General features: G+C 48.3%; 74 protein-coding genes. 28 read left to right on the top strand and 46 right to left on the bottom strand.

The window, feature by feature from the left end; all coding sequences use genetic code 11:
• Positions 1-503 precede the first annotated feature (503 nt).
• Positions 504-1,685: an MFS transporter gene (locus EKM89_RS04880; protein WP_125686225.1), complete on the bottom strand. Its 1,182-nt coding sequence runs from the start codon at positions 1,683-1,685 to the stop codon at positions 504-506.
• 250 nt (positions 1,686-1,935) lie between these two features.
• On the opposite strand from EKM89_RS04880, the gene lysS reads away from it, so the two are divergent.
• Positions 1,936-3,447 (top strand): lysine--tRNA ligase, encoded by a 1,512-nt coding sequence (gene lysS, locus EKM89_RS04875; protein WP_125686223.1) that lies wholly within the window; start codon positions 1,936-1,938, stop codon positions 3,445-3,447.
• A 20-nt stretch (positions 3,448-3,467) separates the two neighbouring features.
• Positions 3,468-4,988 (top strand): UDP-N-acetylmuramoyl-L-alanyl-D-glutamate--2,6-diaminopimelate ligase, encoded by a 1,521-nt coding sequence (locus EKM89_RS04870; protein WP_125686221.1) that lies wholly within the window; start codon positions 3,468-3,470, stop codon positions 4,986-4,988.
• Between the two features lie 190 nt (positions 4,989-5,178).
• On the opposite strand, the gene EKM89_RS04865 is transcribed toward EKM89_RS04870, so the two are convergent.
• The 11 genes from EKM89_RS04865 to EKM89_RS14035 form a co-directional block, all read right to left on the bottom strand.
• Positions 5,179-6,141, bottom strand: a complete 963-nt coding sequence (locus EKM89_RS04865) for a hypothetical protein (RefSeq protein ID WP_125686219.1) — start codon at positions 6,139-6,141, stop codon at positions 5,179-5,181.
• A gap of 246 nt (positions 6,142-6,387) precedes the next feature.
• On the bottom strand, positions 6,388-7,872 hold the full coding sequence (locus EKM89_RS04860) for a Na+/H+ antiporter NhaC family protein (protein ID WP_125686217.1): 1,485 nt from the start codon (positions 7,870-7,872) through the stop codon (positions 6,388-6,390).
• 69 nt (positions 7,873-7,941) lie between these two features.
• Positions 7,942-9,363, bottom strand: coding sequence for a tyrosine-tyramine antiporter (gene tyrP, locus EKM89_RS04855; protein WP_125686215.1), 1,422 nt, complete (start codon positions 9,361-9,363; stop codon positions 7,942-7,944).
• Positions 9,364-9,460: 97 nt separating this feature from the next.
• Complete coding sequence (gene tdc, locus EKM89_RS04850) at positions 9,461-11,344, bottom strand: tyrosine decarboxylase (protein WP_125686213.1); 1,884 nt, start codon at positions 11,342-11,344, stop codon at positions 9,461-9,463.
• Between the two features lie 207 nt (positions 11,345-11,551).
• A complete protein-coding gene (gene tyrS / locus EKM89_RS04845) occupies positions 11,552-12,811 on the bottom strand; it encodes a tyrosine--tRNA ligase (protein WP_125686211.1) in 1,260 nt (419 codons plus the stop codon).
• Positions 12,812-12,987: 176 nt separating this feature from the next.
• Positions 12,988-13,236: a helix-turn-helix domain-containing protein gene (locus EKM89_RS04840; RefSeq protein ID WP_125686209.1), complete on the bottom strand. Its 249-nt coding sequence runs from the start codon at positions 13,234-13,236 to the stop codon at positions 12,988-12,990.
• Between the two features lie 149 nt (positions 13,237-13,385).
• Complete coding sequence (locus EKM89_RS04835; protein ID WP_125686207.1) at positions 13,386-13,649, bottom strand: hypothetical protein; 264 nt, start codon at positions 13,647-13,649, stop codon at positions 13,386-13,388.
• A 51-nt stretch (positions 13,650-13,700) separates the two neighbouring features.
• On the bottom strand, positions 13,701-13,850 hold the full coding sequence (locus tag EKM89_RS14040) for a hypothetical protein (protein WP_164510508.1): 150 nt from the start codon (positions 13,848-13,850) through the stop codon (positions 13,701-13,703).
• Positions 13,851-13,887: 37 nt separating this feature from the next.
• On the bottom strand, positions 13,888-14,022 hold the full coding sequence (locus EKM89_RS14300) for a hypothetical protein (protein ID WP_263853918.1): 135 nt from the start codon (positions 14,020-14,022) through the stop codon (positions 13,888-13,890).
• 64 nt (positions 14,023-14,086) lie between these two features.
• A complete protein-coding gene (locus EKM89_RS14295) occupies positions 14,087-14,221 on the bottom strand; it encodes a transposase (protein ID WP_125686205.1) in 135 nt (44 codons plus the stop codon).
• A gap of 39 nt (positions 14,222-14,260) precedes the next feature.
• Positions 14,261-14,413, bottom strand: a complete 153-nt coding sequence (locus EKM89_RS14035; protein WP_164510503.1) for a hypothetical protein — start codon at positions 14,411-14,413, stop codon at positions 14,261-14,263.
• Between the two features lie 546 nt (positions 14,414-14,959).
• Here EKM89_RS14035 and EKM89_RS04825 point away from each other — a divergent pair.
• Together EKM89_RS04825 and EKM89_RS04820 are read left to right on the top strand one after the other, a co-directional pair.
• Positions 14,960-16,129 carry an acetyl-CoA C-acetyltransferase gene (locus EKM89_RS04825; RefSeq protein ID WP_125686203.1) on the top strand — a complete coding sequence of 390 codons (1,170 nt, stop codon included), beginning with the start codon at positions 14,960-14,962 and terminating at the stop codon, positions 16,127-16,129.
• Positions 16,130-16,193: 64 nt separating this feature from the next.
• Complete coding sequence (locus EKM89_RS04820; protein WP_125686201.1) at positions 16,194-16,385, top strand: hypothetical protein; 192 nt, start codon at positions 16,194-16,196, stop codon at positions 16,383-16,385.
• Positions 16,386-16,570: 185 nt separating this feature from the next.
• On the opposite strand, the gene addA is transcribed toward EKM89_RS04820, so the two are convergent.
• Both addA and EKM89_RS04810 read right to left on the bottom strand, forming a co-directional pair.
• Complete coding sequence (addA, locus tag EKM89_RS04815) at positions 16,571-20,347, bottom strand: helicase-exonuclease AddAB subunit AddA (RefSeq protein WP_125686199.1); 3,777 nt, start codon at positions 20,345-20,347, stop codon at positions 16,571-16,573.
• The gene (locus tag EKM89_RS04810) at positions 20,331-23,936 is read right to left on the bottom strand and encodes a PD-(D/E)XK nuclease family protein (protein ID WP_125686198.1); all 3,606 of its coding nucleotides are present in this window, start codon (positions 23,934-23,936) and stop codon (positions 20,331-20,333) included. The genes addA and EKM89_RS04810 overlap by 17 nt, the downstream gene beginning before the upstream one ends.
• Before the next feature lie 220 nt (positions 23,937-24,156).
• Between EKM89_RS04810 and EKM89_RS04805 the strand changes: the two genes are divergently transcribed.
• A complete protein-coding gene (locus EKM89_RS04805; protein ID WP_125686196.1) occupies positions 24,157-25,299 on the top strand; it encodes an ArgE/DapE family deacylase in 1,143 nt (380 codons plus the stop codon).
• Positions 25,300-25,737: 438 nt separating this feature from the next.
• The gene (locus EKM89_RS04800) at positions 25,738-25,956 is read left to right on the top strand and encodes a hypothetical protein (RefSeq protein WP_125686195.1); all 219 of its coding nucleotides are present in this window, start codon (positions 25,738-25,740) and stop codon (positions 25,954-25,956) included.
• Between the two features lie 157 nt (positions 25,957-26,113).
• Here EKM89_RS04800 and EKM89_RS04795 read toward each other — a convergent pair whose 3' ends face one another.
• The 4 genes from EKM89_RS04795 to EKM89_RS04780 form a co-directional block, all read right to left on the bottom strand.
• Positions 26,114-29,848: a MucBP domain-containing protein gene (locus tag EKM89_RS04795; RefSeq protein WP_125686193.1), complete on the bottom strand. Its 3,735-nt coding sequence runs from the start codon at positions 29,846-29,848 to the stop codon at positions 26,114-26,116.
• Between the two features lie 236 nt (positions 29,849-30,084).
• Entirely contained in the window at positions 30,085-31,101 is a 1,017-nt protein-coding gene (locus EKM89_RS04790) for a polysaccharide deacetylase family protein (RefSeq protein ID WP_125686191.1), read from the bottom strand.
• Positions 31,102-31,364: 263 nt separating this feature from the next.
• Positions 31,365-31,742 carry a hypothetical protein gene (locus EKM89_RS04785; RefSeq protein WP_225421812.1) on the bottom strand — a complete coding sequence of 126 codons (378 nt, stop codon included), beginning with the start codon at positions 31,740-31,742 and terminating at the stop codon, positions 31,365-31,367.
• Positions 31,743-31,810: 68 nt separating this feature from the next.
• A complete protein-coding gene (locus EKM89_RS04780) occupies positions 31,811-32,413 on the bottom strand; it encodes an NAD(P)-binding oxidoreductase (RefSeq protein WP_125686187.1) in 603 nt (200 codons plus the stop codon).
• A 145-nt stretch (positions 32,414-32,558) separates the two neighbouring features.
• On the opposite strand from EKM89_RS04780, the gene EKM89_RS04775 reads away from it, so the two are divergent.
• Entirely contained in the window at positions 32,559-33,542 is a 984-nt protein-coding gene (locus EKM89_RS04775) for an aldo/keto reductase (protein ID WP_125686185.1), read from the top strand.
• A 215-nt stretch (positions 33,543-33,757) separates the two neighbouring features.
• On the opposite strand, the gene EKM89_RS04770 is transcribed toward EKM89_RS04775, so the two are convergent.
• The 3 genes from EKM89_RS04770 to EKM89_RS04760 are packed head-to-tail and all read right to left on the bottom strand — an operon-like array spanning position 33,758 to position 37,461.
• A complete protein-coding gene (locus EKM89_RS04770; protein ID WP_125686183.1) occupies positions 33,758-35,173 on the bottom strand; it encodes an MFS transporter in 1,416 nt (471 codons plus the stop codon).
• A gap of 18 nt (positions 35,174-35,191) precedes the next feature.
• The gene (locus EKM89_RS04765; protein ID WP_125686181.1) at positions 35,192-35,386 is read right to left on the bottom strand and encodes a hypothetical protein; all 195 of its coding nucleotides are present in this window, start codon (positions 35,384-35,386) and stop codon (positions 35,192-35,194) included.
• 20 nt (positions 35,387-35,406) lie between these two features.
• A complete protein-coding gene (locus EKM89_RS04760) occupies positions 35,407-37,461 on the bottom strand; it encodes a glycoside hydrolase family 31 protein (protein WP_125686179.1) in 2,055 nt (684 codons plus the stop codon).
• Positions 37,462-37,648: 187 nt separating this feature from the next.
• Here EKM89_RS04760 and EKM89_RS04755 point away from each other — a divergent pair, with 187 nt between their 5' ends.
• Entirely contained in the window at positions 37,649-38,569 is a 921-nt protein-coding gene (locus EKM89_RS04755; RefSeq protein ID WP_225421811.1) for a helix-turn-helix domain-containing protein, read from the top strand.
• Positions 38,570-38,844: 275 nt separating this feature from the next.
• Positions 38,845-40,155, top strand: a complete 1,311-nt coding sequence (locus EKM89_RS04750) for an NCS2 family permease (RefSeq protein WP_125686176.1) — start codon at positions 38,845-38,847, stop codon at positions 40,153-40,155.
• Between the two features lie 342 nt (positions 40,156-40,497).
• Here EKM89_RS04750 and EKM89_RS04745 read toward each other — a convergent pair whose 3' ends face one another.
• A complete protein-coding gene (locus tag EKM89_RS04745) occupies positions 40,498-41,118 on the bottom strand; it encodes a TetR/AcrR family transcriptional regulator (RefSeq protein ID WP_125686174.1) in 621 nt (206 codons plus the stop codon).
• A gap of 122 nt (positions 41,119-41,240) precedes the next feature.
• Between EKM89_RS04745 and EKM89_RS04740 the strand changes: the two genes are divergently transcribed.
• Both EKM89_RS04740 and EKM89_RS14030 read left to right on the top strand, forming a co-directional pair.
• Positions 41,241-42,122, top strand: coding sequence for an NmrA family NAD(P)-binding protein (locus EKM89_RS04740; protein WP_125686172.1), 882 nt, complete (start codon positions 41,241-41,243; stop codon positions 42,120-42,122).
• Positions 42,123-43,230: 1,108 nt separating this feature from the next.
• The gene (locus EKM89_RS14030) at positions 43,231-43,386 is read left to right on the top strand and encodes a hypothetical protein (RefSeq protein WP_164510507.1); all 156 of its coding nucleotides are present in this window, start codon (positions 43,231-43,233) and stop codon (positions 43,384-43,386) included.
• Between the two features lie 288 nt (positions 43,387-43,674).
• Here the strand turns inward: EKM89_RS14030 and EKM89_RS04730 are convergent, their stop codons facing one another.
• The 6 genes from EKM89_RS04730 to cls form a co-directional block, all read right to left on the bottom strand.
• The gene (locus EKM89_RS04730) at positions 43,675-46,755 is read right to left on the bottom strand and encodes a YfhO family protein (RefSeq protein ID WP_125686168.1); all 3,081 of its coding nucleotides are present in this window, start codon (positions 46,753-46,755) and stop codon (positions 43,675-43,677) included.
• A gap of 313 nt (positions 46,756-47,068) precedes the next feature.
• Complete coding sequence (locus EKM89_RS04725) at positions 47,069-48,898, bottom strand: DUF2207 domain-containing protein (protein ID WP_125686166.1); 1,830 nt, start codon at positions 48,896-48,898, stop codon at positions 47,069-47,071.
• Between the two features lie 443 nt (positions 48,899-49,341).
• Positions 49,342-50,964, bottom strand: coding sequence for a glycoside hydrolase family 43 protein (locus EKM89_RS04720; RefSeq protein WP_125686164.1), 1,623 nt, complete (start codon positions 50,962-50,964; stop codon positions 49,342-49,344).
• Positions 50,965-51,013: 49 nt separating this feature from the next.
• Positions 51,014-52,492, bottom strand: coding sequence for an MFS transporter (locus tag EKM89_RS04715; protein WP_125686162.1), 1,479 nt, complete (start codon positions 52,490-52,492; stop codon positions 51,014-51,016).
• 449 nt (positions 52,493-52,941) lie between these two features.
• The gene (locus tag EKM89_RS04710; protein WP_125686160.1) at positions 52,942-53,847 is read right to left on the bottom strand and encodes a helix-turn-helix domain-containing protein; all 906 of its coding nucleotides are present in this window, start codon (positions 53,845-53,847) and stop codon (positions 52,942-52,944) included.
• A gap of 192 nt (positions 53,848-54,039) precedes the next feature.
• Positions 54,040-55,530, bottom strand: a complete 1,491-nt coding sequence (cls, locus tag EKM89_RS04705) for a cardiolipin synthase (protein WP_382333301.1) — start codon at positions 55,528-55,530, stop codon at positions 54,040-54,042.
• 83 nt (positions 55,531-55,613) lie between these two features.
• On the opposite strand from cls, the gene EKM89_RS14025 reads away from it, so the two are divergent.
• A complete protein-coding gene (locus EKM89_RS14025; protein WP_164510506.1) occupies positions 55,614-55,769 on the top strand; it encodes a hypothetical protein in 156 nt (51 codons plus the stop codon).
• Positions 55,770-55,978: 209 nt separating this feature from the next.
• On the opposite strand, the gene EKM89_RS04700 is transcribed toward EKM89_RS14025, so the two are convergent.
• Positions 55,979-56,797: a DNA/RNA non-specific endonuclease gene (locus EKM89_RS04700; RefSeq protein ID WP_125686157.1), complete on the bottom strand. Its 819-nt coding sequence runs from the start codon at positions 56,795-56,797 to the stop codon at positions 55,979-55,981.
• Between the two features lie 259 nt (positions 56,798-57,056).
• Here EKM89_RS04700 and EKM89_RS04695 point away from each other — a divergent pair, with 259 nt between their 5' ends.
• From EKM89_RS04695 to EKM89_RS04690, 3 genes are all read left to right on the top strand, one after another.
• A complete protein-coding gene (locus EKM89_RS04695; protein ID WP_125686152.1) occupies positions 57,057-57,596 on the top strand; it encodes a hypothetical protein in 540 nt (179 codons plus the stop codon).
• A gap of 54 nt (positions 57,597-57,650) precedes the next feature.
• Positions 57,651-57,818, top strand: coding sequence for a hypothetical protein (locus EKM89_RS14020; RefSeq protein WP_164510505.1), 168 nt, complete (start codon positions 57,651-57,653; stop codon positions 57,816-57,818).
• A 66-nt stretch (positions 57,819-57,884) separates the two neighbouring features.
• Positions 57,885-58,184 carry a transposase gene (locus tag EKM89_RS04690; protein WP_125686150.1) on the top strand — a complete coding sequence of 100 codons (300 nt, stop codon included), beginning with the start codon at positions 57,885-57,887 and terminating at the stop codon, positions 58,182-58,184.
• A 569-nt stretch (positions 58,185-58,753) separates the two neighbouring features.
• Here the strand turns inward: EKM89_RS04690 and EKM89_RS04685 are convergent.
• Positions 58,754-59,392, bottom strand: coding sequence for an HAD family hydrolase (locus tag EKM89_RS04685; RefSeq protein ID WP_125686148.1), 639 nt, complete (start codon positions 59,390-59,392; stop codon positions 58,754-58,756).
• 130 nt (positions 59,393-59,522) lie between these two features.
• Here EKM89_RS04685 and EKM89_RS04680 point away from each other — a divergent pair, with 130 nt between their 5' ends.
• Positions 59,523-59,825, top strand: a complete 303-nt coding sequence (locus EKM89_RS04680) for a hypothetical protein (RefSeq protein WP_125686145.1) — start codon at positions 59,523-59,525, stop codon at positions 59,823-59,825.
• 223 nt (positions 59,826-60,048) lie between these two features.
• Here the strand turns inward: EKM89_RS04680 and EKM89_RS04675 are convergent, their stop codons facing one another.
• The 5 genes from EKM89_RS04675 to lepB all read right to left on the bottom strand — a co-directional run bounded on the left by EKM89_RS04675 (position 60,049) and on the right by lepB (position 64,295).
• A complete protein-coding gene (locus EKM89_RS04675; RefSeq protein WP_125686143.1) occupies positions 60,049-61,380 on the bottom strand; it encodes a C1 family peptidase in 1,332 nt (443 codons plus the stop codon).
• Positions 61,381-61,577: 197 nt separating this feature from the next.
• Positions 61,578-62,222, bottom strand: a complete 645-nt coding sequence (locus EKM89_RS04670) for a TetR/AcrR family transcriptional regulator (protein WP_125686141.1) — start codon at positions 62,220-62,222, stop codon at positions 61,578-61,580.
• A 213-nt stretch (positions 62,223-62,435) separates the two neighbouring features.
• Complete coding sequence (locus EKM89_RS04665) at positions 62,436-62,990, bottom strand: hypothetical protein (protein ID WP_125686139.1); 555 nt, start codon at positions 62,988-62,990, stop codon at positions 62,436-62,438.
• A gap of 120 nt (positions 62,991-63,110) precedes the next feature.
• Positions 63,111-63,566 (bottom strand): MarR family winged helix-turn-helix transcriptional regulator, encoded by a 456-nt coding sequence (locus EKM89_RS04660; protein ID WP_125686137.1) that lies wholly within the window; start codon positions 63,564-63,566, stop codon positions 63,111-63,113.
• 141 nt (positions 63,567-63,707) lie between these two features.
• Positions 63,708-64,295 carry a signal peptidase I gene (lepB, locus tag EKM89_RS04655; RefSeq protein ID WP_125686135.1) on the bottom strand — a complete coding sequence of 196 codons (588 nt, stop codon included), beginning with the start codon at positions 64,293-64,295 and terminating at the stop codon, positions 63,708-63,710.
• 419 nt (positions 64,296-64,714) lie between these two features.
• Here lepB and EKM89_RS04650 point away from each other — a divergent pair, with 419 nt between their 5' ends.
• Positions 64,715-65,908 (top strand): multidrug effflux MFS transporter, encoded by a 1,194-nt coding sequence (locus EKM89_RS04650; protein ID WP_125686133.1) that lies wholly within the window; start codon positions 64,715-64,717, stop codon positions 65,906-65,908.
• A gap of 47 nt (positions 65,909-65,955) precedes the next feature.
• Here the strand turns inward: EKM89_RS04650 and EKM89_RS04645 are convergent, their stop codons facing one another.
• Positions 65,956-67,164, bottom strand: coding sequence for a condensation domain-containing protein (locus tag EKM89_RS04645; protein ID WP_125686131.1), 1,209 nt, complete (start codon positions 67,162-67,164; stop codon positions 65,956-65,958).
• Between the two features lie 193 nt (positions 67,165-67,357).
• Between EKM89_RS04645 and EKM89_RS04640 the strand changes: the two genes are divergently transcribed.
• Complete coding sequence (locus EKM89_RS04640; RefSeq protein ID WP_125686129.1) at positions 67,358-67,879, top strand: acyl-CoA thioesterase; 522 nt, start codon at positions 67,358-67,360, stop codon at positions 67,877-67,879.
• A gap of 72 nt (positions 67,880-67,951) precedes the next feature.
• On the opposite strand, the gene EKM89_RS04635 is transcribed toward EKM89_RS04640, so the two are convergent.
• Positions 67,952-68,512 carry a GNAT family N-acetyltransferase gene (locus tag EKM89_RS04635; RefSeq protein WP_125686127.1) on the bottom strand — a complete coding sequence of 187 codons (561 nt, stop codon included), beginning with the start codon at positions 68,510-68,512 and terminating at the stop codon, positions 67,952-67,954.
• A 122-nt stretch (positions 68,513-68,634) separates the two neighbouring features.
• Between EKM89_RS04635 and EKM89_RS04630 the strand changes: the two genes are divergently transcribed.
• From EKM89_RS04630 to EKM89_RS04615, 4 genes are all read left to right on the top strand, one after another.
• Positions 68,635-69,282: an NAD(P)-dependent oxidoreductase gene (locus EKM89_RS04630; RefSeq protein ID WP_125686125.1), complete on the top strand. Its 648-nt coding sequence runs from the start codon at positions 68,635-68,637 to the stop codon at positions 69,280-69,282.
• Between the two features lie 120 nt (positions 69,283-69,402).
• Positions 69,403-70,737, top strand: a complete 1,335-nt coding sequence (brnQ, locus tag EKM89_RS04625) for a branched-chain amino acid transport system II carrier protein (RefSeq protein WP_164510504.1) — start codon at positions 69,403-69,405, stop codon at positions 70,735-70,737.
• A 105-nt stretch (positions 70,738-70,842) separates the two neighbouring features.
• Complete coding sequence (locus EKM89_RS04620) at positions 70,843-71,109, top strand: hypothetical protein (RefSeq protein WP_125686121.1); 267 nt, start codon at positions 70,843-70,845, stop codon at positions 71,107-71,109.
• A gap of 583 nt (positions 71,110-71,692) precedes the next feature.
• Complete coding sequence (locus EKM89_RS04615; protein ID WP_125686120.1) at positions 71,693-72,376, top strand: YjjG family noncanonical pyrimidine nucleotidase; 684 nt, start codon at positions 71,693-71,695, stop codon at positions 72,374-72,376.
• Between the two features lie 4 nt (positions 72,377-72,380).
• Here EKM89_RS04615 and EKM89_RS04610 read toward each other — a convergent pair whose 3' ends face one another.
• The 9 genes from EKM89_RS04610 to rpmH form a co-directional block, all read right to left on the bottom strand.
• Entirely contained in the window at positions 72,381-72,611 is a 231-nt protein-coding gene (locus tag EKM89_RS04610) for a type II toxin-antitoxin system Phd/YefM family antitoxin (protein WP_125686118.1), read from the bottom strand.
• Between the two features lie 79 nt (positions 72,612-72,690).
• On the bottom strand, positions 72,691-73,431 hold the full coding sequence (pnuC, locus tag EKM89_RS04605; RefSeq protein WP_125686116.1) for a nicotinamide riboside transporter PnuC: 741 nt from the start codon (positions 73,429-73,431) through the stop codon (positions 72,691-72,693).
• Positions 73,432-73,441: 10 nt separating this feature from the next.
• Positions 73,442-73,828 carry a hypothetical protein gene (locus EKM89_RS04600; protein ID WP_125686114.1) on the bottom strand — a complete coding sequence of 129 codons (387 nt, stop codon included), beginning with the start codon at positions 73,826-73,828 and terminating at the stop codon, positions 73,442-73,444.
• A 448-nt stretch (positions 73,829-74,276) separates the two neighbouring features.
• A complete protein-coding gene (mnmG, locus tag EKM89_RS04595; protein ID WP_125686113.1) occupies positions 74,277-76,187 on the bottom strand; it encodes a tRNA uridine-5-carboxymethylaminomethyl(34) synthesis enzyme MnmG in 1,911 nt (636 codons plus the stop codon).
• 164 nt (positions 76,188-76,351) lie between these two features.
• Positions 76,352-77,746, bottom strand: a complete 1,395-nt coding sequence (gene mnmE, locus EKM89_RS04590; protein ID WP_125686111.1) for a tRNA uridine-5-carboxymethylaminomethyl(34) synthesis GTPase MnmE — start codon at positions 77,744-77,746, stop codon at positions 76,352-76,354.
• A gap of 254 nt (positions 77,747-78,000) precedes the next feature.
• Positions 78,001-78,786, bottom strand: a complete 786-nt coding sequence (gene jag, locus EKM89_RS04585; protein WP_125686108.1) for an RNA-binding cell elongation regulator Jag/EloR — start codon at positions 78,784-78,786, stop codon at positions 78,001-78,003.
• 534 nt (positions 78,787-79,320) lie between these two features.
• On the bottom strand, positions 79,321-80,154 hold the full coding sequence (locus EKM89_RS04580) for a YidC/Oxa1 family membrane protein insertase (protein WP_225421813.1): 834 nt from the start codon (positions 80,152-80,154) through the stop codon (positions 79,321-79,323).
• An 11-nt stretch (positions 80,155-80,165) separates the two neighbouring features.
• A complete protein-coding gene (gene rnpA / locus EKM89_RS04575; RefSeq protein WP_048733717.1) occupies positions 80,166-80,522 on the bottom strand; it encodes a ribonuclease P protein component in 357 nt (118 codons plus the stop codon).
• 100 nt (positions 80,523-80,622) lie between these two features.
• Positions 80,623-80,757 (bottom strand): 50S ribosomal protein L34, encoded by a 135-nt coding sequence (gene rpmH / locus EKM89_RS04570; protein ID WP_081624573.1) that lies wholly within the window; start codon positions 80,755-80,757, stop codon positions 80,623-80,625.
• Positions 80,758-81,298: 541 nt separating this feature from the next.
• Here rpmH and dnaA point away from each other — a divergent pair.
• From dnaA to gyrA, 6 genes are all read left to right on the top strand, one after another.
• Positions 81,299-82,657, top strand: coding sequence for a chromosomal replication initiator protein DnaA (dnaA, locus tag EKM89_RS04565; RefSeq protein ID WP_125686106.1), 1,359 nt, complete (start codon positions 81,299-81,301; stop codon positions 82,655-82,657).
• 297 nt (positions 82,658-82,954) lie between these two features.
• Positions 82,955-84,094, top strand: a complete 1,140-nt coding sequence (gene dnaN, locus EKM89_RS04560) for a DNA polymerase III subunit beta (protein ID WP_125686104.1) — start codon at positions 82,955-82,957, stop codon at positions 84,092-84,094.
• 602 nt (positions 84,095-84,696) lie between these two features.
• On the top strand, positions 84,697-84,924 hold the full coding sequence (gene yaaA / locus EKM89_RS04555) for a S4 domain-containing protein YaaA (protein WP_125686102.1): 228 nt from the start codon (positions 84,697-84,699) through the stop codon (positions 84,922-84,924).
• The gene (gene recF / locus EKM89_RS04550) at positions 84,924-86,078 is read left to right on the top strand and encodes a DNA replication/repair protein RecF (RefSeq protein ID WP_125686100.1); all 1,155 of its coding nucleotides are present in this window, start codon (positions 84,924-84,926) and stop codon (positions 86,076-86,078) included. The genes yaaA and recF overlap by 1 nt, the downstream gene beginning before the upstream one ends.
• Before the next feature lie 3 nt (positions 86,079-86,081).
• A complete protein-coding gene (gyrB, locus tag EKM89_RS04545; RefSeq protein ID WP_125686098.1) occupies positions 86,082-88,028 on the top strand; it encodes a DNA topoisomerase (ATP-hydrolyzing) subunit B in 1,947 nt (648 codons plus the stop codon).
• A gap of 32 nt (positions 88,029-88,060) precedes the next feature.
• The gene (gene gyrA, locus EKM89_RS04540) at positions 88,061-90,637 is read left to right on the top strand and encodes a DNA gyrase subunit A (RefSeq protein ID WP_125686096.1); all 2,577 of its coding nucleotides are present in this window, start codon (positions 88,061-88,063) and stop codon (positions 90,635-90,637) included.
• Positions 90,638-90,715: the final 78 nt, after the last annotated feature.

The following is a 90,715-nucleotide window of genomic DNA, read 5'->3' as shown; positions in this document are numbered from 1 at the left end:
GCTTGAATAGCTCATCGATTGTTGTTACATTTTTTAAAGCGAATTGACTTCGCAAATAAATATTTTGGGTTTGATACCAAGTATCAAACCGCCCTACACATATTTGGTTTGTCGAAACAATGTTCAGTTTTCAAAGGTCTACCAGTCATCTGCTCTCGCAGACAACTTAATAATCATATCATTTAATCAATATGATGTCAACAAGAAGTTTGATTTAACAACGTTTCTCGTTGATGTGCTGTCGAGACGCGACAACTTAATCAATATAACATTTTGTTATCGTGACTGTCAACAACTAATTTCAATCTTTCGAATTGGTCTAGCTGATGAATCGCCGTGACAACGTATATAACTATACCAACCACAGCACATCACGTCAACTAAAATCAGCAAAAAATGTAAACTATTTTCAAAGACGAATGGCAACTATGAAAACAAGAAAAAACGACCGAGTTCACCGGTCGTTTTGCCAGGGCACGCCTGGAGATAGTTCGTTTCACAAATCACTTCATTTTCAACGTGGGGACGACCCCAACCAAGAAAACGACCGCAACTCCCCCATTGACTACCGCACAAATCAAAAATAGTAATGGAAACGATGTAAATTGCCCAATAACCACCCCACCAATGACTGGGCCTAGCGCTTTGCCTAATGAAGAAAAAGCGTTGACCAATCCCTGATAGCGACCTTCATTACCTACCGTGTATAAATTGATCAGTGCGGGGACTCCCGGAACGTAGACCGCCTCACCCACCGTAAGCAGCGTCATTGCCGCGAATAAGGCACCGACACCAGAAACACTAATTAATAGAAGAAACGAACCACCAATTGCCACTAAACCACCCAGGATTTGCCAAGGTAACACCCTGCTACGACTAACTTTAGCCATCAACGCCTGAACGACAATTAAGAGGATCCCGTTATACACCCACAGATAGCTATAGAGTTTGATGCCCAATCCCTCATTTTGAATGTAAACTGACACGTTGCTCATCCATTGGGCGTAGGTCATCCACATGAACGCTAGGCTCAGTAGAACAATCACCAGGCTAGTCCGCGATATTTTTCCGTGAACGTCTGGCACCCGGCTAACCGTTGGCTTAGACTTCCGTGGTGTTTGCCCAACCGATTGTCGCTCGAAGCGACCAGCACGCCACTCCCACAGAAGGGCTGCTAAGACGTAGCAACTCAGCAGTAACGCAAAAATTGGTTTCAGACTATTATGGTAGAGAACGCCAATGCTGGCCGTCCCCACGACTAACCCAACATTAATAAATATGTAGAGGAGATTAAATAAACGACCATCCAAATGGCTCAGCTGTGCGGTCATCGCCGTAATTAGGGTAAGCATCCCCCCAGTCAGTAGACCGAAGATAATCAAGACGATGGGATAGGCAACGATGCCATTCCAAAAGAAACCAACGACCGCATCGCCGATCAACCCTAACAACATGCCAACACCAACGGTCCGTGCCGAGTAGTGATCCGTCAACACACCCCCAAGATACCCGCCCAGAACGTTACATCCAGAATATGCAGCAAGGATAATGCCACTCTGGACTAAATTCAAGTGCAGGTCGCCGTGGAGGTAAATCGTCGTGAGTGGCCACATGACACTGTAAGCGGTATTCACCAGAAATCCTAATAGGAGTAACGGCCACATTTTACGCATCAACTTTAACATGACTCTCTATTCTGCCCCCTCTTATCTGACTAGTTGTGCTAAGTCTATCATGTTTCCCCCGGGACTCGAAAGGGTGGGATAGAAATCAATTTGACCGAAAACGGTAAAAACGAAACAGCCATTGTTTTGTAAGCGTCTTCATTCATTCAATCCCCCTTTATGGCTTGCTTATTACGCCAAAATCAACTAAATTTAAGGGAGGTCTGGATTCATTGAACTTTTGAATCAATACTTAATAGGAGGACACAACATGGGTAACAGCAAGAATAATAATGCCACGCCGACCGATCTGAATGATCAAATGCAGGTTCGTCGGGACAAAATGAACAATCTACAAGCACAGGGCATCGCGCCTTTCGGTCACCGCTTCGACAGAACTGACGACAGTAAGTCGCTCCAGGAAAAATACGACAAGTACGATAAAGAAGAGTTGATGGCAGACAAGCATTACGTTGCTGTTGCGGGTCGGATTACCGGTAAGCGTGGTAGCGGCAAGGCCGGCTTCATCGATTTACTCGATAGAACTGGTGTCGTCCAAGGTTACGCGCGGCAAGATGAACTGGGCGAGGACAAGTACGCCCTTTACAAGACCCTCGACTTAGGGGACTTCATTGGCGCCAAGGGTTACGTCATCAAGACAAATACCGGCGCCTTAACCCTCCGTTTCACTGACTTCGAATTCTTATCTAAGGCTTTACGGCCATTGCCAGACAAGTACCACGGCCTGACAAACCCCGAGACTATCTACCGGCAACGGTACTTGGATCTGATCGCCAACCAAGATAGCTTCGATCGCTTCATCAAGGTGACGCAAATCAAGAAGGCTATCCGCGAATACCTGGATAGCGAAGGTTACTTGGAAGTTGACACCCCTGTCCTACAGACGGAGGCTGGTGGGGCCGAAGCACGGCCATTTGTCACCCACTCCAACGCCTTTGATATTCCATTATACCTGCGGATCGCCACGGAGCTTTACCTGAAGCGCTTGATCGTCGGCGGGATGGAAAAGGTCTACGAACTGGGCAAGGACTTCCGGAATGAAGGGACCGACTTACGTCATAATCCTGAATTCAACATGGTCGAAGTCTATACGGCTTATGCAGACTACACGGACGTGATGGACTTAACTGAAAACATCTTCCGTTTCGTGGCCAACAAGGTTAACGGTTCTGGCCAAGTTTCCTACCAGGGCAAAGACATCGATCTAGATTCCGAATTCAAACGCGTTCACATGGTCGACGCCGTTAAGGATGCGACTGGCATCGATTTCTGGCAACCAATGTCTGACGCTGATGCTAAGAAGTTAGCTGCGGAAAATGGCATTCACTGCGAACCTTACTGGAAGGTCGGTCACATCATCAACGCCTTCTTCGAAGAAAAGGTTCAAGATAACCTGGTTAACCCAACGTTTATCTACGGCCATCCCGTTGAAATCTCACCATTAGCAAAGAAGAACCCGAAGGACCCTCGTTTCACCGACCGGTTCGAACTTTACATCGATGGTAACGAATACGGTAACGCCTTTACTGAATTAAACGACCCTGTCGATCAAAAGCAACGGTTCGAAGGCCAAGACGCAGAACGCGCCGCTGGTAACGAAGAAGCTCACGGAATCGACAATGATTACATTGAAGCCATGGAATACGGCATGCCGCCTACTGGTGGTCTGGGTATCGGGATCGACCGGATGACAATGTTGCTGACCGATGCAGCTTCCATCCGCGACGTGATGCTGTTCCCAACCATGCGGCCCAACGATTAATCACGAAAAGGGGCAATTGAATGAGAGCAAACCAGCTGATTGCGTTACTGCAGGAACATAACCTGTTCCTGAGCACAACGCTAAATTCAGACGACGTCGACTTTGCATCGTTAGCATACGACTCTCGCAAGGCCAGCGCCAACGGCCTCTTCGTCTGCAAGGGCTTCAATTTCTCAGTCGACTACTTACAGTCGGCCATTAGTAACGGGGCCATTGCCTACTTGGCTGAAAAGGACTACGGCGTTGACGTGCCGGTCATCTTGGTGACTGACGTGCGCAAGGCACTGTCCTTAACTGCCCAATTGTACTTTGGCTTCCCACAAAACGATCTATTTCTGATCGGCTACACCGGCACGAAGGGTAAGACGACGTCGACGTACCTGACGACGAACATTTTGAGTCGCACCTACCCGCAACAAGTGGCGATGTTCTCAACCATTAACCACATCATCGGTCCCAAGCCGGAAGACCAATTTCGCGCCCATTTAACAACGGCGGAGTCATTTGACCTCTTCCACGAAATGCGCCAGGCGGTCGACAACGGCCAAAAGGTGTTGGTCATGGAAGTGGCGTCACAGGCCTACCTCCTGGACCGGGTATACGGGTTGACGTTTGATGTCGGTATTTTCCTCAACATCTCGCCCGACCACATTGGGGTCAACGAACACCCGAACTTCGCCAACTATCTCTTTTGCAAAATGCAGTTGATGCTCAATTCACGGAATTGTATCGTGGATGCTGATATGGACCATTTTGAAGAGGTCTACGCGGCGGCTAAGGTTTCAACGGCACCGGAAAACATCTTCACTTACGGCTTCGATCAGGACGCGGCAACGCTCTCAATCACCAATAGTGAGGCGACATTGACGGATAGCCAATTTGGCTTGACGGTGCATTCAAAGGACGACCGTTTGGCTGAACTCGCAACGTCCTACAACGTTTCCGTTCCCGGCGATTTCAACCAGAGCAATGCCACGGCGGCCATTCTGGCTAGTCGCTTGGCTGGTGCATCTGTCGCGGACATGCAAGCTGGGCTGGCAAATACCAGCATTCCCGGTCGGATGGAGTCGATGACCACCAAGCACCATGGGACGATCTACATCGATTACGCCCACGACTGGGGCAGCATGAACGCCCTGCTGAGCTTCCTCCATACCCAATTTCCGGACCACCACATTACGGCGGTGCTCGGCAGTACTGGGGATAAAGGGGAAGACCGGCGTGAGGGGTTCGCCAAGGCATTGAACGATTACGCCAACACGGCATTCTTGACGACGGATGACCCGGGTCATGAAGATCCCATCGCCATTGCCAAGGAAATTGATAGCCACATCGACCACAACAAGGTCAGTGTGACCATCATTCCCCGGCGTGAGGATGCCATCCAACACGCCATTACCAGTGCGACCAACCATGATTTAGTGGTTTTGGCCGGTAAAGGCGAGGATGCTTACCAAAAGATCAACGGGGTCGACACGCCCTACCCTTCCGATCCAGTCGTGGCCCAAGAGGTCATTGACGGACTGGCAAATGAAAATTAAGCAACCTTTAAGTAGTACAAAAAGCGTTACGCGGGGATCAACTATCCTCCACGTAACGCTTTTTTGGTCTGCTTTGGGCCTGGCTAAACGGTCACCATTGCCTCTTGGTCTTTCAGCAGCCAACTATACGACGCCTAGTCCCAATATAACCAGCTGATAACCATAGTCTCAAACCGGTCGCAGTTCCCGTTTAACGGCGACGGCGTTTTCGTCGCTTCTTTTGACTATACTTGATCTGTTTAATGTGCTTCTTGTGGGTCAACTGGCGATCAGTCGTGAAGAGTTCGCGGCTGGCAGTCGGATGGGCCCGCAGATAATCTTGCGTGAAGGCATCGACGGCATCATGATCATCGGCATCGACGTTAGCCCGCTGCATGGCCGTGGTCAGGTCTTCAAAGAAGCCCTCCAACTTGGGGTCGTACATGGTAACCAACGCTGTGTGGTGTGAACCGACCCAGTCCTGTAACTCGGCCGCGTGCGTCAACTTGTTCTGCGCCGCTAAATAATCGAACAAGGTCGTCAGCGCAAATGGGACCAAGTTAAAGAGTGCGGGTACGCGATCCGCTTCATCCAGTAAGTGCGTAAAGGGCCCAAACATGATTTCATTTAACGTTTCGACGTCCCACTCGTTAGGTTGAAGATGCTTGCCAGTAATCATCAATTCGGCCGTTGTATGGACGATTGTGATAAAGTGCTGGAGGTCATCCGGACTGAGATTGGCCACATCTGATTGCGTCACCATCGCTTGGACCCAGTCCTCAACCAACGCCACAACCCCTTCATAGGCTTGCTGTTCCCCGGCCACGTCACCATGTTTTTCGACCAAGTCGGGCCGAGCTGCCTTCAACGCTGCTTCTAAATCGACGAGATTGGCCAATTTTTGGGCCTTAAAGTACGCTGCCAAAACCGGCACGACCGCCACAAAATACAAGTGTGGTTGATCGACCATGGTCGGTAGCGCCGCCAAAGTTCCGGCGACCTGTTGTGGCGTCCAGCTTCCCTGTGCTAAGTTGACCGTTTCGCGGACACGCTGCACATCATCAAGGATGGCTGCCGCATATTTTTGTTGATTAGCTGACAACCGGGCCAACCGCTGCGGCGTTAAAAATTCCGCCGGCGTCATTGGTTCAGCCGTTGAATCTGTTCGTTCCATAACTCGATTCCCCTATTCTTTAACCTACCCTCCATTATAATAGAAGACTCGCAGAATGGAAAATCTGGTTTGAAATTAGTCAGTACCACCGTTTTTCTCGGCTTTTTCTAAATTTACTAATTTTATTGCGCGTTGCCGCCTTTATTCGGCCAATATTGTGTGGCCTACCCAGCAGTACATACCAAAAGAAGCTCATAGCTTCCACCAGGCTACGGGCTCCTCTAGTTAACTTCACATCAACTCACTTTATTTTGCGGGAACGGCTTTTAACGCCGCTTCCTTATCCTTTTCATCTAACTCAACCGAGCTATTAATCATCGCTTCAACACTTCCAGCCTTGGCCAGATGTTTCTTGTAACTCCAAGAGACAAACGTGAAGCCGGCAATGATCGTCATGATTGGGTTGATATACGTGTAGAATGCCATAGGAATGTACTGCAACGCATCAACGTTTAACGTTCCTGAGAAGAAGATTCCACTAACCCCCCAAGGAACCAAAGCGTTGATGTCCGCACCCCCAGTTGCCAACGTTCGGGACAAGTATTTCCGATCCAATCCCAGCCGATCGTAGGACGACTTGAAGGTCGTTCCTGGCAGGATGATGGATAAATACTGTTCCCCAACCATCAAGTTGACCCCAATACCACTTAACTCGGTAAACAGAATCAATTTCCCTGGCTTGTTTACGTACGGTTTGATGCTGTCGATCAGCGTATGGACGACCCCGAATTTAATCAGTAGGCCACCCAAAGCTAAGGCAACAATAATCAATGATACGGACCCCAACATGTTGGTGATTCCCCCGCCGCTCATCAGTTCATTGACCGTATGGGACGGTGTTTTCGCAATATTTCCGCCCATTAATAAGTTACTGATACGGTTAACGCCGTAAGAGGGGTCCCGGATGATCACTAAAATCAGCGCCGTAATCGTTCCCAATAATAGGGAAGGAATTGCTGGAACTTGCCGCCAAGCCAACAGTAATAGAACCAGAATCGGGAGCAACGACCAGACCGAAACAGCAAAGGACTGTTCAAGGCTACTGGAAATGGCATGGATTCGACTCAGATTTGCTGTGTGGGAGGTGTTCCCCAAAACGAAGTAGAGAACCAAAGCGATTAGCGCGGATGGCGCAATCGTATGCGACATGTTAAACAAATGTTTGTACAGGTTGACCTTAGTTAATCCCGTTGTTAGGTTTGAGGTATCCGACAACGGCGATAAATTATTCCCCAGTAACGCACCGGAAACAATCGCACCGGCAGTTAACGCATCGGAAAACCCCAGAATGTGGCCGATACCCATGAAGGCAATGCCCATCGTGGAAACCGTCGTAAATGAGCTCCCGACGGTAATCCCGACGATACCACAGATAATAAAGACCGTTGGTAAGAAAAATTTGACGGAAAGAATGTTAAATCCGATGACCATAATTGTTGCAATTGTCCCGGAGGCCAACCAACTCGATACTAACAAGCCAATCATTAGAAAAATCAAAATTGGAATAATCCCGGGCGTAATCCCCTCAGTAATTCCGTCAAATATGTCTCCCCAGGAAACCTTACGGAAGTGACCATAGAACATTAACAGCGTAAAAACAAACAAAATTGGAATTTGGGGCGACATCTTCATCCCGATGATCATGGTCCCTAGAATGGCAAACATAATCACCATGATGACCAACGACTCTACCAGTGAAAAATGTATCTCCGGTTTCTTTTTTTCTTCCATAATAGTTACACCCCTTTAAGCGAAAAAGGGCTTACCAACAAGTAAGCCCTTTTCACCGAGTCAAAGATTTTATTTGTCGAGTGCTAGATCTGTGTTCACCTGTTCAATCCATTCAGCATTCTTGTTCTTATCAATGATAAGCGGAATGATGAAGAGGATTGCCGTAATGATAACCACGAAGATCGCTTGCATTAAGTTACTTGCAACCAAGGTCGCAGCAATAATCACGATGATACCAAAGAATAATAAACCAGCAACGAAGTAAGCTAAACCATTACCCGTCTTACCCAAACGATAAGGACGTTCTACTTCTGGTTGACTCTTCCGTAAACGGATGATTGCAATGGCAATCAGAACGTAAACCAAAGCATAGATGACAGTCGTTGCGTTCGTTAAGGTTAAGAAGACACCGTTAACGTTTTTCATTACCCCATAAAGTAAGGCGAAAAGTGAAATGCAGGTACTTTGCGTCAAGACAACGTTGCGAGAAACACCGAATTTGTTAGTCTTGTGGAAACCAAAGCTAGCAGGTAATTGACCAGCACGAGCAACTTGTGTCATGGCCTTTGAAGGACCCGTAACCCAAGCAGACAACTGAATCAGCACACCAATAACGACCATGAAACTAAAGATGTTGGCAATCATTGTTGGCCAGCCTAAGATCTGGCACCAGAGAACGATTGGTTGGGTGATGTTTGACAATTGAATCTTGCCTTCAGGCACAACGTTAGCAACCAAGATGGAGTTCATGATGTTCATCAGAACCAACCCAATCAAGGCAACGAAGATCCCACGTGTGTAGGTCTTCTTGGCATCGTGAAGCCGTGGAATGAAGACAGAAGACATTTCCAGACCCGTGTAGATGAAGGAAATGGCTGCGAAGTATTGTAACGTTTGCAGGTTGTCCAGACTTGGCATTAATTTGCCCCAAGTGAAGGTTCCCAGGTACCCATTAGGGTTGATCCCGGTCTTAATCATGGCAGCGATCCCCATGATCAGCATAATGACGATTGGAATGTAAACACCGAGCCAAACCCCGATGTTCCCACCAACTTTGGCCATATCGAACCGTAAGTTTAGGACGGTAATGATCCAGTAGAAACCTAAGATATTAGCGAGAATGAACCAGTGGTTATTCCCTAAAGCGACGTTACCAAAGACGTTCCCCCACAGTGGACCGATGGTTGAAGCCACCATGACCATCCCTGGGAAAATTTGTACCCAGAGCAACCATGCGGTAACGAAACCCCATTTTTCACCTAATGCTGACTTGACCCATAACTGCGGCCCACCTTCAGCTTGCATCATGGTTCCCAATTCCCCGGAAATCAGTGCAACTGGTAAAGCAAAGAAGACGACGGCAAAGACCATATAGGTAATTTGCGTCCAACCAGTTGCGGCAACTGAAGGAATCGAACGTACAGTAGCACACAGGGCCATGGTCATCCCAATAAATGTGCCGAGACTAAGTTTTTTAGCCTGATTATCCATGTTCGCGCTTCCCTTCAAATATTAAAATAAGATACTTAATAATAGCAGTAGGCCATTACCCCTAATGACCTACAATGAAACATTATGCATTTATGTGCTAAGCGTTTTCTTTTTGGTTAGCAGCTTCGTAGACCTTTTCAAGATCAGCTTGAATGGCCTTCTTGATTTCAGGTGCAAAGTAATCGAAGTTTTCTTTACGGTTCATGTAAGGCGTCATTACTGAGGCCCGGATGATCGTAACCTTTTCGGCACGGCGCCATTCTGATTCGCTGAAGCCTAAGCTCTTAACGAATTCAAGTGGACTGTCACCGTAGTCAGGAATAGCAAAGTCTGTATGAGAAACAATGTATTCTTTACCGTAAAGTGAGCCCTTAACATACGAAGCTTGTTCGTAGAAGGCGTGGTTCAATTGGTTCATTTCAACCAAGTCATCGTTGCCGTCTTCTTTCAGCACGTAATCAACCATGTTGAAGTCAGGGGAAACTAATGGGTGAACGGAAATCTTCTTGCCAGCAACTTCGAACTTCAAGTCTTTCAGGAAGTCGTAGTAACGGTGGGCGCCTTCAATTGAAGCACCTTCCAGCTTCCCATAACCAGTGACGTTCAATGGCAATGTGTGGTGTGCAGCCCATACGGAAGCGGCGGTAGCACCGGCCTTTGAACCTTCAAGAATGTATGCACCCAGTAAGGCTGGAATGTCGGCACCCTTTTCAAAGACGTAGGTTGCAAAGTAAGAAATCGTGTCCCGCATCCGAATGTCTTGGATAACGATCCCACCAGCAGAGTAAGGAACGTAGCCCATCTTGTGAGGATCAATGGTAATTGATTCTGCTTCATCAAAGGCCTTATACGCAGCGTAAACTTCTGGTTTGATTAATTCTTTGTCTTCAGTGAAGACGTGGTTTTCGGCGTGAACACGTTGAAGGTCCTTGTATGGGATAAACTTGTCGTTTTCATCCAAGAACAATGCCCGTGCATAACCACCGTAAGCAGCGTCAACGTGAAGGTAGAAGTAGATGCCTTCTTCTTTAAGTAACTTCTTCCGTAGTTCAACGATCTTGTCGATACCATCAACGGCACCTTCTTCGGTCGAACCAGCTACCCCAACGACCCCAAGAATTGGTGTCTTTTCGGCAGCAAACTTACGAATGATGTCTTCCAAAGCGTTGATATCCATCCGGTAGTTACTATCGATTGGAACCGGAACAACTTGGTCCAAACCAATACCGATAATGTCAGCAGCCTTCATCCATGAGTAATGCTTCGTTTGTGGTACTAACCACTTGCCTAAGCGTTGTAAGTTCTTACCGCTACGTGCGGAGCGCTTCTTCACTTCGTCAATCTCAGTCCCGGCATTTTCAAGCAGGTCCATGATTTCCTTGGTTGGCATGTTCAATAATTCCCAATCTGACTTGCCAGCCACTAATTCAGGGTTAACTTCCTTCATGGCAAATGGTAATGACTTGATGTTCCGCGCATACCAGAGGCCTTCCAAGTTAGCTAATGACCCATCAGCAACGATGTGACCCCAGCCGTAATCGTAGCCCATCATACGAGCAAATTCTTGGCCAACTTCTTCTTCCATTTGGGAGGTTGCTGGTGATGATTCATAAGCAACGTTGTTCCCATTCCATAACATGGCGTAGTTGTAAGCCAACAATGCTGGCATCAGCGTTTCAGAGTTCATATGGCCCCAGTAGCGACCAGCTGAATGCCAAGGAACTGATTCCGTCCGGATACGTTCGGACAATTGGTTCAGCACCGTCTTCATATGGTTGACCGTCTTCTCAAATTCTGGTGAAGATTGATCATCTGGTCCAATCATGTTCGGATCGGATGGTATGTAGTTCTTCCGCCAGCCTAAGTGTTCGTCGACCAACTTGTTAAGCATGTCTTTGTATAATTGCCCATTTTCTGCTTTGTCTCCGATAAACAGAGCATTTAAATCTAAATCCTTAAGTGATTTTGTGTCTTTTTCCATGTCACTTACCTCCTACAGATTTGTTTGTCCTTGTTCACCCAAAAGAATACGCTTTCATCGATACCCTGTAAAGGGTCTTTTGTTAAAATTAGAACAAGCTAGGACCGTTTATCGGTTTATGAGCACCCTCAAAGAATCAAAAAGCGGGCCTGATATACAATATCAGACCCGCTACAGGGTATCTCATTACAAAAAACTTATTTTTCTCTAATCTTCAACTTTTGCTAAGAAGTAATTCTTCTTCCCGCGCCGGATAACCATGAACTTGCCGGAGAAGTTATCCTTCGGGTTCAATTCAGCGTTGGTATCCGTAACCCGTTCGCCATTGATCGTGATCGCACCATTTTCGATGTCCTCACGTGCTTGGCGCCGTGAAGGTTCTACAGCCGTCGTATCGGTCAGTAACGTGACAATGTTTTCTGGCTTAGAGGTAATCGAAACGTTTGGAACCTTTTCAAAGGCCTCTTGAACTTCCGTCATCGTCAGCTTCTGAATATCACCGGCGAAGAGAATCTCTGAAATGTGTTTTGCGGATTCCAAAGCTTCTTCGCCATGCACGAAGCGCGTAACCTCTTCTGCCAGCCGCCGTTGTGCCAATCGTTGTTCTGGTTCATTCTCAACGCTATCTTCTAAGCTGCGAATTTCATCTTGACTTAGGAACGTAAAGAACTTAAGGTAACGAACAACGTCACGGTCATCCTGGTTAAGCCAGAATTGGTAGAATTCGTAAGGTGAGGTCTTGTCCGCATCTAACCAAATTGCACCACCAGCGGTCTTCCCAAATTTCGTACCATCCGCCTTCAACATCAGTGGAATCGTCAGGCCATAAACTTCTTCGTCGGAACCCTTGATCTTATGAATCATATCGATCCCGGCAGTAATGTTCCCCCATTGGTCGGCCCCACCGATTTGTAGTTGGATGTTATGTTCGTTGTGCAAGGTCAGGAAGTCCACGGACTGTAGGATTTGGTAAGTAAATTCCGTAAATGAAATCCCAGTGTCCAACCGACTAGCCACAATATCCTTGGCTAACATGGTGTTAATGTTAACTAATTTCCCGTAATCACGCAGGAAATCCAACAAAGAAATCTTGGACAACCAATCATAGTTGTTGACCATGGTTACGTTCGAGTCGCCACCAAACAGACGGTGCATCTGGCGAGACAAGGCCTTCACGTTATGTTGAACCTTATCCATGGTCTGTAATTGCCGTTCTGTCTTCCGGCCACTCGGATCACCGATACTCCCGGTACCACCACCAATCAAGATGTATGGATGATGCCCAGCCAGCTCGAAGCGCTTCATCATCATAAATGGAATCAAGTGCCCAATATGCATGCTATCACCGGTTGGGTCGACCCCACAGTACAACGAAATCTTTTTCTCCGATGTCAGCTTCTTCAATCCCTCAGCATCTGTCTGTTGATTGATTGCGCCACGCCAAGTTAACTCATCAATAATGTTCATTAGCTTGTTCCCCTTTCACTAAGTACCCAAAATTTTTTGGATCGTATAATCGATTGAAAACCGACTACACCTAAACAACCAAAAGATAGCTAACCATGAAAGCGTTGTCAAGTAGATATAAGAGAGTTATAGCTAGAAAACACGCCAAAAACTAGTCAACTAAATTTTTCATCTCATTAGAGGTCGCGAATATTGGGATCCTGCCGAATACTCGCAAATTGTTTTGCTTCAATTTCAGTTTCGCCCGTTACCACCTCCATTCCTTTCCTCGTAACAACTAATTGTTTACCGAACTTACGAATCGTCCCAGATGGAAAACGTTCCGGGGTTTTACGATAAACTTGACGCACGTAGTCATCGGCCTTCATCCACCGTTTGGCTGCCTCCATTGACGACATAATATCTCGATCTCTCAAATCAATCATACTTTGGGTCCCTCCAACAATAAATTTATATTACAAGCCAGTATAATTTATAATGCTAACTTAGTGTTAATTCTAATTAATCCCAACAAAAAACGCCATATGGGATTTGACCACATGACGTCGATTCTGGAGCTATATAATTATAACCACTATCTTTCGCGGAAGTCACTATCCCCACCCTCTCTAATTACAGTCACAAGCTGTTCGCTTACTCGCCAAACGCCAATGACGCTTGCTCCTAATGAAACTGCAATAATTAATAACGGCAGTAAGGTAATCGATGCCCATTTAGCTGCTGAAATAGTTATAATTAATGGTAATAGGATTACTAATGCTACTACCCCACTGATCAATTTTGCATGTACTGGGTGTTCTTCCACCACAGTCGTTGTTGCTTGGTTTACTTCTTGCATACTCATTCCTCCTATATAATAGTAGACTTTTCTTTTTCGCTACCCGTCAGTCTAGTGAATCAGCTTCTGTAGTTCGTCAACGTGGTGCCCGCAACCCATACATTCCAGTGTTGCTTCGCCAGAAACCTTTTTGAAAACAACGTCCCCACATTCGCTACAGTGCAGCTTGTCATCGGTTAAGCCTAAGTTTGCATTCTTCATAAGTCATGACCTCCCAGTCAGTATGTCTTGTATCGTTCTATTGCTTGTCGATTTGGTGACCACAACTGGTACATTCTAGCGCTGCTTTCCCAGCGACCTTAGTGAAAATAACGTCCCCACATTCGCTACAGTGCAGCTTGTCATCGGTTAAACCTAAATTTGTATTTTTCATGAGTCATTACCTCCCAGTAATTGTCTGAAATTCCGTTTGCATCATGTTAGCAGGCCAACCTTATCTAGTGCTTATCGACCTGATGACCACAGTTTGTACATTCAAAAGCTGTTTTCCCAGTGACCTTAGTGAATGTAACATCACCACATTCGGGGCAGTGTAGCTTGCTATCGGTTAAGCCTAAGTTGGTATTTTTCATGAGTCATTACCTCCCAGTAATCTTGTCAGTCGTTTTCAATTAGTGCGTCAGTTTTTCCAATTCTGCCATCTTGTGGCCGCAATTCGTACATTCCAACGTTGCCGTTCCCGCCAATTTCTTAAAGACAATATCCCCACATTCAGGACAGTGCAGCCGATCATCCGTTACGCCTAAGTTCATATCTTTCATCATCCAATGCCTCCAACTAGTTTGTTTAACATCAAAAAAGACGTCCTTTCTATATACAAAATAGAAGGGACGCCTTTTAGCGCGGTACCACCCAGCTTCAGAGACTTTCAGCCTCTACACTTTAATCCCCGATAACGTGGAGATACCCCGAAGAAACAACTTTCGTATTTCGTTAAACCTACCCTGCATGGCTTGCACCGACCGCCAATTCTCTGAGCTCCCAGATAGATCACTACTTCGTTTGAAAGATTTCTTATTCGCTTTTTGATGTTGGGTACACTCTATCATGAACAGATTTGAATTGCAAGCGCCAAAATCACGTTTTTTGTAATTAACTCTCGGTTTCTAGTATTAATTAGTAAATCCAATTAGCTAAGAATCCAGTGATAACAAGCGATTAGATTATTTCTCATAATTAACCCGATACCGGTCGAAAAAATTTAAGAAAATTCAAATCTACTGGTAATTACGGGGCAATTTCAAGACAAATCTCGCAAAGTCGGTTATATTAGAGATTCGGACATTATCGGAAAAGGAGAAACTAATAGCATGGCAGAAGAAGTTGTAATTGTTAGCGCGGTCCGGACCCCCATCGGAAAATTTGGTAAGAATTTCCGGTCCGTTTCCGCCGTTCAACTGGGGACCCTCGCTGCAAAGGCCGCCATCGAACGAAGTGGTCTCGCACCCGCCATGATTCAGCAGACCATCTTTGGCACGGTTCTGCAAGCCGGCCAGGGACAAAACGTTGCTCGCCAAATTGAACTTCACGCCGGTATTCCCGTTACGAGTACCGCGATGACCGTTAATCAGGTCTGTGGCTCTAGCTTAAAAGCCATTCGTCTCGGCCAAAGCGCCATTCTATTGGGTGATGCGGACGCTGTACTGGTCGGCGGCACGGAAAGTATGAGCCAGGCTCCTTATTTAAGCCCCCAGTCGCGGTTTGGTCATAAATTTGGTGATATGACGCTGGTCGATAGTTTGGCCAAGGACGGCTTAGTAGATGCGTTTGATGACATTCCTATGGGGATTACTGCTGAAAACGTTGCTGCGAAATACCACGTTAGTCGTGAGGATCAAGACGCTTTTGCCCTTCGCTCACAACAGAATGCGACCCAAGCACAATTGGAACACCGCTTCGATGCTGAAATCGTTCCGGTCCCGGTTGGCGATAAGCTCATTACAACAGATGAGGCCGTGCGAACAACCACCTCAGCTGCCCAATTGGCAGCCCTGAAGCCCTCATTTAAACCCGATGGTACCGTCACTGCTGGCAATGCTGCCGGACTCAACGACGGCGCTGCAGCTATGATCCTTATGCGTAAATCGACGGCCATCGCGGCGAACATTCCTTACTTAGCAACACTTACGGGCTATCAGGAAGCTGGCATTGATCCAGCGATTATGGGCTATGCCCCCGTCTATGCCATTCAAAAGATGCTCGCGCGCACACACGCGACGATAGCCGGAATCGACCGCTTTGAAATCAACGAGGCTTTCGCTGCACAATCCGTTGCCATTACCCGCGATTTAAAAATACCGACTCATAAGCTGAATGTGAATGGCGGCGGTATTGCCCTCGGTCATCCCTTGGGCGCCTCGGGAACGCGAATCGTCGTAACGTTACTGCACGAACTAATGCGGAGTGGCGGTCATCGCGGCCTCGCATCGATGTGTATCGGCGGTGGTATGGGCATTGCTCTCATGCTTGAACGCGACTAGTTCGCAAGTACCTCGTCATCTGGTATAATAGCGATAACTAATCTGTGCAAAGGAAGCGTACGCGATGCTAACGCAAGATTTCGACGTTAAAATCAAACTGATTATTCTGGTCTCTGTCGGCTTTATTGCCTTGGCCAGTACCCTTGGCTATTTATTTCACCGTGATCACCACTACAGCCGTTATTTTACAGGCGTACTAGTTGTCATGGCAGTTCAGTTGTTTATCCTGACTTCGCTATTGTTAATTCATCAATAAAGAGTGCGCTAAACCACGATTAGGTGGCGCGCATTAAGGCTGATGACCGAACAATCATGGATTTGGCGGGTTTGGTTATCAGTTTTAAGCGAACTCGGCTGTCTTTTGACATCCGCTTCGACCATATAAAATTACGTAACCAAAGAGCCTGGGCGCTTGTGTCTGCCCAGGCTCTTTAATTTGCGCTAATCATCTAGATTTTGAATCTGTTGCGTGGGTACCGAAACTAAATCGCCCGTCGCCAGCAGATACAGATACTGCGCAATAACCGGCTGCCCCGTCATCTGCTTTAACGCCGTTGCGTAGAGGTTAACTTGGCCACCATACCGTTCCAACAACTTCGTCTCACTCTTGGCGATATCGCGTGGATTCACATGGTCAGTCTTATAGTCAAACAAGATTACGCCCGTCGGTGTCAGCAAGTAGCCATCGACGATCCCATGGACTAGGACTTGAGAATCTAGCTCTTTAAAGTCGCGGAATAGGCTTCGGGCCGGCATCAAAAGTGAAAATGGTACTTCTCGTTGGAGTTGGTCGGGAGTTGCTAAAATTTTCTGCCCTAACTCACTCGCAAAGAACCGTAATATCAGCTCGGGTTGCACACGTTGTGCGACCTCAGCCGACAAGACTTGGTCTGCGACTAGCTGGTCAATCAACGCCTGAACACTGGCTTTCGTTGGTGCGGTCGTCACATCTAACTGCTGTAAAACTAAGTGGGTCGCACTCCCAATTTCCGTAGGGAGGGGTTCTCTGACCGTTTGTAAAAACGCTGGCCGTGCAAAGTCATGCGTGACAAAACGCCGTCCGGCTTGCCCCCGCTTGGTTGGTTGGTATTCCCCAATCGTCGCATTATCGGGATCCTCAAATAATCGTTTGGCCTCAGAGACAGACTGATAAGCAGTCGTCTCTGTCGCTGCTTGATGCGGATATTGAAAGTCCATAATGGCCTTGATCTGCTCACCAGAAACAACGGTATCCGCTACCTTTTCGGCAGACTGACTAGCTGCCTGTAGCCAATCAGCAGCGGCTTCGCCAACCGACTGAGCTGGCTCGACGTCTGCTGCTGTCGCAAAGGATACTTTGAATTGCGCCGGATCACCTGCCAGGCCAGAGAAAGCACTGGTCTCCGTCCGTAACTCCGACTCAAAATGGGGATCACGAATTAAGCACATTCCGATCCAATCTAGATAGTTAGCTAATGTGTTCTTTTCCCGCAACGTAGCATTCAACACGAGATTGGGGCTCTGGTAAGCCTGTTCCCAAGCACTAAGCGCCTCTTCTTGGGATTTATGTGATCCCACAATATAGAGTCGCGACTCTGCTCGCGTTAACGCCACGTATAACTTACGCATTTCCTCGGCTAGACTGGCTCGTGAAATCGCTTGGGCGGTCACTAGTTTCTGCAGGCTGGGGGCCTTGATTCGACTATCTGTGTCCAAGTAGTCGATCCCAATCCCGGTCCTCCCACTCATAACATAATTGCCTTGCTGGTCTTGCCGATTAAATCGACGTGAGGCGTCCATAATGAAAACAACTGGAAATTCTAGTCCCTTGCTTCCGTGAATCGTCATCACAGACACAGCGTTCTCGGCCGTTTGTACCGGTGCACCAGCCAAATCGGCATCGCGTTGCTGTAAACGCTCGACGAACCGGACAAATTGAAAGAGTCCTTTAAAGCTACTCTTTTCATAACTCTGAGCGCGTTCATACAGTGCGTGTAAGTTCGCCTGCCGTTGTTCCCCAGCTGGCATCCCACCCACGTAATCTAGAAAGCCAGTTTCCTGGTAAATCCGCCAAATCAGCGTAACCAATTCATTTTGCTGTGCAATGTCGCGGAAAGTCTGCAGTTGCTCTAAGAAATGACTGATTTTTTCGTAGACGCGTTGCTGCATGTCACTACTAGTTCCCGTTGCGAAGGTCTGCTGGAAATGTAAGAGCGCTTGGTAATAGTCCCCGGTCTTCTGATTGATTCGTAATAAGGCGAGTTCATTTTCATTGAGTCCGACAATCGGTGAGCGCAAGACGGCCGCTAGTGGAATGTCTTGGTAAGGGTTATCAATAATTCGCAGCAGAGACATCATAATCTGGATTTCGGTTGTCTTAAAATAGTTCTGTGCATCGTTGACCACGATGGGGATTCCCATTCGTCGAAGCTCATCGGTGATAATCAGATTGTTGGTCCGCGTTGGCGTTAACAACGTGATATCCCGATAGGCCATGGGTCGAATCTGCTTCTTCTCCCGGTCATAGATTGGGGTCTTAGCCGCAATCAATCCCTGGATTTTCTTCCCAGTCATCAGGACTTCACCCTGATGCTTATCGTCAACCTGGAAGGTCTCATCCATCGGCTCCCCATCCTGCGACGCTTCAGTACCCTCGGTCAGATAAACCAAAAGCTCTGCCGTACTTTCAACATCTTCTGGATAATAAGTCGCTCCAAATTTTAGCTGAGCTGAACCCGTATAGGCAATCTCACCCAGTTCACGATCCATCAATTGTTTGAAAATAAGGTTGGTAAAATCATCGACATTCTTCATTGACCGGAAATTTTCGGCCAACGTAATCAGTTGCCCCGCGTTTTCGTCGGCCATGTAATGGTCCGTTTTTCCCATAAATAGTGTCGGATCAGCCTGTCGGAATCGATAGATCGATTGCTTGACGTCTCCCACCATAAACAAGTTCCCTTGTGGTGCCGGCTCAGCAATCGCCGTTAAGATAGCCTCTTGTAAGCCATTTGTATCTTGATATTCATCGATCATAATTTCAGCGTACTGATCACGTAGCTGCGCGGCAACGTGTTGTGATTGTTCGGTACCACTGGTTAAGATTTCCAGTGCGGCATGTTCAATATCCGCAAAGTCCAACACATGGCGCCGTTGCTTCTCGGTACGGTAAGCTTGCCGAAATGCGGCAACAACGCTTGCCAACTCGCCAACCAACTCCCCGGACTTTTCAATAGTTGTCATGGCCTGCTCTTCGCTTTGGAGCAAGTAGGTCTTCTTGAGCGCATCCAATTGTTTCCGGGCCGGATCATAATAGGTCGCCTTGAGCTCGTTGTAGACCGGATAGTCTTCATTAGTTTTACGAATATTGGGCATACGGCCCCACGTAAAATCCTGAATGGCTGCCCGCAAATCGTTCCAGCTCCCAGCAGAGACTAGTTCTAAAACATTCTGTAGGCTAGCCAACACGGCTCCTAGGTGGGCCGCCTGTTTCTCTAAGTTATGATTAGTCGCTAGCTGTTCAGCACTGGTTAGATCAGCCTGAACCTGTTCTAGTTGTGCCGTAAACATGGGCGCTAATTTCTGCTGATAGAACGTGGTCTGGGTCAAGCAATCACTATCTAACCGATACAGTTGAGGCAAATGCGTTAGCCAAGCTACCGGATCCGGTGTGGCGTTGGCAAAGGTATAGGTCTGCTGAACCAAATCAGCCAATCCATCATCGCTACGGTCGCCAGAAAAATTCTCCGTCAAACGCGCGAATAAACCACTTTCGTCGTTCGCATAAAGTTGTTCCCGTAGATCCGACCACACCTCATCTCGAAGCAACGCATTCTCGGTCTCGTCAGCGAGTAAGCGAAAAACCGGATCGAGATCGATTACGTAATAGTAATGCTGCAAAATACGGAGGCAAAACGCATCGAGTGTACTGATATCAGCCACTGGCAGTTGGTTTAACTGACGTAAGTAAAATGCCTGTTGGTCACTATCTCCCTGATTGGCCGCCAGTTCTTGCCGTAAGGCGGTTTGAATCCGCTCCCGCATTTCAGCAGCCGCTGCTTTGGTAAAGGTCACGATTAAGATCTCATCAATTCCCATCCCCGACTTCAAGTGTTCAATAACCCGCTGAACCAGCACCCTGGTCTTCCCAGACCCGGCTGATGCGGACACTAGTAGATTATTTCCGGTCTGGTGAATCGCCTGGTCTTGACTAGGCGTAAAACTAAATTTCGCGCTCATCGGCTGCCTCCTCTTCTTGTTCGGCCCTAATTCGGGCCATCACATCATCTTTTTTGAGTGCCGGCAATTCCCGGTAGTTGTTTTCCTTTAGCAGTGGGTCAAACTGCATAATCGACTTATACGGTGAAAATTGTAATGCCGTTCGGTTCTGCTCCCGAAATGGCGCTAAATCCACGTGCCCATCGAAGATTTCCGTCGCCGCACGTTTAATCAGCCGTTCAGTGTGTTCAAGCAATAAATCTAGTTCGGCTGGTTTGACCAACATTTTACTGTAAGAGGTAATCGTCCCCTTAACTGTGCGCCGCAATCCACGGAACAACAGTGAACTCCCACTATAATTATCCGTTGCAAATAAGGAATCTAGATTGGTTAGTAAGTCCGGATCATCCAGCAACAAACCTTGATACTGTTCCGCCTTGAGTAAGGCTTCCAACGGGTCAGTTCCCAGAACATCTGCGGCCTTTAAAATTGGATTTTGCAAATGAAGGTAGACGGCCCCAGCCAACTCAGCATTAACTGGCGTATCGTTTGCCAGAAGTTCGGGCAGGTTCTTCTTAACCGCATCCAGGTACGTTAGCATCTGCATCGCCTGTCCATAATAAGCATCCTGATAACTAAACTTATGCTCGGAGCTCTTATAGTCAACGATTCCCAGATACGTCTTATCTTGTAGTTGCATGGCATCCAACCGGTCAATTCGACCGCGAACCGTGACCTTCCGCCGTTTTTCTAAATCAAACGACAGGGCTTCTAATCCGCGCTCATCCCCTAAGCCAAATTGAACTTCAGTCCGTTTAGGCCGAAGCTTCGTCCGTTTGCTCTGCTCATGCAGCGTCTTAGCCATCTGACGCATCGTCTTAATCAACTGCTGACGAATGTAGACCATCCGGTGAGAACTCTCTAAAATGGCAAACTGCGGATTGGTCGTGGTATCTAAGACCTTCGCAATCACTTCATCCGTCATCTCTCGTAGTTGTTGGTCATCTAAGTCCGCCAAGTTCAGCTTTTGGTCATTAACAATCTTCATCAGGCCATCCATTGTCGCATGGAAAAATTCGCCAGTGCTAGCTGGTGAGAGCTCGAAAACGTCCCGTTCCTGTAGTTTTAAACCATATTTCAGGAAGTAAGCGTATGGATTAGCGTAGTACTCTTCCAATTTGGAAATGGACGTACTGATTTTGTTGCCATATAGCTGCGTTACGATATCCGGCGTCAGGTGTTGGGGGACATTGCGATAGCTGAGACTTCCTAGTAGTTTAGTCGTCAATTCACCGTAATTCGGATCCGCACGTAATAAACGCAAAACGTAGAGCCAGGTTGGTGACAGTGGCTGCTCACGCGTTTGGCTATCGTGACTAGCTTGCACAAGATGGCGTAACGTTGTGCGGCGCGTCCCCACAAACGGCAAAATATCCGTCTGCTGAGCCGCTGGGGTTGCTGCCACCAACATCACAGGCAGTTTAAAGTAATCGCGAATCCGCGCAACGTACGGCGAAATTTGGAGGCTACCAGCGTCATCACTCGTCGCTGGATAGCTAAAGATCAACTGGTCACTCCCACTCAAAAATGCAAGATAGTTCAGATAGGGTTCACCAGCTAGCTGGGTCGCTGCATCATCACGTAAATAACTGTTGGCATCCGTCGCCTGTAACTGTTCGCTCAGGTCCTGACGATCATTATCAGCGAGTAGCGTTGTCGGGACTTGATCATCCGGCATACTGTCTGCTGTGGCCCCCATTAGGAAGGTTATCTTCCGGTTATTTGCCTGCACGATACCACTTTCGGAAATCATGACTTGATCGAGCGTTGATGGAATTTGATTAAATTTAGCTCCAGCAAATCCTGCCTGCAGCAACGATTGAAAATCGGTTTGGTTAAAGGGCTGCTCGCCCAAAATACTATGACATTCGTCCAACATCTGACAAAAGGTCGCCCAGGTCTGCTCTGGTTGTCCCGCACGAAACAGGTCGCCTGCCGCAATCGCCTGATCACGCCAGTCCATGAGCCGTTGACTGACCCCCTGGTTTTCTAAAAATTGGTACAGTGTCGCCGCTGCTTCAGTATACGTTTTAGCCGCCTTTAATCTGGCAAAGAACGGTGGCAACGTGTCCTTCACAAAATGACGAATCACATTGATCTGTGCCGTCACCTGCTCATCATGAGTTGTCTGAACACTATCGTCGCCAGCTGAAAAACGGGTATACAACCAATCCTTCTCTTGTGTCCACCGATATTGTCCCTCATAGCCGTTCTTCAAGACGAGATTTTCGGTCAGGGCTAATGCCCGTCGATATACATTTAGGTTCAGGGGTTCACCAGTATCGTCTTGTGGTAAAAGGAGCTCGGACTTTAATACACGAAAGATATCGGCATACCGGTAATTCTTCCGCTGAACGTCGAACAGTGCGTTAATTAATTCTACAAAGGGATGATCGGCCATTTGAACGTCGGCATCATCAAAGTATGGGATCTCTTGTGCCTTAAAAATGGGGTCAATGACCGTTTGATAACCATCTAAATGCCGTGCCAGGACTAAGAAATCTTGGTACCGGTACTGACCACTCGCGACGAGCTGCCGAATCTGGGTCGCCACGTGCGAAACCTCGACGTAGCGATTAGTCGCTTGCACAACTTTAACATCCTTCAAGGCCGCCACTGCGGGCTTCGGCTGGGGCGACAAGGTATTGGTCTCTTGCCAGAAATGATCAAGTGCCAGCAGATCTGCTGAAACCCGACTGGTTGCTGCCTGCCGATCAATCAAGATGGGAACGTTGTCTGCACGTGCTTCAACATAAAGCTGATGATAAAGCTTTGCCGATTGGAAAAAGAGCGTCGTCGTATCTGGCAACTCCTGCGGATACCCTTTATCCAGGTTTAAGGCCACCTCAACACTAGCCGACCGTTGAATCAAAACGGCTACCAGCTTACGTTCCTGGGCACTCAATTGGGAAAATCCTTCTAGATAAAAATGGGCGTGACTCAAATCAATCTGAGTGGTCAAATAATCGGCCAATTGGTTAAGTAAGTCTGTGTTTTCCACATATTTTCCCAACATCTGCGTCTCAAAAGCTTCGTATAAAACCATCAAATCATGTAATTTTGCCTGTAAATCGGCATTAGTTGTCGTCAAATTTTCGACAGCGGTTAAGAGATCGGCAGCTGTAACTTGGCCGACCTTCAACTCCGCTAACTGCGCCGTTAATTGCGTGATAAACCCAGGCCGATCGACTTCCCCACGGAAAATCGTCAGATCATCAGCGTGGCTCTGAATAATTTGATGGATCAGCATATTCAAACCGGCCGTTGAGATACGAGGAAGCTGGTAAACGGGCTCATTTTTCATGAAGAACCAGGCTAATCGTGTAAACGAAAACACTTGGACCTGTGTCTGTGCAAATAGCGGCTGATCTGGTACCAGTCTGTCTTTCAACGCTGCCAAGACATCCACTTCAGTTTCAAATTTAATATGGTTGGGAACCAAATAGTAGCATTGATCCGTTGGCGTTGCTGTAATCTGCGCCGCCATCGCCGTCACCATGGGCGTTCTGTGGTCCATCCCTGCACTACCCAAAACAAATTGTAAACTCATCAGCCGACCTCCTATTTTTTTCTCTAGCAGTCATTATGTACTTATCATCCCCGACTCAGATTGCTGGCGTCTAAGGTAATTATATTCTAGCATACTCGCCACCAAAAGCGAACAAATGTTTGCCATAAATTTTCTCATTTTTAATAACATTATTCGCATATTTCCCGCAAAGCGTGCTACACTTAAAATTAAAATATGGTGAGAAAGTGGGCAGACGTTTATGAAAGATACTGCACAGGTTCAAATTCTACAGGAGCTAGTCGGAATCAACTCCGTTAATGGCAATGAGGCCGCTGTGGCGACCTATATCCAGAAGCTTTTTGCCAATCATGGCATCCCATCTAGAATCGTCCCCTACGCGGATGGTCGTAGTAACATCGTGGCTGAAATTGGTGATACCGCTAGCGATAAAGTGCTGGCGTTAGCGGGTCATCTGGACACCGTTGCCACTGGTGACGTGGCCGACTGGCAATTCGATCCCTTCTCCGCTCACGTTGAAAATAATCGGCTGTATGGTCGTGGCGCGGCCGATATGAAGAGTGGCCTAGCCGGTATGGTCATCACCTTTATTAACTTGGCCGAGCAAAAAATTAAGCTCAATGGCCGTCTACGGTTCATTGGTACCGTTGGTGAAGAAAATGGGGCCATGGGCTCACGTTTACTGACCCAACAAGGTATCGCTGACGACCTGGATGGTATCATCATTGGCGAACCGACCGGCGGTAACCTGGTCTATGCCCACAATGGCTCGCTAAATTATCACGTCTACTCGCAAGGTCGCGGTGCGCATAGTTCAATGCCAGAAAAGGGAATCAACGCCATCACCAACCTGATCAAATACGTTTCGGCCGAAGCAACTGAGTTTGCAGACGCCCCCGTTAGTCCTGAGCTTGGGCCCTTGGTCCACAGTGTAACGGTCTTCAATGGCGGCGAACAGGTGAACAGTATTCCCGCCAAAGCCGAGCTACAAGGTAACATTCGGCCAATCCCTGAATTCGATAACGATGCGGTCATCAAGCGTCTAACTGAGACGGTCGCTAAGCTTAATCAGGAAGCCGACGTTAACCTGACACTGCATGTAGACTACAGTTTTAAGCCCGTCATTAGTGCTACCGACTCTGCTTTGGTCAAATTAACCAAACAAATTGCCGATGATGAATTCGGCCATCCCGTTGAACTACAAGTCATTCACGGCGCAACCGATGCTTCCGAATATACGAAGTCTGCCAACCAATTCCCAGTGGTTGTTTACGGTGCCGGCGAATGGAACGATGCGCACTCGCTCAACGAATCCGTCGATCTCGACCTATTTGCTCACGTCCAACATGTTTACGAACGCTTGGCAAAAGCATTTCTCGCCTAAATTAATCGGATAAAAAATGAGATCAAAAACGCCAATTTTAGCGCTTTTGATCTCATTTTACTTTAAGGCCTGAAGGTTGAAAGGTCTGAAATGCCAATCATGACTGTTGTTGCAACGATACGGGACTAAAATTAGGCAACGTTGTCCAACGATCGCCTTACCGGCCGGCAGATATGGGCTGGAACGGTGCGAACACAACTTGAAGCCTCGAAAGGACCGAGTCTCCAAGCTTGGTTTTCTACTAAGCCAGTGGGAAATTCACCCACTAACTAAGTAGAACGACGCGCCTGAGCCCATATCTGCCGACCTCTCGGCTGACGTAGTTGGTTTGAGGCAACATGGATCATACCGTTTGAAACGTATGATTAAACTTTAGCAACCACTTGGGATTCAGTGATTGGAGTTGACATGTACAATCAGAGCCGGAGGCGGCCAGGGATGCAGCTAGCCGTGTCGACGATGTTAGTCGGCGTCTTTTCCGGCTTACATCGTGGGACGATCTGGGAGACGCTTGAACTTGGCGGCTTTCAGGCGAGCCTGAAGCCCGTCCTTGGGCTGAAGGCGTTCCCCACAGCAAGCGGAATCCCTGGTGGCCGGAGTGCGACCAGTACCACTAATTTAGCGGTGACAATTCCTACGGTTGCAAGAGTAGAATAAGCATTTTGACTTTCAACCTTCAGTTAAGGCCGTTCTTTGGCTGAGGGCGTTCCCCCACAGCCAGTACCTGGCAACCGGGGTACGACCATTGTCACTAATCTAGCAATGACAACGTCTACAGTCATAAGCGTAAGGTGAACATTTTGGTTTTCAAGCTTTAGCTTTGATGTCGTCGCCAACCTAGCCAACCTAGTAGTCCAGTCAATCCAGCGAGCAACATCCCCCAAATCGTGGCAAACGATGTGGCTTCATCCGTTTGTGGCAAAGTTGTCGGCAACGATTTGGCGTTGACGGACGCGCTTAACTTGTGCTCACCCACATTGGTCAAGGATGCCTGGCCTTTCCCCATTACTTTAGGGCTCACTACTTTAGACCGGTTAGTCGTTTCACGGCCCGCTGCCTTTGCTTGCTTAGCCATTATAACTGGTTGACTCGGCAATTTGTCGCTAGTGCCCGGTACCTTTTGAACATCACCAGTATTATCTGGCTGTTCTGGTACCACCGGGGTAACTGGTTCTACTGGCGCCACCGGATCGACGGGCTTTACTGGCTTAACCGTTTTTTGATAAACGAAGGTTCGCTCTACGACCGTTCCACTAAAGATTCCCGTAACTGTCGGTGCACTCTGAAGTGTGTAGCCACTAACAGTCGGCGCTGTTAACGTATATGCGCTCCCCGTGGCACCCACCTGCTTTGTATCCGGTGAGATTGCTTGCCCCTGGTCATCCACGTAATGACTAATGATTAGACCATTTTTCGCCGAGGTCGTGGCTAACTGATGATAGACAAAAGTGACTTCCTGAGTAGTCCCATTAAATTTTCCGGCTACATTTATAGGCTGTGCCGTGAGCACGTAACCTGCGATGCTTGGGGCTGTTAAATGATAATCAACACCGGTCGACTGGCTTTGCAGTGTATCTCCCGTTAAAGTTTTACCGGCTTCGTCAATATAGTGGGCAATGACTACCCCGTGATCTGCCGTCGTATTTTTCAGTTGATGATAAACGAGCGTGATGGTCGTACCAGTTGCCATATATTGGCCCGCAACATCAGGTGTTGCCTGAATCAATACATAGCCTAATTGTCCCGTTGGCACCTGGTAAGTCGTTCCAATTTCACCCACCATTGTCCGATCATCCGCAATTTGCGTGCCCCTTTCGTCTAGATAACGGACACTTACTTGACCCCAATTATCAGGATTAGTTGGACTAAACTGGTGATAAACAAAGGTCGCATCAGTTGATGTGAGCGCATATTTTCCCGTAACATTCGTTGGTGTGCTAACTAGAACCGCACCAGAAATTGTGGGCGCCACTAACGTATAGTCCGCACCAACTTCACCGGATTGATCATCATCGGCCGCAATCTGTTGGCCACTCTCATTGACGTAATGAACACTTACATGTCCTGTCGCCGCTGTGATTGCTAACGTTCCCGGTTCTAATTTAATGTCATAATTTCCATTCACCGCTGCCTCATTCAAAATGGGCGTGACGAGGTAAGTCCCCACTTCAGTCTGGGGAACAGTATCTAGCTTATACGCGAGCTTCTCCGCGTTCACTTCTCCTGTAACTGTCACTGTCGCTTGGTGTGCCTGACCGTCATATACAGCCTGCTGACCATTAACCGTAATGGTCGCTGGTGCCTGCATGATTGTATAAGTACCATCTATAACGTTAATATCAGCCAGGTTCGGGTTAGCAGCAACCAATTTCGCATGCCCTGCTGCACTCAATGTCACCCCATAGGTCCCGGCGTTACGTAGATCCGCAGATGTTCCCCGCAACGCTGGTTGAACGGACGTCCCCATCAAATCTCCCGCTTGCCAGCCATTCGTCGGTGCCACCACTTTGCCATAAACCTCGACCTTATAATTGGCTAGATCTGCTGTTGAAAGTGCTTGACCATCATAGACTTTCGTCCCTTCTCCCGTGATAGCCACAACATTATTTTCCTGCCAGACATAAGTTTCAGCTGGGCCAACAATACTACCATCCGCGGATTCTGACCGTTTATACATGCCTCTAAGTTGGACATACGAATAGGACGCCCCATTGGGTGAATCCACGGTCCCCGTTCCGACGGCCTGCCACTTACCTGTATATAATTTGGGATTGAATCCCTTCATGGTAGAGATTTCTGGCAAATTGGCATCGTCATTAATTGCACCGTAGTATGTCCCCATCAAAGCAGACTGCGGTCCCATGGTAAAAGATCGTAAATTGGTCCCCAATAAATAGGCGACAAAATACATCTGCCCATTTTCGTTCATATGAAATCCTGACAAGTCTAAAGACGTCAATGCCGCATCACCCGAAACGAGATGCATCATATGAAAGAATACCTTGCCATTTGTCTGCCACCGACTAAAATTCAATTCCTTTACAGCAGTCATACCCGAAAACATATAATCCATAATTTGGACTCGAGAAACGTCCCAACGACTGACATCTAGTTGAGACAGTGCTGAATTTCGTAAAAAGGTTGCTGTCATATCACCTGACCGACTGGTATTCCACCGACTAACATCCAAGGTTTCCAATGCCGAACAGGCTGCAAATGTATGCGAGAATGTCGGATTATGGCTGACATCCCAATGACTGACATCTAAAAATTTCAATTTATTCTGACCAGCAAACATATACGCAATGTCACCACCATTGCCATAAGGACTCGTCCCAATGTTACTCATATTCCAGTGGGAAACATCTAATGCTTGTAACGACCCCGTATCCGTAATTTGTGTTTCCGGATTACCAACAGTTTGATTAAACATGTAACTCATGCTTTTAACCTGACTGGTATCCCAATGAGAAACGTCCACCGTTGTCAGTGACTGGGCAAAGTTGAACATATTTGCCATCTCAACCACTTGGCTGGTATTCCATTGGGAAACGTCCACCGTAACTAAACTTTTAGCCCCTTCAAATGTCCCAAACATGTCCGTTACTTTGCTAGTATCCCAATTGCTAGTATCAACTTTAACTAAGCTCGTATCCTGTGCAAACAGCCGCATAAAGTTCGTCGCCTGACTGACATCAAATCGATCTGCATGTTCAATAGCCACTAAATTATGTAAACCAGCAAACAAGTAGGCGGAATTGTTACTAGCAACAACTTTATTATCAAACGAAATGCTCTTGATCTCATCTGCATAGGCTGCCCATGGATTTTGTTTCGCATTTGACATAGTATCTGTGAACGTCCCCGCACCAAAATGCAAGACGCCATCCGCATCGATATTCCAGGCACTGGTTCCAAAGGTCCCAGACATATCCGTTGTTATGGCGGCTGCCGGAACGGCCAACCGGTTTAAAGCGACTTTACGGGCCTGGATTAACTGGGTCGAATTCGTCACCTTTTCAGCAGAAATTCGCGTCTTTACTAAAGACGTCCCTGGTTGCTTCGAAGCAACTGGATTAAGCGAATTTGTCGTTGGCGCCACCACTGGTTTTACCACTTCTGGCGTGTCTGCTTCTTGCGGTTCCTCAGATGGCTCAGTTTTAACTGGACCCGTTCCTGCTGTCACAGGTGCTTTTTCTGACTGCGAATTCGTTGTTTGTTCTGGCGCTTTTATCGCTGCTAAATCAGGTGTATCTTGACTCTCATCCGCTGTTGGTTCACTTGCTTTTTTCTGGTTTTCAGTCACCGGTGGGGTTGTTTTGGTTGGATCGGTTTCCTGCTCGTTCGTAACAGATTTCGCATCCTGTTCCAACTCACCTGTCGCCGCTATAGATGATTCGGTTGTTGCCGTAACATTTGGCGTCGACGAATTCGCCTCAGACTGTACATCGGCATGTGCTTTTACCGTTAACCCTAAGCTCCCCAAGCTTAAACTGGCTAGAGTAACTCCCATGTATACCCAACTTTTATTACCTACCACTTGTCCCATGATATTCCTCCTCAAAGGTCCTAAAGCAAGCTACGTAGTCTCTATACAATTCTTAGTATACACGTAATTTTCCATTATACTTATGGTGTTCAACGATTAACAAAAGAACTTTTTCCACCCATATATGACACGCCCTTTGCCCCTATCCTTTTGGAACCGGCAAATTAAAAAGACTGGCGCATTTTACACCAGTCTTACGCGTTACTCTTTTCATATTGCGGACGTCCAGGCTAACTTTACTTTCCAGCCGTCCGGTAATCCTTAGCGCCAAAGTATTGTAAGCCCGGCAATGCCTGGTAGTTCAGCAACTGACTGACCGTGACCAACTTGTAACCCTTAGCCTTCAATCGCTTAATGATCGTTGGCACTGCTGCGACCGACTGCGCGTGAATGTCGTGCATGAGCACAATATCACCGCCACGCGTATCCTTCATAACTTCATTAATATCTTTAGCCGTATTTAAGTAAGACCAATCACGTGAATCGACCGACCAGCGAATAATCGGTTGCTCGATTGCACGCCCCTCAGCTGCCGTAATATTCCCGTATGGTGGGCGTACGTACTGTGGTAACGTTCCGGTTGCTTGAAAAATGGCCCGGTTCGTCCGCGTAATCTGGCTGACCGTCTGTGCCGTACCAATCGCACTAAAATTAGGATGGTTCCAAGAATGGTTGCCCAGCTCATTTCCACCAGCCAGGACAGCTCGCGAAATCTTAGGGTAACGACTAACACTCTGCCCCACCTCAAAGAAGGTTGCGTGAACCTTGTACGTCTTTAACGTCTTGAGTAGTCGCGGCGTTAGTGTTGGATCGGGGCCATCGTCAAAGGTCAGCGCGACCATCTTATTAGTTTTAACCGTAGTCGTGCGATTCGCCTTCGGTAGGTAACGATTAAGAACCTTACCCTTCAGTTGCGTGTAGGGAATCGTAATCTGCTTGACTTTGAAGCTATTTGCCAATAGATTCATTTGCAATCCCGTCGCCGTTAATGTTGCCTTCTTGGCCATGTTTTTCGGGAGCTTAACCTTGTATACCGCCGTTACCTGACCCCCCTTCGACTTCGTCTGCTTTAGAATTTGTTCTCGAGCCGCCTGGCGAATTGCCGCTAAACGCTGCGTATTTTTATTAGTCAATTGGCCAAAAGTAACCGTTTTGGTCACCGTCTTACTTTTTGCCTGTGCCGTCGTTCCCCCGATTAATAGAACACTCAAAATAAGTGCTAAGCTTGCTAAAAATAACCGTTTATTTTTCATGAAATCCCCTCCTCGAAAAGCTTCCCCTGAAGCTTAAACTCAGTTTATCAGTATTTGTAGCTAAACGGGGAGTAGAAGACCCATTTTTTTATAATTTAATAAATTTAACGGGAGCTTCTGTGCCGTATTCACTGACTTAACCGGCACTTCCCCAACTTAGATGGACTTGTTTTTCTGTAAACTCTTTCGTACACTATGAGTAGCCCAATCCGAACAAACGTTCTTTTCTACTTTTAAAAAAAGATGCTCACCGCGGTAAGCACCTAGTCCGTTTCATCATCTGGTGGATTAATCGCCTGATGATTTTCCTTTAAAACTTCGTTCGTATAATGTTCCAGATCTTTTAAAATTTCCGCATCATCGTTCTGTTGCTGTGCGGCCATGTTCTCCGCAACTGCCCACCGAGCCAAGGTATCTGTAATCGGAACAATATCTTGAATAATTTCCATATTTGAATCATCCGCATGTTGTTCTTGAATCGTCCGAAAACTTTCAATGTCCGTAATTAAACGTAAAATTTTACCGGATTCTTTCTCCGTTGACTGAAAAATAACGAAGTGGGCACGCTGATTGGCTTCACCCATCCGCTCACGGATTGCTGCTAATTGCTGATCGTCTATTTTTAATGCCAATACCTTCACCCCACTGCGTCTATTCTACCAAACAATTCTCTAAACGGCCTGAATTTTCACAGGGTTTTGGGAAAGATTTAGCAAATGGCCAGTGATTGGTAGTCGGCACCACCATTTTGGAGTAAATCAACCACCACCTGGGCAACCGTCATCTGTGACACGGTCCCGGCTGGTACGGCATTACCCTCCTTGATGATCTGCGGTTCACTCGCTGCTGTAGCTACCAACGTGACCGGTCGCAAAATTGTGTACGGAAATTCGGCTTCATCCACCAACTTGGCAGCATATCGCTGCTGATTCAAATATTCTTTGGAATCATCGATTCCCGGATAAGTTAGTTCACCACTAACTTCCTGATCAACTCCGGCTGTGCTAAGCATGATAAACCGAGTCAGCTTCAACTGATGATGGTACTGCGCGTCAAATAATGCTTCAAATGCGAGATCCACGTCCATCCCCTCAAGGGCAGAAAAAATAACGGGTGCATCCTTTAACGCATCATCATACGTGGCTTCTTTAGTTAAATCGCCACTAAACACGGTTGCCTTAGCAGTTATGCTAGCTGGTAAGTCGTCAGCTGTGTCATGTAGAATCCGAACCGTTCCCGCTTGAAGATCAATGAGTTGCTGGGCAACTAGTTGCCCCAACGGCGTAGCTCCCACGATTAAATAAGTTGTCATGAATTTCGCTCCTTTTTCCTTGGTTCCCAGTGTACCAGAAACAACGGTCAATCGGCAATTTCTGAACCAAGTCGCTTGGGAATAAACCTGAATTCGGTATAATGAATGTGTATTTGAATTCGTTTTCATATTAGGAGGATATTCGATGACACACGAAATGGTAACAATTGGCAAGACAGACGTGCAAACTACACCCCTAGGCCTTGGAACCAATGCTGTCGGTGGTTATAACCTCTTCCCTAATTTAAAGGATGAAGATGGCTTAAACCTAGTTAAAGCAGGACTTGATCACGGTATTCAGTTGCTAGATACCGCCTTTGTTTATGGTCTCGGTCACTCTGAAGAACTGGTGGGCCAAGCGATGCACGACTTCAACCGTCACAGCTTTACGCTGGCCACTAAGGGGGCACAGGACTTTTCAAGTGGTGAACAAGTCATTTCCAATGATCCTGACTTTTTGACACAACAAGTTGAGGCCAGCCTGAAGCGCTTAAATACCGACTATCTCGATATTTACTATATTCATTTTCCAGATAAGCAAACACCCAAGGCCGAGGCCGTTGGCGCGCTTCAACGCTTGCGCGAACAGGGTAAAATTCGGGCGATTGGCCTTTCGAACTTCAGCTTGGACCAAGTCAAAGAAGCCAATGCCGATGGCTACGTAGATGTTGTAGAAGACGAATTCAGCCTCCTTCATCGTGACCATGAGGCTGACCTCATGCCTTATTTAAAAGACCATCAGATTAGCTTTGTCCCGTATTTCCCACTAGCTTCCGGCCTATTAACCGGTAAGTATGCGCAATCAGTCACCTTCCCGGCTGACGATATTCGTAGCCAGATCAGTGACTTCCAAGAACCCCGCTACAGCCTTGCTTTAAAGGCTATCGACCAAGTTCGGCCAATTGCCGCCGCGCATCAAGCAACTGTCACCCAGACTGTTCTGGCCTGGTACATGCAAGACCCACTGATCAGCGTCGTTATCCCTGGCGCCAAGCGTGCAAGTCAGGTCGAAGCCAATGCTCAGGCTCTAGAAGTGACACTGAGTCCCGCTGAGTACCAGACCATCGATAACGCTTTTGCTGGCTTTAAAACCAGTGCCAATGGTAAATCACTAGCTGATCCCGATTAGCTTCATCCCATTTTCAAATTAAGTTAAAACTCGAGCCTCGCCCGAGTTTTTTTGCGCAACAAACGAGCCTGAGATTTTGTCCCAGGCCCGTTTGTTGTTCAAGTTTATATGGCCGAAACGCCCACCTAAAAAGCAAACGGTTTCGCTCTCAACTAGAGATACTGTCGGTACGGTTAAAAATCCTGCCGTTTCGACAATCCTAGCAAACAATTTTTCTATTCTGCAGCATCTTCCTGTGTTTGTGCATGTCGTTCAGCAAGTTCCTCGGTCACAATTGGTTCGTGACGTTCCCACTTACGGTAAATGACCATGATAATCAAACTAATGGCATAAATAATAACCGGAATCCAGATGAACGTAAAACTAATAGAGCTCATACTAGCAGCGGATTGCGTTGCCTTAGCTGCCGAGAACCCAAACGCTGCCATGATCTTTGCGGCAATAAAGGAACCAAAGCCAGACCCCATCTGAATACAGAAGGACGCTCCCATCGCCGTTAGCAGGCCGTTGGCACGAACGCCGCTCTTCCATTCACCAAAGTCGACGGTATCCCCAACCATAGCGAAGAACATGGTACAAGCAGACCCAGAACCGATACATGCCAGAATCCAACCGATTAACGCAGAGGTAACGTTGCCACCAGCTAACCCCATCCAGATCTGACCGACCATTGTCATGGCAAGCATGAAGACGGTTGTTCCCCATTTATGCATGAACTTAACGAAGAATGGCACCGAAGCCATCCCGATGATTTGAATGATCGAGAATCCGTTGAAGAATGAAATCAACCCTTTATCATCCAAGTTATACTGAAAGTAGTAAGGTAAGGCTGCATTTCTTGCGGAATAGGCCGTCCAGTAAATCAGGTTCGCCGCTACAATCAAAATCCACGGCCAGTTGCCTTTAGTGGCCTTCAGACTTTCCTTGATCGTGACGATCTCATCGTTTTCAATGTTCTTCTCCCGCATGTCCAAGAAGCCAATCATCAGGAGAATAAAACCAATCACCGCATAAATTCCGACGGCAATCGACCAGCCACGTTGCTCGTTGCCGTGGCCCACAGCACTAGCCAAAGGCATGATAAATGTGACCGCAAAGAAGTTCCCAACGTTCCCTAAAACCAGTCGGATCGAGTTGGCAGACATCCGGTCATCCGAATTAGAGGTCAGGTTGGGCAGTACCGACGTAATTGGCGTCGACATGGCCGTATAAGCTAATTCAGCCAAAATATACATTCCACCCGCATAGACGATTTTAGCCGTCCCACTGATGGCTGGCGTCGTAAACAGTAACCAGATGAAGATAGTAAATGGTAAGGCCATCCACAAGAACCATGGTCGACTCTTCCCGTACTTACTGTGGGTATGGTCAACCAAGACGCCCATCACTGGTGCCCCAATGGCATCAATGAACCGTCCCAGTAACAATAACGACCCGGCTGTCCCAACACTCAAGCCAAAGACATTGGTGAAGAAATACAACATGTATGACCCGACGATACAGTAAAGTAAGTTACCGGCCATATCCGTAAAACCATACGTGACCTTACGGTGAAAGGGCAGGCGGTCATTTTTAAGTAGTGCCTGGGCCGCTGCGACGTTGTGATCTGATTGTCCCGCATTCGAACTCATCGCTTAACTCCTCGCTTTCTATTTTGTCCGTTGCTTACCATCACGTGATAAGCTAGCGTAAGTTAATAGTAATAAGACGGCGACACCGGTGATCGTCCACAGATTGTTTTCGATATGATGGTCCGCAACTTGCCACGCAACATAGATTAAAATCAACTGCAAGCCCCATGAAATCAAGGACTGGCCCGCAAACATTCTAGAAAACATTTTCACGATTGTCGCCTCCTACATAATTATTGCGTAATTGCTGTAAATGCCGGTGCTAAGCTTGCTTGCGCCGCTTGCCGAACAAAGACTGGCAACTGAGCTAATGGCGTAGCAACCGTAATCTGTTGCCCACCAGCATAGGACTCGTTCGTATAAACGTTGACCCAAGTTGTGCCAGCTGGTAAGTAGACATCTCGCTGTTTGGCGCCTTCAAATAAGACCGGTGCAACTAAAATATCTGACCCAAACATGTATTGATTTTCGACATCCCAAGCGGCCTTATCGGCACTGAAATCGTAGAACAGTGGCCGAATCACCGGCGTCCCCTTTTCATGTGCTGCCTGCATTTGTACCCGAATATAGTCCTTAAGATTTTCCCGCAGGTTCAAGTATTTCCGCATGATGCCGTAAACCTTGTCCCCATAGGCCCAAGGCTCAGTGGCACCACCAGAAGGCATCTTACCGCCGCCAATATCACTCAGTGGCTCAGTATGTGGTTCCCTGTCCCCGTGCATCCGCATAACGGGGCAGAACGTGGCAAATTCGAACCACCGGGTAACCAGTTCACGGAAACTCTCATTATCATCCACACCACCGTGAAAACCACCGATATCTGTGGTCCACCATGGAATCCCCGCAATCGCCATATTCAGACCAATTGCGAGTTGGTTCCGTAAGGATTGGAAACTAGAATCGATATCACCAGACCAAACCAGAGCACCATATTTTTGGCTACCGGCCCAGGCACAGCGAACAAGGTTGATGACTTGCTTGTTGCCTTCTTCTGTTTGGCCATCATAAATCGCCTTGGAGTAGGCTACGGGATACGTATTTCCAATCTGAAGGTTCGTCCCATTGTGGTAGCGATAGTTATCGAAGTCGTAGACCGTGTATTCGGGTTCGGCTTCGTCCAACCAGAACAAGTCGACCCCTTTATCAGCATAGTTTTTCTTTAATAATTGCCATAAATAAGTCTGTGCATCAGGATTGGTGAAATCAACAAAGCCATTGTTCCCTAAAAAGTCCATGGTAATTGGGACACCGCGCTCGGTCTGAACCAGGTAACCTTGTTCCTTCATTTCTTGATAGTGTGAACTGGTCTGATCAACCGTTGGCCACACTGAAACCATGAGCTTAATCCCCATTTCATGCAGTTCTTTGATCATTTTTTCTGGATCTGGCCAGTAGGTCTTATCAAACGTGTATTCGCCGGACTTTGGCCAGTGGAAGTAGTCAATGACGATGACACTGATTGGCAAATTGCGATCCTTAAATTCATGTGCGGCCGCTAACAGTTCGTCTTGCGTCCGGTAACGTAGCTTGCATTGCCAATACCCCATCGCATAGTCGGGCATCATCGGGACCTTCCCGGTAACGGCTGCATATTGCTCTTCAATAGCACTTGGCGTATCCCCACAGGTTATCCAGTAATCCATTTCCTTTGTGGACAGCGCATGCCATTCCGTTAAGTTTTTGGCAAAACTAACCTCACCAATTGCCGGATTGTTCCACAGCATACCGTAGCCCTTACTTGAAAGAACAAACGGGACACTAGCTTGCGAATTCCGATGGGCTAATTCTAATTTGGCATTCTTCAAATTCAAAAAGTCCTGTTGATACTGTCCCATGCCAAATAGCTTTTCATCAGCCGCCGCGTCAAAGCGCACCTTCAATTCGAAGTCACCACCGGGAATCGCTTTGAACTCTCTAGAATCAATATTCAGAGCACTGTTAAAGTGGTTGACCTTCTCGTCATTTTCACCCGCGGACATATCATCGATCCGATTACGTTGATATCCCTTTAAAAGCAGGTCGCCCTTTTGATTATAGAAATTGAGGTTCTTAAAGGCATCGATCTTCGCGGTTAACTTCCCATTCGTAATCTGTCCCGTGTGATGGCCCTCATCAACCGTCACGACGGCATTCCCCGTCGCTACTTTCTCGGTGAGCGCATTATTTCTACCGGTATATTCAGCGTACTTGCTACTACGAACCCGGAGACTATTTTCGCCCCAGGCTTGAACCTCGAGCAGTTCACTCGCATTACGTAAGTATAGGCGGTTATTATCTTCATAAATCATCGTCCTAACCCCTTTCAAGTGGTTTCCATCAATCCAAACATTTTGTATACCATTGAAAACAAATCGTTTAGCATGCTATGTAACTGGTAAGCGTTTACAATAATGATGATAGTGCTTTACTGATCATTCAAAAACTAATAAAATGGCGATAAGGGTATACAAATCAAAACTGGAGGTGCACTTAAAGATGAATAAGGTGTACAAATTTTCATTAGCGGAACCCGTTCACTTTTTTAAGGCCGGTCAGTACTTCGCCGAGGCGGGGTGGCGACATAAAAACATCATCAACGATGGCGACTATGAGCTCTTCATTATGCTTAAGGGTGCCGCCTACATTCAGATTGGCCATACCCAGTACACGCTAACCACCCATGATTGTCTTCTAATCCCACCCCACATTCGGCACATCGGTTTTCAAGGCTCACCCGCCGACACGGTCTATTACTGGATGCACTTCTTTCCCAGCAGCCCCGTCACGACCAGCTACGTGACCGATGAAATCCACCACCCGACCAATCCAACGGCCGTGAATCTACCACAACAGTTTAACGTCAAAAATTTTGGTCGCCTAACACTGCTAATTCGCCAAATGCTTGATAGCGACAACGATGAGACCACCGCGTCGCTCGCAACAAACTTCTTCATCTCAAGTATTCTGATTGAACTCTCCCATCAGTTTATGACAACAATTAACCAAGAACAGGGCTACACGTCACGGTTCGAAATGATCAAGAATTGGATTCGTATCCACAGTCACGAAAAGTTAACGGTCGAACGAGTGGCTACCGAGTTCAAGATGACCCCGGTCTATTTGACGAAACTTTTCCGTGCGTACGAAAAGATGACGACAATTCACTTCATTAATTTAACGAAGATCAAGCAGGCCGAGGAACTCCTATTAACGACGGACTTATCCGTCAAAGAGATTGCCTATGAACTTAGCTTTGAAAACGAAAAGTACTTTCTCCGTGTCTTCAAACAGATTTCCTCGCTAACCCCGACCAAGTACCGTGACGCCTATGCCAAAACCTATCTGAACAATGTCGAGGTCGATCCCACGATTCCGCTACCTGAAGATCGAGATAGTCATCAGCCCCCGCTGGACTGATATAAACCACACCATATAAATTATGCCTTCCTTTAAGTCGAGAAAACGATCTCGACTTTTTATTTTCGACGAAAGCGATTACTTTCGCACAACTAACGGGGTTCAAGTCGTTAGCTGTAAATTCCGAACTTTATTTTTATAAAATTATTTGTATTTCGTGATTGCTTTCAATTTTTAAAAATGTTAAGCTCTATAAGGATTGATTTTACGAATAAACACGAACTATAGTGATAAATGTTCGTGTTTTAATAAATAATGGTTGAGGAGCGCACAGCATGCAAAAAATTGCGAACTATTTTCACTTTGAGGAATTGGGAACGACCTATAAAACGGAGATTTTAGCCGGACTAACCACGTTCGTCTCCATGGCTTACATCCTGTTTGTGAACCCCCAAGTATTGGGTGCTTCTGGTATCAGTCAGGGAGCCGTCTTCACCGCGACGGCCTTTGCATCGGCCTTTGGGTGTTTCTTAATGGGGATCCTGGCCAACTACCCTATTGCGATTTCCGCGAGCTTAGGGATCAACGCCTTCTTCGCTTACTCCGTCGTGATTGGGATGAAGGTTCCTTGGCAGACGGCACTGGCTGGCGTCTTTGTCGCTTCAATTCTCTTCATGATTTTAACGGCCTTCAAACTACGTGAAATGGTCGTCGACGCGATTCCACGAGATCTCAAAATGGCAATTAGCGCTGGGATTGGTTTGTTTATTGCCTTTATTGGTCTGAGTCAAGGTGGCTTAGTCAGCGCCGATAAATCAACCATCGTTAGCCTAGGATCCTTACAGGTTGGCAGCACGTGGCTGACCATTTTCGGCCTCCTGGTTACTATTATCTTAATGAGTGCCCGAGTTCCTGGTGCCATCTTTATTGGGATGGTCGCCAACTCTATTCTTGGCTTGATCACTGGGTTGATTCCAATGCCCGCACACATTATCTCCGCCGTTCCTAGCATCAGTTCAACGTTTATGGTTGGCCTCACACACATCGGCGATATCAATACCTTACAACTTGCAGTCGTCGTTCTAACCTTCCTACTAGTAACGTTCTTTGATACCACTGGTACCTTGGTTGGACTAGCCGAACAAGCCGGTCTGGTTAAGAACAACAAACTGCCACGGATCGGTAAAGCGCTGATGGCTGACTCCAGCACCATGGTCGTGGGTTCCTTACTTGGAACCTCGCCAATGGGGGCCTTCGTTGAATCCTCAGCTGGTATCGCCGTGGGTGGTCGGACTGGATTTACCGCCATTGTGACTGGTATCCTATTCATCTTTGGCGCCTTCTTCTCCCCACTGCTCGCCGTCGTTACTAACCAGGTGACCGCACCCGCACTGATTATCGTCGGTGTTCTGATGGCCCAGTCTCTCAAGAACATTCACTGGGAAAAGTTCGAAATTGCCGCACCGGCCTTCCTGATTGTTGTGGGCATGCCACTGACCTACAGCATTTCCGATGGGATCGCTTTGGGTTTTATCACCTACCCGCTGACCATGTTGGCCGCAAAGCGTGGTAAGGAAGTTGGCCCCATGATGTACGGTTTAGCCGTAATCTTCATTCTCTTCCTTTGGATCTTAAACGCTGCTTAGGTTTTCAAACCAAAAAAATCCTCACGACATCATCATCGATGTCGTGAGGATTTTTTATTACCTAACTGAGAGGTGAGCCCTAGAATGTTCATACTGTTCTTATGACCGTAAGGATTGTCACCGCTAACTTAATGGCAATGATCGCATTCCGGCTGCCAGGGGATCGGTTCCCCATTGACTTAGTAGAAAACCAAGCTTAGAAACTCGGCATTTTCGAGGCTTCCAGTTGCGTTCGCCCCGTTTCCGCCCCTAGCTACCGTCCGGTAAGGCGATGACTGGGATTTTAGCCGCCGTATCGCTGTGCCAACAGTCATACAGGTATTTGGGAACTTTCAACCTGAGTTACCTAGTTGACGCCATTTCGAGACACCAGGTCCGGTACACGTCTGGTTGCAGGACCGCGCCCATGATCATGGCCGTTAAATCAGCTAATGCGGCCGGCGTATCTGGATAAAGTCCTGCACGAATACCATCCGCATAGTGAAAAACGGGGCGCGCCAGGAAGTAACGAATAAAATTTTGGTCGGTCGCCCGCAAAACGTGCTGGTCGATGCCATCTTGTAGCAATCGTTGGATCCGCTGGTTCGCTAAGTCGTCTTGCTTTAACCCCCATTTGTGCTTCAATTCGATATCATCCAGCAAGGCTTGAATGGCCGTCACCGTCTCCGGTTGGGCCATAGCAAACTGATACAGTGCCCGCACACTGGCCATCACCTGCGTGGTCAGCGGATCTTCATCCTTTAGTGCTGCCACAACAGCCACACTCTGTTGATGGACGGTCATTCGGTAAACGGCTTCTAGCAGCGCCCCTTTATTCTGAAAATAAATATAGAGGTTCGATTGGGGAATCCCAGCTAACTTAGCCACCTTTGTCGTGGAAAAATTAGCCATCCCACCCTTAGCCAACACCGTTACACCAGCATCCAGTAGACGATCATGCTTTTCTTCATCCTTCAATTTCACAACTGCTCATTCCTTTTTTTCAATTTTCTTTAGTTTATCAGTTGACAAAGGATAAGTCTATCTCTTATAATGATTTCAAGTTAAAAGATAGACTTATATTTTATGAAAGAAGATCCTCACTTATGAAAATTACATTAACCGGTTCTCTCGGTCACATCAGCAAGCCCTTAGCCCAAACCTTAATTGCCGCCGGTCATGACATAACCATTATCAGTCACAGTGACGAGCGGGCAGCCGATATTGTCGCACTGGGTGCCACACCCGCCATTGGTAGCATTGCCGACGGGGCCTTTTTGACCCAAGCCTTCACCGGGGCCGACGCCGTTTACCTCATGATCACTGCTGCAAATAACGACGCGGACGTTTTTGCGGCCGGTCGCCAGCAAGCCGAGACCTATGCCAATGCTGTGAAAGCGGCTGGTGTTAAACAAGTCGTCAATCTCAGTAGCGTTGGCGCCAATCTGGGGCCAGAAGTTGGTGCTCTGCACATCTACAACATCATCGAGAGCGTCTTAACTCACGAGCTACCCAACGTTAACTTGACCTTCCTTCGCCCAACTGCCATGTTCTACAACCTCTTTAGCAATCTGACCACGCTCAAGCAAGACCACGCGATTTACACCAATAGCAGTCTTACCAAACCAAATTCATGGGTCGCACCAGCCGACATTGTGCCCGTCGCCGCATCGGCATTAACCTCACCAGCTGCCGGCATCACCAGTCAATACGTGGCCAGCGATGAAAAAAGCTATACCGAAGTCGCCGCATACTTAAGTCACGCTTTGGGTTTCGACGTTAAGCTGGTCCAGATCAGCGACGACACCATGGAACAAAACCTCCGTGCCAGTGGCGCACCCGCTAGCTTCGCCCACCAGTACGTCAAGATGACAGCTTACGAACGAGATAACGATTTCTACGCCGATTACCGCGCGCACCAACCCGTATTGGGCCCCTCTAAACTAGCTGACTTCGTCAAAGAGTTCGCCCACGTTTACCAAAAATGAGCGTGAGACATCGGACGGTCAGTTTACGAGCATCAACGTGATAGCAGGAATTATGCCTGACTCTGGCATAATTTTTGCTATCGAGTTGAACGCAACAAACTGCCTGATGACCCACGTTTTGGCACCATAGTGGCGTAAATAAAAGTTGCTCCTTTCAGAATCTAATAATTCTGAAAGGAGCAACTTTTTGAGTGATGTCCTACTCTCATTGTTGCCGACTCATTCACCTCAGCCGCCGCATCAGACACCCTTTCACTATTTCTCATCAGAGCTTCGGCTTTAGTACCTGACGTATGCGATGATAACCCCAAGCAAGTACTTTGGTCAGCACCCATGCCACCACAATGCTCGACAGAATCTCGCCACACAGCCAAAGCCAAAACAGTGGCCCCGTCAAATGCGTTGCGTCATTGCATACTATATTAATACTTTCACTCAGAATCAAAAATAGAAATGTCTGATACTTACTGGTGAGGCTATGTAGAAACTCATCCCAATGCGCCAATACCCAGTAAATTGTCCAATTATTCAAGAGTAGTAGTCCTATCAAGACTCCCCAACGCACCGAACTACTGACCGCTAAATAGGAAGCAAAGAATCCGGTCAGTAGACTAGTTAACACAATCCCCCTCTACGCGTTATCACCATAACCTGGGTTATACAACTCTGACTCAGAACTAAACTATGAAACAACTTAGCCAGTAACCCGGGTATGCCATCACCATTACCTAGCATCTTGGCGACTTCCCCTGCATTTAACTTCTCCGCCATAACAGTTATAACCCGGGTTAACCACCACAAATTCATAACCGTTTTTCAAGTATAGCAAACATTCACTTCAAAAAGAGCAGCGCGTCGTTATCGTCAACGACTTGCTGCTCCTAATTTTATTTTCAACTCAACTTAACCCGGGTTATAACCAGGTCCGCAGGGCAAACAACACCGGATAGGTGGTCAATTCTATGAAAAAATGATGGTTACAATGCTTACTAACATGTAGTATTAGTCGTGAGTGAGTTGGCAGACTGCTCAACTATGAACGATGATGCTTAAGGAACATCGGTCACACGCAATTATCAACATCTTATAAAGAAGGCATCCACTTAGCATGCGAAAAAAAGGCAATCGTTTCCGAGAACAACTTAAAAGTTTCTTCGAGTCGACACAACTATTTCTCGCCGTCTGCTTGGTCGTCCTCTTTGTCGTCAAGGGGAGCATCGACCTTTTCACCACCGGGCACTACTTTTTTCTCAGTTATGTCTAGTTTACCCTTAGCGGCTGCGGCCTCTATTTTATCGGTGACGTCATCTTGATGGGTGGATACAACCACCTCAAACAGAAAAATCGACACAATAAGAGTCTGGGATAAAACCCCAGACTCCTTTGCTATCTCCAAATTTACGTTGCTGAAACGTGGGACAAAAGGCAGCTGACTCCGCTTAAAACGGATAACCAAATAATCCAAGCCCAGGGTTATTCGGTTATCCGCCTTAATGCTCGCCAGCTAATCGCCTTTTATCCCACTCTCTTTTACTTGCCTATAAATGAATAATCAACGCTTCCGCCAACGCGCCAAACCTGCACTCCCCAGCAACCCAAGCACACCTAAGCCAGTTAACCAGCTTCCCACCAGGAGCCCCGGTGTCTGGTATGTCAGCTGAATCCGATGCTTGCCGGCCGCTAATTTAGCGCCCACAAAACCATCGTTCACCACCTGCGTCTTAACTGGTTGGCCATCGACCTTCAGTCGCCACCCCGTGGAATACGGAATGGACGTGGCCAGCACACTGGGTTGGGTCGTCGTCAACCTGCCCATTACGCGATTATCACGCACATGCGCCTGTTGCAGGCCACGCTTCTGGACTGCGTGGACCTGACGATCATAGGATTTATTAAATGGCATCGCAATCAACTTCGCCGACTTAAAACTGATTTGTCGCGTCGCATTAAATGTGATGCTGACGGTATCGCGTTCCTGCGTCGAATAGCCTAGGTTCAGCAGTGCACGCGATTTTGGCTCGTAATCGGACAGATTATCGACCCCAAATTGTGAGAACGTCTTGGTCTGATTACGCGTCTTGACCGTCAACCAATAATCGCCCAAATCAGGGTTCAACATTGCCGTTCGCCACGTGTTCAGCTGTGTCAGCGTCGACAGCGGTGTCCCACCCAGCACACTATTGTTCGCCTGAGCCGTTAGCTTATCCTGTGTTGTCAGCCGTTGCGCCTTAATTCCATCAAGTTTCAAATATAATTCTGTCCCTTGCGCCTGTCGTGGCCGTTTCAGCGTCAACGTATAGCTTATGGGATTGCCCAACGCATCGCTCGTCACCTGCCGCAGCCCTTGTCGATTAACTTCGGTCGTCTGCTTCACGATCTGCTGGTTCGTTGTGAGCACCCGCTGCAACGCGGCCTTATTTCGATCTAGCGCCACCATCGGTTCATACTGCTGAACATCCTGGTCACTGATCAGACCATTTTTATCGACCGTCAGCTTAGGCACCTTGATGGTACTGCCGTAATTTTCCAACTGCTTCTGTGATAGCCCCTTTTGTTGGCCCGTCACGGCCTGCTGTAACCGATACTGGATGACCTTGTTGGTGCTGTCGACCACCGGAATCGTGTCGGCGGTCACCGTGTAAGGCACCGTGCGTTTGGGTGACCGATAGCTCGCATGCTTAACGTTAGTCGCTGTCGTCGTAACAGCCGTTTGGGTGAGGCTCCGCTCGCGATCAACAGCACTCAAATGCCGCCATGCCGACCGTGTCATCGCGGTTGGCTGCGTATAGACCAATGGAAAGTTCAGTGTCGTCGTCAACAGCTGCGTCCCTGTACCGTTGGACAAGCCGTAGACTGGTTCCTCAGGATACACACGTTTTTCCGCATGGTAGCCGTACGGCAGGGCCGCGTTGTTAGCGACCTGATCCTCACGTGCAAAAATCGTTTTGACGCCCAACAGATTATCCATTGCCGTACGATTGTCGGCCTGTCCCAACGGCGCGTTCATCGCCACCTGCGCATTTTGCAGGTCCCGACTGAACTGGCCCACGTACCCATTTTGCACTGAAAAGTAGGACATGATGCCGTGCAAGCCATGGCTCATGGTCATGTTGTTCCCGACCGTCCGTAACAGGTTGAAGTTATAGGCCGTATTGACCCGTGAAAATGTCGTTTGCTGTTTGACGGCTGTTTGTGCGCCGTCAAAGTAGTCCTGAATGTAGCGCGTCGCATCGCCTTGACGCAGTTGGTCAGTGGCTTGTGACCCCATGTTCGGATCATAATACCCCCACGCATTGTTGACCAAGTTGGCTCCCACGACCACGCTGAGCAACGTAACTGTCGTGCGCAGCGTCCACTGTGCGCTCCCGAGAACCACTACCGTTGTCGCTAAAAATACGCCGTACGTGACCAAATCCCGTTCCGGATTGCTGAAAATAAACCCATTGCAGGCGTAGACAACCACCAAGAGACCAATGGCGCTTCCCGCTAACCAGTAGCGGTCTCGTTTGGTTAATTCGTTTAAATGATCACCCAGCACCATCGTGGCGAGGCCAAATGGTACCGCTGCCAGCAGCAGCCACCGGTTAGACGGCGTCGACAGTACGTTGAAGAATGCTGCTACCGCTGGGAACAACAACCCGACTGCCATCAGGACCAGGGTCGCTGCCAACGGTCGATTTTCTCGCCAATGCCGTAACACGTAGACACAACCGAAGAACGTGACCCCGCTCATGCCAAACACGGCCCAGTAAGTGGGTTCACTCCCGGTCGTCAGCACGGCATTCGCCAATTTTAAATAATAACTTCCCGGATACAGCCACAGACCATTGGCAAAGATGGTGCCGACCCGTGTCGACTTCAACATCATCAGTAGCGACGGAATCAGCAGGACCCCCGCCACGAAAACGCCGCTGACCGCTGCAACTAGAAATCGACGGAGCGCAACGGGCCATTTAATTGCCAATAGACCTTGTCGCTGCAGGCTCCAGAAACGAATTGCCGCGTAGATCAGACTTCCTAATCCTAATATGTAAGCAAAATAAAAGTTACTCAAAATTGCCAGACCGGTCATCCAGCCCAACAGTTGCCAGCCGTGCCCGCGTAGAATCCGATCGATGCCCACTAATAATAGAGGAAACCAGATCATCGGTAGTAAGAAGAAGGGATGATGCACACCAATCATCAACGAGTAGCCAGTAAAAGCGTACGTCACGGCCCCCAGCAATTGACCTCCCGGACGAAAGGCATAACGCTGTGCCAACGCCAGGAACGCCAATCCCGTCGCATACAGCCGCAAAACGATAAAGACACCATAGCCGGTCGCCATCATTCGAACGGGAAATAGCGCTAGCACGTAGGCAAATGGATCCCCCAACACGTAGTAGGCCAGCGTGGTTAACTTATCGGCCCCCAAGCCAAAGGTCCACGACCACCCCGTGATTCCTGCCAGACCGGACTTAATCAACAGTCGATGCAGTTCCAACATCACTGGATAGTGCTGCGTGATCCCATCCATATTCCAAATCAGTGTGCGATTTGCCAGGCCAAACACGCCAAAGCTTAACGCGGCAATCACCGCAAAGGCCAGAGTGTACAACACCCATAATGGCCAGCGGCGGTGTGCGATTTCCATGATTATTCCCCCAATACTAACTCGCAATTGGTCGCAAGACCACCTGTTACCCAATTTACCGGGCGGCGAGGATTGTGTCAATGCTTCTGACCAGACTATACGTAAAAATAATGTTCCACGTGAAACATGACGAGCTCTGAAGAAAAAAACGAGAGTCGACTTGGTTGTGTCGACTCTCGCTTAATTGATCGATTGCGTTGCTGCTGCGTAGTCTCAAGGACAGCTAATTCCACTGGGCAATGAAACCAGAACCAGGATTTAATAGCTAGTAATGTTCAGATTCATCAGTTGATCGGTCTTGAGCACCCGCTTTCTAAAACGCGCCACCACCCGATCCACCACCAAATCCGCCAGAACTGCCGCCAGAGAAGCCGCCAGAACCACCTGAACTGGAACTCGCCGATGTCGATGTTTGAATGGCACTGGAAATGCTGTCGTTAAGGGAATCGCCAATGGAACCACTAAAATCATTCGAATAGAAAATCGGGTAGAAGACCACAAAATTATCGTTCAACGCCGCCGTACCAAAATCGACTGCCAGTTTATTGGCAACTTTTTGAGCTAGGCCAAACGCCGCGGCATAAGGTAGGATTTGTTCCCAAAGAATCAGATCCCCAACTTCGGCCGTATTAAAGTGACCAATGTCTTTGAGCATCCGCCGGAATCCGCCAACCTCGTTGACTTGAATCAGACCAGCTTCATTGTTACGGTCCGTGTGTTGGTAGAGCCGGACCGTGTAGATCCACAACACGAGTACTGCCAGTAGGCCAATGATGGTCGTTGCTAAACTGATAGTCCGGTTCAACGTCCACCCGACCCCAATGGCAATGCTGATTAGAGCAGTGAGCCCCACTGTTCCGAGCATCGTCCGTTGGCGTAATTTGACGTTAGCCGCATCTTGATACGGTTCTGCTAACTCGTCGACTTGCTCCTGCCACGTGCGGAACCATTTGCTCAGCCGTCCTTTTTTGTCGTGCTTGCCGTATTTCTTCAGGTCGAGAAGGGTAAAGCTATCCGCCTTGGCAATCTTCATGAAGCATTTCTGCAGAAAATAGTTGGAAACGGTCGGAACCAGCTTAGTCAGCTTCAAGGTCTCACGCCGCCCGTCCTTAACGGGTACCATCGTAATCTCATGATTGCTAACAGCCATGAGGATCTCACCAGATAAAGCATCGGTATTGGGCGATTTAAAATCAACCAGCGACTCTGCCAACGCCGGTGACACACTGGGCACATCAAAGAAATGATTGGCCGGAATGGGGTGCGGGTAACGATTAGCCGGATGGCGCCACAGCCACCACCAGAAGCCGAGTCCTAACGCGACGATGACGGCAATAAATGCCAGAAAGCCACCGTAAGCCTGTTGCTTTTTCTGTTTTCGCTTCGCGTTGGCCTGTTCTGCCAAATTTGCCTCTTGTTTTTGGACGGCAGCTTTACGTTTTTCGTCTTTAATGTTCGTATTCGCCGCCGTCACACTAGTTGGAAATAGCAGATGGCTTTCAACGAACGTGCCCGACGGATTCTCAGCAAGGGTCATCGTCACGCGTCCTTGTGCCTTATCAACCTTCGTGTAGCCGTCTAAGGAACCATGCGTCCACGCCTGCAACTGTTTCACCTGCGTCGCCGGCAGTTGGATGACCACTTTGACGTTCTCCAGATCCACGTCCCAGTTAGACCCAATTACCCGCCAATTTAATTCAGCCGTATCTCGATAGTTGGTAATGACCCCCTGCAGATGGTAGTGATAGGTCACCTTTAGCTTATCGCCGTCGCTCGCCCGATGGTACAGCTTCACCTTAGCATTTTGCCCAGCATAACTAACCTGATAGGTATTATCTGTGTGGGCCGTCGACTGGCGGGCAGCTGTTAGCTTCCCACCGTTAAAGGCCGTTGTGATGCCGGTCAGTTTGCCCCCTTTAATCCCCCGTAGGTCTTGGTTGTTGTAGACACCATGGTAATCGTCGTCAAACCTATAGGTCATGGCCTGTGTGACGTCCGCATCCCCATTTTTCAGCACCGCAATGTGCATCTGATAAGGATCGATCGTATAATCCGCAGCGGCCGCCACGGGCCTGCTAACCGCTATAGCAGCGATGATTGTCAGTAGACTCAGTAGTCCCAGTAACATCCCTCTATGCTTCATTCCAAATCCCCTGCTTCCCCGTGATTTATACTCAGTGTATCATAGCGCGAAGCCCGGCCCAAGGCGAAGTTGACGGAGCTAGCTGACTACTGATAGGGTGAAACGATTGCGGAAGGCTTCGATTGCTTTTGTCAGACGTCTTCTCTACTATAGAGACTATCCTCAGAACTTGTTGCCTGATAATTGCGTTATTTTCCGTCTAAAGTTCATGTGGCAACTAGCAATCTGCAAACTAAAAGGACCCCCATCTCTGGAGGCCCTCACACATACATACTAGTCTGCCGTTAGCGTCGGTTCAGCTGACCGACCGGAAATTTCCGGCCTCAATCCGGCCAGCTGTTGGGCCTATCACCTTTAGCGCCACCATCATACACCCGGCGGTCGGGCGTGCCAATCATTTTGCACACGATGGTCTAGCGTTGGCTAAGCGACAATTTCACAGCTTAATCCGGTAATTCCTTGTAGTCGAAGTGGTCAAACGTCGCAACCTGTTCGTAACCGGCGTAGTCGACCGCAACAAGGCCGACAAAGGCACCAGTGAAGAAGCCACCAGATGTTTGTAGAACGTAGTCATCAGACAAAATGGCTGCATCCAATTCCACTGGGACAGTTTCCCAGTTCTTACCGTCAAAGGAGTACTGGTACGTGTATGATTCTTTACGTGCCTTTACCTTGAACCAAACGTATTCTGTTCCTTCTGGAATTTGAATAGCGTCGTCCTTCAAGAATGAAGTGTAGTTATTGTTGTCGTTTTGCGCAACTTCAATCACACGGCCCTTCTTTTCATCGTTGGTGATGAAAATCCAGGAATAATGCTTGTCATTGTAGAAGTTAGCCAGTCCGGCCATTTGTTGGTAACTGAATGGATCGAACTTAACTTTCGTTTCAGCATCGAAGTTGAATGCTTGCCAACGACGAGCGACAAAGGAAACGTCAAACGTGCTGGACAGGGATTGTTGACCCACTAACTTCAACTCGCCGTTGCCAACCGTCCCTAATTTCTTGGTAAATGGTTGCCGTAACGTGTTCCAGTTCATGTCGAGTTCTGGCTTGTCGAATTCGTCATGTTGTGAGTGATCCTTAGGCGCATCGGTTAAAATGGCATCCTTTGGTGCTTCAACTTCAACTTGGCCACCATGACCGCCAACAACACGTGGCCAGCCTTCGTCATCCCATTCAACCTTTTGGATGGAAGTTTCACGGCCAAGGGTGCTCCAGCCGCGAGGGTCGTGGCTGGATTCGTTGGCATGGTTCCAAGGACGAGAAACAAGTGATGCGTAATACCATTCGCCGCTTGGGGTGTCCGTCAAGCCACCATGACCTTGCTTTTGCAAGTAGAAGTCTGGGGTATCCATATTCGTAATGAATGGGCCGTCTGGTTCACTCTCAAATGAGAGTTCATCAAGCGTCTTAGAACGGGCAACGACTTCTTGGTGGGTAAAGACAGTCCCACCTTCAGCAGCAAACAGGTAGTAGTACCCCTTGATTTGGTACAGATGTGGCCCTTCAACCAATTTCACATCGTCACCGTTGTAAATGTTCCGGGCAGTTTCTGGTTTGAGCTTCATAGTCGTCGTATCGAATTCAGTCAACGTAATCCCATCGAATGGGTGGTGGTATTCACGGTGATCCCAGGTCTGTTGTACCAGGTACTTGCGGCCGTTCTTGTCATGGAACAGGGAAGCATCGAAGCCGACCCCGTTAACCTTGATTGGATCAGTCCATGGACCGTGGATATCCGTAGCCGTGGTTAAGTAGTTGGTCATGTCCTTAAATGGACCGTCGGTAATCTTAACGTCGGTGTAGATCAACCAGAATTTGCCGTCAGCGTAGGTCAGATCTGGTGCCCAAATCCCACCAGAAGCCGGGTTACCCTTCATATCTAAGAGCGTGGTCGTTGACAGTGGTGATGGCAAGAGATTCCAATGAACCATGTCCTTTGATTCGTGAAGCCGAACACCAGGGAACCATTCAAACGTTGAATTGGCGATGTAGTACGTGTCACCCACCCGAATCATGCTAGGATCGGCATTAAAACCAGGTAAAACTGGATTTTGAATCTTCATGAGAGAATCTTCCTTTCGTGTGTGTTTACCAAATTTTTAAAAAGCGTGATTACTCTTGAGCTGCACGACGATCTGCTTCGAGTTCTTCGTTCATCTTCTTAACTTCATCATCAGTTAAGGTGTAACGACTCATAACCCACATCGCAACTAACGCCATGATAATTGGTAACCAGATCATTGACCACTGGATACCACTTAAGGCAGCAGCACTTTGCGTCGTCTTAGTCCCATCAAACTTAAAGAAGGCGTTGATGTAACCAGGGATGATCCCACCAAGAGCCAACCCAATCTTGAAGAACAGACCCATGATGGCGTTGATGATCCCGGCAACCCGCTTCTTGGACTTGTATTCGCCGTAAGAAACAACTTCTGGAACCAATGACCACATGTAACCAGTAGCAGCGGTAATCCCCCATTGTTGTAAGAAACGACCAGTGTAGCCAAGGGCAGTGCTGTCTTTAAAGGCAGGCATGGACCATACCCAGATAACTAAGGTCCCAATAATGAAGAGCGTTAAGAAAGCATAGAAGAATTGACGTTTCCCAATCTTTTTACGGATAATAGGCCATAAGAAGACTAAGAAGATCCCGGGAATTGACCCGATCAAGTTGATTGAAGCCATCCATTCGGAGTGACCAATGTTGTATTGCATGTAGAATGGCCATACGGTGTTCCCAAAGAACATGAAGGTAAAACCAATCAGGAAGAAGAAGCCAAGAACTTGTAAGGGTTTGTTTTGCTTAAATTCAACCCACAAGTCAGAGTATTTAACGGAATCGGATTCTTTTTGTGTTGGTAAAACCCGTTCCTTGATTCCAAAGTAAGTGCACATTAACATGACGAATCCAATCACCATGTAAATGGCCATAACCAAGAAGTAAGCCTTCCCGGCCTTAGGAGATGTGTAATCCCCTAAATTCATGTGAATCCCGAAGAAACCAATATCCTTAGATTGTGGATTTGGTGAAGCCATTTGAACAAATAATGGCAAGAAGGTGTAAACCAGTAAGTTACCAATGTTAGCTTCCGTCATCCGGACAGTCGTTAACGTTGAAATTTCATCGTTATCCCGTGTTAAGGAAGCATTCAGCGCCCCATAAGGAATGTTAACGAATGAGTAGATTAAGGCGGTAGCTAAGTAAGCAATGAATGCGTAGAAAACGTTGCCGCGAACCGCATCAATTGGTAAGAAGAGTAAAGCGGCCATGATTGTCAGTGGAATCCCACCGTAAATCAAGTAAGGCCGATATTTACCAGACTTGAATCCGTGCTTATCGACGAAGGCACCAACCCATGGATCCCAGAAAACGTTGACCCACCGAACGACTAAGAAAATCGTGGCACCAACCGCTGCGGAAATACCATAAACGGTGGTTAAGTAGAATAAGAGCATGGAGCCAACTGTACCAAAGATTAAGTTTTGAGCTAAATCTCCGGCACCATAACTAATACGCTCACGCCAGGAAAGCTTCGCAAATTCATCATTTGCCGTGTTTGCTTTCGGGGCAGCCTCTGTATTTTCGGCCATATGTGAGAACCCCTTTCGAATAAAAAATTTATGTGGAAGTTCTAAAACGAGAAGTGATTGCGACGTGCTGATCAAGCAACGTCCGTTTTGTTAAGTTAGCTAACTACACCCCGAATTGTAAACGCTTTCAGAAAAGTTGGCTATCTTCTTTCATGACTGTTTTTAGTTGATTTGTGACCTCGTCGGTGAGGAGAAGCACCGCCAAATCAACGTTTATACCGCTGATTTATCCTTTTCTAACCAAAAATAGTCAAAACGTTTGTTTATCGGTCACTAAGCTTGGTATCAAAATTTGTGCATCCTACTGTTGCCAGTCATTCCCGCTTTCAGTCACCTTTGAACTACTCTTATCTCTTTGTAGCGTGTAAAATATTATAAAGAGTCCGAAATTCGACTTTTTGTGAATAAAAAAGCATGATAGTATCCACACTATCATGCCAAAATTGACGCTATTCAAAATAGCCACTTTCTTTAAGTGTCCGCACGCGCCGTTTCTGCTTCATTTGTCGTTGATAACGGCTCGGTGTAATCCCAGCCCACTTTTTAAACTGCTTTGTAAAATTCGACGTACTACTAGCACCCATCAGATATGAGATATCCTCAATCGAATACTCTGGCGAGCCCAAAAGCCGTTTTGCTTTATTGTACTTTTGGCTTTCAATGTAGTGGAGTGGTGTCACACCATAGACCTTTTTAAACGTTCGATGGCCATAGCCACTACTAATCCCAACCTTTTGACAAATATCTTCAAACGAAAATAACGGGATTTCCTTCTGCTCGACATTTTTCTTGATCAATGTCGCAATCAGCCGACTTGTTTTGGCTTCACTCTCACTATACTTGGTTCCCTTTTGTTGCGCATAGCTCGAGAGATTCTCCGTTAATGCCAATAAAAAGTCTAAAAAAGCCCGTTGAATTTTTAAGCTAGCCTGTTCCTTGGTTAATTCATTATCCGCGCTGTAAGCCACGATTTCTCCTGCCGCCTTCCCTGCCGCTTGCGCAATCGGTTCTTCGGCGGGAATTACAGCATTCACCACGTTACCCAATAGTTCAGATTTCAACTCCAGGCTCTCAATATTAAAGTGAAAACAGATATAAGTCATTGTTTCCTCATCACTGGAGTTTTTGTTCGTATGCAACGTCCCCGGCGAAATGATCATCGCATCACCAGGTCCATAGTCGTATGTAGCAACACCCTTAATTTCGGTCGTTTGCCGACCATCAACCAGACACATTAGCTCAAAGGCCTGGTGTTTTTGTTCGAAGAACTGCCATCCCCCAGGAACGGTCCGTCGGTGCCCACCAAATAAATATAAGCTTGAATCCACGACTGGTATGGGAATAAATGGCTTCATAATACAAGACCTCCCCGAATTAGAATCCGATACGACACCCGCTTTAAAATGAAAGCGGTTTACTACCCCTGTTGGCCCCATTATACTAATGTTGGTTGTTTATAGCAACCAACTCGCGCTACTTTTCCTTATTATCGTGCATATAGCAATCAAAAAGAGCCCTCTGCACACTCGCACAGAAGGCTCTATCCGTTACAATATTGGCGACAACAAACGCGATGCCGTCTGCTTGAATTTCAAATAAGTTGACTGGTTTTTAAACTTCTCTGGCGTAATTAATTCGCTGTGCCGCATGTCAGCTTCGTAGATTTCTTCGAGCTGATTGGCAATCTCTGCATCGTAAATGAACGCGTTGATTTCGAAGTTTAACTTGAAGCTCCGGTAGTCCATATTGGCTGACCCCACGGAAGCAATCTTGCCATCCACGACCATCGTCTTGGCATGAATAAAGCCATTGTGATAGAAGTAAATCTTAACGCCATCGTCCGCTAGTTGCCGAGCATAGTACTGCGTTGCTCGGTAAACAAAGGCATGGTCTGGCTTATCCGGAATCATGATTCGGACATCGATTCCCGCCATAGCTGCAATCCGCAGGGAGTCCAAGACACTATCGTCTGGAATCAGATATGGCGTCTGAATCCACAACCGCTTTTCGGCGGTCTGAATCAGACGCATGTATCCCATCTTAATCTGCTGGAGGTCGGAATCTGGTCCACTGGATACAATCTGCAGGCTAGTTTCCCCCTTAACCTTCGTCAATGGGAAGTAGCGATGCTCTATTTGGTCATCCTTAAATGGATGGTCCCGATCCGTAGCGTTCCAATCCAGCATGAATCGTGCCTGAAGTGAGAAGACCCCGGAGCCAACGATTCGTAAATGCGTGTCACGCCAGTAGCCAAATTTTTCCTTACGGCCTAAGTACTGATCCCCAATGTTAAAGCCACCAACGTACCCAATCTGACCGTCAATCGTCACAATTTTTCTGTGATCACGGAAGTTTAGCCGAAAGTCAATGACCGCCGAACGCGTTCCCAGGAAGGGCTCTACGTGGCCGCCAACGTCCATCAACGGTTTAAAGAACTTTTTCCACGTCCCCATGGACCCCCATGGATCATAGATGACACGTACTTCAACACCTGTTCGTGCCTTTTTTACCAGCAGATCCAAGATGTCATTTCCTATCTGGTCGTTATAAAAGGTGTAGAATTCAATATGAATACTGGAGTGGGCCCGTTCGATGTCTTCCATCATCAGGTGAAACAGATCATGACCATCCGTGATCACGCGCACCCGGTTCTTCCGGGCTAAGAAAGCGTGGTCCGTTTCCATAAACATATTTACCATGTTGATTACCGAATGACTAATTTGATCGGCCGGCATGATTTGCGTCCCAATCTCTTCGCGCTGCTGTGACAAGCGTTCGTCGAGTTGAACGGCGACTTGCCGTTGCAAACGAAACATCCGGCCCTTTGGCAGTTTTCGGCCGATGAAGGCATAGGCGATAAACCCAACGATTGGCAAGAGTACCAACACCAACATCCACGCCCACGTCGCCGCGATATCTCTTTTCTCCCGGAAAACCGTCACGAAGGCCAATGCCGCGTTGACCACCACAATGATCTCTAGGATGAGCATGTAATTCACATTCACGTGTAAACCCTCCTCTATTCTCTGTGATTTCATGATACGCTAAATCATTCAAATGTCTTTACTTTTCTTTAAACTTTTCATCAGAAATAGCAATTTTTCGATAGGAGGTTCACACCATGCACACTGATTTCATCTCATTAATTGGCGGCCTACATGGGACCAGTCCCATTCGTGTCTTCCACTGGATCTTTCGCGACAGTCCAACCGTTGGTATCATCATCTTGGCTGGTATCATGCTCTACGCCATCTACCGTTACATGAATCGGCGCTAAGACCGTCAACCCGCACTAAACTCGTTTGAAAATAGGCTGTGACCTTTGTCACAGCCTATTTGGCATCTCCGAACCTCTATAGCTGAACCGTATGTCAAAAGGTAGCCGCTTCCACTTAACACCGATAACCGAACAACCCAGGATTATTCGACCATCCCCGTTGATCTTCGCCAGCCGAATCATTTTCGGCACACTGTTTTTAATTTAGTCTAAAAACTAGCTGCCGGATTACCTAATTGACTGGTCCCGGTACTGTAATTGATTTTAATACCCGCTTGAATATTGAAAATATAAACGTTATAGGAAATACCCGCGCTACCAACCGATTTGGCCTGCATATGCACGCCACGGGCCACTAGCTCATTCCCCCGAAAGACCGGTTGCACCTGATAGCGCACGTAATCACTAGGATGGCTCTTCAAATAACTGGCCACCGGATTTTCATAGGCGGTCATACCAGGATCATTTAACGATCGGGTCCCGGTCATCAAGTTCTTTAGATTGTTATTTTGACCCGTCAGTTGATACCCGATCAAGTGACTCCGGTTGTACAGGTAGCCGCGCTTACCATTGACTGTATATGGCTTATTTTTCCAGCCAGTCGGGTTGACGTACAAGGGCTCCCGTTTGGCGGTCGGCATCGTCCGTTTACTCAACATGGCGTTGGCCGTTGTGACCCGGTTTAAATTGTCCAAATTGGCATAGGTTGCCCAAGCGCCGCGCTTCACCGACAGTTCGGCTGTCGTAAAGGTTGGCTTGTTGTGATTGACGGCAACAATCTGTGTTCCCGAGTACTTTTGCTCAGCCAAGGCTTGGGTCGCAACGGACTGCTTAGGCGCAGACGTACCTGTCGATGACGACTCATTGCCGGCAACCTGACCCACAAGACTTGAAGCCGTTTCCGCGACCCTTTTCGCAGTGGGGTTTCCCTGACTGCTTAACCCACCAATAATCCCAACTACTAATAGAAGTAACGCCCCATAAATAGAAATCTGGTTCCGTCCACGACGGCGACGACGCTTGCTCATAAAATCCCTCTCCCTCAAAAATCTCTCTCGTCATAGTCTACCAGAAAAACATACGTTCGTCTCTACTTTTGCGTTATTAATTACAATATTTTGTTATTAATAATCAATGAATATTTTTGTTGTCACAGGAACTTAACGCTTTTTTAACCGGCTGACTCCCTTTTCGACCCGATGACCATGCTATACTACGCTTAGAGGAAGCAGGCGGTTTGTGTGTTAACCACAAAACTGTTATCATTTTTGATGAGGTGATTTAGACATGAAGAAATCTCGTATCGTTGCCGTCGCTCTGAGTCTACTGGCAGTTTTTGCCATTGGCTTAGCCGGCTGCAGTAAAAGTAGCAAGTCGGGGAGTAACCAACAAGCTAGTTTTAAAAACAAAACTACGAAAAAGGCCGACGTGAAATCCACGTTGACCAAATCCACGCAACTTTGGTACGTGGCTGGTGCCGTTAATTCTAAGAGTAACTCCGGTTTGGAAGCTTACCGGTTCAATTCCGACGGTAAAGTTACCGTCTATAACGTTGATAAGTTCTACAAGTCCTATAGTGCCGCCAACAAGGCTAACGCCCTCAATAAGGTCGGAACACTAAATACGACGTTTAAAACCAAGGGTGATAACACCATCATCAATTTCAAAGGGAAGTTATCTGACATCCCGATGACCCAAAAGTTCACGGTCAAGGATACCCTGACCGGCAAGAACAACGCGTCGAAGTTGAAAGTTGCCGGCTACCACATTGCCAGAGACGTCGATCAAGACGTCACCAAGGCCGTGTTGGTCAAGGTCGCCAACTAAACACACGACTGAAAACGGTGCCTGCGGGTGCCGTTTTTATATTTGGAGGAAACGATGAAAAAATTTATCCCCTGGCTGTTGGGTATCCTGGTCATTAGCGGCGTGCTGGTCTATCAGCAGCTGCGCCATCTCAGCGGATTCGTGATGTTAGAGACCCTGGTTCTGGGCATTGCCGCGATTTTAGCCATCTTACACATTGCCAGTTTCTTTCGCCATAAATAAGAAACGGTTGAACCAGCTGACAGCGCTACCACTTTGGGTTATGATAGGGCCAAAGGAGCGTGATTGATGATGTGTACACATAAGTTCATGCTGGATGACGAACCCGAAGTGTTCAAGGAACAACGCGAAAAATTCACCACCCTAGTCGGCGACAACCCTTGGTTACTGCCGGCTCTGGTCTCACTTGAAATAATCCCCGCAACGGTTATGCTTCATGGCTTTTGGAAGAACCGTCAGTTAAAGAAGCAACTCCAAATCGAACGGGAACACACGAAACAGCTCATGATGGAACGCCATCTTCCCGGACGCCGGAATGGCAAGCCCAAACTGCTTGCTGGGCCACACCATCACTTGATTCATCATTAAAAGTTACCATTACGAGCCTGGTATAAAACCCCGGGCTCTTTTGTTATCCAATTTTATATGGTCAAAACTTACACCAAAAGGTAGCCGCTTCCACTTTCATTCTTATATCCAAAATCTCAGTACCAAAATGGCAGACAAAAAAACCGTCCCTGGTTAGAGGACGGTCGGACCGCTTACTTGGTTAGGGCAAACGGCATTCATTTTACTTGGTTAATAAAATGAAGAAAGGTTGGTTAATAGGTTTTTGGTATATGGCTATCCTAACTGGTAAATGTGAAGAAATTGTGAAGAATATTCACGCGATAATAATATGATTGATTAGAAATATCTGATTGGTTGGTCTAAAAGCATGCTTTTCAAGTCCATTAGGGGGTTGGATTACTTTTTTCTAATCATTTACAGTATATTTCATTCAAATTCCGCTTAAATTTCTCATTCAGAAAACGTTTGTTGCTTAATTTCTAATGTATAACATAATTTTAATATAATAAGTTTTTTGGCTATTTTCCGTCAAAATTTACTGATTAAAAAAAGAGCGGTCACATGCCGGCCGCCCCAAGTCACGCAATCTAAATCTGTAACAAGTCCAATGGTGTCTTTAAAATATAGGTCGGTTGTTCCGCCCTAACGGCCACTGGATCGGCAGCCCCCCACATGGCTGCCGCGGTCGCAACACCAGCGTTTTTCCCCATCTGCATATCATAAATGGCATCACCGATCATCACACTGTCCGCTGCCGCTAAGTTAAACCGCTCGAGGAGATTCAAAATACCATCCGGTGCTGGCTTGTAATGGGCCACCGAGTCTGAGCCACTAATAGCCGCAAACGTATCGCCCAGGCCAATCTGCTCCAAGTTTCGCTGCAGTGGGACCGAATGCTTACTGGACACCACAAAGATATGGTCGCCTTTGGCCTTTAGCCCGGTCAATGCCTCACCCATGCCAGCGAAGAGCGTAATTCCGTTCGTTTCGGCCAAATGGTACTGCTCACGAAAGACCGTGTATAACGCTTGTAATTCGGCGTCGCTCATTGACCGATCTGCCATCTTAGCAAAGGAGACCTCAATGGGAACCCCCATATAACTCACCACAGCATCTCGAGATGGAACGGTCAATCCCTGGAGCCGATACGCCGCTTGGGTCGATGTAACCGCAACATTGCGTGTATCGGCCAAGGTACTATCAAAATCGAATAAAAAATTACGCATTAAATCACCTCATTAGGATTAGTCGCCTTTATCTTCTTCCATTTTACGCGCTTCCGTCCCTATCTGACCAGTTTCTTTTGAAGTGACCGCCTACCTCGATTATAATTAAGCGCGAAGTGGGGTGTTTCACGTGAAACAATGGGGAGATCAGTACACGACAAAACTGGGGACACAAGCAACGCAAAAGGCCCACCGAGTTATGCCCTGGTTAATGTTAGGCATTCTCATCAGTATTATCCTAATGGCCGTCAACCAACCGAACTTGGGTTTCGGCTTGTATGGCTTCGACTTCTTTTTCTTAGCCGACTACTGGACCGTCAGTCTCGCACACCGTAAGTTATTTTTTGTCTGGAGCGCTCTCTTAGGCATTTTAGCAGCAACTGTAGTCAGTGTGCTTGGGCTCTTTATACTCAGCGTTATTTTTCACCAATAGAGGTAGGAAAGGGTCTGGGACATAACTCAAAAAGTTGCTCCTTTTAGAATCGTTAGATTCTGAAAGGAGCAACTTTTGTTTATGCCACTATGGTGCCGAAACGTGCGCCATAGTGGCAGCTGAATCCGCTTAAAACTGATAACCAAATAATCCAAGCTCTGGAATTATTCGGTTATCAGCCTTAATGCTCGCCAGCTAATCGCCTTTTGTCCCACTCTTAAATTTAGGCTAACGAATCCCAAGCTGGGAGTACTTGCGGCGTTGTGCGCAACAGGGCTTGTTGGTCCGATGTCAGGAATTCCTTGCGCACCACGACTTCGTAGACGAAATCATTCATCCAGTCATCGGTCATCACAAAGTAACCCTTCTCACCGTTCTTTTCGCCCCAACTGTTTTCAACTTTCCAGCGGGTTGGTTCGCCTTTGACCAAGTCGACGCCGGTCAATGTCATGGCGTGAGAAACCTCAGCTTCCCCGGTAGCCAGTCGTTGAGCCTTCGTCAAGCTCAGATCGACGCCAAACAAGTCGGCAGTCTTGAACAAATTGCTATCGAGGAACCCCCGTTCGCGACTCATCTGCTGCAAGACATCGTTACCAAACCAAACGGCATCTCCAGCCTGTAATTGTGCAATGGCAGCCTCTTTCAGAACGGCCATCGGTTCATTCAGGAAGGTAATGTGCTTGCCGCCAACAATGTTATCCTGACTTGGCAAACTGTATAACTTGTCAAATGGCTTCTCAGGTGAATTACTCAGCACGACGTAGTCATCGAGATCAACGTCAAAGTACTTGTCGAAGAAACCCTTGGGCGTCAAACCGGCATCTAAGTGGTAACCCTTATCGTCATCCTTGTATTCCAAGTCAAACGTGGTTGGTGGCTCTCCAAACGAATAGGCCGCCATCCGGTAAACTTCCTTCATGTCCGCTGCCCGTTCGTCCGCAATATCGGCATCACTGGCACCGTCCGCGACCAATTGCCGCAGAGCTAAGGCATCTTTCCGTAGCTTTAAATGCAACGCTGCACCAAAGCCGGTCGTATCGTTGGTGTTAAAGGATTCCGGCATCGCACTCACTGGAACGACCCCGTATTTTTGAATCAACGCTGCGCCCATGGCCCATTGACCACCGTCGCCATCGGGATAACTCAAGTAAGCGGCGACTTCCCGGTCATCTAACGGTTGCGTCGCCGTCGCCAAGATACGGTCATAGAAGATATTAGCGCGTTCGACCTTATCCCAGAAGAACAAATAACTCTGGGACAGCTCAAAATCCTTTACGTTGTACTTCGCTGCAAATTGATGTCGCACAACGTTTAACGTGGAGAAGAGCCAGCAACGGCCAGAATGTTTCTGGTTAGATACCTTACCCGTATCGAGTTCAACGGAGAAGGTCCGGTTTAAACGAACCGCAGCCTGTGGGTCTTCGGCAGCGTTAAGGACCCCATTTTTGATCACAGCCCGCGCGACAACGTCGTGGGCGGGTTGTTGTTGTAAATCAGCACGTAAATCCGCGGTCTCAGCAGCGGTTAATTCATGTTCAGTCTTGGTTTCTGGCATAAAATGACTCCTCTCTCCTGGATTTTCATGAGAAGACTCATGAAAATCTCATAATCAAAGTTGAATTCATTCTAGCGCTTTTGGCGTGGAATGGCAATTTATTTTAAGTGCGCGTCAAAGAGTCGCTAGCTGGCATACGTTTCACCCAACAGAAAAAGACTCCCCAACCGGCAAGTTTCAATGATTCAACACCATCCCTACTCTGGTGCCAAGCCCTTCTCAATAAATGCAATCATTATCGGCCCCACCGACTCAACCTCTTCGTCCGCCAAAACACCGCGAACCAGTTGGCTCATCATGGTCCCAATCATAAACTGGGCAATCCGGTCATCCGGCCAATCGATCAACTCACCGTTGGTTTTTAGCCGATCTAAGACGGGATATAAATTATGTTGTAATAGCGGCATCACCTGCGGAATTAATTGTTCTCGTACATCGCTTCTGACCAAGAACTCCGTCAATAGGACCTGCAAAACATCCCGATTTTCCTGAATAAAATGAAGCCGATCCTGAATTACCGCCGCAATCAAATCGTGACGCGTCAGGTAGTCGCGTTTCACAATATTATTCGCAAAGTCGCCAATCAAGCTAGGGAGGACGCCTGACACAAACGGGGCCAACACCGCCGCTAACAGTTCGTCCTTAGTCTTGTAACGCCGATATACAGTTCCTTCGGCAACGCCAGCTCGTGCAGCGATTTGTTTCGTCGTCGTGTTCGAGAATCCCTGTTCGGCAAATAATACCAGACTGGCTGCGAGTACCCGCTGTTGCTTTGGTGGGACATCCCCCCGCGTCGCCATTACGCTCTGAAACGCATCTTGAATCGTCATTTCTTTTACCACGTTTAATTCCTCCGTTACTGTCTCCTTGGCTGATTACCATGCGCTACTAATTTTCGTTACACCACTGAGTCAAATCGGTTTACCCTAGTCACACCAACCACTTCAGTGTCGGCTAGTTACCCGTTTGGTGAGTGATTACTCACTACATAGTTTAACATAAAACGGGTGAACTATGCAGTTAACCCGTCACGTTCTGGATTGATTTAATTGGTTTTAATTCTTACCCCGTCGCTCTCGCCGCTGTTTTTGCCGGTCCTGACGCTTGTCGTACCGATTTCTAGTTTGTAAGGCCGCGTTAGTCCGCATCTCGGCCGGGAATTTCTGCGTGGCCCGCCACCAAACGTAGCCCCGCTGAACCAGTAGCGTTACCCCTAAGTAGAGCATTAACGTCACCGAGCTGCCTGTCCATAGCCGGTCAACCCCTAAATGAATGCCGATACCGACGAGCCATAAAACTAGTGTTAACCAATTTCCTTGGCGCATGACGTAGCCATCGGTATTTACCCAAAAGCGATAAGACCAGGCCCGCAGCAAGGCAAACACCACCGCACTGACTAAACTCAGCCCGCCAAAGAGGACAGCCTGTTGCGCGGTAATCTGTAGATGTTGCTTGTTGAAAGCATCCCCCACCGATGCTGCCCCCAGCACCACCACTAGTAGGAAAAATTCCATTTTAAACCGCACCACCTTAGGCGCTAACTGTCGTCTGATCACGACAACCAATAACCAGGCGCCGAGCACCAAGTTGGTTAAATCTAGATTTTGCATGATTGACTCCTTCATTGTCTTTTTTAAGTCACGTTTAGCCCTTGATTATACACTTTGTCTTGAAAAGGGGCGTCTCCAAAACATTTGGTAACAAAAAACTGGCCCTCATGACCAGTTCGTTTAGTTATTTAATTTAGGCGTTTCATTTTCTACGGCGCGCAATGCCAGTTGCCGGACCAGCGCGACCAATTCATCGTGCTGCTCCACAGGCACATCGGCCAACAGATTATCGGCAACCTCCTGCCGTAATTTCACAATTTCTGGATAGAGTTCTTCGCCCCGCTTGGTCAGCGATAACTCGTAGACCCGCTTATCGGCCTTGGATTGGCGCTTGCGGACATAGCCTAAATTGACCAACTGATTGATGGCCCGCGTGACGTTACTCGGATTGAGATAGGTTAAATTGATTAACTTGTCTTGGGTCAATCGTGGCCGTTCGTGAATCCGTAAAATATAATAGTACATGCTGGCATTAAGCCGGTACGGTTGGAGGCGCCGGTCGAGAGCAATCCGCGTATAACGATTTGCAATAGAGAGCCATTTTAGAATATCTGGATCATTACTACTGGTGACCATAAGCCGCCTCCTTCCTAAATTTACGTGCGCAAGCATATACTAATTTTTCCGAAAAGTCAAGGTCTCAGCCGCCCACACAACACCACACAAAAAGACAGCCAGCGACCGCTGAACTGCCTTCACTTGACATGTTATTTACGCTTAGTAAGCCATATCATTGATATTCGCACGCCGTGTCTTCGTTGAGGTCCAGAATGGCACCTTCACAACGCCGACGATCTTATCCTTGTCGACAAAGCCCCAATAACGGCTGTCGTTGGACACGCTCCGATGGTCACCCAACACGAAGTACTTCCCTTTTGGCACCACGGTTACCTTGCCATTGCCCCAACCATTACTCTTTTCCAAGCTAGCCAACGTCCAATTTCCAGTCCCAGACGTCCGTTCGCTCTGACTAATGAAGCTCTGTTTGATCTTTTTATTGTTTACATAGATATAACCGTTCTTACTAGCAACCGTATCACCCGGCAAGCCGATGACCCGCTTAACATAATTGGTGTTGGTCTTCGCAGCTGGATCTTCCCCATGGGCATCGAATACGATGACACTGAGGTGCTTGACCTTGGACTGCTTGAACGCCACAACCTTTTCGTCATTTTGCAGGTTCGGTTCCATTGATGGCCCGTCGACCCGCACACGGGTGAAGACGAAGGCCTTGATGGCAAAAGCAATGGCCAACCCAATGACGATGGGAATGACCCAACTCATGACTTCCTTTAGTACTTTCATAATGAGCGAGACTCCTTATTTTTCAGAGATAAAATGATTTACACTTATCATACACCCCGAGTGACCGGTGGAAAACACTTTCTGCTCAGGGTCGCTTACAATCTTACCATTTACCGGCCCAAAGTCCCACGATTTCCTAGAATTTAATGTTACTGAAACTATTTTGACAAACTCACCGACGAAACAAGACGAATCCCAACTTGCAAATTCATCGGTTTGCGGCAATAATGGAGAAATACCTCTACACGACTGCTTTTGAATTGGGATGGGTGACTAAATTGGTCGCACGGTTTCAGCCCATCTCTGGCGACCGATAACGTGCTATCTAGACGCGGTTGCCTAATTTCTGCAACATGGCTTTCAAGCTACAACTTACATCGCAACAGACACGACAGATAACTCTAGAAAGGGGCTAACTTATGAATCCTACTCTCACCAAGCGGCGGCTAGCCTGGCTGACGCTGTTATTGGGGACGGTAAGTGCGACGGGACCGCTCGCTATCGACCTGTACCTACCCGCACTCCCCCAAATGAAAACACAATTCGCCACGACAGCCTCACTCATGCAGCTAAGCATCACGGCCTGTCTGATTGGTCTAGCGCTGGGACAACTGATTGCTGGTCCATTATCGGACCAATATGGGCGGCGTAAACCTTTAATTATCGGCTTTATTCTCTTTGGCCTCGTTTCATTAGCCATGGCCTTTATTCATTCCGTCGCGCTTCTAATCATCCTGCGGTTCGTTCAGGGACTAGCGGGGGCTACCGGCCAAGTGCTGGCACGTGCCGTCGCCCGCGACCTCTTTTCTGGCGAGCGATTAACCCACTTTTATGCGCTGCTCAATACGGTTAATGGTGTCTTCCCCATCATCGCCCCGATCATTGGCGGCTTCATGATTCGTTACGTTGACTGGCAAGCAATCTTCATCCTATTAGCCATCATTGGTATCATTATCGCGGCAGCCGTAGCCGTGGGCTTACACGAATCCCTACCAGTCGACAAACGGCAAACGGGCGGCTTCAGCGCCTCTCTGGCCGCCATGGGCAAGTTGACGGTCCAACCCAGCTTCTGGCCGCTTATCTTAGCGACTGGGCTGGTCTACGGCGCCTTGTTCAGCTACATCTCGGCGTCGACCTTCGTCTTTCAAACGGGCTTCGGCATGGCCCCCCAGACCTTTAGCCTGCTATACGCCTTTAATGGCCTGGGAATCGTGGTCGGCAGTAACTTACCTGGCCGACTGGCGGGACACTACTCTAACCGCCAACAGGTCACTGGTCTCTTGCTCGCTGCGGCAACGGCCAGCGGTGTCCTCCTGGTTTCACTACTATTTCCTGCCAACGTCTGGCTGGTCGCTGGTTTGGTCCTGATCCTCGTGATCCTCATTGGGGCGCTGTTGACGCTGACCGTGACGATCATCATGGATCAGGCTACCCACAATGCCGGGAGTGCCTCGGCCGTTATCGGGCTGTCGCAAGACGCCTGTGGGGGCATCGTTTCCCCCTTAGTTGGGGTCACTGGCAGTTCTTACGCTGCTATGAGTGTGATGCTGCTAGTCTGCAACTTGGGCGCATTTAGCTTGGTCAAATACCAAGGACACCACATTAAATCGTAAGCAAAAACGCGTTTTCCATTCATTTGGAGAACGCGTTTTTTAATCACCTAAGCCTGCCGTGCCCACTGGGTGAGCTGTGTGGCCACATTTCGTAAAATTTTAATGCCTAATTGATAATCCGGTTCGGACCCCATCATGCGAAAAGCTAACGTCCAAGTATCGTGATAAATGCTGACGGTCAGCTGAAAGTTGGGCATCGGCCGGTAGGCACCCGCAAAGTAGATTTGGGTGACCGCAATCCCGTTAAAGTCCAGTCGCGTGTGATCAATGTGACCAAAGTTAGCGAAGGAAATTGCCGTGTTAGTATGGTGTTTACGGACCAAGCGTCGGACCAATTCCGGTGGCAAGGCACGACTCATTCGGCTGAGCTCGACCAATGGTGGGAGATAAGCCAACGACTCTCGCAACTCACTGATCGTCACCTGCGTCCGTTTAACCACTTCCCGAAAGTCTTCACCCTCTAATACGGTAATCGGGATCGGCATCTCACTGGTCAGATTCGCCACCTGCACAATATTGGTCGCGGCAACCGGTCCGTGCAATCGGAGATCGACCTGGTAGGGAATCACAAGTTGGCGTTCCCCAGTCAACGTGAAGAGGGCGCACGCGTAAGCTGCCAACAACACGGCATTCATGGTCACTCCCTGTTCCCTGGCCTTCTGCCGTAACCGGCGACTCTCGACCTGCGGAATAGTTGCCTCACCGCGGTGATGGTGAATGTCCCCATTAAACTGGGGCATTGCCTCATTGGCATGTACTGGCTGGCTCGTTGGCGCACCCTTTTGCGTCCGTAAGTGCGCCAAAATCTTTCGGACACTGCGTTCATTCGTAAAGTTGGTTAAGTCCTGACCCGCATACGCCGCAGCCAAAAGATAAAGGTAGTGTTTGAAGCCTTCGCCGTCCGTCAGTAAGCGACTCATTGATAGCCGTAACTGGTCGTAATCGTCCCTATGAATGACTTGGATCTTTAACTGGGGACCTACGAGGACGTCTAATTGTGCTCGCCCGGGATCATGACTAACGGTATATTCTTCAATGACGTGGGTCCCAGTTGCGAGGTCTTCCTCAAATCGATTCCACCGAAAATTATACCGGCTGAAGATCTGCGGAACGACGGTCTGCGTCGTCTGAACAGCGGCCTGCAACTGAACCACGTCGATGGGGTGCGTCAAACTCAGCGTACACTCGAGTAGCGGATAAGTTTGCGCTGCATCCAGCGTCGGCATTAAGTCTAACGGTTCGCCATGAAAATTCATGCTAACACCCCTCCTTGATTGATTAGCCACAGTATAACAAAGAGGAGGGGCACTTCTCTATTCAGACGGCGCGACATTGCTAAAAATTAATAGTCTCGTAATCTGACAGTCCATTTCCCAGCAAAATGGGTGGTAACTCCAGTCTGGTCTGTTAGAATGGAGGAAACGAATCTAAATTCATGAGGTGAATCTTTTGGTAAATCAAACACCCGTATCCTGTAATGCCACGCTCATTGTGACCAGTCACCGTGTCTTTCAACCCGATTTGAACGAACACGAGTCCGTCTTTGGTGGTAAAATTCTATCGCTAGTAGATGACAGCGCTTCCGTTTCTGCGGTTCGTCTCACCCACAAGACGGTCGTCACAGCGTCCTTTGACCACGTGAGCTTTCTGCAACCCTTTCATATAGATGATTCCATGTTCCTCGAAGCCTACGTTTCAGGCACGGGAACCCGATCATTGGAAGTCTTTGTTAAAATTATTGGCGAAAATTTGACCACTGGTGAACGTTTCGTGGGGTACACCTGTTTCATCACCTACGTCATCGAAGATCGCCGGGCAACGACCCCGTTACCGCCCGTCAAGCCGATGACTGATGAGCAGCGCTACATCGTTGCCGGCTACGAAAAGCGCAGTGCCCAGCGGAAACAACGGCGCGCCGAGCAACTTGAACTCAACGGTCATGTGTCGGTCGATTCGCCATGGCCCATTTAGAAAAGTTTCACGTGAAACAAGCCGACTGACTCGCCACCGTAAATTAGTGGTTGAATCAGTCGGCTTTATTTTTTAAGCACGCTTTGTTTCACGTGAAACAGACACCCATTCGCTGGCTAGCACGCCATACGCATACAGGTCGAGCCATTGACCATCCTGAAAAACTGCTTCCCGGTTCACACCTTCACGAACGAAGCCGACCGCCTCATAGGCATGAATAGCGGCTTCGTTATTGGCATTGACCTCCAAAGTAACCTTATGTAAGCCTAGCTCGTTAAAGGCAAACGACAGAATCGTGTTCAACGTATCCTCACCATAGCCCTGGCCCCGGTCACTGGCAACCGGTAACGCGATACCCAATGTTGCTCGCCGATTTTTGAAATAGACATCGTCGAGCATGACCCAGCCCAATAAACCGTCGTCGGCGTTCGCCCGTACCATGAAGAAGAAGTGCTCATTACTATCCGGCTCGGCAGCCAACTCGCTGTACTCTGCTGCCGTCCAAGGATGGCAGGCATCCGCCGATAAATTACGCAACAAGCCGGGCTCCCACTGCGTATCTTGCAACCATTCGGCATCCCCGTCCCGCATTTCCGTTAAGTGAACCCAGTTTCCTTGTACGACATCCTTCATGTTTAGCGACCCCCTCACAATATTGCTCTAACTGTACCACAAGTCGCCGGGCCGCCAAAATAGTTGGCGCCCACCACTAAATCAACTATACTTATCCCAAACAAAAGGAGGACGAGTAATTTATGAAAATTACTGTTATTGGCGCCACCGGAATGGCCGGTTCGGCTGTCGTAGAAGAGGCTTTACACCGCGGTCATCAGGTTACCGCCCTGGCGCGTTCAACTGAAAAATTGACCGCATTACCTGAAGATTTTAACTTAACCACCCAGGTTCAAGACGCCTTCGACTTGACCGCCGCCGACCTGGCCGACGCCGACGTGATCGTTGATGCCTTCGCAACGGCCCCAGATAAGGCCTACCTACACGTCGACCTGGCCACCAAGCTGATCAGCCTATTACGGGGTACCGATCATCCCCGTCTCGTCTTCATTCTCGGGGCCGGTAGTTTACGAACTGGTGCGGATAATCATTTATTCGTTCACGACATTGAAAAGGATCCCAACGCCGCCAACTTCGTTAGTGTGCCTCAGAATCAGCTAAAGGAACTCAACTTTTTACGTGATGTCGACAACGTCAATTGGGTCGGCGTCTCTCCCGCCGCGAACTTCCATCCTGGGGAGGCTGTCCCTGCCTTGTTAGGTGTCGACGACTTGTTATTCAACGCGCAACAAGACTCTGGTACCTCTGCCGGAACCATGGCAGTCACCATCCTCGACGAGATTGAAAAGCCACAACATCACCAAACCCGTTTCACGGTCGCTGATAAATAAAGTCAGTCACCATCTAAATTTGAAACTTTCTAGCGTCGTCCGTTCCCACGGGCGGCGTTTTTTGTTATCATTACCTCTGGCTAAACGCCATACCCTTCTCTGTAGAAAGTTGCGATTATATTGAAAACTCGATTAAACTGGCGGGAATTACTGTTCATCGGCATGATGCTCTTTGGCCTCTTCTTCGGTGCCGGTAATCTTATCTTCCCCGTCTTCTTGGGACAACAGGCTGGTCACCATGTCGGTGCAGCCATCATCGGTCTCCTGCTAACTGGAATTGGCTTGCCCCTGCTGGGGGTCGCCGGAATCGGTCTGACGCGTAGCGAGGGCGTTTTCGATTTAGCCAATAAGGTCAACCGCCCCTTTGCTTACCTATTTACGCTTTTATTGTATTTGACGGTGGGTCCCTTCTTCGCCGTGCCTCGACTGGCCACGACATCGTTTCAAATTGGTCTTGCCCCCTTTGTTCCGCAGTCTCACCAAGCCCTAACACTGGCCCTCTTTTCCGTACTCTTCTTTGCCCTTTCGTGGTGGCTAGCACGGAATCCCGGTGCGCTGATGACTTACATCGGCAAGTGGCTGACACCCTTATTTCTGATTCTCTTAGGGCTGCTGATGCTCGCCGCCTTCATCAAACCCATGGGCGGCTTCACAACGACCGCGCACGGCGCGTATGCCAGCAGTCCCCTGCTTCGTGGGTTTACCGAGGGCTATAACACGCTCGATGCTTTGGCCTCATTGGCCTTTGGAATCGTGGTGATCGATAGCATTCGGGCACTGGGCGTCACCGATCCCGGTCAAATCGCTAAGGACATTATCAAGGCCGGCACGATCAGCATTCTCCTGATGGGCCTCATCTACACCTTACTGGCCTTGATGGGCACAATGAGTTTGGGTCAATTCAACCTCGCCGCAAACGGGGGCATCACGCTTGCTCAGATTGCCAACTATTACTTTGGTGCGTTTGGGAACGCCTTACTCGCCCTAATTGTGATCATTGCCTGTTTAAAAACGTCGATTGGTTTGATCTCCGCGTTTGGGGACACGCTACACGAAATGTTCCCTAAATTGTCCTACACGACACTGACCATCTTCGCCAGTGTCGTCCCTTGTCTGATTGCCAACGTGGGCCTCACGAAAATGATCACTTACTCCACGCCGGTGTTGATGTTTCTTTACCCACTGGCCATCGTTCTGATCGTCCTCGCCGTCTTATCACCACTATTGGGAACTAGTCGGTGGTTGTGGGGCCTCAGCATGCTCTTTACCGTCATCCCCGCCATCTTCTCTGGCGTTGCAGCACTGCCACTAGCATTACAACGGGCCGGCTGGATGCAAGGCGTTTTAGCCCTAAACAATCAGCTGCCACTGGCCAGCCTTGGTTTCAGTTGGGTCGTTCCCGCACTGGTCGGTGTTGTGTTGGGCAAGGTCGTCGCTGTCTTTAAGGGAGTATAACTCCCTTTCTGGGCAATTAATTCCCCACTTACTTGAAATATCTGGTATGATAGTTGTAATTAAAATCTCATATTCTCATATTTCGAACGAAACGAGGTGTTTAGGATGACTCAAGACCGTTACCCAGTAACCCCCGTCAAGATTGGCGTAAGTCTATTGACGTTGGTGTTACTCTTTGCCATGTTGTTTATTCAGCAACCCGTCATTGTTGCCTTTCTCTGCTTTAGTTCGTTAATTACGGCGATGCTGCACTTCAATGTTTTCGAAAGCACCGCTGACACCAACCCTCTCAACAAGATCGACCTGGGAATTCAAGTGGCTTATTTGATTCTCTCCATTGCCCGGGCTTTTATTTTAGGGGGTCACCCTTAATCAATTTTCAGCATTCAAAACGTCAAGCGAGCTGGCAACCAAGATTGCTGGGCCGCTTTTTTCTTGTTGCTGAGGTTGAAAGCCAAAATGTTTGCGTTACTCTTGCGACAGTAGGAAATGTCACGGCTAAATTAGTGAAAACAGCCGCACTCCGGCTTTGATTGTGCAGGTCAATTCCAATCACTGAATCCCAAGTGGCTGCCAAAATTTAAGCATAATTCAATAGCGTTTCAAACGGCATGATCCATGTTTCCTCAGACCAACTACGTCAGCCGAGAGGTCGGCAGATATGGGCTCAGGCGCGTCGTTCTACTTAGTTAGTGGGTGAATTTCCCACTGGCTTAGTAGAAAACCAAGCTTGGAGACTCGGCCTTTTCGAGGCTTCAAGTTGCGTTCGCACCGATCCAGCCCATATCTGCTGGCTGGTAGGGCGCTGGTTGGACAACGTTGCCTAATTTTAGATCCAATATCGTTGTGACATCAATCATAATAAGTATTTTGGGATTTTCAACCTTTAGCTTGCTGAAATTTCAGTCCATTTGCGCTAAACTAAGTAAAACTTACAGGTAAAGGATGAACTCCCGTGAAAAAATACGCAATTTTTGACTTAGACGATACCCTACTCGACTTTACACGCGGCGAGACAGAAGGCATCACCGCCATACTGAAAAAATACGGTGCCCCCGACGTTCAGCGAGGCTTTGACACCTACGTTCACCTCAACCGCGAGATTTGGCAGCGCATCGAACAGGGAGCACCCCGTCAGCCACTACTCAACGAGCGCTTTGCACTGACCTTTAACGCGCTAGGCATCGCAGTCGACGGTGTGGCCCTAGAGGCTGAATACAACGACATGCTCAATCACAACTTCTACACACTCCCGGGCGCTCGTCGCCTACTGGATCACCTCAAGACCGCTGGCGTACAGCTTTTAATCGGTACGAATGGAACCAAACACACCCAACTCAGTCGCCTCGCTGGATCTGGAATCGGTACCTACTTTGATGGCGTCTATATCTCCCAAGACATTGGCTTCAACAAGCCTGATCCACGCTTCTTCGCGCCGATTTTCGCGCAACATCCCGATTTAACCGCCGCCAATACGCTCATGGTGGGTGACCGCCTGCAGTCAGACATTCTGGGCGCTAACAATGTTCAGCTTCCCAGCATCTGGTATAATCCCCAGCACACCACTAATCCTGGTACCTATCAGCCAACCTTTGAAGCCGCCGATTTTGCGACCGTGACGCGGTTGGTTCTCGCGTAGTTGCTTAACCCCACTCCGTCTCGATAACTGGCCGCTTTGGCGGTGTCGGTAACGGTGACTGCTGAAGAAAAGCCAACTCACGTAAGGCTTCCCATTCACTCTTCGGGATCAATACTGCAGCATGGACATCATTCGCGTCCGTTGGGGTGATCACAATCGTTTCCTTTAACTGATGAACCGCCGCCAAGAGTTCCATGAGATCGGTTTGCGCCATTTCTGGCGAATAGTGCTTCATAATTGATTTCCTCCTAAGGTCGCAAAACTCGCCCGTTAGCGTTGAAAATGACGTTAACGGGCGAGTTCTTTGTCGTGTTTTATTTTGTCTGTTGGTTGGCTCCGGCGCCACCTTCATTATCGGCTTCACCGCTGGCCCAAACCTTCGTTGCGTAGACGGCATTAAATAGTAAGGCCGCTTGTAAGGCTACCTGTGACAGATTTGCGCCCAGCGACCCAATTTTCGTGACTCCCATCAGGGTTTGCACGGTCAACGTCCCCCAATAAATAACGTTGGCAATATTAACGACGATCCACAATGACCAGTTTTCCTTGAATTTCAAAATATATAGCAGTTGTGCAATCAGACTGACCACAAAGTTGATGGAATCAAAGTAAGGCAACTGACCGTGCAGCATGGCCAGGACGACCCAGCCAATGATCCAAGCCACAAACGCACCCACAAAGATCATATTCCGGGTTTGCTTAGCGAACGAATGGGTTGCCTCATCGCGCCCCCACATCACCCAGCCGATCGGTTGTGAGACAACGTAGATGATGTCCATCGCAAACGAGCCATAGGCATGGCTGATCCACGCAATATACGTCATCGCCACACATTGAACCAGACCGAAGATGAATGAAATTTTTCGGCCCTTCATCCCGTAAATCAGACACAGAACCCCCATGACTCCGGAGACCATCCCAATTAAACTATCTGGCACGACCGCATACACGGCCACCTGTAAAATTAATAAGAGCGAAACATAGATGATCTCAAATTTTTTCCAATTTGTGAAAAGCTGGTTGAACCACCAACCATGTGTCTGTGTATTTGTCATGTTAATCCCCCTAATTTTCAGCTACTAATATATTGAAAGTTGCTAATAAGACGAATAGTAACGAGAGCTGACTCAGCGTCAGTAACTTGACTTGAACCTGCCGTACTAGCCGGTCGGTTGCTGAAAACGGATGTTGTCGTTGCCACAGAATCCGGGCAACCAATACAGTAGCGTTCACGATGCCGAGCAGCACTAAGACCCGTTCGTCTAGCCAAGCGGCTCGCCACGACCCTAACCCAATGTAAAGCAGGGTCAGAAGTAGAAAACTGTGCGCCAAATATCGCCACCGGTTTCGCATCGGACTACTCTGCGCTGGCAATTGTCGTACCAGTCGCCAATGCCAACCGTAAAAAAACACAGTCAACATGACGCCTACAATCTGCAATCCCGTTAGCACGTGTCTCCTCCCTTCAAGCCAGCGGAACATAGCACGAGTTTAACGTTGCCACTACTTGACTGGCCAGATATTCAGCTTTATCCGTTCGGTGACCTTCTTTATGTAAAAATTTCTAACCTGATCTAGCATCCCCACTGGTTTTCGTCATGTCTGAAACGCTTCAGCACCCAAGCTATTCGAGTGGATAATTATCTCACTACAGCTTTCAACTTTACCAACGCTCCGTGTCATTAACGCAAAGAACGTGTAAAGTTTATGTATACTAATTATTAATTTAATAATAATTAGTTGTTTTTTGTTATTAATTTTTAATTGATTACAAACAAAAAAGGGGCCCGCGACAGTCATCACGGGGCCCCTTTAGTTATTCAACTTTTTCTGGTCGAAACGTGTGCCAGAAGGCAACCGGTTAACCGCCTTTTGTCCCACTCTCCCTTTGTCACCAAACCTAGTTCACTTTGGCAATCTTACCTTGTTCGATATACACGCTCAGGATGGCAATATCAGCAGGATTGACCCCACTGATCCGACTGGCCTGAGCTAACGTTTCGGGTTGAATCTTCTTTAACTTTTGATGTGCTTCAGTTGCAAGACCATCGATGGCATCGTAGTCGATCTTAGCGGGGATGGCCTTGGCTTCCATGCGCTTCAACTTGGCCACGTTGTCTTCGGCCTTCTTGATGTAGCCAGCATACTTCAATGACACTTCGATCTCTTCAACGATATGCCGGTCCAACGGTTGTTCTGGAGCCGAAATGAACTGCAATAACGTTTGGTAATTGACGTATGGCCGCCGGAGGAACGCTGCAGCTAACACGCCATCTTGAAGTGGCTTGTCGCCGTGACTCTCAACAAAGGCATTGATGGCATCGTTTGGCTTGATACGAATGCTATTCAACCGGTCGATCTCAGCCTTCAAGGCCGCCTTCTTGGCTAAGAAATCAGCGTAACGGTCGTCACTGATCAGGCCTAATTCATGACCTTTCGCCGTCAAACGTAAGTCGGCGTTATCATGCCGCAAAATCAACCGGTACTCTGCACGACTCGTCAACAAGCGGTAAGGTTCCTTGGTTCCCTTGGTCACCAAGTCGTCGACCATGACACCGATGTAGGCATCGGAACGCTTCAACGTAAACCCTGGCTTGCCCAGCGCCCGTAAGCCAGCGTTGATTCCGGCTAACAGGCCCTGGCCAGCGGCTTCTTCGTACCCGGAAGTCCCGTTCGTTTGGCCTGCAGTAAACAGGTTCTTCAACGGCTTCGTTTCCAAAGTTGGCCGTAATTGATATGGGGAAACGACATCGTATTCAATGGCATAACCCGGCCGCATCATTTGTGCGTCTTCTAACCCCTTAATGGAGTGCAAAATTTTCTGCTGAACTTCTTCTGGCATAGACGTTGAAAGGCCTTGAACGTACCACTCATCGGTGTTGCGACCTTCTGGCTCCAAGAAGAGTTGGTGCCGTGGCTTATCAGCAAACCGCACGATCTTATCCTCAATGGATGGGCAGTAACGGGGACCGACCCCTTCGATCACCCCGGTAAACATCGGCGCGCGGTCGAGGTTGGCCTTGATGATTTCATGCGTCTTTTGGTTGGTATACGTCAACCAGCAAGACAGCTGATTCTTGATGTCGATGTAGGCACTGTCTGGCGTTGTAAAGCTAAAGTGGTTCGGCTCCTTGTCACCTGGCTGCTCCTCGGTCTCATCGTAATGAATCGTGTTACCGTCGACCCGTGGTGGCGTCCCGGTCTTGAACCGTTCGAGATCAAAACCATACTTGGGTAAATTAGCCGTCAATTTGTTGGCGGGTTGGGAATTGTTGGGCCCAGAGGAATACATCAGTTCCCCGATGATGATCTTACCGCGAGCAGCGGTCCCCGCCGCGATAACCACCGCCTTGGCGCTGTAACGCGCACCCGTATTGGTGATGACCCCTTTGCAGGCGCCGTCTTCCACGATCAAATCATCCACGATTCCCTGGCGCAAGGTCAAGTTGGGTTCCCGTTCAATGGTGTGCTTCATTTCGGCATGGTACGCATGCTTATCGGCTTGGGCACGTAAGGCACGGACGGCCGGTCCCTTCCCAGTATTCAGCATTCGCATCTGGACGTAGGTCTTGTCGATATTGCGGCCCATTTCGCCACCTAATGCATCGATTTCACGAACGACGATTCCCTTTGCAGGACCCCCGACAGATGGGTTACATGGCATAAAGGCCACCATGTCCAAATTGATCGTCATTAATAAGGTTTTGTTCCCCATTCGCGCAGCAGCTAATGCGGCTTCGCTACCAGCATGGCCGGCACCCACAACGATAACGTCGTAGTCCTGACCTGGATATTCAATTACTTCAGTCATTGGTTCTTTCCCTCCATGCTTAACTGCCACTGACGGCGGCTAAACGGTCTCTTTTGTGCGCAATTTTCCTAAACCAAAATTCGTGTTCGCTGCGGTTTCTAGTTGCATTTGCACCGACCTATCTGATAGCCGATAAGGCACGGTATTTCGCTAACTTTACTTCGTTATTTTCCTAAACAGAACTGGCTGAACAACTGGTCGAGCAGTTCGTCTTGGTAACTATCCCCAGTAATTTCACCGAGCAGGTCCCAAGCACGCGTCATGTCGATCTGGACTAAGTCAACCGGCATCCCCGCAGCAATCCCGCTCTGAACGTCCGTTAAGGCATCGCTGGCTTGATGTAGCAGACCAATGTGCCGCGCATTCGTGACCATCACGTTATTTTGATTGGACTCGATACCTTCATCGAAGAACAGGTGGGCGATGGTACCTTCCAGCTGATCCATTCCCGTGCTCTGCAGAATTGACGTTTCCATAATTGGACTATCCCCTGCAGCTGCCTTAACCGCCGCCAGATCAAGCTTCATGGGCAAGTCGGTCTTGTTCAAAATGAGAATGCGTTGTGTGTCGGCCGTCGCCTTCAGTAACGCCTTGTCTTCCGTAGTCAATTTCTCACTGGCATTCAAGACCAACATTACCAAATCAGCGGTGTTGATGGCCTTACGTGAGCGTTCGACCCCAATCTTTTCAACCTTGTCCGTGGTATCGCGAATACCAGCCGTATCGATCAGCTTCAACGGAACCCCTTTGACATTCACATATTCTTCGATCACGTCACGCGTGGTCCCGGCAACGTCGGTCACAATGGCCTTGTCTTCGTGTAATAAATGGTTGAGCAGACTACTCTTCCCCACATTTGGTCGGCCAACAATTGCAGTGGCCAGGCCTTCGCGTAAGACTTTTCCCTGTTTAGCGGTCGCAAGGAGCGACTTGATCTGCTTTTGAACCTCTTGGGCCTTCTCCAACAGCATCTTGGTCGTCATCGTTTCCACGTCATCGTACTCAGGGTAGTCAATATTAACTTCCACTTGGGCCAACGCATCGAGAATGTCTTGGCGTAAATTTCTAATCAAATGAGACAGATTTCCGTCTAATTGGTCCAAAGCAACCTTCATTGACTTATCCGTTTTCGCACGAATCAAATCCATGACGGATTCCGCCTGCGTCAAATCGATTCGGCCATTGAGGAAGGCCCGCTTGGTATACTCACCGGGTTCAGCCAACCGTGCACCATAGCTCAGGCAGAGCTGCAAGATCCGGTTCGTCGCCACGATACCACCGTGACAGTTGATTTCGATAATGTCTTCCTTCGTGTACGTCTTAGGCGCCCGCATAACGGTTGCCATGACCTCATCGACCTCTTCACCGTTCTCTGGATCAATGATGTGACCATAATGAATCGTGTGGGTGGCCGCTTTGGTCAAGTCAGCCCCCTTAAACAGCTTCTCTGCGACATCAAAGACCTCTTCACCACTCAACCGAATGATGGAGATGCCTCCCTCACCAGGTGGGGTCGAAATTGCCGCAATCGTATCAAATTCTGTGGTCGTGACTGCCATGAGCCATCCTCCTTGTTCTTTTCAATGTTGGTCCTTACATCAAGTTTATCGGTAGATTGGCCATATTACCCGGATACCATGCGTAAGAATGGACATTCAACAGGCCTGGTGTATCATTTAACGCCATAAAAAAAAGCACCTACTCCACGCCACCTAACTGTGCGCGGATAAAGTACTTTCACTACTTTATCATAAACTTGATAAGAATGATTGTCTTCACTATAAGGGCAATCGGTCATTTTGTCAAACGGAAACTATGCCGGTTCGATCACAACAGCGCGGTGTGGCTCTTTACCGGCCGAGTACGTCGTCACGTGGCGATTCTTTGCTAGGACCGCATGAATCTGTTTACGCTCAAACGAAGGCATCGGATCCAAATAGATCGGTTTCCCGGTTGCCACCACTTCACGCGCGGTGCTCTCCGCCAAACGAACTAACGTAGCTGCCCGGCGCTCCCGGTATCCCGCCACGTCCAATTCCAAATCGACGTGTGCAGCGCCATGATGATTCAAAAATAGCTGTCCCAAACTCTGCAGGGCATTGATCGTCCGCCCGTGCTTTCCAATCAGCAGGCCTTCTTTGTCCGTGGTAAATTCCAGTCGGACTTGTCGGTGGGCCGTGTTCTCAACGTCTAACGTCGCGTCAATGCCCAGTTGTTCCACGATGTTTGCTAGGTAATCCTGAACGGCTTCGACGGCCGCCTCGCGCTGCTCACGGCGCTCCTCAGGGGTCACCGTTGGTTCGGTCGCTGGCTCAGTTGTTGGCTGGGCTGCCACCGGTGCCGGTTGGGCCTTTGCCCGCTGCACTGGTTTTACAACGGTACTACTCGGCTTGGCAGCTACTGGTTGCTTAGCCGCTGCACTGGCTGCCGCGACGGGTTTTAAGACCACGTCGACCATGGCATCCCGCCGACCAATACCAAACAAACCCTTACGTGGCGCCGTGACCACCTTCGTAATCACCTGGTCACGACGGCTGTTCAATGCGGCTAGTCCCGCTTCGATCGCCGCTGCTTCCGTTTTCCCCGTAAAGATCGTCATCGTTTATTCCTCCCGTGTCTATTCGCTAAATTTTAGTATACCATAACGCTCGCTAGGCACTACGTAATCCATCTAAAAATGCAGAATTCTCTGGTTGTCACCACGATACTGAGACCCCAGTTAAGCCACCCAGCCTGGCGGGAAGCCCGATTGGGGACTGTGGGAACGTTCTCCGAATCTCTGGCTGCCAGAGTGCGCCCATTTCGCGTAAGCCGGCTCACTGTCCTGTCGCAAGAATCATGTAACGAATTTAGGTTTCGAGCTCGAGAATTTAACACCAACTCGTAAGAATCCCTTAAGACCAAGGATTTCATGTCCCAATTCTGTTAGAAATTTCGTTAGTAACACTATCGGCGGTCACTACAACCGGAAAAGTCATTTTAATTTTAGTAGACTAAGTCACAACCATGTAAAGGAGGTGACCCCGTCCCACGGCGAATTTGCGGCACAGTGTTTTCACGATAGACCTGGTTCTTTGACAACAAAAAAGCCGCCCGGACTTAACCGAACGGCGAGAAATGCATTTTTTAGGTGTTATTTACGTTTACTTTGCTTAGCACGCCGCATTGCCTTTTTCACAGTGCGCTCATGTTCGGCTTTGACCTTTTCCTTTTGATCACGTTCCGCCTGAATCTTCCACGGATTTTGAATCAACAAGGTTTGGCCGACTTGGAAGACATAAGAAACCGTCCAGTACAACGACAATGATGAGGCAACGTTCATGGCGGTGAAGAAGACCACCACGGGCATCCCGACAATCATCATTGTGTTCATGGAGTTAGACTCTGGTGCTGACTTCGTCGTTAGCCACGAACTCAAGAACGTCGCTAAGGCCGCCAAGATTGGCAGAATGAAGTACGGGTCCTTGTGACCAAGTTGCAACCACAGGAACGTCCCAGACCGCAGAACGGCCGTCCGCCAGATGGCTTGATACAGTGCCCAGATAATTGGCAGTTGAACCAAGGCTGGTAAACAGCCCATCATTGGGTTGATGCCAGCTTCCGAGTACAGCTTTTGCTGTTCTGACTGAAGCTTGGCCATTGTTTCTCTGTCTTTAGACGAATACTTTTTCTGTAATGCTTTTAATTGGGGTTGAACCTCTTGGGTCTTCCGCATGCTACGCGTTTGGAAGATCATCAGTGGTAGTAAGATAATCCGGATAATAATCGTAAAGATGATGATCCCGATTCCGTAACTACCCCCGAAGAAATGGGCCAACCAGATAATCGCCCGCGAGAAGTTCAGAACGATCAGGCCGTCCCAAATCCCGGTACTTTGATTGGTGATTGGCTTATTGCTACAAGCGGAAAGGATGAACACTAAACCCACAATGCCCAGCATCAGTAGGGTGCGTTTGTACTTTTTCACGTTTCTCACGTTTATTCCTCGCTATAGCTAGAATCCAGCAGTTTGGCCAGTTTCAAGACGTGCACTAGGCTGCGTTTCGCATCGGGCATGGCAATACCATCCGCACGCGGCCGAGCAATGACGAGAAAGTCCACATCTTGTTTCAGATACGGCTTTAACTCGAGCAAGCTCTGTCGAATTCGGCGCTTCACCCAGTTACGGTGAACGGCGTTACCAATTTTTTTCCCAACTGAAATACCGACCCGAAAGTGCGGCTGATCTGGTTTTTCCATTGAATACACCACGAATTGCCGATTAGCGACTGAATTCCTGGTTTCAAAGACCTGCTGAAATTCCGCTTCTTTCTTAATGCGGTAAGATTTTCGCATGGTGCATCTCCAAAATTCTCAACTATTTTTCAGTCCGCGGGGAATTGGTGTCCCAGTCACTCCGCAGATAAAATAAAAAGACCACTGAACCATCAGCGGCCTATGCAGACAATACTTTACGTCCCTTTTGACGGCGACGTGCTAATACTTGACGGCCATTGCTAGTGCTCATGCGCTTGCGGAAGCCGTGGACACGTGAACGGTGACGTTTCTTTGGTTGGAAAGTACGTTTCATGGTAAGTTCTCCTCTCTTAACGATGACTATTTATTTTTCATCTGACGGTGCCAGACAAATACTAAATGCATTTCCTGAATATACTATCATAAAAAACGCCAAATTGAAACAGCAACTTTAAATTTCCAAGAAAAAGTTGTCCCCGGATAAATTTGTTTCATACACTTAGCCTGTGGATAACTCAAAGATTCCAAAAAAGTTATCGGGGACTTGCCAACTGGGTTATCCACTGTTCCACAGGCTGTTCATTTCTAAAAATTAAGCTTTGTTAATTCTGTGGATAACTTGTGAAACACTTATTGCTGTCACGTTTCAAACATACGTGTTCCTGTGGATAAGTTACCTGAATAAAAGTTATCCACTGTTTTTGACTACCCTGTGGATAACTCTTTCCACTTCCTGTGAAACAATTATGCACACCTCATAATAGCCTGTGGAAAACTTTTTTTCTTCATGCTACACTGAATGTACGTTTTCTTTTTGGGGGGTCATCCCCCCAAAGGACAAATGAGTTTTTAAACTAAAATAGGGGGATACCTCAGTGCCAGAAATGTCAGATTTGTGGGCTGACATCCAAAAATTGTTTGAGGTCAACTACGCACCAACGACCTATACAACTTGGATCAAAACAGCCAAGCCGATTTCTTTAGTCGGCAACAAATTAACTTTGGAACTTCCATCACCCCTGCATCGTGATTACTGGAACCACCAACACTTGGACCAGCAATTGGTAGAATACGCATACCAAACCACTCACGAAGATATTCAGCCCGTTCTCATTTTAGAAGGGGAGCGTCAGCAACAAGCGACGCTCAAAGCCAAGACTGGCACCCCTGACGCCATCGCTCTCAGCGAACCGACGCCAACTTTTATGAAGGAAACGGCCCTGAATCCCCGCTACACGTTTGACACTTTCGTCATCGGAAAAGGCAACCAAATGGCCCATGCTGCGGCCCTAGTTGTCTCAGAAGAACCTGGTGAGATGTACAATCCACTCTTCTTCTACGGTGGCGTCGGTCTGGGTAAAACCCACTTGATGCACGCGATCGGCAATAAAATGCTCGAAGATCACCCGGACACCAAGATCAAGTACGTCACTAGCGAGGCCTTCACGAATGACTTTATCAATGCGATTCAAACCCGGACGCAGGAGCAGTTCCGTCAGGAGTACCGTAACGTTGATCTGCTGCTGGTCGATGATATTCAATTCTTCGCTAATAAGGAAGGAACACAAGAAGAGTTCTTCCATACATTCAATGCCCTCTACGACGACAACAAGCAAATTGTGCTGACGTCCGACCGGCTACCAAATGAGATTCCGAAGCTGCAAGACCGCCTCGTTTCGCGGTTTGCTTGGGGTCTCTCGGTCGATATCACGCCGCCAGACCTAGAGACGCGAATCGCCATTCTTAGAAACAAGGCCGACGCCGACCAAATCGACATCCCGGATGATACCTTAAGCTACATCGCCGGGCAGATCGACTCCAACGTTCGTGAGCTCGAAGGGGCCTTAGCCCGTGTTCAAGCTTACCATCAGTTGATGCATCAACCGATCACGACTGATCTTGCCGCCGAAGCACTTAAGAGCCTGAATCTCGCTAGTGCCAGTGATGCCGTCACGATTCCGGTGATTCAAAACCGAGTTGCCGATTATTTCCACGTGTCTTTAAAGGACCTCAAAGGAAAGAAACGCAAAAAGGTCATCGTGATGCCTCGTCAAATCGCCATGTACCTGTCACGTGAACTGACGGAAGCGTCCTTACCCCGTATTGGGAACGAATTTGGCGGTAAAGACCATACGACCGTTATTCACGCCTACGACAAAATCGCTGCTTCGCTCAAGATCGATCCCGAACTCCAAAAGGATATCGAGAACCTTCGCGACGAGTTGCAGCGCTAAGCAAAGAATCGTCCGGGTCTCTAAGTTAAAACGAGACGGACTCGCGGCGATCTTTTTGTGACTAACTGGCGTATGATGAAATTAGACTGGTAGCCGTAAACTGGGCACGGCAAGCTAAACTGGCATGTGGATAAAAAGGAAAAAGGTCAAAAGTTTTCCACAAGTTATCCACAGGTGGAAAACCTAGTAACACAAGGTCTTCTCCAAAGTTATCCACAGTATACACCGCTCTACTACGGCTACTATCTTTTTCTTTTAATTAAGTAAATAGCGCACCACACAAAGGAGTGTTCATCTATGAAATTCACCATCAACCGGGCAGCGTTCATCAAAGAATTGAATAACGTTTCCCGGGCTATCTCGTCCAAAACGACTATCCCCATATTGACTGGACTAAAGATTGTCGCTAGTGATGCCGGCCTACTGCTAACCGGATCCAACGCCGATATCTCAATTGAAACCTTGATCAAGGCAGATGATCCAGACATCGGGTTAGCCATTGACGAACCTGGATCAATCGTCCTAACCGCCCGTTTCTTTGGTGAAATCGTTAAAAAGTTGCCTGAAAACGAATTGACGGTCACGGTCAAAGATGGTTTCCAAACCGAAATCACTTCTGGGGCAGCGTCCTTCAACATTAATGGGCAGGATGCCAATAACTATCCTCATTTACCAGAAATCGACGCTGCAGATTCCGTTGTCCTTTCCGGTGCGGTCTTTAAAGAATTGATCAGTCAAACGGTAATCGCTGTTTCCAACCAGGAAAGTCGACCAATTTTGACGGGGGTCCACTTTGTCCTCGCTGACAACAAATTCCTGGCAGTTGCCACGGATAGTCACCGGCTGAGTCAACGACAGATTGAGTTGCCAACGCCAAGTAACGCGACGTTTGACGTCATCATTCCTGGGAAGAGTTTGACTGAATTGTCGCGGATGATCGGGGACGACGATAGCGACGTGAAGATGCAATTCTCCGAAAACCAAGTGCTCTTCTTGCTCGGGGACACCTCGTTTTATTCACGCTTACTGGAAGGGAATTACCCGGACACATCTCGGCTGATTCCAAAGGAAGCCTCAACGACCGTTGAATTTGAAGCGCCAGAATTACTGGCTGCTGTAGAACGGGCCTCACTGTTATCTCACGAATCGCGGAACAATGTGGTTAAGTTGACGTTAACGCCAGCGGATAACCAGGTCACCATCTTCAGCAACTCACCTGATGTCGGGAACGTTGAAGAAGACTTGTCGCCCAAGGATCTCACTGGGGATGACCTCGAAATTTCGTTTAACCCTGACTACATGAAGGATGCGTTGCGGTCATTCGGTCAAGCGACGATTCGTGTGGCCTTTACCTCCGCATTGCGGCCCTTCACGTTAGTGCCAACGGAAGATACAAGCAACTTTATCCAGTTGATCACGCCAGTACGGACGTTCTAAACTAGGGTTAACTAAAAATGAAGCCACATCACGCTGTGTTTGAGCGGATGTGGTTTTTTTACGGAAAAATTAGCCGTTAAACGGGAGTTAACTTGGCGAAAAAGTGGCAGTGTGACGCAACACCACAATCTGGGACTCTCGGTCTCGACCATAGAAACCACACACCGTTACTTTTTGTGGCCGCCGGATAGCCAGCCGTCTTGGCAAATGTTTACGCTAATCGTCAACACGATACTGGAGGGCTAAGCATCAAGTTGCAACGGTCGTAACCACGAGGTCGCAATCCAAGCGCCAACGGGGTCGTCTTCATTTCAGCCCAAGATTCGTGAAAACGATGTAAAATTTGGAACAAAACCGTTACTTGCGTGCGCACATGCCAACGAACTTTCAAAGAAATCCGGTGGATGTTGATTTTGTGGCCAAAAATAGCCGTTTTTCGCCAGAACGCCGCTCATTTTAATTCTGAGCAAATTTACAGCATTTATACCAAAAATATCAAGAAGGGGTCAAATCGGCTGAGAACGCAAAAATAAGGTGGCTAATCTGTACCTTTGATGTAAAAAGCGGTATAATATAAGAGAAGAAAATTAAGGGGTGAAATTGTGAAAAAAGAAGTTTTCATTGACACGCCCTACATCACTTTGGGCCAGATGCTCAAGGAAGAATCCGTTATCAGTACTGGCGGTCAAGCCAAATGGTTTTTGCGGGAAAACACCGTGAAGGTCAACGACGAGCCAGATGATCGACGGGGCCGGAAACTGTATCCTGACGATACGGTCGATGTTCCTGATGCAGGCTCATTTGTTATACGCTCAAAGCAGGGTGAATAATGTATTTGCAAGAGTTGCAGCTGCAGCATTTTCGTAATTACCAAGATGCAGATCTTCAATTAGGTCAAGGCATCAACGTCTTATTGGGTGAAAATGCGCAGGGCAAGACCAATTTATTAGAGGCAATCTACGTGCTGGCGTTAACCCGCAGTCACCGAACCGCCAATGACCATGATTTGGTCAACTGGCAGGCCAAAACGGCCAAGGTGAGTGGCCGTGTGGTTAAATCTGCCGGCACGGTGCCGTTAGAGCTCACTTTTTCGCGGCAGGGGAAACGGGCCAAGGTCAATCACTTGGAGCAAGCGCGGCTCTCTCAGTATGTGGGACAGCTGAACGTGATTTTGTTTGCGCCGGAAGATCTCGCCATTGTCAAAGGGGCTCCCGCTGTGCGGCGACGCTTTATGGACATGGAGTTCGGTCAGATGAACCCGCGTTACCTCTATAACCTTAGTCAGTACAGAACCTTATTGAAGCAACGGAACCACTACTTGAAGGACTTGCAGCACAAGCAGAAAAAGGATCTTCTTTTTTTGTCTGTGCTGTCCGACCAGTTAGCGGCTTACGGTGCGGAAATTATCATGGCGCGGCTGACGATGTTACGCAAGCTTGAGCACTGGGCCCAGACGATTCACGCTGAGATTTCGCAGCAACGTGAGGAGTTGACGTTCCACTACGCCACACAGGTTCCCGCCGACCAATTGACGGATGCCAAGACCATTTGTGACGCGTTAACGGCTCTTTACAACAAGCAGCGCGACAAGGAGCTCTATCAGGGGACGACTCTGGTTGGTCCGCACCGCGACGACCTGCATTTTCAGGTCAACGGCAAGAACGTGCAGACGTTCGGGTCGCAGGGCCAGCAACGGACGACGGCGTTAAGCATCAAACTCGCTGAGATCGACCTGATGAAAGAAGAGACCGGTGAATATCCGGTCTTATTACTTGATGACGTACTTTCCGAACTGGACGATGCCCGCCAGACACATTTATTGACGGCGATTCAGGACAAAGTACAAACGTTTATTACCACCACCAGCTTGAGCGGAATTACGCGCCAGCTGATTAAGGACCCAACTATTTTTTACGTTGAAAACGGGGCCGTGGTGGCCGATGGATCGCCTAGAACGGGTGATTCGGCAACAAAGGAGGATTAGGCAGTGGCTGATTACGAACACGAAACCAAAGCAGAACAAGCCCGGGAATACGATGCCAGCCAAATTCAAGTCTTGGAAGGCTTGGAAGCGGTGCGGAAGCGTCCTGGGATGTACATTGGTACGACTAGTTCCCAAGGTCTGCACCATTTGGTCTGGGAAATTGTTGATAATGGGATCGATGAGGCCTTAGCGGGCTTTGCCGACGAAATTCACGTTGTCGTTGAGAAGGATAACAGCATCAGCGTCAGTGATAATGGTCGGGGGATTCCGGTGGATATCCAAAAGAAGACGGGGAGACCTGCCTTGGAAACGGTCTTCACCATCCTGCATGCCGGTGGTAAATTCGGCGGTGGCGGGTACAAGGTCTCCGGTGGTCTCCATGGGGTCGGCGCTTCCGTTGTGAACGCGTTGTCTACTGAACTAGATGTGCAAGTCATTCGTGATGGCAAGCAGTACTCCATGGTCTTTAGTCGTGGTCACGTGAAGGAAGATATGACCGTGACGGAGACGGGGTTACCCGTTGACGAACACGGGACGACGGTCCACTTTGTGCCGGATCCCGATATTTTTCGGGAAACGACGACGTTTGATATTAAGACGTTAACGACCCGGATCCGCGAACTGGCCTTCTTGAACAAGGGCTTACGCATCACGATCCGTGACGAGCGGCCTGAAACGCCAACGGAAGACGACTTCCTCTATGAGGGTGGGATTCGCCACTACGTTGACTACTTAAACGAAAATAAAACCACACTGTTCGAACCACCAATCTACGTTGAGGGCCAAGAAAATGGTATCACCGTTGAAGTGGCGCTGCAGTACACAGATGATTATCACAACAACCTGTTGACCTTTACCAACAACATCCATACCTACGAAGGTGGGACGCATGAGGAAGGGTTCAAACGCGCCTTAACGCGGGTCGTAAACGACTATGCGCGGCAAAACAAGCTGATGAAGGATAACGAGCCCAATCTGACCGGGGATGACGTGCGTGAAGGTTTAACGGCCGTTGTGTCCGTTAAGCACCCGGATCCACAATTTGAAGGTCAGACCAAGACTAAACTGGGGAACTCAGATGCCCGGACGGCGGTTGATCACACATTTGCTGATCACTTTATGCGGTTCTTGATGGAACATCCGGACGTTGCCCGTAAGGTTGTGGACAAGGGGACGTTAGCGTCCAAAGCCCGGGTCGCTGCTAAACGTGCGCGGGAAGTTACGCGGAAAAAGAGCGGCCTCGAAATCAGTAACCTGCCCGGGAAGCTCGCTGATAACACCTCCAAGGATCCGGAAATCTCCGAATTGTTTATTGTCGAAGGGGATTCTGCCGGTGGGTCGGCTAAGCAAGGTCGTTCACGGCTGACGCAAGCCATCCTGCCAATTCGGGGGAAAATCTTAAACGTGGAAAAGGCCTCAATGGATCGGATCCTGGCCAACGAAGAAATTCGTTCGCTGTTTACCGCCATGGGGACCGGGTTTGGTGACGATTTTGATGTCGCCAAGGCCAACTACCACAAGCTGATCATCATGACTGATGCCGATGTCGATGGCGCCCATATTCGGACGTTACTGTTGACGCTGATCTACCGTTACATGCGGCCATTACTGGATGCCGGGTTCGTTTATATTGCCTGCCCACCGCTCTACCGGGTGCGCCAAGGGAAGTTCCAACGCTACTTGGATACCGATGATGAGTTGAAGGAAATGTTAGGCAAGTTAGCCCCCGCACCAAAGCCACAGATTCAACGGTACAAAGGGTTAGGTGAAATGGACGCGGAACAACTCTGGGAAACGACCATGGATCCTGAAAACCGGCGGCTCTTACGGGTCGACGCACAAGACGCCATCAATGCCGATCAAGTCTTCAGCATGTTGATGGGAGATAAAGTTGCGCCCCGCCGGCAATTTATCGAGGATAACGCGACCTTTGCTGACCTTGATGTTTAACGTGTAACGGGAAGAACGGAGGGTAAAAAAATTTGGCTGATCAAGATTATTTAAGTCGAATCACCGACGTTGACCTTTCACAAACGATGCGCACATCCTTCCTGGATTATGCGATGAGTGTGATTGTTCAGCGGGCGTTACCGGACGTGCGGGATGGTTTAAAGCCAGTCCACCGCCGGATTTTATACGATATGCAAGAACTTGGGATCACTCCTGACAAGCCATTCCGGAAGTCAGCCAGAGTGGTTGGGGATGTTCTGGGTAAGTATCATCCGCATGGGGATTCCGCCGTGTATGAATCCATGGTCCGGATGGCCCAAGATTTCTCGTACCGCTACATGTTGGTAGACGGTCACGGGAACTTTGGCTCCGTCGATGGTGACGGTGCCGCTGCCATGCGGTATACCGAAGCACGTCTGAGCAAAGTTGCGATGGAAATGCTGCGGGACATCAATAAGGACACGATTGATTTCCAGGACAACTATGATGGGTCTGAAAGAGAACCCGTTGTCTTGCCGTCACGCTTTCCTAACCTCTTAGTTAACGGGGCTTCCGGGATTGCCGTGGGGATGGCAACGAACATTCCACCACACAACCTGACGGAAGTAATCAGCGCGCTGCACATCTTGATGAATAATCCAGACGCGACTTTGGCTGATTTGATGGAAGCTTTACCAGGCCCCGATTTCCCTACTGGGGGGATCGTGATGGGTAAGGCCGCTATTCGGCGGGCTTACGAGACCGGTAAGGGGACCATTACCTTACGGGCGAAGGTCGATATCGAAGAAGAAAAGAACGGGAAGCAACGCATTGTGGCCACGGAAATTCCGTACATGGTCAATAAGGCGAAATTGATCGAACGGATCGCTGAATTGGCCCGGGACAAGCGTATCGAAGGCATCACCGATGTTAACGATGAGTCTGACCGGACAGGGATGCGGATCGTGGTCGATGTTCGTCGCGATGCCAGTGCCGAAGTTATTTTAAACAACTTATACAAGATGACCTTGATGCAGACCTCATTTGGGATCAACATGTTGGCCATCGTCAACGGCGCACCAAAAGTTCTGGGCTTAAAGCCAATTCTGCAGTACTATTTGGAATTCCAGATGGAAGTTATCCGTCGGCGGACCGAGTTTGAACTGAAGAAGGCCGAAGCGCGGGCCCACATCCTGGAAGGGTTGCGGATCGCGCTAGACCATATCGATGCCATTATCACCATTATTCGGCAGTCCGAGACCGCTGAAGTGGCGAAAAATGAGTTGATGAGTCGTTACAGCCTGTCAGATAAACAATCACAAGCCATCTTGGACATGCGATTGGTTCGTCTGACCGGTTTGGAACGGGAAAAGGTCGAAAAGGAATACAACGATGTCATGGCGAACATCAAGGATTACAAGGAAACCTTGGCATCCAAGGAACGTCAACAAGACATCATCTACCAAGAACTCTTGGAAATCCAAAACAAGTTTGGTGACAAGCGACGGACTGAATTAATGGTCGGCGAAGTGCTGAGCTTGGAAGATGAAGACTTGATTGCTGAAGAAGACGTCGTGGTCTCTCTGACCCATAACGGCTATATCAAGCGGTTGCCAACGTCTGAGTTCAAGGCGCAGAACCGCGGTGGTAAAGGGGTTCAAGGGATGGGCGTGCATGATGATGATTTCATTGAGCACCTCGTTGCAACCTCGACCCATGATATGCTGCTGTTCTTCACCAATACTGGGAAGGTCTACCGGATGAAGGGGTATGAAATCCCTGAATACGGACGGACGGCCAAGGGGATTCCGGTGATTAACTTACTGGGAATCAACAATAACGAGCACGTTCAGGCCGTTATCAACGTGGCTAATCCGGGTGAGAACGCCAACCGGGACCTCTTCTTCACGACGGTTCAGGGGACGGTCAAACGGACGCCAGTTGATGAATTTGCCAACATCCGGAGTAATGGTCTGAAGGCCATCAACCTGAAGGAAGACGATGAGCTGATCGACGTGGACATTATCAATGCCCAAGCGAACATGATCATCGGGACCCACCTAGGCTACGCCGTCAGCTTTGCGGCTGAAGACGTGCGGTCAATGGGTCGTTCGGCAACTGGGGTTCGTGGAATTCGGTTGCGTGAAAGCGACTACGTCATTGGTGCCAGCGTCCTCAAGCCAGATAGTCATGTGTTTGTCATTTCCGAAAAAGGTTATGGGAAGCAAACGGCTGCCAGCGAGTACCCAATCAAGGGTCGTGGCGGTAAGGGGATCAAGACCGTTAATGTGAGTGAGAAGAACGGGCCTTTGGCTGGTTTGACCACACTCGACGGTGATGAAGACATCATGTTGGTGACCAACAAGGGTGTCATGATTCGCTTTAGCGGTGCCGACGTTTCCGAAACGGGGCGGGCAACCCTAGGGGTCCACTTGATTCGGTTGAACGACGATACTGCCGTGGCAACGATGGCAAAGGTGGCGAAGGAAGACGAAACGGACGATGAGACCGCACCAGCTGACGGGGATGCCCCGGCAGCTAGCGACGATGTCACCGCTGAATCGGCTCCTGTCGTGCCAGATGACACCGATGTTGCTAGTGATAGTGATGACGATAACGCCGATAATTAAGGGCTCTTTGTCAACCGGTGTTGATGGAGGGAATTTCGGAGGTTCAATTCATTTACGAATTGGGCCTCTTTTTTGTAC

This window comes from Levilactobacillus fujinensis, assembly GCF_003946335.1.
Taxonomy (GTDB): Bacteria; Bacillota; Bacilli; order Lactobacillales; family Lactobacillaceae; genus Levilactobacillus; species Levilactobacillus fujinensis.
This window is presented reverse-complemented; position numbering and strand designations above follow the sequence as displayed.

Coding starts and splice junctions, on each gene's coding strand:
- EKM89_RS04880 (WP_125686225.1), bottom strand. CDS start 1,685: ATGTTAAAGTTGATGCGTAAAATGTGGCCGTTACTCCTATTAGGATTT.
- lysS (WP_125686223.1), top strand. CDS start 1,936: ATGGGTAACAGCAAGAATAATAATGCCACGCCGACCGATCTGAATGAT.
- EKM89_RS04870 (WP_125686221.1), top strand. CDS start 3,468: ATGAGAGCAAACCAGCTGATTGCGTTACTGCAGGAACATAACCTGTTC.
- EKM89_RS04865 (WP_125686219.1), bottom strand. CDS start 6,141: ATGGAACGAACAGATTCAACGGCTGAACCAATGACGCCGGCGGAATTT.
- EKM89_RS04860 (WP_125686217.1), bottom strand. CDS start 7,872: ATGGAAGAAAAAAAGAAACCGGAGATACATTTTTCACTGGTAGAGTCG.
- tyrP (WP_125686215.1), bottom strand. CDS start 9,363: ATGGATAATCAGGCTAAAAAACTTAGTCTCGGCACATTTATTGGGATG.
- tdc (WP_125686213.1), bottom strand. CDS start 11,344: ATGGAAAAAGACACAAAATCACTTAAGGATTTAGATTTAAATGCTCTG.
- tyrS (WP_125686211.1), bottom strand. CDS start 12,811: ATGAACATTATTGATGAGTTAACTTGGCGTGGCGCAATCAATCAACAG.
- EKM89_RS04840 (WP_125686209.1), bottom strand. CDS start 13,236: ATGATTGATTTGAGAGATCGAGATATTATGTCGTCAATGGAGGCAGCC.
- EKM89_RS04835 (WP_125686207.1), bottom strand. CDS start 13,649: ATGCAAGAAGTAAACCAAGCAACAACGACTGTGGTGGAAGAACACCCA.
- EKM89_RS14040 (WP_164510508.1), bottom strand. CDS start 13,850: ATGAAGAATGCAAACTTAGGCTTAACCGATGACAAGCTGCACTGTAGC.
- EKM89_RS14300 (WP_263853918.1), bottom strand. CDS start 14,022: ATGAAAAATACAAATTTAGGTTTAACCGATGACAAGCTGCACTGTAGC.
- EKM89_RS14295 (WP_125686205.1), bottom strand. CDS start 14,221: ATGAAAAATACCAACTTAGGCTTAACCGATAGCAAGCTACACTGCCCC.
- EKM89_RS14035 (WP_164510503.1), bottom strand. CDS start 14,413: ATGATGAAAGATATGAACTTAGGCGTAACGGATGATCGGCTGCACTGT.
- EKM89_RS04825 (WP_125686203.1), top strand. CDS start 14,960: ATGGCAGAAGAAGTTGTAATTGTTAGCGCGGTCCGGACCCCCATCGGA.
- EKM89_RS04820 (WP_125686201.1), top strand. CDS start 16,194: ATGCTAACGCAAGATTTCGACGTTAAAATCAAACTGATTATTCTGGTC.
- addA (WP_125686199.1), bottom strand. CDS start 20,347: ATGAGCGCGAAATTTAGTTTTACGCCTAGTCAAGACCAGGCGATTCAC.
- EKM89_RS04810 (WP_125686198.1), bottom strand. CDS start 23,936: ATGAGTTTACAATTTGTTTTGGGTAGTGCAGGGATGGACCACAGAACG.
- EKM89_RS04805 (WP_125686196.1), top strand. CDS start 24,157: ATGAAAGATACTGCACAGGTTCAAATTCTACAGGAGCTAGTCGGAATC.
- EKM89_RS04800 (WP_125686195.1), top strand. CDS start 25,738: ATGCAGCTAGCCGTGTCGACGATGTTAGTCGGCGTCTTTTCCGGCTTA.
- EKM89_RS04795 (WP_125686193.1), bottom strand. CDS start 29,848: ATGGGACAAGTGGTAGGTAATAAAAGTTGGGTATACATGGGAGTTACT.
- EKM89_RS04790 (WP_125686191.1), bottom strand. CDS start 31,101: ATGAAAAATAAACGGTTATTTTTAGCAAGCTTAGCACTTATTTTGAGT.
- EKM89_RS04780 (WP_125686187.1), bottom strand. CDS start 32,413: ATGACAACTTATTTAATCGTGGGAGCTACGCCGTTGGGGCAACTAGTT.
- EKM89_RS04775 (WP_125686185.1), top strand. CDS start 32,559: ATGACACACGAAATGGTAACAATTGGCAAGACAGACGTGCAAACTACA.
- EKM89_RS04770 (WP_125686183.1), bottom strand. CDS start 35,173: ATGAGTTCGAATGCGGGACAATCAGATCACAACGTCGCAGCGGCCCAG.
- EKM89_RS04760 (WP_125686179.1), bottom strand. CDS start 37,461: ATGATTTATGAAGATAATAACCGCCTATACTTACGTAATGCGAGTGAA.
- EKM89_RS04755 (WP_225421811.1), top strand. CDS start 37,649: ATGAATAAGGTGTACAAATTTTCATTAGCGGAACCCGTTCACTTTTTT.
- EKM89_RS04750 (WP_125686176.1), top strand. CDS start 38,845: ATGCAAAAAATTGCGAACTATTTTCACTTTGAGGAATTGGGAACGACC.
- EKM89_RS04740 (WP_125686172.1), top strand. CDS start 41,241: ATGAAAATTACATTAACCGGTTCTCTCGGTCACATCAGCAAGCCCTTA.
- EKM89_RS14030 (WP_164510507.1), top strand. CDS start 43,231: ATGCGAAAAAAAGGCAATCGTTTCCGAGAACAACTTAAAAGTTTCTTC.
- EKM89_RS04730 (WP_125686168.1), bottom strand. CDS start 46,755: ATGGAAATCGCACACCGCCGCTGGCCATTATGGGTGTTGTACACTCTG.
- EKM89_RS04725 (WP_125686166.1), bottom strand. CDS start 48,898: ATGAAGCATAGAGGGATGTTACTGGGACTACTGAGTCTACTGACAATC.
- EKM89_RS04720 (WP_125686164.1), bottom strand. CDS start 50,964: ATGAAGATTCAAAATCCAGTTTTACCTGGTTTTAATGCCGATCCTAGC.
- EKM89_RS04715 (WP_125686162.1), bottom strand. CDS start 52,492: ATGGCCGAAAATACAGAGGCTGCCCCGAAAGCAAACACGGCAAATGAT.
- EKM89_RS04710 (WP_125686160.1), bottom strand. CDS start 53,847: ATGAAGCCATTTATTCCCATACCAGTCGTGGATTCAAGCTTATATTTA.
- cls (WP_382333301.1), bottom strand. CDS start 55,530: ATGAAATCACAGAGAATAGAGGAGGGTTTACACGTGAATGTGAATTAC.
- EKM89_RS14025 (WP_164510506.1), top strand. CDS start 55,614: ATGCACACTGATTTCATCTCATTAATTGGCGGCCTACATGGGACCAGT.
- EKM89_RS04700 (WP_125686157.1), bottom strand. CDS start 56,797: ATGAGCAAGCGTCGTCGCCGTCGTGGACGGAACCAGATTTCTATTTAT.
- EKM89_RS04695 (WP_125686152.1), top strand. CDS start 57,057: ATGAAGAAATCTCGTATCGTTGCCGTCGCTCTGAGTCTACTGGCAGTT.
- EKM89_RS14020 (WP_164510505.1), top strand. CDS start 57,651: ATGAAAAAATTTATCCCCTGGCTGTTGGGTATCCTGGTCATTAGCGGC.
- EKM89_RS04690 (WP_125686150.1), top strand. CDS start 57,885: ATGATGTGTACACATAAGTTCATGCTGGATGACGAACCCGAAGTGTTC.
- EKM89_RS04685 (WP_125686148.1), bottom strand. CDS start 59,392: ATGCGTAATTTTTTATTCGATTTTGATAGTACCTTGGCCGATACACGC.
- EKM89_RS04675 (WP_125686143.1), bottom strand. CDS start 61,380: ATGCCAGAAACCAAGACTGAACATGAATTAACCGCTGCTGAGACCGCG.
- EKM89_RS04665 (WP_125686139.1), bottom strand. CDS start 62,990: ATGCAAAATCTAGATTTAACCAACTTGGTGCTCGGCGCCTGGTTATTG.
- EKM89_RS04660 (WP_125686137.1), bottom strand. CDS start 63,566: ATGGTCACCAGTAGTAATGATCCAGATATTCTAAAATGGCTCTCTATT.
- lepB (WP_125686135.1), bottom strand. CDS start 64,295: ATGAAAGTACTAAAGGAAGTCATGAGTTGGGTCATTCCCATCGTCATT.
- EKM89_RS04650 (WP_125686133.1), top strand. CDS start 64,715: ATGAATCCTACTCTCACCAAGCGGCGGCTAGCCTGGCTGACGCTGTTA.
- EKM89_RS04645 (WP_125686131.1), bottom strand. CDS start 67,164: ATGAATTTTCATGGCGAACCGTTAGACTTAATGCCGACGCTGGATGCA.
- EKM89_RS04635 (WP_125686127.1), bottom strand. CDS start 68,512: ATGAAGGATGTCGTACAAGGAAACTGGGTTCACTTAACGGAAATGCGG.
- EKM89_RS04630 (WP_125686125.1), top strand. CDS start 68,635: ATGAAAATTACTGTTATTGGCGCCACCGGAATGGCCGGTTCGGCTGTC.
- EKM89_RS04620 (WP_125686121.1), top strand. CDS start 70,843: ATGACTCAAGACCGTTACCCAGTAACCCCCGTCAAGATTGGCGTAAGT.
- EKM89_RS04610 (WP_125686118.1), bottom strand. CDS start 72,611: ATGAAGCACTATTCGCCAGAAATGGCGCAAACCGATCTCATGGAACTC.
- pnuC (WP_125686116.1), bottom strand. CDS start 73,431: ATGACAAATACACAGACACATGGTTGGTGGTTCAACCAGCTTTTCACA.
- mnmG (WP_125686113.1), bottom strand. CDS start 76,187: ATGACTGAAGTAATTGAATATCCAGGTCAGGACTACGACGTTATCGTT.
- mnmE (WP_125686111.1), bottom strand. CDS start 77,746: ATGGCAGTCACGACCACAGAATTTGATACGATTGCGGCAATTTCGACC.
- jag (WP_125686108.1), bottom strand. CDS start 78,786: ATGACGATCTTTACGGGGAAAACGGAAGCAGCGGCGATCGAAGCGGGA.
- rnpA (WP_048733717.1), bottom strand. CDS start 80,522: ATGCGAAAATCTTACCGCATTAAGAAAGAAGCGGAATTTCAGCAGGTC.
- rpmH (WP_081624573.1), bottom strand. CDS start 80,757: ATGAAACGTACTTTCCAACCAAAGAAACGTCACCGTTCACGTGTCCAC.
- dnaN (WP_125686104.1), top strand. CDS start 82,955: ATGAAATTCACCATCAACCGGGCAGCGTTCATCAAAGAATTGAATAAC.
- recF (WP_125686100.1), top strand. CDS start 84,924: ATGTATTTGCAAGAGTTGCAGCTGCAGCATTTTCGTAATTACCAAGAT.